General features: G+C 71.8%; 106 protein-coding genes and 1 tRNA gene (2 of these 107 cut by a window edge). 79 read left to right on the top strand and 28 right to left on the bottom strand.

Going from position 1 to position 114,114, the window contains the following annotated elements; translation table 11 throughout:
- Together AB4Z14_RS09855 and AB4Z14_RS09850 are read left to right on the top strand one after the other, a co-directional pair.
- Nucleotides 1–761 carry the 3' end of a glycosyltransferase family 2 protein gene (locus AB4Z14_RS09855; protein WP_442275043.1) on the top strand. 2,368 nt of this gene lie to the left of the window's left edge, so 761 of the gene's 3,129 nt are visible here — the last part of the coding sequence; its start codon lies beyond the left edge, outside the window; the stop codon is at nucleotides 759–761.
- Complete coding sequence (locus AB4Z14_RS09850) at nucleotides 758–2,224, top strand: DUF5719 family protein (protein ID WP_442275042.1); 1,467 nt, start codon at nucleotides 758–760, stop codon at nucleotides 2,222–2,224. The genes AB4Z14_RS09855 and AB4Z14_RS09850 overlap by 4 nt, the downstream gene beginning before the upstream one ends.
- A 31-nt stretch (nucleotides 2,225–2,255) precedes the next feature.
- On the opposite strand, the gene AB4Z14_RS09845 is transcribed toward AB4Z14_RS09850, so the two are convergent.
- The gene (locus AB4Z14_RS09845; protein ID WP_081633808.1) at nucleotides 2,256–2,690 is read right to left on the bottom strand and encodes a metallopeptidase family protein; all 435 of its coding nucleotides are present in this window, start codon (nucleotides 2,688–2,690) and stop codon (nucleotides 2,256–2,258) included.
- Nucleotides 2,691–2,818: 128 nt separating this feature from the next.
- On the opposite strand from AB4Z14_RS09845, the gene AB4Z14_RS09840 reads away from it, so the two are divergent.
- From AB4Z14_RS09840 to ahcY, 7 genes are all read left to right on the top strand, one after another.
- Complete coding sequence (locus tag AB4Z14_RS09840) at nucleotides 2,819–3,211, top strand: DUF3499 domain-containing protein (protein ID WP_056824217.1); 393 nt, start codon at nucleotides 2,819–2,821, stop codon at nucleotides 3,209–3,211.
- Nucleotides 3,212–3,219: 8 nt separating this feature from the next.
- Complete coding sequence (locus tag AB4Z14_RS09835; RefSeq protein ID WP_442275041.1) at nucleotides 3,220–4,710, top strand: phosphomannomutase/phosphoglucomutase; 1,491 nt, start codon at nucleotides 3,220–3,222, stop codon at nucleotides 4,708–4,710.
- Nucleotides 4,707–4,961: a Trm112 family protein gene (locus AB4Z14_RS09830; RefSeq protein WP_442275040.1), complete on the top strand. Its 255-nt coding sequence runs from the start codon at nucleotides 4,707–4,709 to the stop codon at nucleotides 4,959–4,961. The genes AB4Z14_RS09835 and AB4Z14_RS09830 overlap by 4 nt, the downstream gene beginning before the upstream one ends.
- 5 nt (nucleotides 4,962–4,966) lie before the next feature.
- Complete coding sequence (locus AB4Z14_RS09825) at nucleotides 4,967–6,115, top strand: SIS domain-containing protein (RefSeq protein ID WP_442275039.1); 1,149 nt, start codon at nucleotides 4,967–4,969, stop codon at nucleotides 6,113–6,115.
- A 95-nt stretch (nucleotides 6,116–6,210) separates the two neighbouring features.
- Nucleotides 6,211–7,602 (top strand): mycothione reductase, encoded by a 1,392-nt coding sequence (locus AB4Z14_RS09820; protein WP_442275038.1) that lies wholly within the window; start codon nucleotides 6,211–6,213, stop codon nucleotides 7,600–7,602.
- Between the two features lie 42 nt (nucleotides 7,603–7,644).
- Entirely contained in the window at nucleotides 7,645–8,586 is a 942-nt protein-coding gene (locus tag AB4Z14_RS09815; protein WP_442275037.1) for a DUF808 domain-containing protein, read from the top strand.
- A gap of 369 nt (nucleotides 8,587–8,955) precedes the next feature.
- Nucleotides 8,956–10,392 (top strand): adenosylhomocysteinase, encoded by a 1,437-nt coding sequence (gene ahcY, locus AB4Z14_RS09810; RefSeq protein ID WP_442275036.1) that lies wholly within the window; start codon nucleotides 8,956–8,958, stop codon nucleotides 10,390–10,392.
- A 107-nt stretch (nucleotides 10,393–10,499) separates the two neighbouring features.
- Here the strand turns inward: ahcY and AB4Z14_RS09805 are convergent, their stop codons facing one another.
- A complete protein-coding gene (locus tag AB4Z14_RS09805) occupies nucleotides 10,500–12,017 on the bottom strand; it encodes a hypothetical protein (protein WP_442275035.1) in 1,518 nt (505 codons plus the stop codon).
- 168 nt (nucleotides 12,018–12,185) lie between these two features.
- Between AB4Z14_RS09805 and AB4Z14_RS09800 the strand changes: the two genes are divergently transcribed.
- From AB4Z14_RS09800 to secA, 9 genes are all read left to right on the top strand, one after another.
- Nucleotides 12,186–12,728 (top strand): hypothetical protein, encoded by a 543-nt coding sequence (locus AB4Z14_RS09800; RefSeq protein ID WP_442275034.1) that lies wholly within the window; start codon nucleotides 12,186–12,188, stop codon nucleotides 12,726–12,728.
- A 231-nt stretch (nucleotides 12,729–12,959) separates the two neighbouring features.
- Nucleotides 12,960–13,637 carry an MtrAB system response regulator MtrA gene (mtrA, locus tag AB4Z14_RS09795; RefSeq protein ID WP_020143004.1) on the top strand — a complete coding sequence of 226 codons (678 nt, stop codon included), beginning with the start codon at nucleotides 12,960–12,962 and terminating at the stop codon, nucleotides 13,635–13,637.
- A 1-nt stretch (nucleotide 13,638) separates the two neighbouring features.
- Nucleotides 13,639–15,393: an MtrAB system histidine kinase MtrB gene (gene mtrB, locus AB4Z14_RS09790; RefSeq protein WP_442275033.1), complete on the top strand. Its 1,755-nt coding sequence runs from the start codon at nucleotides 13,639–13,641 to the stop codon at nucleotides 15,391–15,393.
- Nucleotides 15,390–17,183 (top strand): GerMN domain-containing protein, encoded by a 1,794-nt coding sequence (locus AB4Z14_RS09785; protein WP_442275032.1) that lies wholly within the window; start codon nucleotides 15,390–15,392, stop codon nucleotides 17,181–17,183. Before mtrB ends, AB4Z14_RS09785 begins: the two co-directional genes overlap by 4 nt.
- Nucleotides 17,184–17,288: 105 nt before the next feature.
- Nucleotides 17,289–18,185, top strand: a complete 897-nt coding sequence (locus tag AB4Z14_RS09780) for a ComF family protein (protein WP_442275031.1) — start codon at nucleotides 17,289–17,291, stop codon at nucleotides 18,183–18,185.
- Between the two features lie 268 nt (nucleotides 18,186–18,453).
- On the top strand, nucleotides 18,454–19,107 hold the full coding sequence (hpf, locus tag AB4Z14_RS09775) for a ribosome hibernation-promoting factor, HPF/YfiA family (RefSeq protein ID WP_020143000.1): 654 nt from the start codon (nucleotides 18,454–18,456) through the stop codon (nucleotides 19,105–19,107).
- A 135-nt stretch (nucleotides 19,108–19,242) separates the two neighbouring features.
- The gene (locus AB4Z14_RS09770; RefSeq protein ID WP_020142999.1) at nucleotides 19,243–19,926 is read left to right on the top strand and encodes a response regulator; all 684 of its coding nucleotides are present in this window, start codon (nucleotides 19,243–19,245) and stop codon (nucleotides 19,924–19,926) included.
- 87 nt (nucleotides 19,927–20,013) lie between these two features.
- On the top strand, nucleotides 20,014–21,276 hold the full coding sequence (locus AB4Z14_RS09765) for a winged helix-turn-helix domain-containing protein (protein ID WP_442275030.1): 1,263 nt from the start codon (nucleotides 20,014–20,016) through the stop codon (nucleotides 21,274–21,276).
- A gap of 203 nt (nucleotides 21,277–21,479) precedes the next feature.
- Nucleotides 21,480–24,314: a preprotein translocase subunit SecA gene (gene secA, locus AB4Z14_RS09760; protein WP_442275029.1), complete on the top strand. Its 2,835-nt coding sequence runs from the start codon at nucleotides 21,480–21,482 to the stop codon at nucleotides 24,312–24,314.
- A gap of 98 nt (nucleotides 24,315–24,412) precedes the next feature.
- On the opposite strand, the gene AB4Z14_RS09755 is transcribed toward secA, so the two are convergent.
- Both AB4Z14_RS09755 and AB4Z14_RS09750 read right to left on the bottom strand, forming a co-directional pair.
- Nucleotides 24,413–24,952, bottom strand: a complete 540-nt coding sequence (locus AB4Z14_RS09755; protein ID WP_442275028.1) for an Rv3235 family protein — start codon at nucleotides 24,950–24,952, stop codon at nucleotides 24,413–24,415.
- Nucleotides 24,952–26,115, bottom strand: coding sequence for a LysM peptidoglycan-binding domain-containing protein (locus AB4Z14_RS09750; protein WP_442275027.1), 1,164 nt, complete (start codon nucleotides 26,113–26,115; stop codon nucleotides 24,952–24,954). The genes AB4Z14_RS09755 and AB4Z14_RS09750 overlap by 1 nt, the downstream gene beginning before the upstream one ends.
- A 62-nt stretch (nucleotides 26,116–26,177) precedes the next feature.
- On the opposite strand from AB4Z14_RS09750, the gene AB4Z14_RS09745 reads away from it, so the two are divergent.
- Nucleotides 26,178–26,759 (top strand): hypothetical protein, encoded by a 582-nt coding sequence (locus tag AB4Z14_RS09745; RefSeq protein ID WP_442275026.1) that lies wholly within the window; start codon nucleotides 26,178–26,180, stop codon nucleotides 26,757–26,759.
- Between the two features lie 20 nt (nucleotides 26,760–26,779).
- On the opposite strand, the gene AB4Z14_RS09740 is transcribed toward AB4Z14_RS09745, so the two are convergent.
- Nucleotides 26,780–27,007, bottom strand: a complete 228-nt coding sequence (locus tag AB4Z14_RS09740) for a helix-turn-helix domain-containing protein (RefSeq protein WP_020142994.1) — start codon at nucleotides 27,005–27,007, stop codon at nucleotides 26,780–26,782.
- Nucleotides 27,008–27,289: 282 nt separating this feature from the next.
- On the opposite strand from AB4Z14_RS09740, the gene AB4Z14_RS09735 reads away from it, so the two are divergent.
- Nucleotides 27,290–27,952 carry a hypothetical protein gene (locus tag AB4Z14_RS09735; RefSeq protein WP_442275025.1) on the top strand — a complete coding sequence of 221 codons (663 nt, stop codon included), beginning with the start codon at nucleotides 27,290–27,292 and terminating at the stop codon, nucleotides 27,950–27,952.
- A complete protein-coding gene (locus AB4Z14_RS09730) occupies nucleotides 27,949–29,406 on the top strand; it encodes an AAA family ATPase (RefSeq protein ID WP_442275024.1) in 1,458 nt (485 codons plus the stop codon). Before AB4Z14_RS09735 ends, AB4Z14_RS09730 begins: the two co-directional genes overlap by 4 nt.
- A 15-nt stretch (nucleotides 29,407–29,421) precedes the next feature.
- Here AB4Z14_RS09730 and AB4Z14_RS09725 read toward each other — a convergent pair whose 3' ends face one another.
- Both AB4Z14_RS09725 and AB4Z14_RS09720 read right to left on the bottom strand, forming a co-directional pair.
- Nucleotides 29,422–30,804 carry a hypothetical protein gene (locus AB4Z14_RS09725; RefSeq protein WP_442275023.1) on the bottom strand — a complete coding sequence of 461 codons (1,383 nt, stop codon included), beginning with the start codon at nucleotides 30,802–30,804 and terminating at the stop codon, nucleotides 29,422–29,424.
- Between the two features lie 2 nt (nucleotides 30,805–30,806).
- On the bottom strand, nucleotides 30,807–31,193 hold the full coding sequence (locus AB4Z14_RS09720; RefSeq protein ID WP_442275022.1) for a hypothetical protein: 387 nt from the start codon (nucleotides 31,191–31,193) through the stop codon (nucleotides 30,807–30,809).
- 40 nt (nucleotides 31,194–31,233) lie between these two features.
- Here AB4Z14_RS09720 and AB4Z14_RS09715 point away from each other — a divergent pair, with 40 nt between their 5' ends.
- From AB4Z14_RS09715 to pruA, 8 genes are all read left to right on the top strand, one after another.
- On the top strand, nucleotides 31,234–32,655 hold the full coding sequence (locus AB4Z14_RS09715) for a WS/DGAT/MGAT family O-acyltransferase (RefSeq protein WP_442275021.1): 1,422 nt from the start codon (nucleotides 31,234–31,236) through the stop codon (nucleotides 32,653–32,655).
- On the top strand, nucleotides 32,655–33,095 hold the full coding sequence (locus tag AB4Z14_RS09710) for a DUF6912 family protein (RefSeq protein WP_442275020.1): 441 nt from the start codon (nucleotides 32,655–32,657) through the stop codon (nucleotides 33,093–33,095). Before AB4Z14_RS09715 ends, AB4Z14_RS09710 begins: the two co-directional genes overlap by 1 nt.
- An 8-nt stretch (nucleotides 33,096–33,103) precedes the next feature.
- A complete protein-coding gene (locus AB4Z14_RS09705; RefSeq protein WP_442275019.1) occupies nucleotides 33,104–34,408 on the top strand; it encodes a phosphotransferase in 1,305 nt (434 codons plus the stop codon).
- A gap of 62 nt (nucleotides 34,409–34,470) precedes the next feature.
- Nucleotides 34,471–35,073, top strand: a complete 603-nt coding sequence (locus AB4Z14_RS09700; RefSeq protein ID WP_442275018.1) for a TetR/AcrR family transcriptional regulator — start codon at nucleotides 34,471–34,473, stop codon at nucleotides 35,071–35,073.
- A gap of 124 nt (nucleotides 35,074–35,197) precedes the next feature.
- Nucleotides 35,198–36,148 (top strand): alpha/beta hydrolase, encoded by a 951-nt coding sequence (locus AB4Z14_RS09695; RefSeq protein WP_442275017.1) that lies wholly within the window; start codon nucleotides 35,198–35,200, stop codon nucleotides 36,146–36,148.
- 60 nt (nucleotides 36,149–36,208) lie between these two features.
- Nucleotides 36,209–36,922 carry an SGNH/GDSL hydrolase family protein gene (locus tag AB4Z14_RS09690; RefSeq protein WP_442275016.1) on the top strand — a complete coding sequence of 238 codons (714 nt, stop codon included), beginning with the start codon at nucleotides 36,209–36,211 and terminating at the stop codon, nucleotides 36,920–36,922.
- Between the two features lie 191 nt (nucleotides 36,923–37,113).
- Nucleotides 37,114–37,512: a DUF4870 domain-containing protein gene (locus tag AB4Z14_RS09685; protein WP_056770575.1), complete on the top strand. Its 399-nt coding sequence runs from the start codon at nucleotides 37,114–37,116 to the stop codon at nucleotides 37,510–37,512.
- A 124-nt stretch (nucleotides 37,513–37,636) separates the two neighbouring features.
- Nucleotides 37,637–39,265, top strand: a complete 1,629-nt coding sequence (gene pruA, locus AB4Z14_RS09680) for an L-glutamate gamma-semialdehyde dehydrogenase (protein ID WP_442275015.1) — start codon at nucleotides 37,637–37,639, stop codon at nucleotides 39,263–39,265.
- 69 nt (nucleotides 39,266–39,334) lie between these two features.
- On the opposite strand, the gene AB4Z14_RS09675 is transcribed toward pruA, so the two are convergent.
- The 3 genes from AB4Z14_RS09675 to AB4Z14_RS09665 form a co-directional block, all read right to left on the bottom strand.
- Nucleotides 39,335–39,832 carry a DUF2505 domain-containing protein gene (locus AB4Z14_RS09675; protein WP_056770568.1) on the bottom strand — a complete coding sequence of 166 codons (498 nt, stop codon included), beginning with the start codon at nucleotides 39,830–39,832 and terminating at the stop codon, nucleotides 39,335–39,337.
- Between the two features lie 84 nt (nucleotides 39,833–39,916).
- Nucleotides 39,917–40,408, bottom strand: a complete 492-nt coding sequence (locus AB4Z14_RS09670) for a hypothetical protein (protein ID WP_442275014.1) — start codon at nucleotides 40,406–40,408, stop codon at nucleotides 39,917–39,919.
- Entirely contained in the window at nucleotides 40,405–40,716 is a 312-nt protein-coding gene (locus AB4Z14_RS09665) for a hypothetical protein (protein ID WP_442275013.1), read from the bottom strand. Before AB4Z14_RS09665 ends, AB4Z14_RS09670 begins: the two co-directional genes overlap by 4 nt.
- A 237-nt stretch (nucleotides 40,717–40,953) precedes the next feature.
- On the opposite strand from AB4Z14_RS09665, the gene AB4Z14_RS09660 reads away from it, so the two are divergent.
- On the top strand, nucleotides 40,954–46,113 hold the full coding sequence (locus AB4Z14_RS09660; protein WP_442275012.1) for an NAD-glutamate dehydrogenase: 5,160 nt from the start codon (nucleotides 40,954–40,956) through the stop codon (nucleotides 46,111–46,113).
- Nucleotides 46,114–46,156: 43 nt separating this feature from the next.
- On the top strand, nucleotides 46,157–47,644 hold the full coding sequence (locus AB4Z14_RS09655) for a sensor histidine kinase (protein ID WP_442275011.1): 1,488 nt from the start codon (nucleotides 46,157–46,159) through the stop codon (nucleotides 47,642–47,644).
- Nucleotides 47,645–47,746: 102 nt separating this feature from the next.
- Here AB4Z14_RS09655 and AB4Z14_RS09650 read toward each other — a convergent pair whose 3' ends face one another.
- Nucleotides 47,747–47,995: a WhiB family transcriptional regulator gene (locus AB4Z14_RS09650; RefSeq protein ID WP_020142976.1), complete on the bottom strand. Its 249-nt coding sequence runs from the start codon at nucleotides 47,993–47,995 to the stop codon at nucleotides 47,747–47,749.
- A gap of 343 nt (nucleotides 47,996–48,338) precedes the next feature.
- Here AB4Z14_RS09650 and AB4Z14_RS09645 point away from each other — a divergent pair, with 343 nt between their 5' ends.
- Nucleotides 48,339–48,767, top strand: a complete 429-nt coding sequence (locus AB4Z14_RS09645) for a hypothetical protein (RefSeq protein ID WP_442275010.1) — start codon at nucleotides 48,339–48,341, stop codon at nucleotides 48,765–48,767.
- On the opposite strand, the gene AB4Z14_RS09640 is transcribed toward AB4Z14_RS09645, so the two are convergent.
- From AB4Z14_RS09640 to AB4Z14_RS09620, 5 genes are all read right to left on the bottom strand, one after another.
- Nucleotides 48,760–49,620 carry a GDSL-type esterase/lipase family protein gene (locus tag AB4Z14_RS09640; protein WP_442275009.1) on the bottom strand — a complete coding sequence of 287 codons (861 nt, stop codon included), beginning with the start codon at nucleotides 49,618–49,620 and terminating at the stop codon, nucleotides 48,760–48,762. The two genes, AB4Z14_RS09645 and AB4Z14_RS09640, sit on opposite strands and share 8 nt — an antisense overlap.
- A gap of 3 nt (nucleotides 49,621–49,623) precedes the next feature.
- The gene (locus tag AB4Z14_RS09635) at nucleotides 49,624–49,800 is read right to left on the bottom strand and encodes a DUF6104 family protein (protein WP_020142973.1); all 177 of its coding nucleotides are present in this window, start codon (nucleotides 49,798–49,800) and stop codon (nucleotides 49,624–49,626) included.
- A 184-nt stretch (nucleotides 49,801–49,984) separates the two neighbouring features.
- Complete coding sequence (locus AB4Z14_RS09630; protein WP_442275008.1) at nucleotides 49,985–53,893, bottom strand: multifunctional oxoglutarate decarboxylase/oxoglutarate dehydrogenase thiamine pyrophosphate-binding subunit/dihydrolipoyllysine-residue succinyltransferase subunit; 3,909 nt, start codon at nucleotides 53,891–53,893, stop codon at nucleotides 49,985–49,987.
- A gap of 193 nt (nucleotides 53,894–54,086) precedes the next feature.
- Nucleotides 54,087–54,890, bottom strand: a complete 804-nt coding sequence (locus AB4Z14_RS09625; protein ID WP_056770552.1) for an ABC transporter permease subunit — start codon at nucleotides 54,888–54,890, stop codon at nucleotides 54,087–54,089.
- Complete coding sequence (locus AB4Z14_RS09620) at nucleotides 54,887–55,939, bottom strand: ABC transporter ATP-binding protein (RefSeq protein ID WP_442275007.1); 1,053 nt, start codon at nucleotides 55,937–55,939, stop codon at nucleotides 54,887–54,889. The genes AB4Z14_RS09625 and AB4Z14_RS09620 overlap by 4 nt, the downstream gene beginning before the upstream one ends.
- Before the next feature lie 247 nt (nucleotides 55,940–56,186).
- Here AB4Z14_RS09620 and AB4Z14_RS09615 point away from each other — a divergent pair, with 247 nt between their 5' ends.
- The gene (locus AB4Z14_RS09615; RefSeq protein WP_442275006.1) at nucleotides 56,187–57,593 is read left to right on the top strand and encodes a hemolysin family protein; all 1,407 of its coding nucleotides are present in this window, start codon (nucleotides 56,187–56,189) and stop codon (nucleotides 57,591–57,593) included.
- The gene (locus AB4Z14_RS09610) at nucleotides 57,590–58,627 is read left to right on the top strand and encodes a hemolysin family protein (RefSeq protein WP_442275005.1); all 1,038 of its coding nucleotides are present in this window, start codon (nucleotides 57,590–57,592) and stop codon (nucleotides 58,625–58,627) included. Before AB4Z14_RS09615 ends, AB4Z14_RS09610 begins: the two co-directional genes overlap by 4 nt.
- 28 nt (nucleotides 58,628–58,655) lie before the next feature.
- On the opposite strand, the gene AB4Z14_RS09605 is transcribed toward AB4Z14_RS09610, so the two are convergent.
- Both AB4Z14_RS09605 and AB4Z14_RS09600 read right to left on the bottom strand, forming a co-directional pair.
- Nucleotides 58,656–59,273: an ASCH domain-containing protein gene (locus AB4Z14_RS09605; RefSeq protein WP_442275004.1), complete on the bottom strand. Its 618-nt coding sequence runs from the start codon at nucleotides 59,271–59,273 to the stop codon at nucleotides 58,656–58,658.
- A 179-nt stretch (nucleotides 59,274–59,452) separates the two neighbouring features.
- Nucleotides 59,453–60,280 (bottom strand): class I SAM-dependent methyltransferase, encoded by an 828-nt coding sequence (locus tag AB4Z14_RS09600; RefSeq protein WP_442275003.1) that lies wholly within the window; start codon nucleotides 60,278–60,280, stop codon nucleotides 59,453–59,455.
- Nucleotides 60,281–60,386: 106 nt separating this feature from the next.
- Between AB4Z14_RS09600 and AB4Z14_RS09595 the strand changes: the two genes are divergently transcribed.
- The 11 genes from AB4Z14_RS09595 (at nucleotide 60,387) to AB4Z14_RS09545 (ending at nucleotide 73,919) form a co-directional block, all read left to right on the top strand.
- Nucleotides 60,387–60,461: transfer RNA gene (locus AB4Z14_RS09595), tRNA-Arg, on the top strand.
- A 161-nt stretch (nucleotides 60,462–60,622) separates the two neighbouring features.
- Entirely contained in the window at nucleotides 60,623–61,417 is a 795-nt protein-coding gene (locus AB4Z14_RS09590) for a DALR anticodon-binding domain-containing protein (RefSeq protein ID WP_442275002.1), read from the top strand.
- Nucleotides 61,418–61,419: 2 nt separating this feature from the next.
- Nucleotides 61,420–62,838, top strand: coding sequence for a diaminopimelate decarboxylase (gene lysA, locus AB4Z14_RS09585; protein ID WP_442275001.1), 1,419 nt, complete (start codon nucleotides 61,420–61,422; stop codon nucleotides 62,836–62,838).
- An 84-nt stretch (nucleotides 62,839–62,922) separates the two neighbouring features.
- Nucleotides 62,923–64,239: a homoserine dehydrogenase gene (locus tag AB4Z14_RS09580; RefSeq protein WP_442275000.1), complete on the top strand. Its 1,317-nt coding sequence runs from the start codon at nucleotides 62,923–62,925 to the stop codon at nucleotides 64,237–64,239.
- Nucleotides 64,239–65,333 (top strand): threonine synthase, encoded by a 1,095-nt coding sequence (gene thrC, locus AB4Z14_RS09575; protein WP_442274999.1) that lies wholly within the window; start codon nucleotides 64,239–64,241, stop codon nucleotides 65,331–65,333. Before AB4Z14_RS09580 ends, thrC begins: the two co-directional genes overlap by 1 nt.
- Before the next feature lie 4 nt (nucleotides 65,334–65,337).
- A complete protein-coding gene (locus AB4Z14_RS09570; protein ID WP_442274998.1) occupies nucleotides 65,338–66,315 on the top strand; it encodes a homoserine kinase in 978 nt (325 codons plus the stop codon).
- A 272-nt stretch (nucleotides 66,316–66,587) separates the two neighbouring features.
- Nucleotides 66,588–68,720, top strand: coding sequence for a transcription termination factor Rho (gene rho / locus AB4Z14_RS09565; protein WP_442275376.1), 2,133 nt, complete (start codon nucleotides 66,588–66,590; stop codon nucleotides 68,718–68,720).
- A gap of 118 nt (nucleotides 68,721–68,838) precedes the next feature.
- On the top strand, nucleotides 68,839–69,240 hold the full coding sequence (locus tag AB4Z14_RS09560; protein WP_020142958.1) for a response regulator transcription factor: 402 nt from the start codon (nucleotides 68,839–68,841) through the stop codon (nucleotides 69,238–69,240).
- A gap of 13 nt (nucleotides 69,241–69,253) precedes the next feature.
- A complete protein-coding gene (locus tag AB4Z14_RS09555; protein WP_442274997.1) occupies nucleotides 69,254–70,312 on the top strand; it encodes a HEAT repeat domain-containing protein in 1,059 nt (352 codons plus the stop codon).
- On the top strand, nucleotides 70,309–71,757 hold the full coding sequence (locus AB4Z14_RS09550; RefSeq protein WP_442274996.1) for a glycosyltransferase family 2 protein: 1,449 nt from the start codon (nucleotides 70,309–70,311) through the stop codon (nucleotides 71,755–71,757). The genes AB4Z14_RS09555 and AB4Z14_RS09550 overlap by 4 nt, the downstream gene beginning before the upstream one ends.
- Nucleotides 71,754–73,919: an ATP-binding protein gene (locus AB4Z14_RS09545; protein ID WP_442274995.1), complete on the top strand. Its 2,166-nt coding sequence runs from the start codon at nucleotides 71,754–71,756 to the stop codon at nucleotides 73,917–73,919. The genes AB4Z14_RS09550 and AB4Z14_RS09545 overlap by 4 nt, the downstream gene beginning before the upstream one ends.
- 51 nt (nucleotides 73,920–73,970) lie before the next feature.
- Here AB4Z14_RS09545 and AB4Z14_RS09540 read toward each other — a convergent pair whose 3' ends face one another.
- On the bottom strand, nucleotides 73,971–74,954 hold the full coding sequence (locus AB4Z14_RS09540) for a hypothetical protein (RefSeq protein WP_442274994.1): 984 nt from the start codon (nucleotides 74,952–74,954) through the stop codon (nucleotides 73,971–73,973).
- 244 nt (nucleotides 74,955–75,198) lie between these two features.
- On the opposite strand from AB4Z14_RS09540, the gene rpmE reads away from it, so the two are divergent.
- From rpmE to AB4Z14_RS09455, 17 genes are all read left to right on the top strand, one after another.
- A complete protein-coding gene (gene rpmE, locus AB4Z14_RS09535; RefSeq protein WP_026863931.1) occupies nucleotides 75,199–75,414 on the top strand; it encodes a 50S ribosomal protein L31 in 216 nt (71 codons plus the stop codon).
- Nucleotides 75,415–75,503: 89 nt separating this feature from the next.
- Nucleotides 75,504–76,595 (top strand): peptide chain release factor 1, encoded by a 1,092-nt coding sequence (gene prfA, locus AB4Z14_RS09530; RefSeq protein WP_442274993.1) that lies wholly within the window; start codon nucleotides 75,504–75,506, stop codon nucleotides 76,593–76,595.
- Nucleotides 76,592–77,461, top strand: coding sequence for a peptide chain release factor N(5)-glutamine methyltransferase (prmC, locus tag AB4Z14_RS09525; protein WP_442274992.1), 870 nt, complete (start codon nucleotides 76,592–76,594; stop codon nucleotides 77,459–77,461). Before prfA ends, prmC begins: the two co-directional genes overlap by 4 nt.
- Before the next feature lie 55 nt (nucleotides 77,462–77,516).
- A complete protein-coding gene (locus AB4Z14_RS09520) occupies nucleotides 77,517–78,395 on the top strand; it encodes an L-threonylcarbamoyladenylate synthase (protein WP_442274991.1) in 879 nt (292 codons plus the stop codon).
- Nucleotides 78,396–78,443: 48 nt separating this feature from the next.
- Nucleotides 78,444–79,721, top strand: coding sequence for a serine hydroxymethyltransferase (gene glyA, locus AB4Z14_RS09515; protein WP_442274990.1), 1,278 nt, complete (start codon nucleotides 78,444–78,446; stop codon nucleotides 79,719–79,721).
- Nucleotides 79,722–79,765: 44 nt separating this feature from the next.
- The gene (locus AB4Z14_RS09510) at nucleotides 79,766–80,863 is read left to right on the top strand and encodes a glycosyltransferase family 4 protein (RefSeq protein ID WP_442274989.1); all 1,098 of its coding nucleotides are present in this window, start codon (nucleotides 79,766–79,768) and stop codon (nucleotides 80,861–80,863) included.
- Nucleotides 80,864–81,007: 144 nt separating this feature from the next.
- Complete coding sequence (locus AB4Z14_RS09505; protein WP_442274988.1) at nucleotides 81,008–81,541, top strand: hypothetical protein; 534 nt, start codon at nucleotides 81,008–81,010, stop codon at nucleotides 81,539–81,541.
- A 14-nt stretch (nucleotides 81,542–81,555) separates the two neighbouring features.
- A complete protein-coding gene (locus AB4Z14_RS09500; protein ID WP_442274987.1) occupies nucleotides 81,556–81,849 on the top strand; it encodes an AtpZ/AtpI family protein in 294 nt (97 codons plus the stop codon).
- A gap of 148 nt (nucleotides 81,850–81,997) precedes the next feature.
- Nucleotides 81,998–82,780 carry a F0F1 ATP synthase subunit A gene (atpB, locus tag AB4Z14_RS09495; RefSeq protein WP_442274986.1) on the top strand — a complete coding sequence of 261 codons (783 nt, stop codon included), beginning with the start codon at nucleotides 81,998–82,000 and terminating at the stop codon, nucleotides 82,778–82,780.
- Nucleotides 82,781–82,906: 126 nt separating this feature from the next.
- The gene (gene atpE / locus AB4Z14_RS09490; protein WP_020142944.1) at nucleotides 82,907–83,116 is read left to right on the top strand and encodes an ATP synthase F0 subunit C; all 210 of its coding nucleotides are present in this window, start codon (nucleotides 82,907–82,909) and stop codon (nucleotides 83,114–83,116) included.
- Between the two features lie 56 nt (nucleotides 83,117–83,172).
- Nucleotides 83,173–83,775 (top strand): F0F1 ATP synthase subunit B, encoded by a 603-nt coding sequence (locus AB4Z14_RS09485; RefSeq protein WP_056770492.1) that lies wholly within the window; start codon nucleotides 83,173–83,175, stop codon nucleotides 83,773–83,775.
- Nucleotides 83,775–84,587, top strand: a complete 813-nt coding sequence (locus AB4Z14_RS09480) for a F0F1 ATP synthase subunit delta (protein ID WP_056770488.1) — start codon at nucleotides 83,775–83,777, stop codon at nucleotides 84,585–84,587. Before AB4Z14_RS09485 ends, AB4Z14_RS09480 begins: the two co-directional genes overlap by 1 nt.
- A gap of 69 nt (nucleotides 84,588–84,656) precedes the next feature.
- A complete protein-coding gene (gene atpA / locus AB4Z14_RS09475; protein ID WP_442274985.1) occupies nucleotides 84,657–86,288 on the top strand; it encodes a F0F1 ATP synthase subunit alpha in 1,632 nt (543 codons plus the stop codon).
- Between the two features lie 105 nt (nucleotides 86,289–86,393).
- The gene (locus AB4Z14_RS09470; protein ID WP_442274984.1) at nucleotides 86,394–87,332 is read left to right on the top strand and encodes a F0F1 ATP synthase subunit gamma; all 939 of its coding nucleotides are present in this window, start codon (nucleotides 86,394–86,396) and stop codon (nucleotides 87,330–87,332) included.
- A 27-nt stretch (nucleotides 87,333–87,359) separates the two neighbouring features.
- Nucleotides 87,360–88,820: a F0F1 ATP synthase subunit beta gene (gene atpD, locus AB4Z14_RS09465; protein ID WP_020142939.1), complete on the top strand. Its 1,461-nt coding sequence runs from the start codon at nucleotides 87,360–87,362 to the stop codon at nucleotides 88,818–88,820.
- Nucleotides 88,821–88,888: 68 nt separating this feature from the next.
- The gene (locus AB4Z14_RS09460; RefSeq protein ID WP_442274983.1) at nucleotides 88,889–89,170 is read left to right on the top strand and encodes a hypothetical protein; all 282 of its coding nucleotides are present in this window, start codon (nucleotides 88,889–88,891) and stop codon (nucleotides 89,168–89,170) included.
- Between the two features lie 141 nt (nucleotides 89,171–89,311).
- The gene (locus tag AB4Z14_RS09455) at nucleotides 89,312–90,691 is read left to right on the top strand and encodes an NAD(P)/FAD-dependent oxidoreductase (protein WP_056770473.1); all 1,380 of its coding nucleotides are present in this window, start codon (nucleotides 89,312–89,314) and stop codon (nucleotides 90,689–90,691) included.
- Nucleotides 90,692–90,798: 107 nt separating this feature from the next.
- Here the strand turns inward: AB4Z14_RS09455 and AB4Z14_RS09450 are convergent, their stop codons facing one another.
- Nucleotides 90,799–91,236 (bottom strand): DUF6918 family protein, encoded by a 438-nt coding sequence (locus AB4Z14_RS09450; protein WP_442274982.1) that lies wholly within the window; start codon nucleotides 91,234–91,236, stop codon nucleotides 90,799–90,801.
- 118 nt (nucleotides 91,237–91,354) lie between these two features.
- On the opposite strand from AB4Z14_RS09450, the gene AB4Z14_RS09445 reads away from it, so the two are divergent.
- A complete protein-coding gene (locus AB4Z14_RS09445) occupies nucleotides 91,355–91,630 on the top strand; it encodes a F0F1 ATP synthase subunit epsilon (protein ID WP_028785412.1) in 276 nt (91 codons plus the stop codon).
- An 8-nt stretch (nucleotides 91,631–91,638) separates the two neighbouring features.
- Nucleotides 91,639–92,076 carry a DUF2550 domain-containing protein gene (locus tag AB4Z14_RS09440; RefSeq protein ID WP_442274981.1) on the top strand — a complete coding sequence of 146 codons (438 nt, stop codon included), beginning with the start codon at nucleotides 91,639–91,641 and terminating at the stop codon, nucleotides 92,074–92,076.
- 193 nt (nucleotides 92,077–92,269) lie between these two features.
- On the opposite strand, the gene AB4Z14_RS09435 is transcribed toward AB4Z14_RS09440, so the two are convergent.
- Nucleotides 92,270–92,914 carry a cob(I)yrinic acid a,c-diamide adenosyltransferase gene (locus AB4Z14_RS09435; protein ID WP_442274980.1) on the bottom strand — a complete coding sequence of 215 codons (645 nt, stop codon included), beginning with the start codon at nucleotides 92,912–92,914 and terminating at the stop codon, nucleotides 92,270–92,272.
- A gap of 66 nt (nucleotides 92,915–92,980) precedes the next feature.
- Between AB4Z14_RS09435 and murA the strand changes: the two genes are divergently transcribed.
- From murA to AB4Z14_RS09410, 5 genes are all read left to right on the top strand, one after another.
- Nucleotides 92,981–94,267: a UDP-N-acetylglucosamine 1-carboxyvinyltransferase gene (murA, locus tag AB4Z14_RS09430; RefSeq protein WP_442274979.1), complete on the top strand. Its 1,287-nt coding sequence runs from the start codon at nucleotides 92,981–92,983 to the stop codon at nucleotides 94,265–94,267.
- Nucleotides 94,268–94,473: 206 nt separating this feature from the next.
- On the top strand, nucleotides 94,474–94,842 hold the full coding sequence (locus AB4Z14_RS09425) for an STAS domain-containing protein (RefSeq protein ID WP_056770456.1): 369 nt from the start codon (nucleotides 94,474–94,476) through the stop codon (nucleotides 94,840–94,842).
- A gap of 103 nt (nucleotides 94,843–94,945) precedes the next feature.
- Nucleotides 94,946–96,964, top strand: coding sequence for a protein meaA (locus AB4Z14_RS09420; protein ID WP_442275375.1), 2,019 nt, complete (start codon nucleotides 94,946–94,948; stop codon nucleotides 96,962–96,964).
- Between the two features lie 20 nt (nucleotides 96,965–96,984).
- Nucleotides 96,985–97,332 (top strand): hypothetical protein, encoded by a 348-nt coding sequence (locus AB4Z14_RS09415; protein ID WP_056770451.1) that lies wholly within the window; start codon nucleotides 96,985–96,987, stop codon nucleotides 97,330–97,332.
- Nucleotides 97,332–98,021, top strand: coding sequence for a DNA alkylation repair protein (locus tag AB4Z14_RS09410; RefSeq protein WP_442274978.1), 690 nt, complete (start codon nucleotides 97,332–97,334; stop codon nucleotides 98,019–98,021). The genes AB4Z14_RS09415 and AB4Z14_RS09410 overlap by 1 nt, the downstream gene beginning before the upstream one ends.
- A gap of 62 nt (nucleotides 98,022–98,083) precedes the next feature.
- Here AB4Z14_RS09410 and nucS read toward each other — a convergent pair whose 3' ends face one another.
- A complete protein-coding gene (gene nucS, locus AB4Z14_RS09405) occupies nucleotides 98,084–98,779 on the bottom strand; it encodes an endonuclease NucS (protein ID WP_442274977.1) in 696 nt (231 codons plus the stop codon).
- Nucleotides 98,780–98,864: 85 nt separating this feature from the next.
- On the opposite strand from nucS, the gene AB4Z14_RS09400 reads away from it, so the two are divergent.
- Together AB4Z14_RS09400 and AB4Z14_RS09395 are read left to right on the top strand one after the other, a co-directional pair.
- Entirely contained in the window at nucleotides 98,865–100,643 is a 1,779-nt protein-coding gene (locus tag AB4Z14_RS09400) for a 3-hydroxyacyl-CoA dehydrogenase family protein (protein ID WP_442274976.1), read from the top strand.
- 16 nt (nucleotides 100,644–100,659) lie between these two features.
- Nucleotides 100,660–100,968, top strand: coding sequence for a hypothetical protein (locus AB4Z14_RS09395; RefSeq protein WP_056824342.1), 309 nt, complete (start codon nucleotides 100,660–100,662; stop codon nucleotides 100,966–100,968).
- Between the two features lie 85 nt (nucleotides 100,969–101,053).
- Here AB4Z14_RS09395 and AB4Z14_RS09390 read toward each other — a convergent pair whose 3' ends face one another.
- The gene (locus AB4Z14_RS09390; protein ID WP_442274975.1) at nucleotides 101,054–101,632 is read right to left on the bottom strand and encodes a TetR/AcrR family transcriptional regulator; all 579 of its coding nucleotides are present in this window, start codon (nucleotides 101,630–101,632) and stop codon (nucleotides 101,054–101,056) included.
- A 102-nt stretch (nucleotides 101,633–101,734) separates the two neighbouring features.
- On the opposite strand from AB4Z14_RS09390, the gene AB4Z14_RS09385 reads away from it, so the two are divergent.
- Entirely contained in the window at nucleotides 101,735–102,622 is an 888-nt protein-coding gene (locus tag AB4Z14_RS09385; protein ID WP_442274974.1) for an NAD(P)-dependent oxidoreductase, read from the top strand.
- A 55-nt stretch (nucleotides 102,623–102,677) separates the two neighbouring features.
- On the opposite strand, the gene AB4Z14_RS09380 is transcribed toward AB4Z14_RS09385, so the two are convergent.
- Nucleotides 102,678–104,069, bottom strand: coding sequence for an AI-2E family transporter (locus AB4Z14_RS09380; RefSeq protein ID WP_442275374.1), 1,392 nt, complete (start codon nucleotides 104,067–104,069; stop codon nucleotides 102,678–102,680).
- A 217-nt stretch (nucleotides 104,070–104,286) separates the two neighbouring features.
- Between AB4Z14_RS09380 and AB4Z14_RS09375 the strand changes: the two genes are divergently transcribed.
- Entirely contained in the window at nucleotides 104,287–104,718 is a 432-nt protein-coding gene (locus AB4Z14_RS09375; protein WP_442274973.1) for an SRPBCC family protein, read from the top strand.
- 65 nt (nucleotides 104,719–104,783) lie between these two features.
- Here AB4Z14_RS09375 and ccrA read toward each other — a convergent pair whose 3' ends face one another.
- On the bottom strand, nucleotides 104,784–106,124 hold the full coding sequence (gene ccrA, locus AB4Z14_RS09370; protein ID WP_056770421.1) for a crotonyl-CoA carboxylase/reductase: 1,341 nt from the start codon (nucleotides 106,122–106,124) through the stop codon (nucleotides 104,784–104,786).
- 150 nt (nucleotides 106,125–106,274) lie between these two features.
- Here ccrA and AB4Z14_RS09365 point away from each other — a divergent pair, with 150 nt between their 5' ends.
- Entirely contained in the window at nucleotides 106,275–106,928 is a 654-nt protein-coding gene (locus tag AB4Z14_RS09365; RefSeq protein ID WP_442274972.1) for a DUF998 domain-containing protein, read from the top strand.
- Here AB4Z14_RS09365 and AB4Z14_RS09360 read toward each other — a convergent pair.
- The gene (locus AB4Z14_RS09360; RefSeq protein ID WP_442274971.1) at nucleotides 106,856–107,671 is read right to left on the bottom strand and encodes a polysaccharide deacetylase family protein; all 816 of its coding nucleotides are present in this window, start codon (nucleotides 107,669–107,671) and stop codon (nucleotides 106,856–106,858) included. The two genes, AB4Z14_RS09365 and AB4Z14_RS09360, sit on opposite strands and share 73 nt — an antisense overlap.
- A gap of 112 nt (nucleotides 107,672–107,783) precedes the next feature.
- Between AB4Z14_RS09360 and AB4Z14_RS09355 the strand changes: the two genes are divergently transcribed.
- A complete protein-coding gene (locus AB4Z14_RS09355; protein ID WP_442274970.1) occupies nucleotides 107,784–109,037 on the top strand; it encodes a glycoside hydrolase family 15 in 1,254 nt (417 codons plus the stop codon).
- Here AB4Z14_RS09355 and mce read toward each other — a convergent pair.
- A complete protein-coding gene (gene mce, locus AB4Z14_RS09350; RefSeq protein WP_442274969.1) occupies nucleotides 109,017–109,460 on the bottom strand; it encodes a methylmalonyl-CoA epimerase in 444 nt (147 codons plus the stop codon). The genes AB4Z14_RS09355 and mce overlap by 21 nt on opposite strands.
- A gap of 138 nt (nucleotides 109,461–109,598) precedes the next feature.
- Between mce and AB4Z14_RS09345 the strand changes: the two genes are divergently transcribed.
- Both AB4Z14_RS09345 and meaB read left to right on the top strand, forming a co-directional pair.
- Complete coding sequence (locus AB4Z14_RS09345) at nucleotides 109,599–110,804, top strand: acetyl-CoA C-acetyltransferase (RefSeq protein ID WP_056770408.1); 1,206 nt, start codon at nucleotides 109,599–109,601, stop codon at nucleotides 110,802–110,804.
- Nucleotides 110,805–110,824: 20 nt separating this feature from the next.
- The gene (gene meaB, locus AB4Z14_RS09340) at nucleotides 110,825–111,790 is read left to right on the top strand and encodes a methylmalonyl Co-A mutase-associated GTPase MeaB (RefSeq protein ID WP_442274968.1); all 966 of its coding nucleotides are present in this window, start codon (nucleotides 110,825–110,827) and stop codon (nucleotides 111,788–111,790) included.
- Between the two features lie 66 nt (nucleotides 111,791–111,856).
- Here meaB and AB4Z14_RS09335 read toward each other — a convergent pair whose 3' ends face one another.
- Entirely contained in the window at nucleotides 111,857–112,753 is an 897-nt protein-coding gene (locus AB4Z14_RS09335) for a type IV toxin-antitoxin system AbiEi family antitoxin domain-containing protein (protein WP_442274967.1), read from the bottom strand.
- A 271-nt stretch (nucleotides 112,754–113,024) separates the two neighbouring features.
- On the opposite strand from AB4Z14_RS09335, the gene AB4Z14_RS09330 reads away from it, so the two are divergent.
- A complete protein-coding gene (locus AB4Z14_RS09330; RefSeq protein ID WP_442274966.1) occupies nucleotides 113,025–114,032 on the top strand; it encodes a GNAT family N-acetyltransferase in 1,008 nt (335 codons plus the stop codon).
- Between the two features lie 59 nt (nucleotides 114,033–114,091).
- Nucleotides 114,092–114,114, top strand: the beginning of a protein-coding gene (locus AB4Z14_RS09325) for a thiamine-binding protein (RefSeq protein WP_442274965.1). It continues 292 nt past the right edge of the window; 23 of the gene's 315 nt are visible here — the first part of the coding sequence; its start codon is at nucleotides 114,092–114,094; its stop codon lies beyond the right edge, outside the window.

Raw genomic sequence — 114,114 nt, 5'->3', positions numbered from 1 at the left:
GGCAGGCCACCCTCCCCGCCGTCGCGATCGAGCAGGGCAGCGGCCCGCTCGGCAACCGCCTGCTGCTCCTGCGTCCGTCCGACGACGTCGTGGACTTCGTCCTCGCCGGTCAGGAGCCGGGCGAGCTGCTGCGTGACCTCGACCGCACCCCCGACGCCGATGACGCGCCGCTCGTCGACGCCGTGGCCAACCTCGTGGGCGGCCGCGGGGCCGACTCCCTCGACTCCACCGCCCTGGCCCGCCTCGGCGTCGGCTTCGTGCAGGTGCGGGCGACGGCCGACTCCGCGCTCGCCCGCCGCCTCGACTCCTCCGAGGGTCTGAGCCGTCTCGGCACGAGTGAGCGCGGCATCCTCTGGAAGGTGCAGCCGCTCCCCGCCGCCGACGGCGGGGTCGCTGCGACCGCTCCGTCCCGGGCCCGCCTCGTCGACGCCGATGGAGCGCTGCTGCGGGTCGTGCCCACGTCGGGACCGCACGCCGCGGTCGACACGATGCTTCCGGCCGGGAAGGCCGCACGCTTCGTCGTCCTGGCCGAGCCCGCCGAGTGGTCGCAGCAGGCGCTCGTGACCTTCGACGGCCGAGAGCTCGTACCGGTGGCCGGGGCCGCCCAGCCCACGTATGCCGTGCCACCCACCGCCGGGGAGCTCGAGATCGATCTCGCTGCAGCACAGCCGTGGTGGCGCCTCGGCCAGGGTCTGCTGCTCGGCTTCGTGGTGTTCATGGCCGTGCCCTTCGGCAACCGACGCTCGAGGAGGCGCACATGACGAACGTGTCCGGAATGGTCCGGGCGGGCGCCGTGGCGCTCGTCGCCGCCGGACTCGCGGTCGGAGCGACCCGGGTGAGCGGCTCCGTGCAGCTCGCGACCCCGGGCGGGCAGGCCGGCCTGCCCGAGTCCTCCACCGTCCTGCTCGACGAGTCCTCCCTCGTGTGCCCGGGCCAGCAGCGACTCGGAGCCACGGGGCTGAGGGACGTCGAGGGCACCGTCACCGTCGCGGCGGCCACTCCCGACCAGGGTGTCGTCGCCGGCGCACCGGCGGGCGGCTCCGGCACCGTCGCCCTGCTCGGCGGCTCGTCGTCCACCGGGCTCGCCCAGAGCTCAGACCGGGGAGCGGAGGTCTCGGCCGGCACCGCCGCCCCCGACGTCGTCATCGCGAGGGCGCGGGGCGCCTTCGCCCCCGGGCTCGTGGCCACCCAGGTGTGGCGCCACGGCGGTGACGACGACCGCGGCCTGGCCGTGACCCCCTGCCAGCTGCCGTCGTCCGACGTCTGGCTCGTCGGTGGCGGTGGAGGCCCCTCGCGCACCGAGCGCGTCATCGTCAGCAACCCCGGAGCCAACGCCGTGTCCGTCTCCCTAGAGGTCCTGGGGCGAGGGGGGCCCGTCGACGCGGCCGGCGCGCGCAGCATCTCCATCCCGCCTCTCTCGCGGGAGGTCGTCTCGCTCGACGCCCTCGCGCCCGACGAGGCCGGTCCGGTCGTCCACGTCACCGCCACCGGTGGCGTCGTGTCGGCCGTGCTCGACGAGCAGTGGATCCTCGGTGCGACCGGCCGTGGCATCGACGACGCGACCCGCGCCGCGTCGCCGAGCACCGACCTCGTCGTGCCCGGTGTCGAGACCGGTGGCGGCATCTCGCTGCGCCTGGCCAACCCCGGAAGCACCGAGGCCCTGGCCCAGGTGCGACTGCTCACCGACAAGGGGGCGGTGCAGCCGGAGGACCTCCGGGCCGTGCGCGTGCCGGCGGGCTCGACGCTCGACGTGGCGATGCCGTCCAACCCGGCTGCCATGGGTGTCGGTGTCCGGTCCGACCACCCGCTCGTGGCTGCGGCCTGGACCGAGCGCCGGGCGACGACCGGCGACCAGATGGGCGACTTCGCCTGGACGCCCGCGACCCCGGCTCTCCGGGGAGTCGCCGGAGTCCTGCTGCCCGGACTCGACGGCACCACGAAACGCCTTCTCCTGACAGCAGGTTCGGCTCCCGCGACGGCTCAGGTGCGGCTCGGCTCCGGCGACAGCGCCCAGGTGTCCACCGTCGACGTGCCGGCCGACTCGACCGTGGCCGTCGACGCCAAGGACGCGAAGAGCGTGTGGGTCGTGCCGACGAAGGGGACACTGCGAGGCGCCGTCTCCGTGGCAGGGGTCGACGGGGGAGTGCCGTTCTTCTCGGTGGCCTCGCTCAGTGACGCACCCGTGCGGGCCCTGTCGGTGCCGGTGCGTCAGGTGCGCAACTAGCGACGGCCCCGCCCGGCCCGGTGTCGGCGGGTCACTCGCCGAAGCCGGGGTCGAGCTCCTCGGGAGCGACCCCGAGCAGCCCGGCGACCTGCTCCGTCACGATGTCGGCCACGAGGGCAGCGACGTCTCGCCGGTCGGTGACGCGCGTCTCGACGGGCCGACGGTAGACGACGATCCGCGCCGGACGCGCGCTCGTCGCCGGGTAGAGCCGGCCGAGCGGCACCTCGCGGTGGTCCCACGGAGCAGGTCCGCGGGGCACGTCCTCGACGGCGAACTCCACTGCGGGAAAGGCACGCCCGCACGTCGCCTCGAGCCGGGCCGCGGCGTCGAGGACGAAGTCGTCGAACTCGTCGCGGCGCGAGGTCATGGCGGGGACCGGCGGCCAGGCCAAGGGCCCCCGGCGGCCACGTCCGTGCCGGTCACGCCGACGACGGCGCCCGGGCGTGCGGGGTGAGGCGGTGTCCACGTCTCCACTCTAGATCGACCGTCACCTCGCGCACGGACGCCACCCGGCGGCATACGCCCGCGGTGATCTCGTGCTCGGACGGCGTGGTGATTCGTCCTCTTCGGGAGGGCGGACTAGAGTCCCGGATCGTGGGTCTGACACGTGGTTGCTCGAAGACGGGATGCGCCCGTCCTGCCGTCGCGACCCTGACGTACGCCTACGCCGACCGCGCGGTCGTCGTGGGCCCGCTCGCGACCTACGCCGAGCCGCACACCTACGACCTGTGCCTCGAGCACGCCGAGCGGATGACCGCCCCCCGTGGCTGGGAGGTCGTGCGTGTGGGTGGAGACTTCCCCGAGCCGGCCCTGGCCGCCGACGACCTCCTCGCTCTGGCCGACGCCGTCCGCGAGGCCGGCCGCCCGCGCACGAGCCGCCCCGGAGAGACCCGCACGACGTCCCGGGGCCAGGCTGCCGCGGAGGCGGAGTCCGGCGCCGTCGAGTCCGGCCGCCGCGGACACCTGCGCATCCTCAAGGACTCCTGACCACTAGGGTGTTCGGCGTGCCCCACCTCGCAGACTTCGTCAAGGCCTACGACGTACGTGGAATCGTGCCCGACCAGCTCTCTCCCGACGTGGCCCACGCCCTCGGCGCCGCGTTCGCCGAGGTCGTCGCCGTCCCGGACGGGGCCAGCGGTGTCGTCATCGGCCACGACATGCGCCCGAGCTCGCCGGAGCTCTCCGCGGCCTTCGCCGCCGGTGTGACCTCGCGCGGCGTCGACGTGACCGTCATCGGGCTCTGCTCGACCGACGGCCTCTACTACGCCAGCGGCGCCCTCGACCTCCCCGGCGCCATGTTCACGGCGAGCCACAACCCGGCCCAGTACAACGGCATCAAGCTGTGCCGGTCGGCGGCCCGCCCCGTGGGCCAGGACTCGGGTCTCGCCGAGATCCGCGACCTCGCCCAGTGGCTGCTCGACGGTGGGACCGGCCTCGCGCACCCGGCCGGGGGTCCCGGCTCGGTGACGACGCGCGATCTGCTCGGTGACTACGCCGCCTTCCTGCGCGGCCTCGTCGACCTGTCCGGTTCGCGCCCGCTCAAGGTCGTCGTCGACGCCGGCAACGGCATGGGCGGCCACACGGTGCCGGCCGTGCTCGGCACGGGCGGCGGGCTGCCCGAGCTGCCACTCGAGATCGTCCCGCTCTACTTCGAGCTCGACGGCACCTTCCCGAACCACGAGGCCAACCCCCTCGACCCCGCCAACCTCGTCGACCTCCAGGCCGCCGTGCGTCAGCACGGTGCCGACATCGGCCTCGCCTTCGACGGTGACGCCGACCGCTGCTTCGTCATCGACGCCGACGGCGAGCCCGTCTCGCCCAGCGCCGTCACCGGGCTCGTCGCGGTCCGCGAGATCCTCCGCGCCCGCGAGGGCGGCGACACCGAGGTGTCCATCGTCCACAACGTCATCTCGAGCGCCGCGGTGCGCGAGATCGTCGTCGAGCACGACGCGACGCCGGTGCGCACCCGCGTCGGCCACTCGTTCATCAAGGCCGAGATGGCCCGCGCCGGAGCCGTCTTCGGCGGCGAGCACTCGGCTCACTACTACTTCCGCGACTTCTGGTACGCCGACACCGGCATGCTCGCCGCCATGCACGTGCTCGCCGCCCTCGGCGAGCAGGACGGCCCGCTGTCCGACCTCTGTGGCGAGTACGAGCGATACGTCGCATCCGGCGAGATCAACTCGACGGTGACCGACCAGGCCGCCGTCGTCGAGCAGGTACGGGCCTGGGCCCAGGGGCGCGGCGCCGGCACCGACGAGCTCGACGGGCTCACCGTCACGAGCCCCGAGGGCGACGCCCCGACGTGGTGGTTCAACGTGCGCGCCTCCAACACCGAGCCGCTCCTGCGGCTCAACGTCGAGGCCGCCGACCGTGAGACGATGCAGGACGTGCGCGACGAGCTGCTCGCCCTGATCCGGTCGGGTGCCACCGCGGGCGACGAGAACGGGTCCACCACCGCCCAGGACGCAGGAGACGCTTCGTGAGCCAGAGCCAGCAGACGATCGAGCCGTGGCTGCGCGGCATCCTCCGGTGCCCGCAGTGCAAGGGCGAGCTCGTCGACGCCGTGCACACGACGGGTGAGCCGGCCGGCACGAGCGAGACCACCGAGAACACCGCGACCACCACGACTGCCGAGACCGCCGAACTGCGCTGCGACGCGTGCCACCTCGCCTACCCCGTCGAGGGCGGCGTCCCCGTCCTGCTCGTCGACCTCGCCCGCCGCACCGACGGCTGAGACCGGTGGGCGCCGTGTTCGACGAAGCCCGCCTCGACGACGAGGGCGCCCTGGCCTCTCTCGACGCCAGCGACACGCTGCGCGCCCTGGCCGGCGCGGGTGCCCAGGTGCGGCGCACGGTCGCGGCCTCGGCCGAAGCCGGCCTCGACCGGCTCCGTGACGTCGGGCCCCGTGGGGTCGTCGTCGCGGCCGCCGGCGGCTCCGTCGCCGTAGCCGACCTCTTCGAGGCCGTGTCCCGCGGCGCGGCGGCCCTGCCGGTCCAGAGCTGCTCATCGGGGTCGCTCCCCGGCTGGGTGGGGGCCCTCGACGTCGTCATCGCCGTGTCCCAGTCCGGTCGGGCGGCCGGAACGCTCGCGCTCGCCGCCGAGGCTGCGCGGCGAGGCGCGTTCCTCGTCACCGTGGGGGCGGCCGACTCGCCGCTGGCCGACGTCTGTGCCCGGGCCCACGGCGTGCACGTCCCCATCGCGCTCAGCGGGGTGTCCTCACGGACGTCGGTGTGGGCCCAGGCCATCCCTGCGCTGCTCGCCGCCGACGCCATGGGCATCGCGTCCGTCAGCCACGAGACGCTCGCCGAGCTCGCCGACGTCCTCGACCGCACGGCCACCGACGCGCGACCGTCGTCCGAGTCGTTCGTCAACCCCGCCAAGGTGCTCGCGACCGAGCTCGCCGAGTCGACGCCCATCGTCCTCGGCGAGGGACCCTTCGGCGACGTCACGGCCCGCCGGGCCGCCGCCATGTTCGGCCGCACGGGCCGGGTGCCCGTCGCGCACGGCGCCCTGCCCGACGCCGCGAGCCAGATCGTCGCGTGCTTCGACGGCCCACTCGCGCCGGGCCAGTCCGGGGGCGGCGGGACCGACGACATCTTCGCCGACCCGTTCCTCGACGGCCCGACGCGGCCGCCGCTGCGGCTCATCATGCTGCGCGACACCTCGCCCGGGGAGCCGCACGGTCTGGTCGACACCGTCGTGTCCGTGGCTGAGGACGCCGGTGTGCGCGTCTCGCTCATCGACGCCCCGGCCGCCGACCCCCTGCTGCGCCTCGCGCACCACGTCGCCCTGGCCGACTTCGCCGCGACCTACCTCGCGCTCGGCTTCGGCTTCGACCCCGCGAACTCGCCCCACGTGCGCCTGCTGCGGGGCGCCCGCGACACCTGACCCGCCCGAGACACCGAGGGCGTATGCCCGTGTGCCGATCGTGCGCAAACGGATGCCGTCCGGGGTCGGTCGGTTCACCCACGTAGGCTGCCACGGTGACGGAGCACTACGACCTGGCCATCATCGGCAGCGGCTCGGGCAACTCGCTCGTGACCCCCGACTTCGACGACAAGCGCGTCGCGATCATCGAGGGTGGGACGTTCGGCGGCACCTGCCTCAACGTCGGCTGCATCCCGACGAAGATGTTCGTCTACGCCGCGGACCTCGCGCGCGACGTGCGCGAGGCCGGCCGCTACGGCGTCGACGCCACGCTGGAAGGGGTGCGCTGGGCCGACGTCCGCGACCGCGTCTTCGGGCGCATCGACCCCATCTCGGACGGTGGCCGGCGCTACCGCGTCGAGGGACCCAACACCACGGCCTACCTCGGGCACGCGCGCTTCACCGGTGACCGGACGCTCGTGGTCGACCTCGGCGACGGCCGCGAGGAGACGCTGACGGCCGACCAGGTCGTCGTGGCCGCCGGCGCCCACCCGGTCGTGCCCGACGTCGTCACCGAGTCGGGCGTGCCGTTCCACACCTCCGACACGATCATGCGCATCGCCGCGCTGCCCGAGCGGCTCGCGATCATCGGCGGCGGTTTCATCGCGGCCGAGATGGCCCACGTCTTCGCCTCGTTCGGCGTGCAGGTCACGGTCGTCGCCCGGTCGTCGCTGCTGCTGCGCCACCTCGACACCGACATCGCGCAGCGTTTCACCGACCTGGCCCGCGAGCAGTGGGACGTGCGCACCGAATCGACGGTCACGGCCGTCGAGACCGGCGCCGGGGGAGCGGGCGTGCGCCTGCGCCTCGACGACGACACGGCCGTCGACGCCGACCTGCTGCTCGTCGCCACCGGTCGCGTGCCCAACAGCGGGGGCCTCGGCGTCGAGGCGGGGGGCCTGCGGCTGCTCGACGACGCGCGCATCGAGGTCGACGCCTACGGCCGCACGAGCGCCCCGGGTGTCTGGGCCCTCGGCGACATCAGCGCGCCGCACCAGCTCAAGCACCTGGCGAACGCCGAGGCTCGGACCATCGCGCACAACCTCGTGCACCCCGGCGACCTGCGCGTCCTGCCGCACGAGAACGTGCCGTCCGGGGTCTTCAGCCACCCGCAGATCGCCACGGTCGGCCTGACCGAGCAGGAGTGCGTCGAGCAGGGCCGCGCGCACACGGCCTACGTCCAGGCCTACGGCGACACGGCATACGGCTGGGCCATGGAGGACACGACGGGCATCTGCAAGCTCGTGGCCGACCCCACGACGGGTCTCCTCCTCGGAGCCCACCTCATGGGTCCGCAGGCGACCTCCCTCATCCAGCCGCTCGTGCAGGGGCTGGCGTTCGGCACGACCGTCCACGACCTCGCCCGCGGGCAGTACTGGATCCACCCGGCTCTCGCGGAGGTCGTCGAGAACGCGCTGCTCGGGCTGAAGCTCGACGACCCGGCCTGAGCGCGTTCCCAGCGGGCTCCCAGACCACCCTAGGATGACGCCATGGCAGGCGGACTCGTAGCGCTCCTCGACGACATCGCGGCACTCGTGAAGCTCGCGGCGGCATCCGTCGACGACGTGGGCGCTGCCGCCGCGAAGGCCAGCGTCAAGGCCACCGGCGTCGTCGTCGACGACACGGCCGTGACCCCGCGCTACGTGCAGGGTCTGGCACCCGAGCGCGAGCTGCCGATCATCAAGCGGATCGCGCTCGGCTCGCTGCGCAACAAGCTGCTCATCATCCTCCCGGTCATCATGGTGCTCAGCCAGTTCGTGCCGTGGCTGCTGACGCCGATCCTCATGGTCGGCGGCGCCTACCTCGCCTACGAGGGCGCCGAGAAGGTCTGGGAGATCGTCTCGGGCCACGAGGAGGAGGAGGCCGAGGTCGGCGAGGTCGACGAGAAGGCCGTCGTCTCCGGCGCGATCCGCACCGACTTCATCCTGTCGGCCGAGATCATGGTCATCGCCCTCAACGAGGTCGACACCGAGCCGTTCGTCTCTCGCCTCATCATCCTCGTCATCGTGGCGCTGCTCATCACGGCGCTCGTCTACGGCGTCGTCGGCCTCATCGTCAAGATGGACGACGTCGGCCTGCACCTCGCCGGACGCGAGTCAGGGGCCTCGCAGCGCATCGGCCGGGGCCTCGTCAAGGGGATGCCGAAGCTGCTCTCGGTGCTGTCGACCGTCGGCATCGCGGCGATGCTCTGGGTCGGTGGGCACATCCTGCTCGTCGGCGTCGACGAGCTCGGCTGGCACGCGCTCTACGACCTCGTCCACCACCTCGAGGAGGGCGTGGCCGGGGTGGCCGGCATCGGTGGCTTCCTCGCCTGGGTCGTCAACACGCTCGCGTCGGCCCTCATCGGTCTCGTCGTCGGCGCCGTCGTCGTCGCCGTCCTGCACGTCATCCCGCGCCGCACGAAGCACGACGAGGCCGCAAGCACGCACTGACCCGCACCGCTGGAGCCGGCCGCTCGGCGTATGCCGTGTGCTGGCCTCTCTTGAGTCGCTGGGGAGGCCGCGGGGTGGGATCCGTCGCCACGCCCTTCATACGTCCGCCCGGGCGGAGGAGGTGGGGCGGTTTCGGGTCTGGCGACTGCACCAACTCCGCCGGGGCGGGGGTAGGTGCCGCCGAGACAACGTATGCGCTCAGACCGCGGGGAGCTGTGGGGCGTGGCAGCGCAGGCCTCGACAGGGGATTCGAGGCCGACGAGGCTCGCGGCTAGACTGGGCGACTGCCGGCGTGGGTGATGACCCGCCAGATGAGCCCAGAGGGGCGCGCCGGGTCTGCAGACCGACGATCAAAGGAAACGATCACTCATGTCCTTCGACTACAAGGTTGCCGACCTGAGCCTCGCCGAGGCCGGCCGACACCAGCTCCGACTCGCCGAGCACGAGATGCCCGGCCTCATGGCGATCCGCGAGGAGTACGCCGAGGCCCAGCCCCTCAAGGGCGCCCGCATCGCCGGCTCCCTCCACATGACGGTCCAGACGGCCGTGCTCATCGAGACGCTCACCGCGCTCGGTGCCGAGGTCCGCTGGGCCTCCTGCAACATCTACTCGACGCAGGACGAGGCCGCCGCGGCCGTCGTCGTCGGCCCGAAGGGCTCCGCCGACGACCTCCAGGGCGTGCCCGTCTTCGCCTGGAAGGGCGAGACGCTCCCCGAGTACTGGTGGTGCACCGACCAGATCCTCACCTGGCCCGGCGGCGAGGGTCCGAACATGATCCTCGACGACGGCGGCGACGCGACGATGCTCGTCCACAAGGGCCGCGAGTGGGAGCAGGCCGGCCAGGTGCCCCCGACCACCGAGGAGGACTCCGAGGAGTTCGGCGTCTTCAAGGAGCTCGTGCGTCAGACGCTGACCACCGACCCGCAGAAGTGGACGACGGTCGCCGCCGGCATCAAGGGCGTCACCGAGGAGACCACGACCGGTGTCCACCGCCTCTACCAGCTGGCCGAGGCCGGCGAGCTGCTCTTCCCGGCCATCAACGTCAACGACGCGGTGACCAAGAGCAAGTTCGACAACACCTACGGCTGCCGCCACTCGCTCATCGACGGGCTCAACCGCGCCACCGACGTCCTCATCGGTGGCAAGGTCGCCGTCGTCGCCGGCTTCGGCGACGTGGGCAAGGGCTGCGCCGAGTCCCTCCGTGGCCAGGGCGCCCGCGTCATCGTCACCGAGATCGACCCGATCTGCGCCCTGCAGGCCGCGATGGAGGGCTTCCAGGTCGCCCGCCTCGAGGACGTCGTCGAGTCCGCCGACATCTTCATCACGACGACCGGCTGCTACGACGTCATCACGGCCGAGCACATGACGAAGATGAAGAACAAGGCGATCGTGGCCAACATCGGCCACTTCGACAACGAGATCGACATGGCCGGCCTCGCTCGCGTCCCCGGCATCCAGAAGACCGAGATCAAGCCGCAGGTCCACGAGTGGACGTTCACCTCGGGCAGCTCGATCATCGTGCTCTCCGAGGGCCGCCTGATGAACCTCGGCAACGCCACCGGCCACCCGAGCTTCGTCATGAGCAACTCGTTCTCCAACCAGACGATCGCCCAGATCGAGCTCTTCACGAAGACCGGCGACTACGCCAAGCAGGTCTACACCCTGCCGAAGCACCTCGACGAGAAGGTCGCGCGCCTGCACCTCGACGCCCTCGGCGTCCGGCTCACCGAGCTGACCAAGGGCCAGGCCGAGTACCTCGGCGTCGACGTCGCCGGGCCGTACAAGCCGGAGCACTACCGCTACTGAGCCCGCCCGTACCGCCCCGCAGGGGAGCGGCACCTGACGGCGTACGTATGCCGCCCACCTCACGAGGTGGGCGGCATCCGTGTGTTCGGGGTGGGGAGTGCTGCCGGTCAGCGCGGTGCGCGGAGCAAGACGTACTCCGAGCCGCGCTGCACGACCGTCCACTGCGCCTGCTCCGTCAGCGCCTCGATGACCGGCTGCCCCTTGGTGAGCAGGGCGTACGTGCAGCCCGTCCGGCGCACGTAGGCCTGCGAGCCCGGGGCCGCGCGCTCGAAGTCGAGGTGCTCCTTGACGTGTCCGGTCGCGTAGACCTCGACGCGCCCGTCGATGGTGGGCCGTACGTTCGGGTGGCGCCAGATGAGCCAGCCCCCGACGCCGTAGTCGTTGCACACGACGGTGCCCTGCGGCAGGGCCGACAACGGCGTGTCGAGGTCGTTGGCCCCCCACGTCGGGACGGCCGCTCGGGTCGGCAGGATCAGGGCTGCGACGAGCAGCCCGAGCGCCGCGAGGCCGACGGTCAGGCCGACCTCGCGCCGAGTCACGGGTTCGCGGTCCGGCGGGAGGAGGCCCTGGATCGTCGCCGCGGCGACCGGGGCGATGATGGCGGCTCCGACGGCGACCGTCCGGCTGTAGAGCAGGGCCAGCCCGATGGCGAGCCCGACCAGGAGGATGTCGGTCCAGCGGGCGCGGTGCCGGGCGCGAGCCCAGACGAGGACGACGGCGGCTGCGAGGGCGAGGAAGGCGAGGAAGCCCGGCTGCCGGAGCGACGGCGGCATCCACTCCTCGATGTACTGGGTCGTCTCGTTGACGGCGAAGGGCGACAGGAGCAGCTCGGGTCCGGTCGGCGTCACGGCGGCGGCCGCGAGGGAGGCCAGTGGCACGAGCGCGAGGCGCAGCCACTGCCGGCGGGTCACCGCACGGTCGAGCGCGATCCCGAGCAGCGCGACGACCCCGATGACGACACCGAAGAACCACATGCCGTGCGTGCAGGCCCAGACCCACGTGACGGGCACGAGCCACCACCGCGGGCGAGCGTCCGCGGCCGAGCGCAGCCAGGCCGCAGTGAAGGCCACGGCGAAGGCGAACGAGAGCAGGTGCGGCCGCAGCGACAGGCTCTGGCTCATCGCCACGAGTGCGACGGACGTGACGGCGGCCGAGGCGAGGAGCGAGGCCCGCGGCCGGGTCGCGCGCCACAGGGTGAGTCCGATGGCGGCCCCGCCGAGGGGGAGCAGCCAGGCCACACCGGGCAGCCCGAGGAACTGCTGGACGACGCTCATGAGCAGCTCGGGCAGCCACTCGTGCAGCCGCCACGGCTGCGTCGACATCGTGCTCCACGGGTCGGGCCCGTTGAAGGTCCACGTCTCGCGGAGCCGGTCGCCGGCCGCGAGGTGCCAGAAGGTGTCCGGGTCACCGACCGGACGGGCGACCTGCACGACGGCGACGAGGATGACGAGGCCGGGTAGCGCCTGGCGCACGCCGAGCGGCAGCGGGCCGCGTCGGCCGCGCGGGGTCGGCTCCGGCCCTCCGTCGACCGGGCCGTCGACCGGGCCGTCGACCGGGCCGTTCTCCAGTCCGGTGTCCGGAGCCAGCTCGGCAGCCGGGGCGGTTCCCCGCGTGTCGCTCGTCACCGGGCGATCATCCCCGCTCACCGGACGGGACGGGGGCTTTTGGGCGGATTGGCACGCGGCGCGGCTGGTCGCGCGAACCGCTCCTGCCGTGCTCCTCGACGCTCCCGGGCGGCCCTCCCGTGGGAGGATCGGGAGACTCACCGACCACCCGTCTGGCAGGGACCCTCCATGAAGAAGCTCCTGACCGGTGCACTCGCACTGGCCCTCTCCGTCTCGCTCGCCGCCTGCTCGAAGTCCGTCGACCCGGCAGCGACACCGACTCCGGCCGGCTCGACCTCGAGCGCGACCACGCCGTCGGACGCGATGTCGTCGGGCACGACCGACGACACCGGCGCCACCGACACGGGCACGACGAGCGCGACGGCCGGTCCTGTCGACCAGGCGACGCCCGAGGCTGCGATGACCTCGTGGCTCGGCGCCATGGTCGCCGGGGACGGCAACACGGTGTGCGCGCTCATGGCCACGGGAGGCAAGGCCATCTCGAGCATCCCCGGGGCCGCCGCGGCCTGCGGCAAGACCATCACGCCGATGCTCGACCAGATCAAGGAGCTTGGGGCGGCCTTCCAGGGCCTGAAGATCAGCGGCGCCACGGTCAACGGCAACAACGCCACCTTCGAGAGCGTCACGACCGAGCCGGCGCTCGCCGCCGACGTCGTCTCGAGCTTCAAGGCCGTCAAGATCGGCGGCAAGTGGTACGTCACGCAGAGCTGACGGCCTGACGCCGCACCGCTCCACGAGGGGTCCCGACACCGTCGGGGCCCTTCGCCGTGTCCCGAGCCGTATGCCGCGTGGCCCGCTCCCGTCACGTGCTCGCGGAGGGTGCGCGGACGGCATAGGGCGCCCGGTCACGACTCGCTTGGGTCAGCAGGTCGTCAGGCGTGTGTGATGATTTGGTCAGGACGTACGGGGCGCGTGGTCCGCGGTCCCGGGAAGGAGTGTGTCGTGAAGGGTCGGGTACTGGTCGTCGACGACGACCTCGCACTCGCCGAGATGCTCGGGATCGTGCTGCGCAACGAGGGGCTCGAGGTCACGCACGTGGCCGACGGCTCCGAGGCGGTCGGTGCCTTCCGTGAGTCGCGGCCCGACCTCGTGCTGCTCGACGTCATGCTCCCGGGGCTCGACGGCATGGAGGTCTGCCGTCGCATCCGTGCCGAGAGCGGGGTGCCCATCGTCATGCTCACTGCCCGCACCGACACCGTCGACGTCGTCGTGGGGCTCGAGTCCGGCGCCGACGACTACGTCGTCAAGCCCTTCAAGCCGCAGGAGCTCATCGCCCGCGTCCGAGCCCGGCTGCGCCGCGGCGATGAGCCCGCGCCCGAGAAGCTGTCGATCGGCGACCTCGAGATCGACGTGGCGGGCCACTCCGTCAAGCGCGACGGCGAGTCACTGTCCCTGACGCCGCTCGAGTTCGACCTGCTCGTCGCGCTGGCGCGCAAGCCCTGGCAGGTCTTCACCCGCGAGGTGCTCCTCGAGCAGGTGTGGGGCTACCGCCACGCGGGTGACACCCGCCTCGTCAACGTCCACGTCCAGCGACTGCGCTCCAAGATCGAGCACGACCCCGAACGACCCGAGATCGTCGTGACCGTCCGTGGCGTCGGTTACAAGGCCGGCCCGTCCTGACATGACGGAGCGCGCGGCCCGAAGCGGACCCGCGGGGCTGGCCTCGCGGGCCGGTGCGGCGTTGCGCCGGGCCTGGCGCCGGCTGCTCCACCTGTGGCGGGCCTCCCTCGGCTTCCGCGTCGTCGTCGTGACGATGCTCCTCGGCATCCTCGTGCTCACCGCGGTGGGCACCTACCTCTACGGCTCGATCGCCCAGGGGCTCGTCGACAGCCGCCAGCGCATCGCGTCGGAGGACAGCCTGCGCGACGCGACCGACGCCCAGGGACAGTTCGACTCGACCGACCAGACGGACACGCAGGAGAAGCTGACCCAGTTCGCGACGACGCTCATCAACACCTACCGGCGCGACGCGGGCAACGAGACGCGGTACGTCGTGCTGACGCGGTTCGACGACAACACGTCGCCGTTCATCGTCAGGACGGTCGAGAGCGGCAGCGTCGGCGTCCGGTTCATCCCCGACGAGCTGCGCCAGCAGGTCGCGGCCCAGCCCGACCGCCAGCACCTCCAGGTCGCGACGATCGAGGAGGGCAACGACACCATCTCCGCCGTCATCGTCGGCCAGAAGGTCGTGCTCCCCGTGGCGGGCAACTACGGCCTCTACTTCATCTACCCGATGGACCGTGAGCGCGAGATCATCAGCTTCATCGGGCAGACCTTCCTCTTCGGCGGTGCCGCCCTCATCCTGCTCATCGGTGCCATCGCCTTCGTCGTGACGCGGCTCGTCGCCGACCCGGTGCGTCGCGCCGCCTCCGTCGCCGAGCGCTTCGCCGAGGGCAACCTCAACGAGCGCATGCAGGCGAAGGGCGAGGACGACCTCGCACGCCTCGGCACGTCCTTCAACGGGATGGCCGCCTCGATCCAGCAGCAGATCGCCCAGCTCGAGAACCTCTCGCGCGTGCAGCAGCGGTTCGTCTCGGACGTCTCGCACGAGCTGCGCACGCCGCTCACGACGATCCGCATGGCCGGTGACCTCATCCACGACTCCCGGCACGACTTCGAGCCGACGGTCGCCCGCTCGGCCGAGCTGCTCCGCGGCGAGCTCGACCGCTTCGAGTCGCTGCTCAGCGACCTGCTCGAGATCTCGCGGTTCGACGCCGGTGCGGCCGTGCTCGAGGTCGAGGCGAGCGACCTGCGTGCCTGCGTCGAGCGGGCCGTCGACGCGCACCGCACCCTCGCCGCCCGCAAGGGCACCCAGCTCGTCGTCAACGCACCCTCGAGCGCCGTCGTCGCCGACATGGACTCGCGCCGCATCGAGCGCATCCTGCGCAACCTCGTGTCCAACGCCGTCGAGCACGGCGAGGGCAAGCCCGTCGAGGTGACGATCGGGTCCAACGACTCCGCCGTCGCCGTGACGGTGCGCGATCACGGCGTCGGGCTCCGGCCGGGCGAGGCGGCGCTCGTCTTCACCCGTTTCTGGCGTGCGGACCCCGCCCGGGCCCGCACGACCGGGGGTACCGGCCTCGGCCTCGCCATCGCGCTCGAGGACGCCCGGCTGCACGCCGGCCGCCTCGAGGCCTGGGGAGCACGGGGAGAGGGGTCGTGCTTCCGCCTCACCCTGCCGCGCCAGGCCGATGCGACGATCACGAGCTCGCCCCTGCCGCTCAGCCCGCTCGCGGCGGAGGCCGCCCGCGCCCGCGCGGCCGGAGGGGACGACTCGACCGGCCCTGCCGGCGGCGACGGGTCCTCGGACGCCGGCCGCCCGGCCGACGACGACACGCTGCGGCTGCGACGCATCGTCGTGGAGCGCGCCCCGTGAGAGCCCGTGGTCTCGCGGCGCTGCTGCTCGCCGCCTCCACCGCCCTCGCGGCGTGCGGTGGCCTGCCCGCCACCGGCCCGGTCGTCGAAGGGCGCGCGCTGGGCGAGGTGCTCAACGAGCCGGTCCGCGTCGTGGCCGTCGGCCCGTTCGACGGGGCGAGCCAGGAGGCTGTCGTCCGGGGGTTCCTCCGGGCGGGCGAGGACACCGACGAGACCCATGCCACCGGGCAGTTGTTCCTCACGCCGCAGTCGGTCGACCTCTGGCGATGGTCGAGCGAGGACGTCGTCGTCTACGACGGTGACCTCACGCTGCGCCGGCTCACCGACGACACCGTCGAGGTGAGCGCCGACGCCCTGGCCAGGCTGACCCCGGACGGCCGCTACGTCGAGCAGCCGCCCGGCACCCGGGAGAAGGTGACCCTCGGCCTGACGAAGGTGGGCGGCGAGTGGCGCGTGGAGCTGCCCAAGACCGGCTTCGGGCTGTGGCTCGACAACGACCAGTTCAACCGCGTCTACGTCAACCGGGTCGTCCACTACGTGACGCGCACCGGGCGCGACCTCGTGCCGGACTCGCGGTGGTTCCCGATCGGGTCCCGTCTGGCCACGACCCTGGCGCGGGCCCAGTTGAGCGCCGTGCCCGGCCACCTCGCGGGCGCCGTCGCCACGGGCGTGCCCACGGGCACCCGGCTGGCCGTCAACGCCGTCCCGGTGACGAACGGCAGGGCCCAGGTCAACCTCAGCAGCGAGGCGCTGTCGGCCGACCCGGCCGGTCGCGCCGCGATGTGGGCCCAGCTGACCAAGACGTTGAGCCAGATCTCGTCGGTGAGCTCGGTGTCCCTCGCCGTCGACAGCACCCAGCTCGAGCTGCCCGGCGGCGTGACCACGGTGTCGTCCGCGGCCGAGCTCGGCTACGACGTCGTCCCCAAGACCTTCCTCGACACGGCGCAGCTGCGCACGGGAGATGCCATGAGGCGCTTCGACCCGCGCTACGTCCCCGACACGAAGGACGCGAAGCGGCCCGACCTCAAGCCCAAGGACGGCGACATCGCGCGCATCCCCGACACGTGGCGCAGCCTCGCGCTCGCCGTCGACAGCAAGCAGGTGGCGGCGGTGTCGGCCAACGGGCGTGACCTGTCGATCTGGCGAGCGACCGAGCAGCCGAGGACGGTCACCTCCTTCGCGACGTCACTCATCCGCCCGGTCTACGACGCCGACGGCTACCTGTGGATCGCCGGCAGCGACGAGCACGGCGACGACCGGGTCTACGTGCTCGACTCCGTCTCGAGCGACCCCGACTCCGCCCCGAAGCCGATCAGCACGCCGTGGCTGGGGGACCGCCGGGTCAAGGCCATCGCCGTGGCCGCGGACGCCACCCGCGTGCTCATCGTCACGACCGACCGGTCGGGAGGCGACGAGCAGCTCGGTCTCAGCGGCATCGTCCGCGCGACGAACGGCGAGCCGCAGGCGCTCGCGCAACCGCTGCGCCAGGCCCAGTCGCTGACCCGCATCCAGGACGTCACCTGGCTCGACCCGGTCGGGTACGCCGTCCTGGGCCAGGAGCGCCAGGGTGACCCGATGCGGGCGTGGCTCGCGACGATCGGTGCGGGCGTCGACGGCACACGGACGGGCGCAGCGCGGCTCGGCGCGGTCCCCGGAGCCGTGACCATCACGACCGTCGGCGGCCCGCGCGGCATCATCATCGTCACGAGCGACAACCGGGTGCTCGCCAGGGCAGGCTCGAACTGGCCCCTCATCGAGCGCGGCAGCGACGTCCTCGTCCCCGGCGGCTGAGCGCCGCCGGTCCGACCGTCCACACCCCTGCACGCCCGACGGCCGTCGTCCCCAGTGACGGCCTCAGGTCTCGACCCTCACGCCGCCGTGAGGTGGGATGGGGGCGTGCGAGGGCGTCGCGGGTCAGGGCTGGCGGGCCCGCCGCAGCGCGAGAGGCGCGCGGGGCGCGGGGTCGGGGACCTCGGGCGGGCGATCGGGGCCGCCCTCGCGGTCGGCGCGGCCACGGTGCGCGACAGCGACCTCGTCGACCTCGTCCTCCCGCGGGAGTGCGGTGGATGCCTCCGTCCGGGTGCCGTCTGGTGTGCTCGGTGCACACGTGCGCTCGAGGGCCTGGCCTTCGGGCCACCGGCCCCGCGTGACCCCGGCGGTCACTCGACGCATACGCCCACGGTGCAGGGCCACGCCCGCGTGCACGGCGGCGGACCCTGGGTCGTGCCGCATCCCGTCCCGGAGGGCATGCCGCCAGTGCATGCCTGGGGCGTCTACGCCGACCCGCTCCGCGCGGCCGTGTCCGCGTGGAAGGACGCCGGCCGGCGCGACCTCGAGGCCGTCCTCGTGCCCCTCCTCGCCGTGTCGCTCGACGCGGCGCTGGCCGGCGTCGGCTGGGACGCCGGGGTCGTGCTCGTCGTGCCGGCCCCCTCATCGCGACGCGCCGTCCGCGAGCGCGGCGACACGCCGATGACGGGCCTGTGCGAGGCAGCGGTCGCACAGCTCGTCGGGCGACCCGGCCCGGCGCTCCGGGTCGCCCCTGCCCTGCGTCATGTGCGGCGCGTGGAGGACCAGTCGGGACTGGGGACGGTCGAGCGCCGCGGCAACCTTGCCGGGGCCCTGTCAGTGATCCCCTTGTGGCACAACGTGATCCGGGGCCGACGATGCCTGCTCGTCGACGACGTCGTAACCACGGGGGCCACCTTCGCCGAGGCCACCCGGGCGCTGCGCGCTGCCGGTGCCGGGTCCGTCGTGGGCGCCTCGATGGCCGCCACCCAGCGGACCCGCGGCTGACCCGTGACGTCCGGGGAGGCCCTGGCGGGCACCGTGCCTGTGATGTTGCCGGGGGATGTCCGGCACGCCTTCCAGTGGGCGCGCGGCCCCAGTAGTGTCGAGTCATGGACCCCCGTCCCACCGGGAACGGCCTGCCGGCCGCCCTCGGGGACCAGATCGACAGGAAGGGGTGGTGCCGCGTCGACCGCGGGCCCGTCCTAGGTGACCAGAGGCCCGGAAACACTTTCACTGCCCGCACGAAGAAGACGTGCGCGATCAAGGAGGAACCGTGGAGATCGTCGTCACTGGACGCCACGTCCAGATCCCCGACCGATTCCGTGAGCAGCTCGACGAGCGACTGGCCAAGGTGCCCGCGCTCGCGCCCAAGGTGCACCGCATCGACGTCGTCGTCACCCACGAGCGGGTCGCCCGCGGGTCCGAGAAGGTCGAGATCACGTGCCACGCCAAGGGTCCCGTGATCCGGGCGGAGGCTTGTCTCGACGACAAGTACGCCGCTCTCGACGCGGCCGTGGACAAGCTCATGGACCGCCTCAGGCGGGTGCACGACAAGCGCAAGGTCAGTCGCGGACGACGCATCCCCGAATCGGTCGCGCAGGCGACCGCCCGCATCGACGCCTCGGCGAACGGCGCGGCTCCCGACGACTCCGCAGCCGGCGACGCCGGTGACGGTCGGGTCGACGACCTCGAGCGCTTCGGTGCGCTCGGCAACTCACCCATCGAGGTCCGCGAGAAGATCCACACGGCCGCGCCCATGTCGCTCGAGGACGCGGTCAACCAGATGGAGCTCGTCGGACACGACTTCTTCCTCTTCCACGACGCAGACACCGATCGCCCGAGCGTGGTCTACCGGCGCCGCGGCTGGAGCTACGGGGTGCTGCACCTCGAGACCGACGCGGACGCCGCCGTCGCCGCCACGGGCTGATCCCCTGCTCCCCGGACGTCGACGGCGTCGGGGCGTCCCCGTCCAGGGGGCGCCCCGACGGGCGTCCGGACCGCGCCGCGCCGACGCGGGCCGTCCACCGGGCGGCGTGTCCGTGGTCTGGGCCAAGATGGAGGCGTGAACCCGCCCCCCGACGTCATCCGTGTCCTCATCGTCGACGACCACGCCCTCTACCGTCGGGGCCTGCAGACCGTCCTGTCGACGGAGGACGGCATCGAGGTCGTCGGTGAGGCGGCCGACGGGATCGAGGCGGTCGACCAGGCCGAGGAGATCCTTCCCGACGTCATCGTCATGGACGTCGGCATGCCCAAGCGCGGAGGCATCGACGCGTGCCGGGTCATCAAGCAGCGGGTGCCCTCGGCGCGCATCCTCATGCTGACGAGCTCCGACGACGAGGCCAACCTCTTCGAGGCCGTCCGAGCGGGGGCCAACGGCTACCTCCTCAAGGACGTGCCTCCCGAGGAGGTGGCGGCCGGCATCCGCAGCGTCTTCCAGGGCCAGTCGCTCCTCTCGCCCCTCATGGCGTCCAAGCTGCTGGAGGAGTTCAAGGCGATCAGCCAGAAGGACGTGCCGCCCGCGCCCACGCCGGGGCTGGAGCTGCCGCGGCTGACCCACCGCGAGCTCGAGATCCTCCGCAGCGTCGCCAAGGGCAAGCTGAACCGTGAGATCGGCGCCGAGCTGTTCATCTCCGAGAACACCGTGCGCAACCACATCCGCAACATCCTCGACAAGCTGCAGATGCACTCGCGCATGGAGGCGGCGATGTATGCCGTCCGCCAGCGGCTCATCGACCCCGACTGACGCCGACTGACGCCGACTGACGCCGACCGACCGAGAGCACCACGACCACCACGACCGACCGGGCCGAGACGCCCAGGAGCACCGTCCATGACCGTTGCCGCGCGTCGGATGACGCGGGCGCAGGCGCGCCGCACCGCCATCGCCGCCCAGGGCTTCCTCGACCCCCGCCCCGAGCCCTTCACCGCGACGATGCGCCACGTCCAGCGCGTCGTCGACCGCGTCGGGGTCGTCCAGATCGACAGTGTCAACGTGCTCGCCCGCAGCCAGTACCTCCCGTTCTTCTCCCGGCTGGGGCCCTACGACCCGGCGCTGCTCGACCGGGCCCGCGACCGGGCCCCGAGACGCCTCGTCGAGTACTGGGCCCACGAGGCGAGCCTCGTCCCGCCGTCGACGTGGCCGCTGCTCGACTTCCGCATGCGCGCGGCCGCCGAGAAGGCGTGGGGCGGCATGCGACGCATCCTCGAGGAGCGCCCCGACTACGTCGACCTCGTCCGGGCCGAGGTCGAGGCCCGCGGCCCGATGACCGCGCGCGACGTCGAGGTCGCCCTCGCGCACGACCAGCCCCGGCGCACCGACCACTGGGGCTGGAACTGGTCCGACGTCAAGCAGGCCCTCGAGTACCTCTTCTGGGCCGGACAGATCAGCTCGGCAGGGCGCACGTCTCAGTTCGAGCGCCGGTATGCCGCACTCGCGGCCACCGCGCCGCCGCCGCTGCGCGGGGCCTGGGCCGACCGTCCCGGACCGGAGGCCGATCCCGACCGCTACCTCGAGCTCGTCCGCATCGCCGCCCGCGCGCACGGCGTCGGCACCGAGCTGTGCCTGGCCGACTACTTCCGGATCAGGCGCGAGGACGCCCGCCCGGCCATCGCCCGCCTCGTCGCCGACGGCGAGCTCATCCCGGTCACCGTGCCGGGCTGGAAGCCGGCCTGGCTGCACGCCGAGGCCCGGCTGCCGCGACGTGTCCATGCCGAGGCCCTGCTCAGCCCCTTCGACTCGCTCGTCTGGCAGCGCGAGCGCATCCACGCCCTCTGGGACTTCCACTACCGCATCGAGATCTACACGCCGGTCGAGAAGCGCGTCCACGGCTACTACGTCCTGCCCTTCCTCCACGGAGACGCCCTCGTGGCCCGGTGCGACCTCAAGGCCGACCGCGTCGCCGGCGTGCTGCGCTGCCACCGCGTCACGTGGGAACCCGGGGCGCCCGCCGAGGCGCGGCCGGCCCTGCTCGCCAACCTCGAGTCGATGGCCGCCTGGCTCGGCCTCGGTCGCGTCGACCTGCCCGTCGACCGGGCCGTCGACCAGGGTGTCGACCAGGCCGTCGACCCGACGGGCGCCGCCGCGGGCGGCTGAGCGCGTCCCGGGACACCCGGCATACGCCCTCGGGCACCGGCGCGGACCGGGTCGCCCACGGTGTCGGAACCGGGCCGCGCGCCGATGCGTTGGTCGTTGTGTCCGGAAGGCGGCTAGCCTAGGCGGGTCCCGTGACCCATCACGGGCGATGGAGCCCGCCCACCGGGCGAGTCCACACGTTCAGTCGGGAGTGAGATCACCAGATGGCCGTCATCGAGAAGCTGCTTCGCGCCGGCGAAGGCCGGACCCTGAAGAAGCTCCAGGGCATCGCCAAGCAGGTCAACGCCCTCGAGGCCGACTTCGAGAAGCTCACCGACGAGGAGCTGCGCGACGAGACCAAGGGTTTCCGCGAGCGCCTCGACAAGGGCGAGACCCTCGACATGCTGCTGCCGGAGGCGTTCGCCGCCGTCCGCGAGGCGAGCAAGCGCACCCTCGGCAAGCGGCACTTCGACGTCCAGGTCATGGGCGGCGCCGCGCTGCACATGGGCAACGTCGCCGAGATGAAGACCGGTGAGGGCAAGACCCTCGTCGCGACGCTCCCGAGCTACCTCAACGCCCTGTCGGGCAAGGGCGTCCACGTCATCACGGTCAACGACTTCCTCGCCGAGTACCAGTCCGAGCTCATGGGCCGCGTCCACCGAGCCCTCGGCATGGAGACCGGCTGCATCCTCGCCTCGATGACGCCCGAGCAGCGGCGCGCCGAGTACGCCAAGGACATCACGTACGGCACGAACAACGAGTTCGGCTTCGACTACCTCCGCGACAACATGGCGTGGGACCCCGCCGAGCTCGTCCAGCGCGGCCACAACTTCTGCATCGTCGACGAGGTCGACTCGATCCTCATCGACGAGGCGCGCACGCCGCTCATCATCTCCGGCCCGGCCGACCTCGCGACGAAGTGGTACGTCGAGTTCGCCCGCATCGCGGCCCGCCTCAATCGCGGCGAGGACGGACGCGGCGACTACGAGGTCGACGAGAAGAAGCGCACCGTCGGCGTCCTCGAGTCCGGCATCGCGCGCGTCGAGGACCTCCTCGGCATCGACAACCTCTACGACACGGTCAACACGCCGCTCATCGGCTACCTCAACAACTCCATCAAGGCCAAGGAGCTGTTCAAGAAGGACAAGGACTACGTCGTCATGAACGGCGAGATCCTCATCGTCGACGAGCACACGGGCCGCATGCTCCCGGGCCGCCGCTACAACGAAGGCATGCACCAGGCCATCGAGGCGAAGGAGGGCGTCGAGATCAAGAACGAGAACCAGACGCTCGCCACGATCACCCTGCAGAACTACTTCCGCATGTACGCCAAGCTCTCGGGCATGACGGGCACGGCCCAGACCGAGGCCGCCGAGCTCAACTCGATCTACAAGCTCGGCGTCATCCCGATCCCGACGAACCGCCCGATGGTCCGCAAGGACCAGGCCGACCTCGTCTACCGGACCGAGGTCGCCAAGTACGACGCCGTCGTCGACGACATCGCCGACAAGTACGCCGTCGGCCAGCCCGTCCTCGTCGGCACCGTGTCGGTCGAGAAGAGCGAGTACCTCTCGCAGCAGCTGAAGAAGCGCGGCATCAAGCACGAGGTCCTCAACGCCAAGCAGCACGAGCGCGAGGCCGCGATCGTCGCCGACGCGGGCCGCAAGGGCGCCGTCACCGTCGCGACGAACATGGCCGGTCGAGGCACCGACATCATGCTCGGCGGCAACTCCGAGTTCCGGGCCGTCGCCGAGCTGAAGCGTCGCGGGCTCGACCCGCACGAGACGCCGGAGGAGTACGAAGCCGCGTGGGACGAGGCGCTCGCCACGGCCGAGCGCGACGTCGCGGCCGAGCACGAGGAGGTCACCGAGCTCGGCGGCCTCTACGTCCTCGGCACCGAGCGCCACGAGTCGCGCCGCATCGACAACCAGCTCCGCGGTCGTTCCGGCCGCCAGGGTGACCCGGGTGAGTCGCGCTTCTACCTCTCGCTCAACGACGACCTCATGCGCCTGTTCAACGCCGGGCTCGTCGACCGCTTCATGCAGACCGCCGGCATGGAGGACAACGTGCCGATCGAGTCCAAGATGGTCACGAACTCGATCCAGAAGGCCCAGGGCTCGGTCGAGGCGCAGAACTACGAGATCCGCAAGAACGTCCTCAAGTACGACGACGTCATGAACCGCCAGCGCCAGGTCATCTACGACGAGCGCCGCGCGGTGCTCGAGGGGGAGGACCTCCACGAGCAGCTGCGTCTGTTCGTCAACGACGTCGTCGGCTCCTACGTCGACGCGGCCACGGCCGAGGGCTTCGCGGCCGACTGGGACCTCGAGAAGCTCTGGGACGCGATGCGCCAGGTCTACCCCGTCTCGGTCACCATCGAGGCGGTCGAGGACATGGCGGGCGGTCGCCAGGCCATCACCGCGGACCTGCTCCGCGAGCAGCTGATGTCCGACGCCCACCACGCGTACGACCAGCGTGAGGAGATGCTCGGCGCGGAGACGATGCGCGAGGTCGAGCGCCGGGTCGTCCTGTCGGTCCTGGACCGCAAGTGGCGCGAGCACCTCTACGAGATGGACTACCTCCAGGAGGGCATCGGCCTGCGGGCCATGGCCCAGCGCGACCCGCTCATCGAGTACCAGCGCGAGGGCTACCAGCTCTTCGAGGCGATGATGGAGGCCATCAAGGAGGAGTCGGTGAGTCACCTCTTCTCCGTCGAGGTGCAGCTGCCCGAGGCCGCCGCCGCTCCCGTCGGCGCCGCGCCGATGTCGGTCGGGGACCTGGTCGGCGGGCTCGCCGCCGCCGGTCACGTGGCCGACGACGCGACCGGTGCCGCCCTCAACGGCGAGACGGACGAGGAGGCTGAGGTCGCTGGACGCCGCCCGTTCGGCGCCGGCGTGCGCGTCTCCGGCGTCGACCTCGACCCCGAGTCGCAGCGACCGGCTGCCCTGCACTACACCGCCCCCGGCGAGGACGGCCGCGCCGTCGAGACCGGCGGCCAGCAGACGGTCGAGCGCAAGGCCGACCGTCGCGGCAAGAAGGTCAAGCGCAAGCGCCGCTGACGCAGCGACGCACGACGGCCCGGGCCCCTGAGGGAGCCCGGGCCGTCTGCACACCCAAGGGCGTATGCCGGGTGCGCGACTTCCGATGACGCGCGCGGTCAGCCGATGGTGAGCGCCGTGACGAGCCACCGCCCGTCGAGGCCCTCGAGCCGCAGGGCCAGGGCCCGGACTCGCCCGTGGGACACGACGACGGCGCAGGCCTCGACGATGCCGTCGGCCGGCTCGCACACGCGCACGCGACGCACGACCGCCGAGCGGCGTGGGCCGGGGGTGCGACGTCGGCCGGCGACCATGGCCTGCCTGGCGATGACCGAGTAGATCGTCGGCGCCGTGTGCCGGATGAGCTGGGGCGCGGGACGCTGGCCCGAGACGACCTCGACGATGGCCTGTGCGAGGCGTCCCACGAGCGGTGCCGGCTCGGGGAGCAGGCTCGTGCGGGTCGGCTGCCGGCCGAAGTCCTCGTCGTCGCGCGCGCCGAAGAAGTCGAGGGCGAGGGCGTCCTGGGCGTAGGGCGGCTCCCCGTGCCAGGCCTCGTCGGCGCTGATGATCCGAGGCGCCGTCTGGGGGATGCGCCGGACGGTGAAGCCGTCGCGGGTGGAGGTGCCGGTCTGGCCGGGTGGGGTGGTCGCTCGCGTCATCACCGGGCTCCCTGCTCTGCCGGGACGCCGTCGCCGGCGCCGACGGGGGCGCTGGACGGTCGGGGCACGGCTGCGCGGGACTCAGGGGTGCCCGGCCATGACGGGGCGCTCGAGGGCGGACGCAGCTGCACTCCCGGCAGGATGACGTCCGGGTCCTCACCCACGACGTCGCGGTTGGCGGCATACCACCTCGGCCACTCGCGGGAGATCTGTGCGTCGGAGGCGTCCGGACCGAGGTGTCGGGCGGCGATCGTCCAGAGCGAGTCGCCACGGCGCACGGTGACGAGGTCGTGGGCCGACGCGGCGGGACGCGGGGGCGGGGCCATGAGCTGGGACCGGTCCGCGTCGAGCACCGGCACGGGCTGCGTCGGGAGGTAGCCGGGCTCGTCTGGCGGCCTCGGGGACGCAGGTGCGGCGATGCCCTGCTGCGTGCCCGGGGTGGGGGAGTAGCCCGGTTCGACGGGGAGCCCGGGAAGGTCGGCGGGCCGCGAGTGGGACGACGGGGTCGGGCTGGCAGACCCAGCCGCCCCCGCGGACCCGGCGGACCCGGCGGACCCGGCGGACCCGGCGGACGGTGTGTAACCGGGCGTCAGCTCGGTGGGTGTGTAGCCGGGCGTCAGGTCCGGTGCGGAGGCCCGTTCGGCGGACGACGTCTGAACACCGGCGCCGCGTGCCGTCGGAGCGGAGCCGGCACTCGAGACGGGCGCCGGGGGCAGGGCCACCGAGCCGACCGAGGCGCCGAGGACGAGGGTCAGCACCTTGCGCACCGCGGTCGGGGTGACCCGGTCGGCGACCTCGCGGGCCACCCGTCCTGCTGCACCCGGAAGGAGGGAGGCGACGGCGAACAGGCACCCGAGCGCGAGCCACGCGGCGAGCAGGACGCCCATCCAGGCGAGAGCGAGGAGGATGACGTCGTCCGGCCGGGCGGTGTCAGCAGTGTCGCTGCCCCGTCGTGCGACCGTCACGAGAGTCAGCAGGGTGATGACGGCGACGGCCAGCCCGACGGCGCCGGCCCCGACCTCGCGCAGGCGCGGGCCGTTCAGGCGCGTCCGACGCCGCTGGGCGCGGTGAGTCCCGGTTGCGCGGCCGCTCTCGTCGTCTCGTCGGGCAGCGGTGCGTGCTCCCGCTCCGTGTCCTGGTGCCAACTGCATTCCCCTGTCCATGCCTTCATTCAATGCAGTTTGCGTGTGTTTGGTCAAGTATGGTGTTGGTCAAGAATCGTCGGGTGGCCCGCACCATCGCAGCAGGGGAGGGTGTGCGCATGCGCTGGGACCGACTCTTCGACGACCTCGAGGCTCAGCTCGCGCTGGACGACGTGCGGGAGCTCGAGGCCGAGGTCGCCGACCGCACCCGGCGCGAGCGCGCGCTGCTCGACGTGCACACGCGGCTGCTCGCGAACGTCGGTGCGACGCACGTGGGGCTGCGGGTGCGCGACCGCGTGCTCGCGGGTCGGCTCGTCGACGTCGGGCCGGACTGGGCACTCGTCGAGACCGCGCCGGGACGGCCGGTCCTCGTGGCCCTGCCTGCGGTCCGCGCGGTGTCGGGACTGGCGCCGGGGGCTCGGACGCCCTCCGTCGTGGCCCGGAGGTTCGGCCTCGGGGCGGCCCTACGGGCGGTGAGCCGCGACCGCGCCGTCGTGGAGGTCGTGGACGTGGACGGGCACGCGTCGACGGGGACCATCGACGTCGTGGGGTCCGACCACCTCGAGATCGCCGAGCACGCGGCCGACGAGGCCCGACGAGCGGCCAACGTCACCGGGCGGTCGCTCGTGCCCTTCTGGTCACTCGGCTCGGTCCGCCGGCTCTGAGGGCCGGGACCGGGGTGGCCTCACTCCTCGGCGGAGCCGCCGAACGGGTGCGCCTGCACGAACGACTTCGTCTCGGCGTACATCCGCTGGATGTAGCCCTCGAGCTCCGTGGCCTCGACGCGCCACTGGCCCCGGCCACCGATCTTGATGGCCGGCAGCTCCCCGGAGCGCACGAGGGCGTACGCCTGGGCGGAGGAGATGTTGAGGATCTCCGACACCTCGGCGAGCTGCAGGAACCGCTGGGCCACGTTGACTCCTCCTCTGGGCACCGTCTGTCGACGGCCTCGACCACACCCGTACCCGCCGCGGCGCGTCCGGACACGGCCGGTGCCACCGACCGGCACGGGCTCGTGGGTCGAGGGCAGGGAACGGCTCCATCCTAGGGATCCGTGCCGTCGTCATCGTCCGTCGTCCCCAGCTGTGCACCTGGACGGGCGGTGTGCGCCCGGTTGATGCAAGATGTTGCCGCGTCCGTCCGATGTCGTGCGACGGGCGTCCAGCCATCGCCGAGCGGACCACAGGGGGCCCACATGACCGAGCTGGCCAGTCCCAGCGCCAAGCGCCTGCAACGACCGTCCTGGCGTGACAGCCGTTTCGTCGTCGGTGTGCTGCTCGTCGTCGTCGCCGCGACGCTGGGGGCCAAGGCCGTCGCCAGCGCCGACGACCGCGTCCCGGTGTGGGTCGCGGCGGGCAACCTCGTGGCCGGTGACGAGGTCGAGGAGGCCTCCTTCGTGCGCGCCGACGTGCGACTCGCCGACGGGATGAACGCCTACCTCGCCGCCGACGCCACGGCGCCGACCGGCTCGTTCATGGTCCGTGACGTGCGCGCGGGTGAGCTGGTGCCCGTGTCCGCCGTCGGCGACGCCGATGCCGTCGCTGTGCAGCGGGTCACGGTCCGCGCCGACGCGATGTCGACGACCGGCCTGGCACGGGGGAGCCGCGTCGACGTCTTCATGACGCCCAAGGCCCCGACGACGAGCGACGCGGCCACCACCCCGACGAAGAAGGTCCTCGAGTCCGCCGCGGTGGCTGCGGTGATGACGAGCAGCGGTGGCTTCGGCGCGGGCTCGATGACGTCGGTGCAGATCTACGTGCCGGCCGACAAGGTCCAGCCGCTCGTCGAGGCTGTGGACGGCGAGGCGAAGCTGACCCTCGTCCCCTCCGTCGGGGCGGTCACCGGCGGCGGCGCATGACCGAGGTCCTGACCGCCCTCAGCCACCACTGGGAGTCTTCGGTCGCGACGACCCTCGAGGGTCTGCGTGACGTGACGGTGACGCGGCGGTGTGCCGACGTGTCCGAGCTGCTGTCGGTGGCCGACGCGGGTCTGGGCGACACTGCCGTTGTCTCCTCCGACCTGCGCGGCCTCGACCTCGCGGTCGTGAATCGCCTGCGCGCCAACCGGATCCGCGTGATCGGGGTGCACCCCGCCGACGACGAGCCCGCCGAGCGCCGCCTGCGACAGCTGACGATCACGGTGACGCTTCCCGTCGACGCGGGGACCGACCGGTGGGAGGTGTCGCTGCAGGAGGGATGGGGCGCATCCCACGACCTCGAGGCGGCCCTGAGCGGCGATGCGGGCGTCTGCGCCGACCAGCAGGCCGCGCCCGACCACACCGAGAGCTCGACCGACGGTGACGCGGGGTGGCGTCCGGCTGGCTCCGGTGGCATCGCCGCAGGCCGTGAGCACGTCGGCTCGCGCGATGCCGACGACCCGTCCGGCGACGACGCGGCCGCGGGGCGAGTGACCGGTTCGCGTCGCGGCCCCGAGCGTGCGTCGGTCATCGCGGTCTGGGGACCCACCGGCGCGCCCGGTCGCACGACGGTCGCGACGACCCTCGCTGCGGAGGTCGCCGGCCGTGGCGTCGAGGTGCTGCTCGTCGACGCCGACACCTACGGGGGCTGCGTGGCGCAGACCCTCGGGCTCCTCGACGAGGCGCCGGGCGTGGCGGCGGCGTGCCGTGCGGCCGACCAGGGCCTGCTCGACCTGGCCGCGCTCGCGCGCATCGCCCCGGTGGTCGTCCCGGGACTCCGCGTGCTGACGGGCCTGCCCAAGGCCGAGCGGTGGCCCGAGGTGCGCGCCGCAGCGCTCGAGCGCGTCCTCGAGCTGAGCCGGTCGCTCGTGCAGGTCGTCGTCGTCGACTGCGGCTTCTGCCTCGAGGACGACGAGGAGCTCAGCTACGACACCGTGGCCCCGCGACGCAACGAGGCCACGCTGACCTCCCTGGCCGCCTCCGACCTCGTCGTGGCGGTGGGCGGCGCCGACCCGGTCGCGCTCCAGCGTTTCGTCCGGGGTCTGCAGGAGCTCGGCACGGTGCCGTCCGGCGAGCCGGTGCCCGTCGTCAACCGGGTGCGCAGCGGCGCGGTCGGGTCCCGTCCCCAGTCCCGCATCGCCGACTCGCTCCTGCGGTTCGCCGGGCTCGCGTCGGTGCGGTTCGTGCCCGACGACGCCACCGCCGTCGACGCGGCTCTGCTCGCTGGGCGCTCGGTCGTCGAGCACGCGCCGGACTCGCCCGTCCGTCGTGCGGTGGCCGACCTCGCGACCGGTCTGCTGCCGTGGACGGTGGCATCGCCCGAGCCTCGCGAGCGGAGAGGGCGAGGCCGCCGCCGGGGCCATGGGCGCCGGTCGTCGAGTGCCGTCGGCGCCTGAGGGCACGGCGTCCGGTCAGGGCGCGAAGAGGATCGTCAGGCCACCGAGCGTGTAGAAGACCATGACCACCATCAGCGGTACCTGACCGATGACCGCGGCGCGACGGTCGAGGACGGTGATCGCCCGCTCGTGGGCGGCGAGGACGCCGAGCAGGTGCCCGACGACGATGCTCACGGCCTGGATCGTCGCGACGAGCGTCGGCTGGATGAGCAGGTCGTTCGGGGTGAGGTCGGCAGTCCCGAGCAGGTCGGCACCCGTCCCGAGCGGGTCGGTGAGCAGCCGCCACGCGAACTGCCCCTGATAGACCCAGAGCGACCAGTAGTGCGCGATGACGTAACCACCGGCGATGGGGATCAGCGACGGCGCGATGTCGCTGACGAAGGAGAACGAGCGGGAGAAGGGCTCGCCGGCGAGCCTCACCGACACGACCGAGGCCAGCCAGATCGTCAGGGCCACGAAGCCGAAGAAGGCGAGGAGGGTGGCCGTCCGGAGCAGTGCCGACGGCAGGGGAGAGGACTGCACGAACGTCGCCCACGAGAGGTTGGCCGAGAAGCCGTCGTATGCCGTCCCGCCGAGCATGACGGCAACCGTGGGCACGAGGCCCCGCTGGCCACGCAGGCCGTTGACGCCGTGCAGCGGGGTCCGCAGCACCCACCGCCCGTCATGGCGCCGGCCGAGCGGCGAGAGCAGGCCGAGCAGCCGTGACCACGCCTCGAAGGGGTCGGCGTGGTCGAACCACGTGCGGCCGAAGACGGCCGCACCCAGCAGCGACACGGCGAAGAAGACGGCGACGAGGACGCGGAGGAAGCCCAGCGACGTGTTGTCCTCGGCGACGAGCTCGACCCACGTGAAGGTCCCGAGCCCGAGGGCCGCGGGCCACAGGCCCCAGCGGTAGGGCAGGGCCGCGAGGTCGGGCGAGACCCGGGCAAGTCGGAGCAGGCCGGCGTGGAGCGCGCGGAGCGGGTTGATGACCCGCCAGACCGGGCCGAGGAGCATCGAGGAGAAGGCGAGGCCCACCCACAGCCACACGTAGACGACCTGGGGCACCGGGTTGCGGGCCGAGTCGGGGCCGAACACGAGCGCCGCCAGCGTCCACACCGTGACGATGCCGGCCAGGACGCGGGCCACGATGCGCAGCCAGCGCGAGTCGAGCACGGCGGCGACGGGCCCGGGCAACAGCACCCCGTCGGTGTCGCGCAGCCGCGGCTCGCGCCACAGCGTGCTGATGGCGACGAACGAGATGACGAGCGCGGCGACCGCCGCGATGACGAGGGCGGTGAACGGCAGAGGAAGGTCGCCGCGGCTACCGACGCCGTGGGCGGGGACGACAGCCGGGACGGAGCCCGGACCGAGGGCTGGTGGGAGGGCGGAAGCGAGTGCGGCCGGGAGGGACGCCACGGTCAGCGGACAGCGACCGTGAGCAGGGTCAGGGCCGGCTCGTGGGTCTCGACCTCGTAGAGACCGGCCTCGGTGCCGGTCAGCCGCAGGGTCGTCGGGGTGCCGGCCTTGAGCGTCGCCTCGACGTCGAAGCCGTGGGCGTGCAGCTCGTCGTCGTGGTCGCTCGTCACGACGAGCTCGAGCGTCGAGCCGATCGGCAGGTCGACCTGCGCCGGGGCAGGCGTCACGGTCGTCCCGGTGACGGTCACCTCGAGGCGTTTGACGCTGCCCGTCGAGACGACGCCGGTGCTGCCGCCCGGTCCGGGATCGGGGGTGCCGGGCGAGCAGGCGGCGGCACCGACGAGCGCGAGGACGCAGACGGCATACGGCAGGGCGCGAAACGTACGCATGGCCACGATCCTAAGCAAGGGCGTCTGGCAGAGTGTGAGCATGTCTGACCGCCTGACCTCGCTCGACGCGTCGTTCCTCTACCTCGAGGAGTCCACCACGTCGATGCACGTCGGGTCGGTCATGGTCTTCCAGCCTCCTCGCGACGGCTTCGACTACGACCAGCTCGTCCGTATCATCGAGAGCCGGATCGGGGCGATTCCGCGCTTCCGGCAGAAGGTCCGCGACGTCCCGGGCCGGATCGGCAACCCCGTCTGGGTCGACGACGAGGCCTTCGACATGGGCTACCACGTGCGTCGCGCCGGCCTGCCGCGTCCGGGCAGCGACCGGCAGCTGCAGGACTTCGTCGCCCGTGTCCAGCCGCGCAAGCTCGACCGCACCCGCCCGCTGTGGGAGGTCTACCTCGTCGAGGGCCTGCACGACGGACGGTTCGCCATCGTCACGAAGACCCACCACGCGCTCATCGACGGCGTCAACGCCCTCGACATCGCGCACGTCATCGTCGACGCCGTCAAGGGTGAGGACCTCGACGACGTCGTGCCGCCGTGGGAGCCGAGCCGGTCACCGTCGTCGGTCGAGCTCGTCACCAGTGCCGTCATCGATGCGGTGCGCCGCCCGACGCAGGTCGTCGACCTCGTCCGCGGCGGTCTCAACGACGCCCTCAACGTCGGCCTGCGTGCCGTCGAGTCGGCCGGCCAGGTGCTCTCGACGGTCGCGCGCACCGCCGCTCGTCCCGCGCCGGACTCGCCCCTCAACGCCGAGATCGGCTCGGCCCGCCGGTGGGTCATGATCGCGACCGATCTCGAGGACTACCGCCTCGTGCGCAAACGGCTGGCCCGCGGCGCGTACGCCGAGGACGTGACGATCAACGACGTCGTGCTCGCGACGATCGCGGGCGGTTTCCGGGCATGGCTGCTCGGGCGCGGCGAGGCCGTCAGCCCCCACACGTCGGTGCGCGCCATGGTGCCGGTCAGCATCTACGGCGACGACCCGGCGGGGATGTATGCCAACCAGGTCATGGCCTGCGTCGTCAACCTCCCGGTCGGAGAGCCCGGGGCCTCGATGCGCCTGCACCAGATCGCGTTCGCGATGCGCCAGCAGATGGAGGGCGGACAGGCGGTCGGGGCGACGTCGCTCGCCAACCTCGCGGGGTTCGCGCCGCCGACCCTGCACGCCCTCGGTGCGCGTCTCGGCTCCGCGATGTCGCGCCGCCTCTACAACGTCATGATCACCAACGTGCCGGGCCCGCAGACGCCGCTCTACGCCGGAGACGCCGAGATGCTCTCGACCTATCCGGTGACGCCGCTCGCCAAGGGGCAGGCCCTCTCGATCGGCATCACGTCGTACAACGGCGGGGTCTACTTCGGCCTCAACGCCGACCGCGACGCCATGCCCGACGTCGACGTGCTCGGCCAGTCCATCGTCGAGTCGCTCGCCGAGCTGACGAGCGGGAGGGAGTCCTGATGCCGGTCGTGCGCGTCTACGTGCCGCTGGGGCGGGCAGGCCTCGAGGAGCTCGCCACCGCAGGCGCGCTCGCTGCCGGTCCGGGCACGCCCCGGACGGCGTATGCCGTCACGTCGGGTCTCGAGCAGGCCGCGCCGGGTCTCGACGTCGAGGACCTCGAGTACGCCGCCTTCAGCGATGCCGTCGAGGCTGCGGCCGGGCTGCGGTCGGTGCGCTCGGACCGTCGCGTCGTCGCATCCGCCGACGCGGACGCCACGTGGGTCTCACCGCGCGACGGTGCGCCCGTGTCGAAGGTCGTGCTCACGGCGCCGCTGCCCCTCTCGCGGGTCGCGTCGTTCCACATCGACGACGAGGTGACCGGCGACGTCGACGAGGAGGCCGACGAGCTGCTCTGGTACGACGTCACCGAGCTCGACGACGTGCGTTCCTTCTTCGGCTGAGCCCCGACATGGCCGACGACGAGGTGGTCGCGCTCTACGACGAGGCCGGTCACGTGTCGGGATCGTCGCCGCGGTCGGTCATGCGCGCGCGCAACCTGCGTCACGCGGCCTCGTCGATCGTCGTGCGCGACCCGCTCGGTCGCATCTACCTCCACCGTCGCACGACGACGAAGGACGTCTACCCGGGTCTGCTCGACGTCGCGGCCGGTGGGGTCGTCCTGGCGGGGGAGGATCCGGCTGCGGGCGCGGTACGCGAGGTCGACGAGGAGCTCGGTGTCGCCGGGGTCCCGCTCGAGCCTCTCGGCGTGGCGGACTACGCCGACGACCACACGCGCTACCGGGCCTTCCGCTTCGTCGTGACGTGGGACGGCCCGATCCGGTGGCAGCCCGAGGAGGTGTCATGGGGCGAGTGGGTGACGGTCGAGGAGCTCGTGCGCCGGTTCGACGACGAGGCCGACAGCATCGTGCCGGACAGCGTGGCCGTGTGGTCGTCCCTCGTGCGCGGATGGCATGCCGACCGGGTCCCGCTCCGCCAGGGCTGGGACAGCGTGGCGACGCTCGTGGAACAGCGCTGGGTCGACCGCACCGCGCGCCGGCCCGAGGTCGAGACGGCGCTGCTCGCCGAGGCGGTCCTGCTCCCGGCGATCGCGGACGGGCTTCCGGTGGAGGTGCCCCGCCCGGTCGTGCTCGACCGTGCGCCGCTGCGGCTGCGGCACGCCCTCGTGGCGGGGGAGGCCGTCGATCCGGCACGCCTGACCTCGGCGGACGGCGAGGTCTTCGCGGCCTTCCTCGAGGTGCTGCACGCCACCCCGCTTCCCCTCGCGGCCGATGCGGGGTGCCCGTCGGCAGCGGACGACCACGTCGAACGAACCGTCCGGGTGGAGCGGCTCGGGCTCGTCGTGCTGCCCCTCCTGGCGCCCGAGCACCGCTCGACCGCGGAGGCGCTGCTCGAGCAGGTGGCGACCGTCGGTGAGCAGGCCCTGTGCCACGGGGACCTCGTGAGCGAGCACGTCCTCGCGCGAGACGGGCGGCTGTCCGGGGTCATCGACTGGGGCGACGCCCGGGTCACCGACCCCGCTCTCGACCTCGCGTGGGCGCTCAACGCGACATCGGTGGCCTTCGCCGAGGCTGTGGCGTCCGGCGTGGACGACGACACGAGGGCCAGGGCCCGGGCCTGGTGGGCGCTCGCGCCGTGGTTCGAGGCCCACCGCGACGTCGCGTACCCCGAGACCGTGGACGGCGACCCGTCCGGTGCGCTCGCACACGACCTCGAGGTCGTGATCTCCCGTCTGCTCTGGTGGCGCGGCGCCTGACGGGCGTGGTGCCATGACGTGATCTCTTGTCGCGACCGAACGATCGTGCTTTTATAGACGTCATGGGCAAGGGTGAGAGCACGAGGACCGCGATCCTCGACGAGGCCACCGAGCTCGCGTCGCTCGTCGGGCTCGGGGGGTTGACCATCGGCACGCTGGCCGCGGCGACGAAGCTGAGCAAGAGCGGGCTCTACGCCCACTTCGCCTCCAAGGAGGCGCTGCAGGTCGAGGTGCTCCAGCACGCCCGCGAGCGGTTCACCGACGTCGTCATGCGTCCGACCGTGGCCACCCCCCGTGGCGAGGCGCGCGTGCGCGAGTTCTTCGACCGCTGGATCACCTGGCAGTCCACCGCCTTCGACGGCGGCTGCATCTTCGTCGACGCAGCAAGCGAGTTCGACGACCAGGAGGGGCCGGTCCGAGACGAGCTGGTGCGCGCCGAGCGCGACAAGCTCGAGTCCCTGACCCTCATCGTCGGCACCGCGGTGAGCGAGGGGCACTTCCGCGACGACGTCGACGCCGAGCAGTTCGCCTACGAGCTCGAGGGCATCGTGCTCGCGCACCACCACGCGCGTCGGTTGATGCGCGACGGTCGGGCCGAGGAGCGGGCGCGCCGAGCCTTCGACCGCCTCATCGACGACTGTCGGCCCGTCGCCCGCTCGGCCTGACCACCACGCATCCGGTCCTGCGCGGACCGCCCGTCCCGATCACCATCCAGAAGGAGCAGTCATGGCCCTCCAGTCGCCACAGAAAAGCACGAACGATCGGTCTATTCAGTTCACCACCACGCACGTGGCGTTCCGGATCTGCGAAGCGCTCGCACCTCGCGTGGGAGCGCGGGTCGCCGAACGGCTCTGGTTCCGACTGCCCCCGGCCCGACACTCGATCGCCACGCCCTCGGGTGCGACGCCGATCCGGGAGCTGCTCGGCTCGGCCTTCGAGGTTGGGCTCCGCGGCCGCTCCGTGCGGGGCTGGGTCTGGGGTGAGGGCCCGGTCGTCTACCTCGTGCACGGCTGGGGCGGGTCCCTCGAGCAGCTGACCCCGCTCGTCGCGCCCCTGCTCGACCGGGGCCTGCAGGTCGTCGCCTTCGACGGGCTCGGTCACGGCCGGTCGGACGCGGGTGTCCACGGCTCCGGCTCCTCCGATGCGGTCGAGCTCGGTCGCTCCCTCGACGCCGTCGCCGCGCGGTTCGGGTCGGCGCGGGCCGTCGTCGCGCACTCGATGGGCGCCCTGTCCGCACTGCTGGCGATCCGCGACGGCTGGGTGTCAGCGGAGCGGCTCGTCCTCATCGCCCCGCCGAGCGGCATACCCGACCTGCTCGTCCGCCTTCAGGGCGAGCTGGGGCTGGGCGCGCGGACGACGCGTCGGCTCGTCGAACGGGTCCGACTCCGCACCGGCTACGCGCCCGACGAGCTCGACCTCGTGACGATCGCGACCTCGCTCGAGCGGCCCGAGCGGCCCGAGCTGCTCGTCGTCCACGACCTGCTCGACCGAGAGGTGCCGCACGCGCCCTCGGCGCGCCTCGTGCAGTCCTGGCCGGGGGCCGAGCTGCTCTCGACCGCCGGGCTCGGGCACCGTCGGGTGCTTGCGGACACCGCGGTCGGGGGAGCCGTCGCCCGCTTCGTCGACCGCCTCCCGGTGGAGGCCAGCCTGCACGGCGACGACCGTCCCCAGCCATGGCCGGACGCGGTCGCCGACGGCCGATCGGCAACCGGTGGGCAGGCCCGCGCCGGAGCGGCCTGACCGTCCCACGTGCTGGTCCGGGGGAGTCGCGGGTGCGCCATCCCTTGTTACCTTGCGCGGATGGACTTCACCGCTGACGAGTACGCCCGCCGCGATGCCGACCGCCTCCGCGAGATCCTCGCCGGACCACCCGTGACGTGGGTCTTCCTCGGCGACAGCATCACGCAGGGTGTCGTGCACACGCACGGCCGCCGCGGCTACGTCGAGCACTTCGCCGAGCGCGTCCGCGGTGAGCTCGGTCGTCGTGGGGACGCGGTCATCAACTCCGGCGTGTCGGGAGCCACGACCGAAGACCTCCTTCCTGAGTTCCACTGGCGGGCAGGACGATTCGCGCCCGACGTCGTCTTCGTGATGTTCGGGACCAACGACATCCTGGCGGGGGAGGACGGCGTGCGCGGCTTCCGCTACCGCCTCGACCAGATCGTCCAGCGCTCCCGCGACGTCGGAGCCACGGTCGTGCTCCAGACGCCCCCGCCCGTGCTCGAGGACGGCGGCCGCGGGCCCCGCCTCATCGCGCTCTACGCCGAGGCGGTGCGCGAGGTCGCGCGCGACCTCGGGGTGCTCGTCGTCGACCATGCCGCCGCGTGGGAGGCGGCCGCGTCCGACGCGGGCCGGGAGGTGGCGCCCGACGGCTGGCTCGACGACACGTTCCACCCGGGCGCGCGAGGTCACCTCCAGCTCACCCTCACCCTCCTGTCGGCCATCGACGTCGCCGACCCCACGAGCGAGGTCTGCTCGCTCGTCGTCGACGACGCCGTGGGCGCCACCGCCTGAGGGCGCCTGCCCACCCGCCTCCGACCCGACTCCGACCCGACTCCGACCCGACTCCGACCCGACTCCGACCCGGCCCCGACCGCACCGCGCCTCCACCCCGAGGGTGGGCGGCGTCGGTCAGGGGCCGCTCAGGGTCGGGTCAGGGCGCTCCCCGGCAGCGCCACGGCCCCGAGTGGCGCGACGATGGGGTCATGACACAACCGATCCCGAACCCGTCCGGCCAGTCCCTGACCCCGACGAGCGACGAGCGCACGTGGGCCGTCCTCGGCCACCTCGCCGCCATCGTCGCCGCCGTCATCTCCGTCGGCTGGCTCAGCTTCGTCGGCCCGCTGCTCATCTGGGCCGTCTACAAGGACCGCAGCGCCTTCGTCCGCAAGGCCGCCGCCGACTCCTTCAACTTCAACCTCGCCGTCTGGGCGGCGATCATCGCCGGCTGGGTCATGCTCTTCACCGTGATCCTCATCCCGGTCGCCATCATCGTGTGGATCGTCGCCGTCGTGGCCGCGCTGTGGTTCCACATCAGGGCGGCGATGGCCGCGAGCCGCGGTGAGAGCTTCCGCTACCCGTGGAGCATCCCCGTCCTGCACTGAGTGCCCCGGCAGGGCTGACGGGCACCGTGGCCGGCATGGAACGATGGGGTGGCTCCGCCCACGAGGCGGGCCACCCCACTCGCCTGCACCGGGCGAGACCCCGTGCCAACCGCAGGAGAACTTGATGGACGCCGTGACCCACGTGCCCGCACCGGCCAACGAGCCGGTGCTCGACTACGCGCCGGGCTCGCCCGAGCGAGCCGCGCTCGAGGTCGCCCTCGCCGAGCTGGGGTCGACCCAGACCGAGCTGCCCCACACGATCAACGGCGAGCGGGTCACCGGCACCGGTCGCAAGATCGCCGTCCGCCAGCCGCACGCCCACCGCAAGGTCCTCGGCACGCTGCGCAACGCCACCGTCAAGGAGGGCCAGGCCGCTGTCGACGCCGCCAAGGCCGCCGCACCGATGTGGCGCGAGCTGTCCTTCGACGACCGCGCCGCCATCCTGCTCAAGGCCGCCGAGCTGCTCTCCGGCCCCTGGCGGGCCCGCCTCAACGCGGCGACGATGCTCGGACAGAGCAAGACGGCCTACCAGGCCGAGATCGACGCCGCGTGCGAGCTCATCGACTTCTGGCGCATCAACGTCCACTTCGCCCGCCAGATCCTCGAGCAGCAGCCGCCGCTCAACGCCAAGGGCATCTGGAACCGCTCCGACTACCGCTCGCTCGAGGGCTTCGTCTACGCGGTCACGCCGTTCAACTTCACCGCGATCGCGGGCAACCTGCCGACCGCCCCGGCCCTCATGGGCAACACCGTCGTGTGGAAGCCGAGCCCGACCCAGCAGCTCGCGGCGCAGCTGACGATGGAGCTGCTCGAGGAGGCCGGCATGCCTCCGGGCGTCATCAACATGGTGACGGGCGACGGCATCAACGTCAGCAAGGCAGCCCTGCGCGACGAGGACCTCGCCGGCATCCACTTCACCGGCTCGACCCCGACGTTCAAGCACCTGTGGCACGAGGTCGGCACCAACCTCGACCGCTACCGCACCTACCCGCGCCTCGTCGGCGAGACCGGCGGCAAGGACTTCATCCTCGCCCACCCGAGTGCCGACCCGGCCGTCCTGCGCACCGCGATGATCCGGGGTGCCTTCGAGTTCCAGGGCCAGAAGTGCTCGGCCGCCTCGCGCGCCTACGTCCCCGCCTCGGTGTGGAAGCAGATCAAGGGCGACCTCGTCGACATCACCAACGGCCTGACCCAGGGCGACGTCACCGACCTGTCCAACTTCATGGGCGCCGTCATCGACGACCGCGCGTTCGCCAAGCACAAGGACGCCATCGACCGGGCTCACGCGACAACGGGCATCGACGTCGTCGCCGGCGGCACCTACGACGACTCCGTCGGCTACTTCGTGCGCCCGACGGTGCTCGAGATCAAGGACGCCGCCGACGAGTCCTTCCGCACCGAGTACTTCGGCCCGATCCTGTCGGTGCACGTCTTCCCCGACGCGCAGTACGACACCGTGCTCGACCAGATGGAGCGCTTCGCGCCGTTCGGGCTCACCGGCTCGATCATCGCCCAGGACCGTCGCGTCATCGCCGACGCCACGAAGCGCCTGCGCTTCGCCGCCGGCAACTTCTACGTCAACGACAAGCCGACCGGCGCCGTCGTCGGCCAGCAGCCGTTCGGCGGGGGTCGCGCGTCGGGCACCAACGACAAGGCGGGCGCCGCGCAGAACCTGCTGCGCTGGACCAGCGTGCGCTCGATCAAGGAGACGTTCGTCCCGCCGACGAACCACACCTATCCGCACATGGGCTGACCCGCCCCGAGCACGTATGCCGCTGGGCCCGTCTCCGTCAGGAGGCGGGCCCAGCGTCGTGCAGGGGTGTCAGGCGCGCTCGGACAGCCAGGCGTTGCCGGTGCGCTGCTCGCTGCGGATCGCGTCGATGACGGCAGGGGCGGCGGCCTTCTCGACCTTGCCCCCGAAGAGCGGGATCGAGGCCTTGAGGTCGCCGTCGATGCTGATCTGCGTGCCGCCACCGGCCGGGGCGAGCCGGACGCTCGACCGCATCGCGACGGGAGCCCCGGCCACCTCGACCGTGAGGGTGCCGGTGCGGGTGCCGTCACCGGCCGCCCCACCCCACTCGTAGGTCTCCGTCACCGAGAGGGTCGGTCCGACGATCGACTTGGCGAAGTCGGGGAGGTCGTCGGCGGGCAGGTCGCGCTTCGTCACGACGCGGGCGCCGTCACCCGCCGGGCTGACCGCGGCCTCGTGCCGCTGGGCGTGGGCCTCGACGCACTTGCGCTCCTGGAAGGCCACGTCGGTGACCATGGCGTAGACGGTCTCGGGCGGGGCGGCATACGTGATCGTCTCGGAGATCTTCATGGCCGACACGCTATTGCACCGTCCACCACACCCCGAGGACGGATGCCGTACGGCCGGGTCACGCGCCCGGCGCCGAGGTGACGCTCAGGCGCCCGACCGGGCGCGGTCGGACAGGGCCGCGAGTGTCGTGCCGGACGCCTCGAGCTCGCGGCGGAGCCGGGCCAGCTCGCGCGAACGGACCGCCGTCACGCGGTTGAGCAGCTCCTGGAGCCGATCGCGCTCGGCGCGGCGCTCGCCCGGCTCGACACGGCTCGGACCCGAGCGCTCGACGACGAGCCGGCCGTCGATGGTCAGGTCGCAGCGCGTCAGGGCCGGCTCGAGCGCGCGGACGCGGGCTGCCGACTCGACGGCGGTCGTGGTCCAGGACTGCAGGAGGCCGCCGACCCGGTCGAGCTCGGTGGCGGCGCGGGTCACGAGGTCGCGCTCGTGGCCCGTGGGGTCGGGCCCCCCGGTGCGCCCGACCCGCCGCGCGGCCGCGTCGAGGTCGACGACGAGGTCGGCGAGCTGGTGGGCCTGCGTGCGCAGGGCGCCGCCGAGCGCCGACGTCGAGCCGGGGTCGCCGGGGGAGAGGCTCATCGGGCGTCACCCGCCTGCGTGGCCGGACGGCCGTCTCGCGGCACCTGCTCGTCGACGCCGGCGGGTGGCCGCCCGGGGGCGGCGCCGAGGTCGAGCAGCCGCTCCTCGAGTGCCTCCGAGAGGGCCCGGAGGGTGTCGGCCGCCTGCTCGACCCAGGTGTCGAGCGCGCGCTGCGTGGGCAGGTCGCCGACGTCAGGAAGGTGCGTCAGCAGGTCGTCGGAGAGCGTCCGCGTCGTCGACCGGCCGGCGGCGAGGGCTCGGAGCGTCGCAGGGTCCGCAGCGCCCGCCACCCGGCTCCCCTCGGTCATGGCACCACTCTAGGGACTGGGCGTCCGGGCGCCCCGGAGTTCTCCACCGCCTGTCCCGTCCATCACTCGCGTCACAGTCGCGGAGTGTCCGGCGGGGGTGGTTCGGGCGTGGACGCCGACGGGGATAGGCTCACATGGTGAGATGGGCGGCACAACGACGTGCCGCCGTACGGGCCACACGGTGAGGAATCCGACGACCGCATGTCAGCGTCACTCGAACAGACTCGAATCGACGTCATGAAGGCCGCTGCCGCGGCAGTGGCGCCTCCCTCTCGACGGGGCCGAGGCCGATCCGGCGGCACCGCGTCCCGCGACCTCGAGGAGTTCCTCCTCGCGTACTACCGCCTCGTCGCGACCGAGGACCTGCTCGCGCGCCCGGCGCGCGAGCTCGCGACCATCGCCACCGAGCACCGCGCCTTCGCCCAGGATCGCCCGGTCGGCACGTTCAACGTGCGCGCCTTCAACCCCACCGCCGACGACGAAGGCTGGTCCACGGGCCACTCGGTCGTGCAGATCGTCGTCGACGACATGCCGTTCCTCGTCGACTCCGTCGTGGCCGCTCTCGGCGGCTTCGACCGCGGCGTCCACCTCATCGTGCACCCGCAGATGACCGTCTCGCGCACCATCACCGGTGAGCTCAAGTCGGTCATCACCGACGGCTCGACGACCGTGCAGTCCAGCTCCCTCGGTCTCGGGCGCGAGTCGTGGATGCACCTCGAGATCGACCGCCTACCGGCCGACGCCCTGCCCGACGTCGAGGCCCGGCTGCGGCACGTCCTCGAGAACGTCCGCGACTCCGTCGAGGACTGGCCCAAGATGCGCGCCCACGCGCTGACCATCGCGAGCGAGCTCCGCTCGGCGACGCCACCCGGCACCGACCCGCACCAGGCGCGCGAGACGAGCCGTTTCCTCGAGTGGCTCGCACACAACAACTTCACCTTCCTCGGCTACCGCGAGTACTCCCTCTCGCACGAGAACGGCAAGGACGTCTCGCGCCAGGTGCCCGGCACCGGTCTCGGGCTGCTCCGCTACGACCGGCCCTCTGCCGGAAAGGGACTCGTGCTCACGCCGGCTGCCAGCCGAGCCGCTCGCGACTCCACCATCCTCATCATCACCAAGGCCAACTCGCGCGCGACGGTCCACCGCGACGTCTACCTCGACTACATCTCGGTCAAGCGCTTCGACGCCCGCGGCGAGTGCGTCGGCGAGCAGCGCTTCCTCGGCCTCTACGCCTCGGCCGCCTACAACGACACGATCCACGACATCCCGCTCCTCGACGTGCGGGCGCAGGAGGTGCTGCGCCTCACCGGGCTCAGCGCCGACAGCCACTCCGGCAAGGACATCCTCCAGATCCTCGAGACCTACCCGCGCGACGAGCTCTTCCAGACGAGCCCCGCACAGCTGGCCGAGATCGCGACGAGCGTCCTGCACCTGCAGGAGCGCCGCAAGACCAAGCTCTTCCTGCGTCGCGACGAGTTCGGCCGTTTCGTCTCGTGCCTCGTCTACCTCCCGCGCGACCGCTACAACACCACGGTCCGCCTGCGCATCGAGGCGATCCTGCTCGAGGCCTTCGGCGGCGAGAACATCGACAACACGACGCGGGTCAGCGAGTCGACGCTCGCGCGCCTCCACTTCGTCGTGCGCATGCCGGCGGGCACCGACATCCCCGACATCGACGAGGCGGAGCTCGAGAAGCGCGTCATCGACGCGACCCGCACCTGGGACGAGGACCTCTCCGAGGCGCTCGGCCAGGCCCGCGGCCTCGAGGGCGCGGCCCGCACGATGGCGGCGTACGCCAAGGCCCTGCCCGAGGCGTACAAGGAGGACTTCGACGTCGAGACGGCGGTCGAGGACCTCGACCGCATCGACGCGCTCGGCGACGGTGACCGCACGACCGGCCTGCACCTCTACGACGACCCCGCGTCCGACGACCCGCGCGAGCGGCGCTTCAAGCTCTACCGCCGCGCCGACCTGTCGCTGACGCAGGTGCTGCCGCTCTTCACGCACCTCGGCGTCGAGGTGACCGACGAGCGCCCCTACGAGGTGCCCGGACCCGACGGCCGCACGCTGCACATCTTCGACTTCGGCCTGTGCGCCGACGCCCGCACGTGGGGGTCCGGCGACGCAGCCCTCTCGGCCGACGTCCGCGAGCGCTTCGAGGAGGCCTTCCGGGCCGTCTGGGACGGCCGTGCCGAGTCCGACGGCTTCAACGCCCTCGTGCTCGCCGCGGGTCTCACCTGGCGGCAGGTCGTCATCCTGCGCACCGTGGCGAAGTACCTCCGCCAAACGGGCTCGACCTTCTCGCAGGACTACGTCGAGTCGGCGCTCGCCGCCAACACCGGCATCGCCCGCAGCCTCGTCGAGCTCTTCGAGGCGCGCTTCGACCCCGACGCCTTCCCCGAGACCGAGGCCGGCCACGACAAGCGGGCGTCGCGGCAGAAGCAGGTCGTCACGCGCATCAAGGAGGCGCTCGACGACGTCGCGAGCCTCGACCACGACCGCATCGTGCGTGCCCTGCTCGGAGTCATCCAGGCGAGCCTGCGCACGAACTTCTACCAGCCCGACGAGAACGGCCGCGACAAGTCGTACGTCTCGCTCAAGCTCAACCCGAAGAAGGTCCCCGACCTCCCGGCCCCGCGACCGATGTTCGAGATCTGGGTCTACAGCCCCCGGGTCGAGGGCGTGCACCTGCGCTTCGGCAAGGTCGCCCGCGGCGGTCTGCGCTGGTCCGACCGTCGCGAGGACTTCCGCACCGAGGTCCTCGGGCTCGTCAAGGCGCAGATGGTCAAGAACGCCGTCATCGTGCCGACCGGCAGCAAGGGTGGCTTCTACGCCAAGCAGCTGCCCGACCCCGCCGTCGACCGCGCCGCGTGGATGGACGAGGGCATCGCGTCCTACAAGCTCTTCATCTCCGGGCTGCTCGACCTCACCGACAACCTCGTCTCGGGTGCCGCCGTGCCGCCGCGCCGGGTCGTGCGCCACGACGAGGACGACACCTACCTCGTCGTCGCCGCCGACAAGGGCACCGCGAAGTTCTCCGACATCGCGAACGGCATCTCCGCCGACTACGGCTTCTGGCTCGACGACGCCTTCGCGTCCGGCGGCTCCGCGGGCTACGACCACAAGGGCATGGGCATCACGGCGCGCGGCGCGTGGGAGTCGGTCAAGCGCCACTTCCGCGAGCTCGGCGTCGACACCCAGACCCAGGAGTTCACCGTCGTCGGCGTCGGCGACATGAGCGGCGACGTCTTCGGCAACGGGATGCTCCTCTCGGAGCACATCCGCCTGCTCGCGGCCTTCGACCACCGGCACATCTTCGTCGACCCCGACCCGGACGCCGCGACCTCGTATGCCGAGCGTCGGCGGATGTTCGACCTGCCCGGGTCGTCGTGGGCCGACTACGACGAGAAGCTCATCAGCAAGGGCGGCGGCATCTTCCCGCGATCGGCCAAGTCGGTGCCGGTGAGCCCGCAGATGGTCGCGGCCCTGGGGCTGCGCTCGGGCACGAAGTCGATGACGCCCGCCGACCTCATGAAGGCGATCCTCCTCGCGCCGGTCGACCTGCTGTGGAACGGCGGCATCGGCACCTACGTCAAGGCGGTGGCCGAGACGAACTCCGAGATCGGCGACCGGGCCAACGACGCCATCCGCGTCAACGGCAGCGACCTGCGCTGCAAGGTCGTCGGCGAGGGCGGCAACCTCGGGGCGAGCCAGCTCGGCCGCATCGAGGCCGCGCTGGCGGGTGTCCGGATCAACACGGACGCCATCGACAACAGTGCCGGCGTCGACACCTCCGACCACGAGGTCAACATCAAGATCCTGCTCACCGAGCTGACCCGCTCCGGCGAGCTGACGACGAAGCGTCGCAACACGCTCCTCGCCTCGATGACCGACGAGGTCGCCGAGCAGGTGCTGCGTGACAACTACGAGCAGAACGTCCTGCTCGGCAACGCCCGCGCGCAGCAGCACGCGATGCTCGGCGTGCACGAGCGCCTCGTCCAGTTCCTCGAGGCGAACGGCGACCTCGACCGGTCGCTCGAGTTCCTCCCGAGCGACGCCGAGATCGCGCGCCGCCAGAAGGACGGACTGGGCCTCGCGTCGCCGGAGTTCTCGGTGCTCGTCGCCTACGCCAAGCTCTATCTCAAGAACCAGCTCATCACGACGGCCCTGCCCGACGACCCGTGGTTCGAGTCGACGCTCGCCGAGTACTTCCCGAAGCCGTTGCGCGGCAAGTACGCCGACGAGATCGCCGCCCACCCGCTGCGTCGCGAGATCGTCACCAACGCGGTGGCGAACTCGATGGTCAACCGCGGCGGCATCACCTTCGCCTACCGGGCGGGGGAGGAGACCGGCGCCACCCCGGAGCAGGTCGCCCGCGCGTACGTCGTCTGCCGCGAGGTCTTCGACCTCGCCGGCTTCGTGCGGGGCGTGGAGGCCACCGACAACGTCGTGAGCACGGCGGCGCAGACGGCGCTCTACCTCGAGTTCCGTCGCCTCATCGACCGCTCGGTGCGCTGGTTCCTCACCTCACGCCCGGCGACGCTCGACATCGCGGCCGAGGTGGCGCGCTTCCGCCCCGGCATCGAGGCCTTCTCCGGCCGCATCGCCGAGCTGCTCCAGGGCAGCGAGCGCACCCGCCTGCAGCGACGGGCCCGCGAGCTCGAGGGCAAGGGCGTGCCGGAGGATCTCGCGCTCGCCGCGGCGTCCCTGCTCGACCTCTACTCGCTGCTCGACTGCATCGAGATCGCCGAGGACACCGGCGAGAAGCTCGACGACGTCGTCGGGGTCTACTTCCTGACCTCCGAGACGTTCTCGATCGACGCGATGCTGACGCGGGTCACGATGCTGCCGCGCGACGACCGCTGGGACGCCATGGCCCGCGGCGCGCTGCGCGACGACCTCTACGCGGTCCTCGAGAGCCTGACCCGGTCGGTGCTCGAGGTGAGCAACCCGCGTCACGACGCCGCGGGCCGCCTCGCCGAGTGGTCCGAGCTCAACGCCGACGCGCTCGGTCGGGCCCGGGCGGCCCTCGGCGGGATCGAGCGGATGAGCCACGCCGGCATCGCCGCGCTCTCGGTCGCCCTGCGCACCTTGCGCACCGTCACCAAGCCGGCGTCGTCCGGCCAGCCCGCGCCCATCCAGGCCCAGGCGCCGTCGGGTCCCGCCCCGACGAAGAAGGCGTCTGCCAGCAAGGCACCCGCGAAGAAGGCGTCCGCCGCGAAGAAGGCGCCCCCGAAGAAGGCGGCCAGCGCGGCCCCGAAGACCGAGGCCAAGCAGCCCGCCACCTCGACGGCAGCCGTGAAGAAGGCCCCGGCCACGAAGACCGCCTGCCWCGWGGCAGGTGGGACGGCGCGCTCACTCGAGTGGGACGGGGCGCTCACTCGAGTGGGTGGGTGAGGCCACCGAACGCGTGGGCCCCGTGGCTCACTAGGCTCGGGACGTGGCAACCCTGAGCGAGCTCCTGCGCGGCCGGACGAACCTGCCCGACCACGACGTCGAGTGGCTGCAGCTGCTCGTCGGCGACTGGCAGCTCGTCGCCGACCTCTCGTTCGCCGACCTCGTGCTCTGGGTCCGGTCGATCAGCGACCGCTGGGAGGCCGTCGCCCACGTGCGCCCGACGACGGGACAGCTCGTCTTCGTCGACGACCAGGTGGGCCGCATCGCCGATCCCGGCCGCACCCGTGACCTGCTCGACGAGGCCGCGGCCGAGCAGCGCATCCTGCGCGTGCGCCAGGTCGTCGTCCCGCACGAGCACGGAGCCGACCAGTCGGTGCGCGAGGAGTACATACCCGTCGTCCGTGGTGGCCACGTCGTCGCCGTCCTGACCCGCCACACGAACCTCTGGACGACGCGCACCCCGAGCCGCCTCGAGCTGACCTACCTCGCCACGGCCGACGCCCTGTGCCGGATGGTCACTGGGGGAGAGTTCCCGCACAGCGGCGCCCCGACGGGCCTGCGACGCGGCGCACCCCGGGTCGGTGACGGCGTCATCCGACTCGACGTCGACGGCATCGTCACCTACGCGAGCCCGAATGCCGTCTCCGCCCTGCACCGGCTCGGGCACCTCGGCGAGGTGGTCGGGGCGAGCCTCGCCCAGATCGTCACCGACAACATCCGCGAGTCCTACCCCGTCGACGAGGGGCTGCCGCTCGTCGTCACGGGGCGTCAGCCCTGGCGCACCGAGGTCGTCGCAGGCGGCACGACCGTCTCGATGCGGGCGATCCCGCTCACCGAGGCCGGGCAGCGGTTCGGTGCCATCGTGCTCATGCGCGACGTCGGCGAGCTGCGCCGTCGCGAGCGCGAGCTCATGACCAAGGACGCGACGATCCGCGAGATCCACCACCGCGTCAAGAACAACCTCCAGTCCGTGGCCGCGCTGCTCCGCCTCCAGTCGCGCCGGCTCCCCGACGGCGAGGCCAAGATCGCGCTGGCCGAGGCCGAGCGCCGGGTCGGGACCATCGCCATGGTGCACGACCAGCTGAGCCAGGGCTTCGACGAGACGGTCGAGTTCGACACCATCGCCCAGCGCGGGCTCAACGCCGTCGTCGAGGTCTCGGCGAACGGTGCGCCGGTCCACACCGTCACGGAGGGCTCCTTCGGGCGCCTGCGCGCCGAGGACGCGACGTCGCTGGCGATGATCATGAGCGAGCTCGTCCAGAACGCCATCGAGCACGGCCTCGGCGACGCCGGGGGAGAGGTGCGCATCTTCATCGACCGTCAGGCCGACGAGCGTGGCCAGCAGATGGTCGTCGTCTCGGTCGAGGACGACGGCAAGGGCATCGACCCGGCCCGCCGGCCCGGCTCGGGTCTCGGGACCCAGATCGTCCAGTCGCTCGTCAGTGATCTCCAGGGCCGCATCTCGTGGGAGGCCGTCGTGCCCCACGGCACCCGGGCCCGGTTCACCGCGACCCTGCGCCCCATCACCTGAGGGGCACGGCACCCCGGTCGTCACCGGACGGCATACGCGGGCAGCCAAAAGCCCGGCGACCGGGGAGGGTCACCGGGCTCGACGACGATGGTCGTGCGGGGCTCAGCCGGCGCGGCGAGCCCGCGCGTTGCGGCGCTTCAGGGCGCGGCGCTCGTCCTCGGAGAGGCCGCCCCAGACGCCGGCATCCTGGCCGGTCTCGAGGGCCCACTTGAGGCAGGTGTCCATGACCGGACAGGTCCGGCACACAGCCTTCGCCTCCTCGATCTGCAGGATGGCCGGGCCGGTGTTCCCGATGGGGAAGAACAGCTCCGGATCGGCCTCCAGGCAGGCAGCGCGGTCGCGCCAATCCATGTGGATCGTGCTCCTTCATGTATCTCGGTTCGCACCGACGCCGGGTGTCGGTCGCGGTGCATGTGCTCGGGGCGCCAGCGTCGTTGTCGGAGCCAAGTCATGGTGTCGTCGTGCGGGGGATGACCCCCTGACCAACGGAAACGCGCACGAAGTTGTTCCGTACGCGTTGAGGCCATGATCCAGTGTGACCAGCAACCATGTCCGTGTTCAACGCCTTGGGCGCGGATCACACCAAGGATTGAGTCTATCGGCAGACGGCTCCCAGTTCCAGACCTCCGGCCCGTCCGTGGGGCCCGGGACCCGCCCGGACGGTCCGGACCAGCCGGATCGCTAGGCTGGCGAGGTGACCGAATCGACCTCTCCGAGCCGCGAGGTGCGCGGATCCCACCGCGCCGCAGGGCTGCTCACGCTCCTCGAGGCTCTCGCCGTTCTCGGCTTCGCCGGCTTCTACGTCTACGAGATGGTGACGGGCGCCACAGACGACGTCACGCGGGCGGCGACCTCCGGGGCCCTCATCCTCGTCTTCGGGCTGGGGCTGCTCGCGCTGGCCCGGGGCTGGGCCCGCGCCGCCGATTGGCCGCGCACGCCCACGGTGCTCTGGAACGCCCTCCTGCTGCCGGTCGCGTGGTCGCTCCACGAGTCGGACCGCACCCCCGTGGCCCTGGCCGTCGGGCTCGTCGCGGTGGCGAGCATCGTGGCCGCCGTGTCGGCTCCGGGGCGCCGGGCATACGGCAGCCCGGACGGCGAGCGCGACACGGACGTCGTCAGCTGAGCGAGAGCCAGTCGTTCCAACCGTTGTGCAGCACGAGCCAGGCGATGAGGCCGTAGCCGGCCTGCCCGGGGTGGGCGCGGTCGGGGCTGGCCGCGAGGTCGGCCATCCACTGGTCGTGCGTCGCGAGCGGGCGGTAGCAGTCGACGTAGGTGATGCCGCGGCGTGAGCACACGTCGGCCTGGGCCTCGGCGAGCGCCTCGATCTTGCGGTTCATCTCGTCGTCGAGCGTCGGCGTCAGGCCGACGACGAAGACACCGATCCCGGCGTTGGTCGCCTCGTCGAGGACGTTGGCGAGGTTGAGCCGCGAGCGGGCCATCGTCATGCCCGACAGGACGTCGTTGGTGCCCACGTTGAGCACGAGACGTCGCTCGGCGCGGCCCTTCCAGCGCGGGTGGCACTCGGCGCCCCAGCGGGTGACGACGTCGCCCGAGGTGTTCCCGCGGACGCCGAGGTTGTAGGCCGTCAGGTCGAGGTCCGGGTGCTGCGTGCGGGCCACGACGCGTCCGACCCAGCCCAGGCCCTTGGGGTCGCCGTAGCCGGCCGTCATCGAGGCGCCGACGAAGACCATGCCGACGTCGCGGATGCCCTCGGCGACGGTGAACTCGGCGCTCGGAGCGTAGTAGGGGTCCTCCGTCGGGGCCACGTCCGCCGGGGCCTGCGGGGACTCCGCAGGTGCGGCAGGCGCGGTGGGGACAGCGGGCTCGGGGGTCGACGCGGGAGCCGACGCGGCGGCATACCGCCCCGGGGCGTCGGTCGTGAACTGGGTGTGGGACGAGGGGTAGGCGGGGCCCACGCCGTAGGGCTCCCTCGGTGCCTCGCCGTGCGTCTGGGCCCTGTCGCTGCGGTCGCTCACTGCTCAGTCCTCGTCGTCGTCCAGCCGGGCGAGCCATGTCGCGAGTCGCTCGACCGGCACCTCGAACTCGGGGTTGAGGTCGACGAACGTGCGCAGCTGCTCGGCGAGCCACTCGATGGTGACCTCGTCCTCGCCGCGGCGCGCCGCCAGCTCCTCGATGCCCCTGTCGGTGAAGTACACGTGGGGAGGTTATCGCGTGCGGGGGTGGGGCAGGCGGAGGCGGGCCGAGGACCGGGCACTTCGCCTGCGTGCCGACGGGAGACGACCGCCTGCGTATGCCGTCACGCCGGGGACGCAGCGAGGGACCCCGCCGTCGTGGCGGGGCCCCCCGGGTGCTCGGTGTGCCGTGCGGGCGGGTGCGGGCTCAGCGCCCGAACGCGCGCTCCATGAGCTCGGCCTGCTCGGCCGCGTGCTTCTTCGACGAGCCGGTGGCCGGGGAGGCCGCGGCCTTGCGGGCCACGACGCGCCACGGACGGGTCTCGCCGAGGTCGCAGAGGTCCTCGTGCAGCCACTGGGCCATGAGCGGCCACGCACCCTGGTTGCGCGGCTCGTCCTGCACCCACACGAGCTCGGCGCCGGGGTACTTCGAGGCGGCGTCGATCATCTCCTTCTCGGGGATGGGGTAGAGCTGCTCGACGCGGATGACGGCCGTCGAGGTGTCGCCGCGCTTCTCGCGCTCGGCATCGAGCTCGTGGACGATCTTGCCGCTGGCGAAGAGCACCCGCGTGACGTCCTGGGTGACCCCCTCGTGGTCGGCCAGGACCGGCTGGAAACCGCCCTGCGTGAAGGCCTCGACAGAGCTGGCCGCCGCCTTGCTGCGCAGCATCGACTTCGGGGTGAAGACGACGAGCGGCGTGCGCGGACGGGCGTAGGCCTGCCGGCGCAGCAGGTGGAAGTAGCTCGCCGCCGTCGACGGGTAGGCGACTGTCATGTTGTTCTCGGCGCAGAGCTGCAGGTAGCGCTCGATGCGCGCCGAGCTGTGGTCGGGACCCTGCCCCTCGTAGCCGTGCGGCAGGAGCAGCACGACCGAGCTGCGCTGGCCCCACTTCTGCTCGGAGCTGGAGATGAACTCGTCGACGATCGTCTGCGCGCCGTTGCCGAAGTCGCCGAACTGCGCCTCCCACAGCACGAGAGCGTCGGGACGCTCGACGGAGTAGCCGTACTCGAAGCCCATCGCTGCGTACTCGGACAGCAGCGAGTCGTAGACCCAGAAGCGGGCCTGCCCCTCGCCGAGGTAGAGCAGCGGCGTCCACTCCTCCGCGTTGTTCTTGTCGATGAGCACCGCGTGGCGCTGCACGAACGTGCCGCGGCGGCTGTCCTGACCGGCGAGCCGGATCGGGGTGCCCTCCTTGAGGAGCGTGCCGAAGGCGAGCAGCTCGGCCATCGGCCAGTCGATGCCACCCTCGTGGACCATCTGGGCCCGCTTGTCCATGAGCTGCTTGAGCTTCGGGTGGATCGTGAAGCCCTCGGGCGGGCTCGCGAAGGTCTCTCCGATGTGGACGAGCTCGCTCGCCTCGACCCCGGTCTCTGTCGCGGAGCGCACCGGCGCCTCGTCGTCCTGGACCTGCGCCGTGGGGCGCTCGAGGCCGGCGTTGTCGGGAGCGTCGGAGTCGCGGTCGTTCGGCTGGGGCGGCGTGGCGGACTGGGCCTTCTTCGCCTCACGGGTCTCGACGAAGACGCGCTCGAGCTGCTGCTGGTAGTCGCGCAGCGCGGCCTCGGCGTCCTCGACGCTGATGTCGCCGCGACCGATGAGCGACTCGGTGTAGAGCTTGCGGACCGAGCGCTTGGCCTCGATGAGGTTGTACATGAGCGGCTGGGTCATCGACGGGTCGTCGCCCTCGTTGTGACCGCGTCGGCGGTAGCACACCATGTCGATGACGACGTCCTTGTTGAACTCCTGGCGGAACTCGTAGGCCAGCTCCGCCACGCGCACGCACGCCTCGGGGTCGTCGCCGTTCACGTGGAAGATCGGCGCCTGGATCATGCGGGCGACGTCGGTCGAGTAGACCGACGAGCGCGAGCTGCTCGGCGAGGTCGTGAACCCGACCTGGTTGTTGATGACGACGTGGATCGTGCCGCCCGTGCGGTAGCCGCGCAGCTGCGAGAGGTTGAGCGTCTCGGCCACGACGCCCTGCCCGGCGAACGCCGCGTCGCCGTGCATGAGCACGGGCAGGACGGTGAAGGACTCGCCCGCGAGGTTGAGCCGGTCCTGCTTGGCCCGGACGATGCCCTCGAGGACCGGGTTGACGGCCTCGAGGTGGCTGGGGTTGGCGGCGAGGTAGACCTTGGTCTTGCTGCCGTCCTCGGAGACGAACTCGCCCTCGGTGCCGAGGTGGTACTTCACGTCGCCCGAGCCCTGGACCGACTTGGGGTCCTGGGTGCCCTCGAACTCGCGGAAGATCTGGCCGTAGGACTTGCCGGCGATGTTGGCCAGCACGTTGAGGCGGCCACGGTGCGGCATGCCGATGCAGACCTCGTCGAGGTTCTCGCTCGCGGCGCGGCACAGGATGCGGTCGAGGAGCGCGATGACGGACTCGCCGCCCTCGAGCGAGAAGCGCTTCTGCCCGACGAACTTCGTCTGGAGGAAGGTCTCGAAGGCCTCGGCGGCGTTGAGCCGGCGCATGATCCGCATCTGCTCGTCGCGGTTGGCCTTCTCGTAGGGTCGCTCGACCTTGTTCTGGATCCACTTGCGCTGCTCGGGGTCCTGGATGTGCATGTACTCGATGCCGACGGTGCGGCAGTACGAGTCACGCAGGATGCCGAGGATCTTGCGCAGCTTGAGGAACGGGTAGCCGCCGAAGCCGCCCGTCGCGAAGGTGCGGTCGAGGTCCCACAGGCTCAGGCCGTGCGTCGTGACGTCGAGGTCGTGGTGGCGACGCTGCTTGTACTCGAGCGGGTCGGTGTCGGCCATGAGGTGGCCGCGCACGCGGTAGGCGTGGATGAGCTCCTGGACGCGGGCGACCTTGTTGATGTCGTCGTCGTGCGAGGAGTCGACGTCCTGGATCCAGCGGATCGGCTCGTAGGGGATGCGCAGCGACTCGAAGATCTCGTCGTAGAAGCGGTTGTCGCCGAGGAGCAGCTGGTGCATGATCCGCAGGTAGTCGCCGGACTGGGCGCCCTGGATGATCCGGTGGTCGTACGTAGAGGTGAGCGTGAGGATCTTGCTCACGGCGTTGCGGTTGAGCGTCTCGGTGCTCGCGCCCTGCCACTCGGCGGGGTAGTCGAGGGCGCCGACGCCGATGATGGCGCCCTGGCCCTTCATGAGGCGCGGGACCGAGTGCACGGTGCCGATGCCGCCCGGGTTGGTCAACGAGATCGTCGTGCCCTGGAAGTCCTCGACGGTCAGCTTGTTGGCCCGTGCCTTGCGGACGACGTCCTCGTAGGCGGTCCAGAAGTGGACGAAGTCCATCTCCTCGGCCGACTTGATCGAGGGCACGACGAGCGTGCGGCTGCCGTCGTCCTTCTGGAGGTCGATGGCCAGGCCGAAGTTGACGTGGGCCGGCACGACGAGGGCGGGCTTGCCGTCCTTCTCGGTGAAGCCGTTGTTCATCTCGGGCATGAGCGCCAGGGCCTTGACCATGGCGTAGCCGATGAGGTGCGTGAAGCTCACCTTGCCGCCGCGCGAGCGGGCCAGGTGGTTGTTGATGACGACCCGGTTGTCGATGAGCAGCTTGGCCGGGACGGCGCGCACGCTCGTCGCGGTCGGGACGGTGAGCGAGACCTCCATGTTGGCCACGACGCGGGAGGACGCGCCGCGCAGCGGGGTGACCCGGTCGTCGTTCACCGGGCCGGTGCCCTTGACCGCGGGGATGTCGCGCGGCTTGGGGGCCTCGGCGGTGGACTCGTCCTTGGGTGCCGCCTTGGGCTCGGTCTTGGGCTCGGCCTTCGGTTCGGCCTTGGCCGCCGGTGCGGCGGGGGTCTTGGCAGGTGGCGCGGGCGCCACCTTCGGCCGGGTCGTCGCCGCCGGCGCCGGGGCGGGGCTCTGCGCCGGGGCCGTCGGGGTCTTGGCGGGGGCACCGTTGGACGACCCGTTGGTGGACCCGGTGGCCGAGCCGTTGGCCGGCGTGCTCGTCTGCGGCTTGGTCGCGGTCACCGTGCGGCCCGGGCCCGCGCTCGCGTCGGCCTCACCCGGCCGGTAGTCCTCGAAGAACCCCCACCAGGCCTTGTCGACCGACGTCTTGTCGGTCAGGAACTGCTGGTAGAGCTCGTCGACGAGCCATTCGTTCGGCCCGAATGCTGCAATCGGGTCACCGGACGTGGACTGATCGGACACGGCGAATGCGCCTCTTTCGTTTGGCTCGGGTGCGTCGTTGCCTATACAGGGGTCAAGCCTAGACCCGAATGCTCTGATACCGGACGGGGGCTCGGATGTCGAGCCCGACCACCGACGAGGCGTTCCTCACGTCCACAGGGCTGGCCCTCGGGGGCGCTCTCGGGTATCGCCCGTGGCCGCTGGAGGCCCGAGGTCAGCTGATGTCGGCGCGCAGCGTCCGCCACGTGCCGAGGCCGGCCATCACGGCGGCATACGCCATGAGCACGAGCGCGCCCGCCCACCAGGAGAGTTGGGCGACCGGCTGGCCGTCGAAGCCGCCGCTCGTCGACTCGAGCATCGCGCTCGTGGCGCGGCTCGGCAGGTAGGGGGAGATGCTCTTGCCCCAGTCGGTCAGGGCGAGCACGAGCCCGAGCACCGGCTCGACGATCCACGCCACGGCGACGGAGATGAGCAGCGCGGCGACCTGGTTGGGGATGAGGATGCCGGCGCCGAGGCCGATGAGGGCCCAGAGGCCGAGGACGAGCAGGGAGAGCGCGAGGGTGCGCCAGATCGCCGGGTCGGCGAAGGGGGCGACACCCTTGGACGTCAGCACGAGGGTGCCCGCGCCGACGGCGCCCGCGAGCGAGAGCAGGCCGTAGAGCACGCCGATCGCGAGCAGCGAGATCACCTTGGCCGCCATGACGCGACCGCGCCGGGGGATCGCCAGGAAGGTCGCGGTGATGGTCTGGTGGCGGTACTCCGAGCCGATCGTGAGCACGCCGATCGACAGCGTCAGGAGGTAGCCGACCTGCAGGCCGCCCGTGAAGACGGCCTTGGCGATGGCGACGTCGGTGGTGGGAGCCGCCGCGGCCTGAGGGCCGCGCAGGGCGTCGCTCGTGAACACGAACGCGAAGAGGACGGCGAAGGCGGCGCCGCTGACGAACACGGCGATGGCCATGCCCCACCAGAGGCGCGTCGTGAAGAGCTTGCGGAGCTCGGCCCGCACCGCCGCGGTCATCGCAGGTCTCCTTCGCGGTCGGCCTGACCTGCCACCGGCGCGGGCTCGGCGAGCAGGGCGGGGTCGATCGGGGGTCCGCTCGGCGGCGGGAGGTCGGCCGGCACGCTCCCCGCTGCGGGCGTGTCGAGCCCCAGGTTGCGGTTGCGGTGCGCGTCGTTCTCGGTGAGGTTGAAGAAGAGCTCCTCGAGGTGCGTCTGCTCGCTGCGCAGCTCGTGGATCGCGACGTCGCTGGCGTGCGCCACGTCACCGACCACGGCGAGGTCCTCGGTGGTGACGCGCAGGCCCCGCCCGCTCGGCGTGACCGTGAGGCCGCGACCGCGGAGCGCCTCGGACAGGCGGTCGGGGTCGGACGTGCGGACGTAGGCCGTGGGCTCGCCACGCAGCTCGGCGACGGTGCCCTGGGCGACGCGCTGGCCGTTGGCGATGATGACGACGTCGTCGACCGTCTGCTCGACCTCGGAGAGCATGTGGCTCGAGATGAGCAGCGTGCGACCCTCGTCGGCCAGGTGGCGCAGGAAGCCGCGCAGCCAGCGGATGCCCTCGGGGTCGAGGCCGTTGGCCGGCTCGTCGAGGATGATGACGCGCGGGTCGCCGAGCAGGGCTCCGGCGAGGCCGAGCCGCTGGCGCATGCCCATGGAGTAGCCGCCGGCCCGCTTGCGGGCGGCGGCGGGGATGCCCACGAGCTCGAGGAGCTCATCGACGCGCGAGTCGGGGACACCGGCGACCGCAGCCTGCACGCGCAGGTGGTTGCGCCCCGTGCGGCCGGGGTGGAAGTTCGTCGCCTCGAGGGCGGAGCCGACGACGGTGAGCGGGTTGGGGATCTCGGCGTAGCGGTGGCCGTCGATCGTCGCCGTGCCGTCGGTGGCCCGGACGAGGCCGAGCAGCATGCGCAGGGTCGTCGTCTTGCCGCTGCCGTTGGGCCCGAGGAAGCCGGTCACTCGTCCCGGCTCGACGTCGAAGTCGAGGTGGTCGACGGCGGTGAACGAGCCGAACCGCTTCGTCAGACCGCGCACCTCGATGTGCCCGGTGAACTCCGGTCGTCCGTGCACCACCGTGCTCCCTCCGTCGGCCCAGGTGGGCGCCACGGCCCCCGCCGTGATGCGCCCAACTCAACCACACCGCGTACCCGGTCCACGCGGAGGTCGCAGCGAGCGGTCCGCGGCGCCGCGGACCGGTGCGCCTCCCTATAGTTGGGCGCACCATGACCTCCCTCCGCGACCAGGGTCCGGCCACCCCCGCCACCAGCCAGGTCACCCCTCCCGTCACCGCGGGCGCCCCCGGACGGGTGGCCCGGCCGTGACCGAGTGGCTCCTCGTCCTCGGCGCCGTGCTGCTCACAGCCGGCACCGCGCTCTTCGTCGCGGCCGAGTTCTCCCTCGTGGCCCTCGATCGGCCCACGGTCCAGCGCGCCATCGACGAGGGTGACTCGCGGGCCCGTGTCGTGCTCCAGTCGCTCAAGCAGCTCTCGACGCAGCTGTCGGCGGCCCAGGTGGGCATCACCATCACGACCCTCGTCGTCGGTTACCTCGCGCAGCCCTCGATCGGGGTCCTCGTCGCCGGGCCCCTCGAGGCCCTCGGTCTCGGCGCCGGTGCGGTGGAGGCCGTCTCGAGCGCCCTCGCCCTCCTGCTGGCCACGATCTTCTCGATGGTCTTCGGCGAGCTGCTGCCGCAGTTCCTCGGCATCTCCGCGCCGCTCGCGACGGCCAAGGTCGTGGCCCTGCCCGTGCGCGTCTTCGCCGTCGTCGCCAAGCCGCTCATCATCGTGCTCAACGGCTCGGCCAACGCCTTCCTCCGCGCACTCGGGATCGAGCCGCAGGAGGAGCTGTCGGGCGCGCGCACGCCGCAGGAGCTCGCGAGCCTCGTCCAGCGATCCGCCGAGGCCGGCACCCTCGACGTCACGACCGCACGGATGCTGACGCGCTCGCTCGGTTTCGGCGAGCGCACGGCCGACGACGTCATGACGCCGCGCGTGCGGTGCACCGGCGTCCACCGTGAGGAGTCCGCCGACGACGTGCTGCGGCTCTCGCGGCGCACCGGGCACTCGCGCTTCCCGGTCCTCGGCGAGGACTGGGACGACATCGACGGGGTCGTCCACGTCAAGAAGGCGATGGCCGTGCCGCACGAGCGGCGCAAGGACGTGCCCGTCTCGGCTCTGATGTCCGACCGCCTCGTCGTCCCCGAGACGATCCGCCTCGACCCGCTGCTGCGCGAGCTGCGCGAGGGCGGCTTCCAGATGGCCGTCGTCGTCGACGAGTACGGCGGCACGTCGGGCATCGTCACGCTCGAGGACGTCGTCGAGGAGATCGTCGGCGAGGTCTCCGACGAGCACGACCGCAGCCGGCAGGGTGGCCGCGAGCTCATCGACGGGTCGTGGACCGTCCCCGGACTGTGGCGTCCCGACGAGGTGCGCGACGCCTTCGACGCCGACGTCCCTGACGGGTCGACCTACGAGACGATGGGCGGCTTCGTCATGACCAGCCTGGGCCGGGTGCCCGTCGTCGGTGACGTCGTCCGGCTGCCCGGCTGGCGCATCAACGTCGTCGGCATGGAGGGGCGCCGCGTCGACCGGCTGCGCTTCGTGCCCGACCCGGAGTCCCTGCCGCCGGGCGACGGCGAGGACGCACGTGACGCAACCGCCGCGTCCGGCCCCTCGGACCGGGCTGGTCGTATGCCGTCCGCGCGGGACACGGGGGAGCGGTCGTGAGCGGCGCCTGGGTCTACCTCGTCTCGGTCCTCCTCCTGCTCGGCAACGCCTTCTTCGTCGGCGCCGAGTTCGCCGCCATGGCGGTGCGGCGTTCGACGCTCGAGCCGCTGGCCGGCGCCGGCAGCAAGCGCGCGCAGTCGTGCCTGCTCGCGCTCGAGCGGCTCGGGTCGATGCTCGCCACCGCCCAGCTCGGCATCACCGTGTGCTCCGTCGGGCTCGGCGCGCTGGCCGAGGCGGCGCTGCACCACCTGCTCGAGCCGATCTTCCACGGCTGGGGACTCTCCGACGCCTGGGCGAGCGGCGTGGCCCTGGCGCTCGCACTGCTCATCGTGTCCTACCTCCACGTCGTCGTCGGCGAGATGATCCCGAAGAACCTCGCGATCGCCGGGCCCGACCGGGCGGCGCTCGTCCTCGTGCCGGCGCTCTTCGTCATCGCGAGCGCGTTGCGCCCGATCATCCACGCCATGGAGGCGATCGCGAAGGCTCTGGTGCGCCTCTTCGGGGTCGAGCCCAAGGACGAGATCACGTCGGCCTTCACCGTCGAGGAGGTGGCGCACATCGTCGGGGAGTCCCGTCGCGAGGGCCTCATCGAGGAGGAGCGTCACGGCCTCGTCGCCAAGACGCTGGAGTTCTCCGACAAGCGCGCCCGCGAGGTTGCGGTCGACGTGCGGTCGCTGACGACCGTCGAGCTGGGCGCGACGCCCGCCGACATCGAGCGCCTCGTCGCCAAGCAGGGTTTCTCGCGCTATCCGGTCCGGGACGCCGCGGGCGAGATCGCCGGCTACCTCCACCTCAAGGACGTCCTCTACGCCGACGACGAGCGTCATGAGCAGCCGATCCCGCCCAAGCGGGTCCGCCGGCTCGCCACCGTGCGCGCGGACGACGACATCGAGGACGTGCTCGCCACGATGCAGCTGACGGGCGCCCACCTCGCACGCGTCATCGACGACGACGCCGCGGTGACGGGTGTCGTCTTCCTCGAGGACGTCCTCGAGGAGCTCGTCGGCGAGGTCACCGACACGACCCAGCGCTGACCAGCCGCCGGGGTCGAGCCGATCGTGCTCAGCCGGGCTGCCGCTCCAGCCACTCGAGGTATGCCGTCCCGCGCGGTGAGAGCTCGTAGCCGACGTCGTGGCTGATCGTCAGCCCGAGGGCCTTGAGCTTGCGGATGTCGACCTTCATCGGGAGCAGCTCGACGCCGCGCAGGGCGGCCAGCTCCTTCGAGACGACGTGCGGGTTGTCGCGGATCCACTCGAGGATCTCGCGGGTCCACGGACCGGTCGGCCGCGCATCGAGCCGTCGGAGACGAGCCGCGATGTCGCCCAGCGACTCGTCGTCGGGCAGGCTCTCGCGCAAGGCGATCCGCGGGTCCTCACCGGCCCAGCTGAGCCGGATGCGGTAGACGGTGTCACCGCCCTTGCCGCCTCGAGGTGAGGGCTTGCGCTCCCTCGGGGCGAGGAACCGCTGGAGGGTCGCGAGGTCCTTGACGCCGGCCGTGCGGGCGTCGCGCTCGGTGAGCTTGTCCGGGTCCCGCACCCGCCTGACGGCGTCGAAGCGGACGAGGCCGGCCGGGGTGAGCTGCAGGCCGCCGACCTTGACCCGCGGGGCGTCCCACCGGCGGAAGGCCTGCGTCACCGTGCCGGCACGGATGGCCTCGGCGACGGGCTTGGAGATGAGCACGACCTCATCGTGGCACGTGCCGGCCGGCAGTGGCGCGCCCGCGCAGCCCCACGCAAACGTCCACGTGCGCCGTGCCGTGGGCGGTGGTCGGGGGGCGGGCGACCTTGCGGATGAACGCGATTCCGGCGTGCACGTGCAACTCCGCCACGACGGGCAGCACGAGCACGCCGGGCGGGGCACTATCGACGGACGGCCGTCACGCACGCCATCGGCACGGTGAGCTCGAGAGCCCCCTGCTCGGCTGCGACGGCGTCGAGCCTGGACGCGACGTCGGCGAGGACGCGGTCGGCCTCCGTATCGGGCACGACCGAGCGCCAGCCCGGCACGAAGCCGAGCCGGACGAACCAGTGGGCGAACAGTGCCCGCCCGTCGGCGAAGCGCATCCGGAAGACGTCGGTCGCGACGTCGACGACGTCGAGACCCGCCACGGTCAGCTGGTCGGAGACCGATGCGACGGTCGCGCGGTGCTGCTCCTGGGCGTCGAGGGCGTGGCGGTGGTCGTCGAGACCGAGGTCGGACAGCGCCCTGCGGTAGGCGGCGTACACCTGCTCCATGTGGCCGACGGGGTTCGTCGTCGTCACGAGTCGTCCCCCGGGGCGCAGCACGCGCGCACACTCATGGAGCACGGCCAGTGGGTCGTCGAGGTTGTTGATGCCGAGGTTGGAGACGACGAGGTCGACGGACGCGTCCGGCAGCGGGAGGTGCTCGGCGGAGGCCACGACGACGTCGACGTTGGTCAGTCCGAGGAAGGCCACCTTGTCGGCGAGGCGTTCCATGGCCGCCGCCCACGGGTCCACGGCCGTGACCCGGGACTCGGGCCCGCAGCGCTGCGCGAGCTCGACGGTGACGAACCCGGTGCCCGCGCCGACGTCGACGACGCTCTGGCCCCGGTGCAGCGGCACCCGGTCGAGCAGCATGAGCCCGAACGGCGCCGACCAGAGAGGCAGCTCGTCGTAGTGGGCGGCCACCTCGGGAGCGGACCAGTCGATGTCCTCGTGGCTCGTCACCCGGCCATCGTCGCAGCGGCAGGGCGTCCGGGGCCCGACGCGGGGGTGCATTCCGCGTCCACCGCGGTCTGCTGCTAATCTCACCGGGCGCACGAAAGTGCGTGCCGCCCCCGTAGCTCAGGGGATAGAGCACCGCCCTCCGGAGGCGGGAGCGCAGGTTCGAATCCTGCCGGGGGCACCAACCGACACGAGGCCTTGAGAATGCGCGAAGCGCCGTCTCAGGGCCTCGTGTCGTCCGCGGCAGCGTCGGAGTCCTGCCCGGGGCGCCCTCCGGCAACCAGGGCATCCGGGGCCATCCGGGGCATCGAGGGAGCCGCAGGTCGGGCTCGTAGACTCGGCCGCATGACGCCGGAGCAGCTGCGCGCCCTTCTCGAGGAGGTCGCCGCGCAGGCGGCTCGCACCGGGGAGCTGCCCGACGAGGCGCAGGCCGGGCCACCCGCCGGCCCGCTCTTCCGTCCCACCGACACCCGCGTCGCCGGCGTCGTCGCCGACTGGGTCACGCCGGTCGCCCAGCGGTGGGCGCCGCAGATCGACCTCGAGCCGCGCGACCTGGCACGCGTGCTCGCCCAGGGGCTGATCCGCCAGAAGCCGGTCGCGGCCGTCGAGGTGGCACCCAGCGGCCTCATCGCCCTCACCCTCGAGGACTCCGCGCGGTCGGCGATCGTCCCCCTCGTCATCGACGACCAGGACCACTACGCCCTCGCCGCGGGCGATCGTCGGCACGATCTCGTCGAGGCGCCCGGCTCCCGGGCCGTCGACGACCCCGTCCGCTCCGCCCAGCTCTCGCACGCCCGGCTCTGCCGCATCATCCGCAACGCCGAGGCCGCGGGGGTCGACCGGCGTCCGTCGACCCGGCTCGGCGAGCTGACCCACGTGGCCGAGCGCCACCTGCTCGTGGCCCTCGCGGACCTGCCGCAGCGCCTCGCGACCCACGTCGGCGACGAGGTCCAGCAGCGTCGAGCCGTGACCGACCTCGCGGCGCTCGCCGATGCCTGGGACCACCCGGTGCGACCGACGGTCGTCGGGGTGCACCCGCAGCCCGTCCACGGGGCTCGGCTGCTCCTCGCCGACGCCGTCCGCATCGTCTTGCGCAATGGACTCGCCCGCCTGGACGCGGCAGCCCCCGAGAGGATGTAGTCATGCGCGCACACGAAGCAGGAGCGCTGCACGCGGAGGGCTATCGCGGCCCCGCGTGGCTCCAGACCCCCGTCGACGTCAACGCCCTCGTCCCGTCCCTCTGGGCGACCTCCGTCGCTCGGGGCGCTGACGGCGTCCTCACGGTCGGTGGGATGAGCGTGACCGAGCTGGCACGCGAGTTCGGCACCCCGGCATACATCATCGACGAGGACGACTTCCGTTCGCGCGCAAGGGATTTCAAGCGGACGTATGCCGAGGTGTTCGACGGGCTGTCGGGTGGCGCCGACGTGTTCTACGCCGGCAAGGCCTTCCTCTGCACCGAGGTGGCGCGGTGGGTCCACGACGAGGGCCTGCACCTCGACGTCTGCACCGGCGGCGAGCTGGCGGTGGCCAAGCGGGCCGGCGTCCCCGGCGACCGGATCGGCCTGCACGGCAACAACAAGAGCGTCGCCGAGATCCGCGACGCCCTCGACTACGGCGTGAGCCGCATCGTCATCGACTCCTTCGACGAGATCGGGCGCGTCGCCGCGGTCGCCGCCGAGCTCGGCGTCGTCGCACCGGTCCTCATCCGCGTCACCGTCGGGGTCGAGGCGCACACGCACGAGTTCATTGCGACGGCCCACGAGGACCAGAAGTTCGGGCTGTCCCTGTCCGGGGGGCACGCCTTCGAGGCCGCACGTCGCATCCTCGACCGGCCCGAGTCGCTGCGCCTCCTCGGTCTGCACAGCCACATCGGCTCGCAGATCTTCGACACCGCCGGCTTCGAGGTGTCGGCCCGCCGCATCGTCGGGCTGCACACCCGTATCGCGCGCGAGCTCGGCGTCGAGCTGCCCGAGCTCGACCTCGGCGGCGGCTTCGGCATCGCCTACACGACCGAGCACGACCCCCTGCCGCCGAAGAACCTCGCGGCCGGCATGGCCGAGATCATCGAGCGCGAGTGCCGTGCCGAGGAGGTCGCCGTGCCGCGCATCTCGATCGAGCCGGGACGCGCCATCGCGGGCCCCACGACCTTCACGCTCTACGAGGTCGGCACGGTCAAGCCGGTCGACCTCGACGGGGGAGCGGAGCGCGTCTACGTCTCCGTCGACGGCGGCATGAGCGACAACGTCCGCACCGCGCTCTACGACGCCAACTACTCGTGCACGCTCGCGAGCCGGGCGTCGACCGCACCCCCCGTGCTCGCCCGCGTCGTGGGCAGGCACTGCGAGAGCGGCGACATCGTCGTCAAGGACGAGTTCCTCCCGGCCGACGTCGGTGCGGGTGACCTCATCGCCGTCCCCGGCACGGGCGCCTACTGCCGCTCCCTGTCGAGCCAGTACAACCACACGCCGCGCCCACCCGTCGTCGCGGTCCGTGAGGGGGTCGCCCGGGTCATCGTGCGGCGCGAGACCATCGACGACCTCCTCGCCCTCGACGTCTGATGGATCTGCAGATCCTGCGCCACGGATGTCCGGATCGCGAAACAATGACCGTCCAGCACCCGGACAGGCGGCAGGATTCGCACCGTGGACAGCGCCGTGAGTGACACCCAGCCGTTGCGCGTCGCCCTGCTCGGGGCGGGCGTCGTGGGCGGAGCCGTCGCGCGCCTGCTCACCGAGCACGCGGACGACATGGCCGCGCGTGTCGGCGCGCCGCTCGAGATCGTCGGCATCGCCGTGCGCCGCGCCGGCCGGGACCGCGCCGCCCTCGGGGTCGACGCCGCCCTCTTCACGACCGACGCCGAGGACCTCGTGACCCGGGCCGACGTCGTCGTCGAGGTCATCGGCGGCATCGAGCCGGCTCGCTCGCTCATCCTGCGCGCGATGGAGCACGGGGCCTCGGTCGTCACGGCCAACAAGGCGCTCCTCGCCGAGGACGGCCCGGCCCTCTATGACGCCGCGGCCCGCCACGGCGTCGACCTCTACTACGAGGCCGCCGTCGCCGGGGCGATCCCGCTGCTGCGCCCGCTGCGCGAGTCGCTCGCCGGTGACGAGGTGCGCAAGGTGCTCGGCATCGTCAACGGCACGACGAACTACGTCCTCGACAAGATGGACACGACCGGGGCCGGTTTCGCCGACGCGGTCGAGCAGGCCCAGGCCCTCGGCTACGCCGAAGCCGACCCGACCGCCGACGTCGAGGGTTTCGACGCCGCGGCCAAGGCCGCCATCCTGGCCTCGCTCGCCTTCCACACCCGGGTCTCAGGCACCGACGTCTACCGCGAGGGCATCACCGAGGTGTCGGCTGCCGACGTCGCGGCGGCGCGCGAGATGGACTCCGTCGTCAAGCTCCTCGCGATCTGTGAGCACACCGACAAGGGCGTCAGCGTCCGCGTGCACCCGGCGATGATCCCGCGCTCGCACCCGCTCGCGGGGGTCCGCGAGGCGTTCAACGCCGTCTTCGTCGAGGCCGACGCCGCCGGTGAGCTGATGTTCTACGGCAAGGGCGCCGGCGGCGACCCGACGGCCTCGGCGGTCCTAGGTGACCTCGTCGCCGTCGCGCGTCACCGCGTCGGGGGTGGCCTCGGGCCGGGGGAGTCGAGCTACGCCGACCTGCCCGTCCTGACGATGGGCGACGCCCAGACGAGGTACCACATCAGCCTCGACGTCGAGGACCGGTCGGGTGTCCTCGCCCAGGTCGCGGCCGCCTTCGCCGACCACGACGTGTCGATCGAGACGGTGCGCCAGCAGCTCGTCCCCGCCGGCGACGGCGAGGCGGCCAGGGCCAACCTCATCATCGTCACGCACACCGCGAGCGACGCCGCGCTCTCGTCCACGGTCGAGCGCCTGCGCACGCTCGACGTCGTCCGTGGCGTCAACTCCGTCATGCGTGTGGAAGGTTCGTGATGGCCCACCAGTGGCGCGGAGTGATCCGCGAGTACGCCGACCGCCTTCCCATGCTCGAGGGCGCCCCCGTCGTCACGCTCCACGAGGGCGGCACCCCGCTCATCCACGCCGAGAAGCTCTCCGAGCGCGTCGGCGCCGAGGTCCACCTCAAGTACGAAGGCCTCAACCCCACCGGCTCGTTCAAGGACCGCGGCATGACGACGGCGATCAGCGTCGCCGCCCGCAAGGGGGCCAAGGCCGTCATCTGCGCGAGCACGGGCAACACGAGCGCGTCGGCCGCCGCCTACGCGACGAAGGCCGGCATGACGTGCGGCGTCCTCGTGCCCGACGGCAAGATCGCGATGGGCAAGCTGAGCCAGGCGATCGCCCACGGGGCCACGCTGCTGCAGGTCGACGGCAACTTCGACGACTGCCTGACCCTCGCACGCAAGCTCGCCGAGGCCTACCCCGTCGAGCTCGTCAACTCGGTCAACCCTGCACGCATCGAGGGCCAGAAGACCGCGAGCTTCGAGGTCGTCGACGCGCTCGGCGACGCCCCCGACATCCACTGCCTCCCGGTCGGCAACGCCGGCAACATCACGGCGTACTGGCGTGGCTACCGCGAGTACCTCGCCCAGCCCGTCACCGACGCGCCCGCGGGACCGGCGACCCACCTGCCCAGGATGTGGGGCTTCCAGGCTGCCGGTGCCGCGCCGATCGTCCTCGGCCACCCGGTCGACCACCCCGAGACCATCGCGACCGCGATCCGCATCGGCAACCCGGCGTCGTGGGAGCAGGCCGTCGCCGCCCGCGACGAGTCCGGTGGCCGCATCGAGGCCGTCACCGACGAGCAGATCCTCGACGCCCACCGCTACCTCTCGTCGCAGGAGGGCGTCTTCGTCGAGCCCGGCTCGGCCGCGTCGGTCGCGGGCCTGCTGGCGAGCCACGCCGCAGGGCTCGTGCCCTCCGGCGCACGCATCGTGTGCACCGTGACCGGTCACGGGCTCAAGGACCCCCAGTGGGCCCTGCGGACCGCCGACGGGAGCGAGGTCGTGCCGACCCGCGTCTCGGTCGACGCGTTCTCGGCGGCCCATGCCCTCGGTCTCGAGGGCTGACCGCGTGAGCCGGGTGCCCGCGGGCCGCTCCGTCAGCGTGCTGGTACCGGCGAGCAGCGCCAACCTCGGTCCCGGCTTCGACTCCATCGGCTTGGCCCTCGGTCTCTGGGACGACTACGTCGTCACGACGTCCGACCGCGCCGGTCTCGTCATCGAGGTCACCGGTGAGGGCGCGGCGGACGTGCCCACCGATGAGCTGCACCTCGTGCACGCCACGATGCAGCACACGTGGCGTGCGCTCGGCGCCGAGCCGCCCTCCGGCCTGCACATCGTGGCCACCAACGGTGTGCCGCACAGCCGCGGGCTGGGCTCGTCGGCGACGGCCATTGTCGCGGGCGTGGCTGCCGCGCAGGCACTTTCGTGGGGCGCCGACGAGACTGCGTATGCCGCGTGGCCGGCTCCCGGCGCCGCCGTGCCCGTCGACCTCGGCTTGGCGACGCACCTGTCGAGCGAGCTCGAGGGGCACCCCGACAACGCCTCGGCGAGCGTGCACGGCGGCCTCACGGTGAGCTGGATGCCGGACGGCAGTGGCCTCGACCGCGGCGAACGGACCGTCACGGCCCGACTCGACCCGCACCCCGACGTCGAGGTCGTCGTCTTCGTCCCCGAGACGCAGCTCGCGACGCGGACGGCCCGCGCCGTGCTGCCGGCCACGGTCCCGCTCGCGGCGGCTGCCGCAGGTGCCGGACGCGCCGCCCTGCTGGTGCACGCGCTGACGGCCGATCCCTCGCACCTGCACGCTGCGACCCGCGACTGGCTCCACCAGGAGGCCCGGCGCCCCTCCTATCCGGCCACGATGGAGCTCGTCGACCTCCTCCGCTCGCAGGGGCACGCCGCCGTCGTGTCCGGGGCCGGCCCGAGCGTCCTCGTCCTCACGACGACCGAGGCCGCGGGCGACGTGCAGGCCGGGCACCTCGCGGACCGGTGGGCGCGGCTCACGCCCGGGGTGCCGAGCCACGGCGCCACGGTGCACGCTCGCTGAAGCGCGACATTCGTGACCTCCCTCACCCGTGCCGGGGTCCCTGGGTGGTATCGTGAGCCCGCACCACTCGCCGCGACACCGCAGGCCGGTGCATCACCCCCACACTGAGGCGAAATCCTTTGCCTCTGGGCGCCTTCTGCGCCGAAGTGGATCTCAGACGGCCAGGTCACCTGGTCCAAGTCCGGCCCGCTGGAATGTCCCGGGCCGCAAACGAGGGGGAAGGATCCTTCGTGTCAGAAACAACCACCCGTCCGCTCTCTGGCCTGTCGGCCATGAAGCTGGACGAGCTCAAGGGCGTCGCGTCGTCGATGGGCATCACCGGCACGACGAAGATGCGCAAGAGCGACCTCGTCGAGGCGATCAAGGCGCGCCAGTCGGGCGGCTCGTCCGCTCCGGCTGCATCGACGCCCGCAACGGCGTCGACGGCATCGACGGGCTCCGACGCCGCGGCCCCCACCGAGGCCGCCACCGAGGCCGCCCCGGCCCGCGCGTCGCGCCGGGTCAGCCGCCCGGCGGGCTCGGCCACGACGGCCGAGTCCTCCACCACGAACTCCACCACGACCTCCACCACGACCTCCACCGAGTCGGCCGGCCAGGCGCCCGCCGAGGATCGCGCCCAGAGCCGTGACGAGGCCCCGACCGGGGACCGTGCCCCGCGTGCCGAGCGGGGTGCCCGCGGCTCCCGTGAGAACCGTGCGGCGCGTGCCGACGCCCAGGACTCCACCTCGTCCGAGCGGTCCGACGCCGGGGACCACCAGGCGTCCGAGGGTGACGACCACGAGGGTCGTCAGCGCGACCGGGGTCGCGGACCGCAGTCCGACCGTCAGCAGGCCGGCCGTGGCGACCGCGCGGACCGTCAGCAGGGCGGCCAGCAGTCCGATCGCCAGCAGTCCGACCGCCAGCAGTCGCGTCAGCAGGGCGACCGTCAGCAGGGCGACCGCCAGCAGGGCGACCGCCAGCAGGGCGACCGCCAGCAGGGCGACCGCCAGCAGGGCGACCGCCAGCAGGGCGACCGCCAGCAGTCGCGTCAGCAGGACCGCCAGGACCGTCAGCAGCCCGACCGTCAGCAGGACCGTCAGCAAGGCGACGTGAACGACCAGAGCCGTGGTCAGCAGTCGCCGTACGACGACGAGGGTGGCAGCCGTCGCAGCCGCAACCGTCAGCGCAGCCGGGACCGCAAGCGCGGTCGCGGCCGTGAGGGTGGGCAGGACTGGAACGACGCCGACCTGCAGGTCGGTGACGACGACGTGCTCGTCCCCGTCGGTGGCATCCTCGACGTCCTCGACAACTACGCCTTCGTCCGCACGTCCGGCTACCTCGCCGGTCCGAACGACGTGTACGTGCCGCTCGGCATGGTCAAGAAGAACGGCCTGCGCAAGGGCGACGCGGTCACCGGTGCCGTCAAGGCGCTGCGCGACGGCGAGCAGCCCTCGGGCAACGTCGGACGCCAGAAGTTCAACGCGCTCGTCCGCCTCGACACGGTCAACGGCCAGACGCCGGAGGAGGCCGCCAAGCGCGTCGACTTCGGCAAGCTGACGCCGCTCTACCCGCAGCAGCGACTGCGCCTCGAGACCGAGCCCAACGTCCTGACGACGCGGATCATCGACCTCGTCGCGCCGATCGGCAAGGGCCAGCGCGGCCTCATCGTCGCCCCGGCCAAGGCCGGCAAGACGATGATCATGCAGACCCTCGCCAACGCGATCACGACGAACAACCCGGAGTGCCACCTCATGGTCGTCCTCGTCGACGAGCGCCCCGAGGAGGTCACCGACATGCAGCGCGCCGTCAAGGGCGAGGTCATCTCCTCGACCTTCGACCGGCCGGCCGAGGACCACACGACGGTCGCCGAGCTCGCCATCGAGCGGGCCAAGCGCCTCGTCGAGCTCGGGCACGACGTCGTCGTGCTCCTCGACTCGATCACCAAGCTGGGCCGGGCCTACAACCTCGCCGCACCGGCGAGCGGCCGGATCCTCTCCGGTGGTGTCGACTCGGCTGCGCTCTACCCGCCGAAGAAGTTCTTCGGCGCCGCGCGCAACATCGAGAACGGCGGCTCGCTCACCATCCTCGCGACGGCCCTCGTCGAGACCGGCTCGAAGATGGACGAGGTGATCTTCGAGGAGTTCAAGGGCACCGGCAACATGGAGCTGCGCCTGAGCCGCGACCTGGCCAACCGCCGGATCTTCCCGGCCGTCGACATCAACAGCTCGGGCACGCGCCGCGAGGAGATCCTCCTCGCGAGCGAGGAGCTGAAGATCATGTGGAAGCTGCGCCGGGTCCTCGGCGGCCTCGACGCGCAGCAGGCCATCGAGCTGCTCATCGATCGCCTCAAGAAGACCCGGACGAACTACGAGTTCCTCACCCAGGTCCAGCAGACGAGCGGCTCCAAGCTCGACGACGAGTCCTGACCGACGACAGATCGGGGACGGTGCCACATCGGCGCCGTCCCCTTTCGGCGTTTCATGGGCTATTCGGGTCAAATGTTCCTAAAATGGACGCATCACCCCGAACCCACCATGGAGAACCATGTCTGCGCCTGCCGGCGACCCCGATGCCAGCCCCGTCCGTGTCCTCGTGGCCGATGACGACGCTGACATCCGAGACCTCGTCGAGTTCAAGCTGACCCAGGCGGGGTATGCCGTCGAGGCCGTCCCCGACGGCATCAGCGCGTGGGAGGCGTTCGCGGCCAACCCGCCGCAGCTGGCGGTGCTCGACGTCATGATGCCCGGCCTTTCCGGCATCGACGTCCTCCGCAAGATCCGCGAGAGCGAGTTCTCCACGGTCCCGGTGCTGCTGCTCAGCGCCAAGTCGCGCGACTCCGACGTCGACACCGGTTTCGCGGTCGGGGCCGACGACTACGTCATCAAGCCGTTCAGCCCGCGCGAGCTGCTCCATCGCGTCAACGGCATGCTCGCCCGGGCCCGATGAAGGGCAGGGCGTCGTGATCATCGGAGCGGCGCTGCTCGTCGGAGCCACGGTCGTCATCCTCGGCGCGTGCGTGCTGCTCATCCTCGCCGTCGTCGCGGTCCGCGTGCGACGACACAGCCGCACCCAGCGCGACGAGATGCTGCTCTCGCCGCTCCGGCCGCCCCTCATCACGGTGGCCTCGGGCGAGGACGACGACGGCGCGGCCGCAGAGCAGCTGACGTGGGCGACCGGCGTCTCTCGCACCGTCCTCGACCGCAACATCGTCGAGATGCTGACGAAGATCCGCGGTGTCCCCGCCGAGCAGCTCGTCCACGTCCTCGAGGTCCACGGCGCCGTCGACGCGGCGGTCGCGCAGATGTCGAGCCGTTCCACCGTCAAGCGCGCGCGGGCAGCCCAGCTGCTGGGCCTGGCCCGCGCCGGGCACACGGTCCCGCTGCTCGTCGAGGCCCTCGGCGACGAGGCCGTCGAGGTGCGCAACAGCGCCGCCTACGCGCTCGGGCTCATCGGCGACCCCGCGGCCGCCGGCCCGGTGCTCGCGGCGATCGGCGCACCCGAGCGCGGGCTGCCCGCGGCCACGGCGGCCGAGGCTCTGCAGTCGATGGGTGTCGGCATCTCGGACGTGCTGCGCGACGGGATGGCCGACCCCAACGCCCGCACCCGCATGGTCGCCGCCCACCTCAGTGGCGAACGCAGCTTCACCCGTGGGCTCCCGGAGCTGCGCGGACTGCTCGACGCCGACCCCGACCTGACGGTCCGCGAGACGAGCGCCTCGGCCATCGGCCGCCTCGGCCGGAGTGAGGACGTCGGCATCCTCGTGCGGCACACGGTGCCCTCCGAGCCGCTGGCCCTGCGCCGGGCCTGCGTCATCGCCTTGGGCGACCTCGGTGAGGCGGAGGCGATCCCCGCACTCGCCGTCCTTCTCGACGACTCGGACCCGCGCCTGGCCGAGCTCGCGGCCACGGCCCTGCTGTCGATGGGTCCCGACGGTCGCGACGCCCTCGCGGGCCACGAGAACGACCCCGCCGTGCGCTCCGCGCGACTGATGGCCAGCCTGCAGACGGCGTCTGCATGAGCTGGGACGGCTTCGTCGAGGGGCTGCGGTCCTTCGTCCTGTGGAGCATGGACGTCACCGCAGTGCCGATCATCATCTACTTCATCCTCATCAACACCTCGCTGCTCGTCCTCATCGTGCTGGCCTACCTCGAGTTCCGCGCCCAGCAGCGTCGTCGGTCGACGGCGGTCACCTGGCAGGGAGCGGGCCTGGCCCCCGGGGTGTCGTTGCTCGTCCCGGCCTACAACGAGGAGGCCGGCATCGTCATGGCGGTCAAGTCGTTCCTCACGCTGCGCTACCCGCGGCACGAAGTCGTCGTCGTCGACGACGGCAGCAGCGACGAGACCTTCGCCCGCCTCGAGGAGGCCTTCGACCTCGTCCAGGTCCCGCGTGAGCTGCCGCACGAGATCCCGATCCGGGCCGAGGTGCTCGGCATCTTCGTCCCGCGCGACGGCCGCACCCGCCTCGTCGTCGTCCGCAAGGAGAACTCCGGTCGCTCGGAGGCGATCAACGTCGCCATCAACGCCGCGAGCGAGCCGCTCGTCGCCATGATCGACGGGGACTCCATCCTCGAGCCCGACGGCCTGCTCCACGTCACCCGTCCCTTCGCCGACGACCCGACGCGCATGGTCGCGACCGGCGGCGCCATCCGCCCGGTCAACGGCAGCCGCGTCGTGTCGGGCCGCATCGTCCGCGTCGAGATGCCGCAGACGTGGATCCCGCGCATCCAGCTCGTCGAGTACCTCCGGGCCTTCCTCCTCGGCCGCACCGGGTGGTCGCGCCTCGGTGGGCTCATCCTCATCAGCGGGGCGTTCGGTCTCTTCCGGCGCGACGTCGTCGTCGAGGTCGGCGGTCTCGACCCGAACAGCATCGGCGAGGACTTCGAGCTCGTCATGCGCATCCACAAGCGGCTGCGCGACGAGGGCCGCGACTACTCCATCGAGTTCGTGCCCGAGCCGGTCTCCTGGACCGAGGTCCCCGTCACCGCCAAGGTGCTGCGCAACCAGCGCCGCCGGTGGCACCGCGGTCTCTGGGAGACGCTCTGGGCCTACCGCTCGATGCTCTTCCGGCCGAAGTACGGCCGCATCGGCTGGCTGGCCCTGCCCTACTACTGGCTCTTCGAGCTGTTCGCCCCGCTGCTCGAGCTCTTCGGGATCATCATCGTGCCGCTCGCTCTGGCGCTCGGCATCGTCAACGTCCCGTTCGCGATCCTCTTCCTCGTGCTCGCCTACGGGTATGCCGTGCTCGTCACCCTGTCCGCGATGGTCGTCGACGAGTGGGCCTTCCACAAGCACGACCGGTGGCGTGCCATCTGGCAGACCATCGCGGCGTCGGTGCTCGAGAACATCGGCTACCGCCAGGCCACCGTGTGGTGGCGCCTCGAGGGGTGGTGGTCGAGCCTGCGCGGGAAGAAGCACGTCTGGGGAGTCATGACCCGCACCGGCTTCGACGAGGACCCGGCGTGACCGGCGGGCTGCCGGTCGTCTCGAGGCGCTCGGTCGGCAGCCAGATCCGGCTGCTCATCGGCATCCTCGTCATCCTCGTGCCGATCGGCGCCATCATCTCGGTGGCCACGATCCACTCCCAGGGCGCTTCGGTGCGCGCCCTGACCCTCGCGCTCGGGCCGGCCCGCGAGGCCAACAGCGCCGTGCTGCTCGACATGACCCGGGCCGAGGGTGCCTGGCGCGAGAAGGTCGTCGGCGCTCCGGCTCCCCTCGACCCGCTCTCGCTGCGCGCCCACGTCGAGCAGGAGCTCGATGCCGTCGAGGCCGGCACCCAGAACGGGGAGCTCGCGCCGGGCGACCGGGCCCGGTTCGCGCCACTGCTCGCGGCGCAGCGCACCGCCGTGGACAGCTGGTTCACCGCCGCTGCGGCCTCGCTCGAGAACGCCCCGAGCGGCCCACCGGCGCAGGCCCCGACGGGGGCGCCCCCGAGCACGTCTGGCACCCCGGCACCGGGGAGCGCAGGCACCGCACCCACCGTCCCCGAGACGCAGCAGCGCACCCGCGTCGAGACGGCCTACGCCGCCTTCCTGTCGGCCAACGGCTCGCTGGAGGAGGCCATCCGCTCCCAGCGCGACGCCGCACGCGTCGGGTCCCGCGAGGCGACCGGCATCACGTCCGGCGTCATCATCGCCGTCGCGGCGGTCGTCGTGCTCGTGCTCATCGCGGCCGGCTTCGGGATGGACCGCGCGGTCGGCCTCCCGCTCGCTCGCCTGCGTGAGGTCGTGCGCCGGCAGGCCGAGGAGGACGTCATCGCGATGGCCAACCAGGAGGAGGGTGCGCTCGAGGTCCGCATGCTCGCGCGCGACTTCAACGACCTGACCCGCGCCAACGCCCGCCTCGTCGACCAGCAGGCCGCGGTGCTCGAGATGCAGGAGCTCGTCCTCGATGTCGGCCGGGGCGCCCGGTCGGCCGTCGACGTCCACGAGGCACTGCAGCGGGTCACGACCAAGCTCGGCGCCGGCCTGGGCGCCGACCGCGTGCTGCTCTACACCCTCGGCGAGGACGGCCAGACGATCGAGGACCGCCTCCAGTGGCACACCGACGACCTGCCCGACCTGCCGCCGCTCCCACGCTCGCTCGCCCAGCAGGTCGGTGCCGTCAACGACGAGCTCCGCCGCGACGTCGGCTTCTTCGACCTCGGTGACCTCCTCGCCCACCAGGCGTACGACGACGAGCGTGCCCGCGCCTTGCACCGGGCCACGGGGGTCCGGTCCCTGCTCATGCTCCCGGTCGGGACGGGCGGCCGGGGCCTGGGCATCCTCTCGGTGATGATGGTGAGCGCGCCGCGCCGCTGGCACCGCCACGAGATCCAGGCCGCGCAGCAGTGTGCGGCCATCGCCGCCCAGTCGATCGTCGCGCTGCGCCTGTCACAGATGCAGGACGAGCAGGTGCGACGCCTCACCGAGCTCGACCGCCAGAAGACCGATTTCATGGCGACCGTCAGCCACGAGCTGCGCACCCCGCTGACCTCGATCAGCGGCTACCTCGAGCTGCTCGTCGACGGCGACTTCGGCGACGTCTCCGACGGCCAGCACGTCGCCCTCGACATCATCGGACGCAACGCGACGCGGCTGCGCGGGCTCATCGAGGACCTTCTCGTCCTCAACAAGATCGAGATCAGCGGCCTGCAGGCCGTGTCCGAGGAGGTCGCCGTCCGTGACCTCCTGCGCACGGTCACCGAGACGATGGAGCCGGTGGCCGCCGCCGGGGGAGTGCAGCTGCTCTGCACCGACGTGCCCGACGACCTCGTCGTCCGGGTCGACCGTGGACAGGTCGAGCGGGCGCTGATCAACCTCGGCTCCAACGCCGTGAAGTTCACCCCAGAAGGTGGCCAGGTGCTGCTGTCGGCCGAGCGCTCCGGTGACTCCACGATCATCTCCGTGCACGACACCGGCATCGGCATCCCGGCCAGCGACCTCGCGCGCCTGTCCGAGCGCTTCTTCCGTGCCGGCAACGCCACGGCCGCAGCCATCCCCGGGACGGGTCTCGGGCTCGCGATCGTGCGCGCCATCGTCGAGGGCCACGGCGGCGAGCTCGTCATCGCGTCGGTCGAGGGGGAGGGCACGACGATGCAGGTGGTGCTCCCCGTCGCCCAGCCGGCGAAGGTCCCGGTCCGGCGCTGACGTCAGGGAGGCGGGGCACTCCGGGAGCCGCGCCGGGAGTCACGAGGGCCCTCAGAAGCAGCCGCCCCGGGGGCGGCCCCGCAGCTGCTGCGTGACGGTCCATCCGGTCGCCGGGTCGCGGAGCACGTCCCCGGTCGGCGTCGTCGGCCGCGGCCTCGTCCCGGAGCTGGTCACCCGAGGAGAGCGTGTCTCGCCGGTGCGCGCGTCGAGCGACCAGCGCTCCGTGACCCAGACGGGCTCGCCGGTGACGGCCGCGGCCGTCGTCCGCGGGTACCAGACCTCGACGGCGACGACGTCCCGGCCCGCGAGGCGAACGCTGACGTCCGTCGGAGCGTCGGGTCGCGTGGGCAGCACGCGCCACGTCACCGCGCGGGCAGCGAGGTCGACCCCGAGGACCGAGCCGTCCGAGCCCGGGACGACGACGTGGGTGTCGTCGGCGGCCGCGAGGCGCTGGCCGACTCGGGTACCCACGGGCAGCGCCACCTCGACCGAGTCCCACGAGCCCGAGTCCGGCGACCAGCCGACGAGCGTCGTCCCGCGGACGCCGACGACCGCGGAGGAGGTCACGACGGCCGACGCGCGGTAGGCACGGTCGGCGTCGCCGTCCACCGGTGACTCCTGCCACGACCAGCCGCCCGGGCCGCCGTCGAGCCGCTCGGCGCCGAGGAGGGCGTCACCCTCGGCAGGGGCCCCTACGGCATACCCCTGGACGACGCCGATGACGTCGGCCAGGCCAGTCGGCGTCGAGACCGAGCCGGACGTGACGTCGACGACGTGGGTGGCGTGGCAGCCGACGATGACGACGTGGCCGTTGCTGACGACCGGAGGCTCGCTCAGCAGGTCGGGCACCCTCGTCGTCCAGCGGATCGCCCCCGACGGGTCGGCGCCGGTGACCCGCCCGGCCTCCGTCGCGGACACCTCGGGACAGTCGTCGAACGAGCAGCCCGCGCCCGAGCACGCCGCGGTCGAGAGCAGCACGGCGACCGCTCCGGCGACCGCCGCGCGGCGCCCACCCACCCTGCCCCTGACACCCATGCGCGCATCCTCGTCCTCCGGCGGCCCCGTCGTGGAGGAAAGACACTCGCACGCCCCCGATCGATGCATGTCCGGGACGCGTCGTCGCAGCGTCCGGGTGGGGGAATGCCGCGGCCCTCTCGTGCGTTTGGGAGGAGGTGCGCCGATCTGGCACACTCTTCCTTTGGACCGGTTCACGGGAGAGCAGCTCCCCAGCGTGAGCAGCGATGACACCGACCCGGCCGACTACCTCAAGGAGACAACGTTGAAGAAGGACCTTCACCCCGAGTACGTCGAGACCACGGTGACCTGCACCTGTGGCAGCACGTTCGTCACGCGCAGCACCGAGACGTCCGGCAAGATCTCTGCCGACGTCTGCTCGCAGTGCCACCCGTTCTACACGGGCAAGCAGAAGATCCTCGACACCGGTGGCCGCGTGGCCCGGTTCGAGGCCCGTTACGGCAAGAAGGCCGCCAAGTAGGTCTCCCGCACGCCGGCTCCCACGACTTCGGTCGTCGGGAGCCGGCGTTCGCTTTACCCCGACCCGTCCCCTGAGCCGAAGGGCCTGCCGTGCTCGATTCCGTCCAGTCGATCCTCGACGAGTACGCCGAGCTCGAGCTGCAGCTCGCCGACCCGGCCGTGCACGGTGACCAGGACCTCGTGCGCACCCTCAACAAGCGGTATGCCGCCCTGGCGCCGACCGTCGCCGCCGCCCGCGAGTGGACGGCGGCCGGCGACGACCTCGCGGCCGCACGTGAGCTCGCTGTCGACGACGAGTCGTTCGCCGAGGAGGTGCCCTCGCTCGAGGGCCGCCTCGCGGCCGCGGAGGAGCACCTGCGGCGGATGCTCGTGCCCCGCGACCCCGACGACGACCGCGACGTCATCCTCGAGGTCAAGGCGGGGGAGGGTGGCGACGAGTCGGCCCTCTTCGCGGGCGACCTGCTGCGGATGTACCTCCGCTACGCCGAGCAGCGCGGCTGGCGCACCGCCGTCGAGGACGCGACCGAGAGCGACCTGGGTGGCTACAAGGACGTCCGGGTCTCGGTGCGCGCCAAGAGCGCTCCAGGGCTGGGCGAGGGGCCGTGGGCCCGGCTCAAGTACGAAGGCGGCGTCCACCGTGTCCAGCGCGTGCCCGTGACCGAGAGCCAGGGGCGCATCCACACGTCGGCGGCCGGCGTCCTCGTCATGCCGGAGGCCGAGGAGGTCGAGGTGACGATCGACCCCAACGACCTGCGCATCGACGTCTACCGCAGCAGCGGCCCCGGCGGACAGAGCGTCAACACGACCGACTCGGCCGTGCGCATCACCCACCTGCCCTCGGGTCTCGTCGTGTCGTGCCAGAACGAGAAGTCGCAGCTGCAGAACAAGGAGGCCGCGATGCGCGTGCTCCGGGCTCGGCTGCACCAGATGGCCAAGGACGAGGCCGACGCGGAGGCGAGCGCCGCCCGTCGGTCGCAGGTGCGCACCGTCGACCGGTCGGAGCGCATCCGCACCTACAACTTCCCCGAGAACCGCATCTCCGACCACCGCACCGGCTACAAGTCCTACAACCTCGACTCGGTGCTCGACGGAGACCTCGACCCCGTCGTCCAGTCGGCGCTCGACGCCGACGAGGCCGCCAAGCTCGCGGCGCTCGCCGAGGGTGACGGGCCGCGCGCGTGACGGACCTGCGCGAGAGTGTCCGGGCTGCTGCCGCGCGGCTCCGCGACGCCGGGGTGGTCTCCGCCGACGTCGACGCCGTCGAGCTCGCGGCATACGTGCTCGAGGTCGACGCCGCCGAGGTCCGCCGCCTCATGGTGCTCGGCGGTCGCACGCTCCCGGGGTCGTATGCCGACCTCGTCGACGAGCGGGCCCGCCGGGTCCCGCTGCAGCACCTGACGGGCCGCGCCCACTTCCGCCGCCTGACCCTGTCGGTCGGTCCGGGGGTCTTCGTGCCGCGGCCCGAGACCGAGGTCCTCGTCGACCTCGCGCTGGTCGAGGTCGATCGGCTGTCGGCAGCGGGCGCCGAGGCCGTCAGGGTCGTCGACCTCTGCTCGGGCTCCGGCGCCATCGCCCTGTCCGTCAGGGCAGAGCGACCGGACGCCGACGTGCGCGGCCTCGAGCTGTCGCCCGACGCGTACGCCTGGTCGGTGGCCAACCGCGACCGCCTGGGGCTCGACGTCCGGCTCGAGCAGGGCGACGCAACGCTGCCCTGCTTCGAGGACTGGGCGGGCGCCGTCGACGTCGTGACCGTCAACCCGCCCTACATCCCCGTCGGCGCCGTGCCCGTCGACCCCGAGGTGCGCGACCACGATCCCGACGTCGCGCTCTACGGCGGCAGCGAGGACGGCCTGGCCATCCCGCTCGCGGTGGCCCGGACGGCCGCCCGGCTGCTCCGTCCCGGCGGCCTCGTCCTCGTCGAGCACGCCGACTCACAGGGCGAGAGCCTGCCCCGCCGCCTCGCGGCGACGGGGGAGTGGACCGACGTCATCGACCACGACGACCTGTCCGCCCGCCCGCGGGTGACGGTGGCGCGCCGCCGCGTCTGACCCACGGGTCGGCCCGGCGCCCGGCGGCTCGACCGCGCCCCAGTAGGCTCTGCCCGTGAGCGAGCGCTACGACTGCACCGACCCCGAGGGGCGTGCCGAGGGCATCCCGGCCGCGGCCTCGGCCGTCCGACGCGGCGAGATCGTCGTCCTCCCGACCGACACGGTCTACGGCATCGGCTGCGACGCCTTCGACGCCACCGCCGTCGCCTCCGTCCTCGCGGCCAAGGGCCGCGGCCGCGACATGCCGCCGCCGGTCCTCATCCCGACCGCCCGCACGGCCCAGGGCCTCGCGACGCAGGTGCCCGACTACGCCCAGCGGCTCATGGAGAAGTTCTGGCCCGGACCGCTGACGCTCGTGCTCAAGGCGCAGACGTCGCTGCACTGGGACCTCGGCGAGACCAACGGGACCGTGGCCCTGCGCGTGCCCGCCCACGAGATGACCCTCGAGCTGCTCGGCGACATCGGTCCGATGGCGGTCACGAGCGCCAACACGACCGGCGACCCCGCGGCCCGCACGGTCGACGAGGCGGTGGGCATGCTCGGCGAGTCCGTCGGGGTCTACCTCGACGGCGGCCCGGCCGGCGAGGGGCAGCCCTCGACGATCGTCGACTGCACCGGCGAGACCCCCGTGACCCTGCGTCTCGGCGCCGTGAGCCAGGAGGAGCTCGACGAGGCCCTCGTGCCCGAGCCCGTCCTCGAGGCCCCCGAGCCCGACGCCGAGCCGGCGGCCGAGGCCGACGCGACTCCCGCGGCGGACCCCGCCACCGAGCCGGACGCGGAAGCCGACGTCGAGCCGGCCGCCGAGCCGGACGCGGAAGCCGGCGACGAGCCGGCCGCCGAAGGCACGTCGGACGAGGCTGCCGAGACGCTCGGAGAGTGGCACGACGTGTCCACGACCGAGCGGCCGTCCGACGGTGCCAGCACGACGCAATAGAGTTGGCTCGCGCTCGCGCCCCACTCCCGACCCACCCGGAGAACTCCCATGGCTGACGACACGTTCTACGGCTCCGACTTCGGTGCCCTGCAGTCCTTCGACCCCGACATCGCGGGTGTGCTCCTGTCGGAGCTCGACCGCATCCGCGGCGGACTGCAGCTCATCGCGAGCGAGAACATCAGCTCGCCCGCGGTCCTGACGGCCCTCGGGTCGACGTTGTCGAACAAGTACGCCGAGGGCTATCCCGGTCGCCGCTACTACGGCGGCTGCTCCGAGGTCGACAAGGCCGAGACGATCGCGATCGAGCGCGCCAAGGCCCTCTTCGGCGCCGACCACGCCAACGTCCAGGCGCACTCCGGCGCGAGCGCCAACCAGGCCGTGTACGGCGCCTTCATGGCTCCGGGCGACACGATCCTGGCGATGGCGCTGCCGATGGGCGGCCACCTGACGCACGGCACCAAGGTCTCCTTCTCCGGCAAGTGGTTCAACGCCGTGCACTACGGCGTCGACCAGCAGAGCGAGGACATCGACTACGACCAGGTCGAGGCCCTCGCCCGTGAGCACCGTCCCAAGGTCATCTGCGCCGGCGGCTCGGCCATCCCACGCCTCATCGACTTCGAGCGCTTCCGCGCCATCGCCGACGAGGTCGGCGCGATCCTCTGGGTCGACGCCGCCCACTTCATCGGCCTCGTGGCGGGCAAGGCCATCCCTTCGCCCGTGCCGTACGCCGACGTCGTCACCTTCACGACGCACAAGGTGCTGCGCGGCCCGCGCTCCGGCGCCCTCGTCTGCAAGGCTGGGCACGCCGCCGCCATGGACAAGGCGATCTTCCCGATGATGCAGGGCGGCCCGCAGATGCACACCATCGCGGCCAAGGCGGTCAACTTCAAGGAGGCCGCGACGCCCGAGTACGCCCAGTACGCCAAGGACGTCATCGCCAACAGCCAGCAGCTCGCGGCCAGCCTGCTCGAGCTCGGCATCCGCCCGACGACGGGCGGCACCGACACCCACCTGGCGCTGCTCGACCTCCAGGGCGTCGGCGTCACCGGCAAGGAGGCCGAGGAGCGGGCCGACGCGGCCGGCATCGTGCTCAACAAGAACGCCATCCCCTTCGACCCGCAGAAGCCCAACATCGCCTCGGGCATCCGCGTCGGCACGCCGTCGGTCACGACCCAGGGCATGGGCCTGGAGGAGATGAAGCAGATCGCCTCGCTCATCCACCGCGCCGTCACCGAGGGTGACGCAGACCCCGACCACGCGGTGAGCAAGGACGTGCGTGCGGAGGTCACCGACCTCGTGACGCGCTTCCCGGCATACCCTCGCTGAGTCAGTCCCCCCGCCAGCGTCGGCGCCCGAGCGAAGGTCGGTAGGTGCACGAGTACGTCCTCGTCCTCATCGTGGCCGCTGCGGTCACGTACCTCGCCACACCCTTCGTCCGCAGCCTCGCCGTCGCGACCGGGGCGTTCACGGCCGTCCGCGAGCGCGACGTCCACAAGACCCCGATCCCGCGGCTCGGGGGAGTCGGCATCTACATCGGCTTCGTGGCGGCGGCGCTCGTGGCGAGGGCGCTGCCATACCTCGGGACGCTCTTCTCGACGAAACAGATCTTCGGCGTCGTCGCCGCAGCCGGCATCGTGTGCCTGCTCGGGGCGTTCGACGACATCCGTGAGCTCGACTGGCTGACCAAGCTGGCGGGACAGATGCTCGCCGCGGGCCTGATGGCCTACACCGGCGTGCAGCTGCTGTCACTGCCGATCTTCGGCACGACCATCCTGCCGACCCCCGTCCTCGTGCTCTTCACGGTGCTCGTCGTCATCGCGTCGACGAACGCCGTCAACTTCATCGACGGGCTCGACGGGCTCGCCGCGGGGGTCGTCTGCATCGCGGCGTTCGCCTTCTTCGTCTACAGCTACATCGTGTCGCGCTCGTTCGTGCCGGCCAACGTGTTCTCGACCGCGACCTTCATCTCGGCCGCCCTCGTGGGCTGCTGTGCCGGCTTCCTGCCGCACAACTTCCACCCGGCCCGACTCTTCATGGGCGACTCGGGAGCGCTGACGCTGGGGCTGCTGCTCTCGGCGGCGACGATCACCCTGACCGGCAACGTCGACCCGGGTGAGGTCAGCGCCAACGACGTGTCCGCCGCGTTCCTGCCGATCCTCGTCCCGCTCGCGGTCCTGCTGCTGCCGCTGCTCGACATGCTGCTCGCCGTGGTCCGGCGCACCCGTGCCGGCCAGCGACCGTGGCACCCCGACGCGTTGCACCTGCACCACCGCATGCTGCGCATCGGTCACGGCCACCGCCGTGCCGTGCTCATCCTCTACCTGTGGGCCGCCATCGTGGCGCTGGGTTCGGTGTCCTTCGTCATCTGGGACGGCCCCCGTCCGCTCGCGGTCGTGGGGGCAGCCGCCGCGATGGGTGTCGTGCTCACCGTCTGGCTTCCTCGGTGGAGGCCGTCCGAACGCTTGTGATAGCATTCACAAGCACCTGAGGGGAGTCTGGGAAGACCGCCACAGGAGCCCGGAAGTCCTTTCCACACAAGCGATCCGAGCATCATCCGGATCCGCCCGAACCCCGCCCGCACTACGCCTCACGACGCACCCAGGCAGGTTTTCTTGACGGCCACACCGGCACGCGACGCATCACAGTCAGATGCCTTCGCACAGCTCCTCCGGGGCTCCCTGCTGCCGACGGCCGTGGCCGGTCTCGTCTGCGTCGTCGTCGGGCTCTTCTCGAGCCCCAAGGCCGCCTGGTCGGCCGCGCTCGGCGCCGCCATCGTCCTCTTCTTCTTCAGCCTGACGCTGCTCGTCATGAAGCGCACGGCCGACCTGCCGCCCACGACGACGATGATGATCGTCATGGTCACCTACACCTTCAAGGTGCTGGTGCTCGGCGTCGTCATGTTCGCGCTGCGCGACGTCACGTGGGCCTCGGGCTTCGCGATCGGCCTGTCGATCACGGTGTGCGCCGTCGTCTGGCTCTTCTTCGAGATGCGCGCCTACAAGCGCCTGCGGATCTTCGCGTACGACCCCGACGGCGCGGCCTCGCTCGACGCGACGCCCGACTCGTCGTCCGACGCGACGCCCGACTCGTCGTCCGACGCGTCGCCCGAGGCGGCACCCCACCGGGAGCCGCGTGATGAGCCGTGACACGGGAGGTCGACATGACCACACCACCGACGCCGGAGCCCAGCGACCCGAGCGAGCCCAGGGAGCCCAGGGAGCCCAGCGAGGCCTCTGCGGAGGACAAGGCAGAGGAGCTGCGGCGGTTCAACACCCGCGAGCAGGACTCCGCCTGGCGTGCCGTCGCCTACATGCTCACCGGCCCGCTCATCTACGGCGGTCTCGGTGCCCTGGCCGACCACTGGCTGGGCACGACCTGGCTCGTCGGGGTCGGGATCGTGGGTGGAATGGCCCTGTCGCTCTACCTGATCTGGTTCCGATACGGTACCCATTGAGCCCGACGGCCTCCGTGCCGCACGTCAGCGCGTCGCCCGCCGGCCCGCCGACGTGGAGCCCCACCGGGAGCCCGCTCCCGAGCACCGACTCTCCACCCCTGACGCAGGTCGTCAGCCGAAGTGCCCAGAACCTACAAAGGAGTAACCCGTGAGCATCGTGGCCGCCGCCCCGACGGACTACACCGCCCCCGGCGTCGAGGAGTTCTGGCAGCCCCTCTTCGGGACCGACGGGCCGTTCGCGATCACCCGCCCGATCCTGCTCATGGTCCTGGCCACCGGCCTTGTCGCGTGGTTCCTGCTCGCCACGACGAAGAAGAAGGCGCTCGTGCCCGGCCGTGGCCAGATGGGCACCGAGGCCGTCTACGGCCTCGTCCGCAACGGCATCGCCCGCGACCTCATCGGCAGCAAGGAGTTCATGCGGTTCGTACCGCTGCTCTTCGCGCTCTTCACGACGATCCTCGTCAACAACCTGTTCGGCGTCATCCCGCCGATGAGCTACCCGACGATGAGCCGCATCGGCTTTCCGATCGCGCTGTCGCTCATCGTGTGGGTCGTCTTCCACGTCGTCGGCATGCGCAAGCACGGCTTCATCGGCTACTGGAAGTCGCTCGTGCCCGCGGGTCTTCCCAAGGCGATGATCCCCGCGATCTTCTTCCTCGAGCTGATCACCGACCTCTTCACGCGCCCGGTCACCCTCGCCCTGCGACTCTTCGGCAACATGTTCGCCGGCCACATCCTCATCGTCCTGTTCATCACGGGTGGCTGGTACATGCTCACCAACGGCGGCATCCTCGTCATCGCCGGCGGCGTCACGTGGATCTTCGCCTTCGTCATGACGCTCTTCGAGATCCTGGTCCAGTTCCTCCAGGCCTACGTCTTCACCCTGCTGGCCGCCCTCTACATCGGCGGCGCGGTCGCCGACGAGCACTGAGGCCGACGCCTCCCTGCGCCTCCGGCGCCCCACGAACTGCACCACCGCACGAGCACCACACACCAGCTTCGCCCCCGCCCGTCTGGTAACCGCCAGCCGGACAAGACAAGAAGGAATGGAATAAACATGACTGGCAACATCGCCATCCTCGGTTACGGCCTCTCCGCCATCGGCCCCGGTATCGGTGTCGGTCTGATCTTCGCCGCCTACATCAACGGCGTCGCCCGTCAGCCCGAGGCTCGCGGCATGCTGCAGCCGATCGCCTTCCTGGGCATGGCCATCACCGAGGCACTCGCCATCTTCGGTATCGCGCTCGCCTTCGTCTTCAAGGGCTGACGCCCCTTTCCGGGGCAGCCCGAAGCACCGATCGTCTTTCTCTCTAGGAGAACCTCATGCAAGCAGTGACCGTGACCGCCGAGGGCGGCGAGGGCGGCTTCTGGGCCACCGCGGCACCGATCATCCCGCACCCGCTCGAGTTCTTCTTCGGCCTGGCGTGCTTCGCGATCCTCTACGTCGTCGTGAAGCAGAAGGTCGTGCCGCGCCTCGAGCAGATCTACGCCGAGCGCACTGCTGCGATCGAGGGCGGGATGAACAAGGCCGAGGAGGCCCAGGCCCAGGCCCAGGCCGCGCTCGAGCAGTACCAGGCGCAGCTCGTCGAGGCCCGCTCCGAGGCCGCCCGCATCCGTGAGGACGCGAAGGCCCAGGGCGCGCAGATCATCGCCGAGATGCGCGAGCACGCGGCGTCCGAGGCCTCTCGGATCACCGAGACGGCGCACAAGCAGATCGAGGCCGAGCGCCAGCAGGCCGTCGTCTCGCTCCGCGGCGACGTCGGCCGCATCTCGACCGACCTCGCGAGCCGCATCGTCGGGGAGTCCCTCCACGAGGAGACCCGTCAGAAGGGCATCGTCGAGCGGTTCCTCGCCGAGCTGGAGTCGGGCGACGTCGTGCGCGAGAAGGTCGGCGGCGCCGCCGGCAGCCCGGGCGGAGACGCCTGATGCAGGGACCCTCACGCGCAGCAGCGGCGGCGAGCCGCGAGGCTCTCACCGGCGTCCTCGCTGCCGGTGCCGACCGTTCGCGGTTGGCCGAGGAGCTCTTCGCGGCCGTCGGGATCATCGACAGCAGCGCGACCCTGCGTCGCGCCGTGGCCGACCCGTCCCGCGAAGGCGTCGACAAGGCCCAGCTCGCCGAGCGGCTCTTCGCGGGCAAGGTCAGCGCCGAGACGCTGGTCGTGCTCAAGGGTGCCTTCGGCCAGCGCTGGAGCTCCGAGCGTGACCTGACCGACACGGTCGAGTCGTATGCCGTCGAGGCCGTCATCGCCGAGGCGGAGGTCCAGGGCCGTGCCGACCGCGTCGAGGACGAGCTGTTCCGCTTCGAGCGCATCGTGGCGGCCGACGCCCCGCTGCGCTCGGCGCTGGCCGACTCGCAGGCGCCCGCCGACAAGCGGGCCGACCTCGTGTCCTCGCTCCTGCGCGAGAAGGTCGCACCGGAGACCCTCGTGCTGGCCCGTCAGGCCGTGGTCGCCCCGCGCGGCCTGCGCTTCGACCGGGTCCTCGAGAAGTACCTCGAGACGGCCTCGAGCCGCCGCGAGCAGCAGACGGCCATCGTCACCTCGGCCGTCCCGCTCACCGACGACGACCGTGCCCGCCTCGCCGCGGGCCTGGCTGCCATCTACGGCGGCACGGTCCACGTCAACACCGTCGTGGACCCCCGGGTCATGGGCGGGGTCAAGGTCGAGATCGGTGACGAGCTCATCGACGGAACCGTCATCCGCAAGCTCGACGCGGCCCGCCGGGCCATGGGTGCCTGAGGCACCCACCACCAGCTGTGATCAACCACCGGCCCGTCCTGCGGGTCGAAACCGAGGAGAAGATCTGACATGACGGAGCTTTCGATCCGTCCGGAGGAGATCCGGGACGCTCTGGACTCGTTCGTCCAGTCCTACGAGCCCGGCGCGGCCTCCCGCGAAGAGGTCGGCCGCGTCACCGACGCCGGTGACGGCATCGCTCACGTCGAGGGTCTGCCCTCGGCCATGACCAACGAGCTGCTCCAGTTCGAGGACGGCACGCTCGGCCTCGCGCTGAACCTCGACGTCCACGAGATCGGCGTCGTCGTCCTCGGTGACTTCGCGGGCATCGAGGAGGGCCAGACCGTCAAGCGCACGGGCGAGGTCCTCTCGGTCCCGGTCGGTGACGACTTCCTCGGCCGCGTCGTCGACCCGCTCGGCAACCCGATCGACGGTCTCGGCGACATCAGGTCCGAAGAGCGCCGTGCCCTCGAGCTGCAGGCGCCCAACGTCGTCCAGCGCAAGTCGGTCCACGAGCCGCTCCAGACCGGCATCAAGTCGATCGACGCGATGACGCCGATCGGCCGTGGCCAGCGCCAGCTCATCATCGGCGACCGCCAGACCGGCAAGACGACGGTCGCGATCGACACGATCATCAACCAGAAGCGCAACTGGGAGTCCGGCGACCCGGACGCCCAGGTCCGCTGCATCTACGTCGCCATCGGCCAGAAGGGCTCGACCATCGCGTCGGTCCGCGGCACGCTCGAAGAGGCCGGCGCGCTGGAGTACACCACCATCGTCGCGGCCCCCGCGTCCGACTCGGCGGGCTTCAAGTACCTCGCGCCCTACACCGGTTCGGCCATCGGCCAGCACTGGATGTACCAGGGCAAGCACGTCCTCATCGTCTTCGACGACCTGAGCAAGCAGGCCGAGGCCTACCGCGCCGTGTCGCTGCTGCTGCGCCGTCCGCCGGGCCGCGAGGCCTACCCGGGTGACGTCTTCTACCTGCACTCGCGGCTCCTCGAGCGTTGCGCCAAGCTCTCCGACGACCTCGGCCACGGCTCGATGACCGGTCTGCCCATCATCGAGACCAAGGCGGGCGACGTCTCGGCGTACATCCCGACCAACGTCATCTCGATCACGGACGGCCAGATCTACCTGCAGGCCGACCTGTTCAACGCCAACGTGCGTCCGGCCATCGACGTGGGTGTCTCGGTCTCCCGAGTCGGTGGTGCGGCGCAGATCAAGGCGATGAAGTCCGTCGCCGGTCGACTCAAGCTCGACCTCGCCCAGTTCCGTGCCATGGAGGCGTTCGCGATGTTCGCCTCCGACCTCGACCCCGCCTCGCGAGCCCAGCTCGCCCGTGGTGCGCGTCTCGTGGAGCTGCTCAAGCAGCCGCAGAGCTCGCCGTACCCCGTCGAGGAGCAGGTCGTCTCGATCTGGACCGGCACGACCGGCAAGCTCGACGACGTCGCCGTCGAGGACGTCCGCACCTTCGAGACCGAGCTGCTCGAGACGCTGCGTCGCGACGGGAAGATCCTCCAGACGATCCGCGAGACCCTCAAGCTCGACGAGGACACCGAGACGGCCCTGTCCAAGGTCGTCGACGAGGTCAAGTTCACCTTCCGGGGCACCGGCAAGGACGGCCTCGAGGCCGGCAACGAGGAGTTCGACGAGATCGCCGACGACCAGATCACCCAGGCGAAGATCGTCAAGCAGAAGTGACCACCTTCCGTATGCCGTCCGGCCAGCCGGGCGGCATACGGAAGCGGGCGTGAGCCCACCCCGCAGGCAACCACAGACTTTTAGAGACCAAGAGAGGCGGAGCACATGGGAGCGCAGATGCGGATCTACCGCCAGCGCATCAAGTCCGTCAACTCCATCAAGAAGATCACCAACGCGATGGAGCTGATCGCGGCCGCACGCGTCGTCAAGGCCCGCCAGCGGGCCACCGAGGCGATGCCGTACACGACCGCGCTGACGCGTGCCGTGTCCGCGGTGGCGACCAACACGAACGAGGACCACCCGTTGACGACGGCGAAGGAGACCGCGAAGCGGGCCGGCGTCGTCATCATCACGGCGGACCGCGGACTTGCCGGTGCCTACTCCGTCGCGGCGATCAAGGAGAGCGCGGAGCTCATCTCCAAGCTGACCGCCGAGGGCAAGGAGGTCGTGCCCTACCTCGTCGGTCGCAAGGCCGTGAGCTACTTCAAGTTCCGCAAGCGCGACTACGCCGCCGAGTGGACCGGCTTCTCCGACGCCCCGACGTTCGAGAACGCCAAGGAGATCGCCGACCGCATCACGGCCGACTTCCTCAAGCCCACGGAGGAGGGCGGCCACGACGAGATCCACGTCGTGTTCACCCGCTTCCGCTCGATGGTCCGCCAGGACCCGTTCGTGCTGCGCCTGCTGCCGCTGGAGGTCGTCGAGGCCGACGACGCCGGTGAGGACGAGAGCCTCGACCTCAGCGTCAACCGCTACGAGGACGGCCAGATCCCCCCGGAGTACTCCTTCGAGCCGAGCGCGTCCGAGGTCCTCGACCTGCTGCTGCCGAAGTACGTCCGCAACCGGATCTTCACCGCACTGCTCAGCTCGGCGGCCTCCGAGCTCGCCGCCCGCCAGCGGGCGATGAAGTCGGCCACCGACAACGCGACGGAGCTGATCAAGACCTATCAGCGCCTCGCCAACCAGGCCCGTCAGGCCGGCATCACCCAAGAGATCAGCGAAATCGTGGGCGGCGCCAACGCCCTCGCCGACGCCAAGAAGTAACGCCCACAGGTAAGGAAGCAGACCACCATGACTGCAACTGTCAGCGACACCACGTGGACGGCCCCGCCCGCGGGCGGCGTCGGACGCATCTCCCGCATCATCGGCCCGGTCGTCGACGTGGAGTTCCCCGTCGACGCCATGCCCGAGCAGTACAACCTGCTCACGACCGAGGTCACCCTCGCCGGCGAGACGAAGAACCTCAACCTCGAGGTCGCCCAGCACATCGGCGACAACATGGTCCGGGCGATCTCGCTGCAGCCGACCGACGGTCTGGTGCGCGGCTCGGCCGTGCAGGACACCGGCGGCCCGATCACCGTCCCCGTGGGTGACGTGACCCTCGGCCACGTGTTCAACACGACCGGCGAGTGCATGAACCTCGCCGAGGGCGAGAAGCTCGAGGTCAAGGAGCGGTGGGGCATCCACCGCAAGGCTCCCGCCTTCGACCAGCTCGAGTCCAAGACGACGATGTTCGAGACGGGCATCAAGGTCATCGACCTGATGACCCCGTACGTCCAGGGTGGCAAGATCGGCCTCTTCGGTGGTGCCGGCGTCGGCAAGACGGTGCTCATCCAGGAGATGATCGCCCGTGTCGCCCGTGACCACGGTGGTGTGTCGGTGTTCGCCGGTGTCGGTGAGCGCACCCGTGAGGGCAACGACCTCATGGTCGAGATGGAGGAGGCGGGCGTCCTCGGACAGACCGCCCTCGTCTTCGGTCAGATGGACGAGCCGCCGGGCACGCGTCTGCGCGTCGCCCTGTCGGCGCTGACGATGGCGGAGTACTTCCGCGACGTCCAGAAGCAGGACGTGCTCCTCTTCATCGACAACATCTTCCGCTTCACGCAGGCCGGCTCCGAGGTCTCGACTCTCCTCGGCCGCATGCCGTCCGCCGTGGGCTACCAGCCCACCCTCGCCGACGAGATGGGCACCCTGCAGGAGCGCATCACGTCCACGCGTGGTCACTCGATCACCTCGATGCAGGCGATCTACGTGCCGGCCGACGACTACACCGACCCGGCTCCGGCCACGACGTTCGCGCACCTCGACGCGACGACCGAGCTGTCGCGTGACATCGCGTCGATGGGTATTTACCCGGCTGTCGACCCGCTGTCCTCGACCTCGCGAATCCTCGACCCGCGCTACGTGGCGGCCGACCACTACAACACGGCCGTGCGCATCAGGTCGATCCTGCAGCGCAACAAGGAGCTCCAGGACATCATCGCGATCCTCGGTATCGACGAGCTCTCCGAAGAGGACAAGATCCTCGTCAACCGCGCCCGTCGCATCCAGCGCTTCCTGTCGCAGAACACCTACGTCGCCAAGCAGTTCACCGGCATCGAGGGTTCGACCGTGCCGCTGTCCGACACGATCGAGGCGTTCACGAAGATCGCCGACGGCGAGTACGACCACGTCGCCGAGCAGGCCTTCTTCATGTGTGGTGGCCTCGACGACGTCGAGCGCCAGTGGGCGGAGATCCAGAAGAACCTCTGATCTGGATGGATCGATTCACCCGACGACGGGGAGGTGCCCTCTGGGCCCTCCCCGTTCGTCGTCTGTGAGTGCCGGGCCTCGCGGTGGCCGTCGTGGCCGGCGCGTTCGTCCGCGCCCGCCACGGGGTGGACCTCACCGACAGCTCGCACGTCGTGGAGCCGGCGCTCCGCCTCACCCAGGGTGACGTCCCGTTCCGGGACGAGATGAACGTCCAGGCGCTGCCGGCGGCATGCAACCAGCAGGTCGCGTCGTACAACACGACCGCGGCGCCGATGTACCTCCTCGCCGTGTGCTGCCGGCCAGGCGCTACTGTCCGCCGCGTCCGCTACGACGACCCGCGCCGAGTGTGACGAGAACCGCAGCCCGTGGACGCCCTCGGCGTCGCCCGCGGGGCATGCGGGTACGACGAACGGTGTTGACAGAGATGAAACCGTCAGCGCCGACGAGCCCAGCACCTCGCACCAGGACACAGCTCAAGGACAAGGAGAATCGTGAGCACGCCCACCCAGCAGGCCCCGCGCCACCGGGTCGTGGTCATCGGATCGGGTTTCGGCGGACTGTTCAGCACGCAGAAGCTGAAGCGCGCCGACGTCGACGTGACCCTCATCGCCCGCACGACGCACCACCTCTTCCAGCCGTTGCTCTACCAGGTGGCCACCGGCATCCTCTCCGAGGGCGAGATCGCCCCGTCGACGCGCGAGGTGCTGCACCGCCAGGACAACGCCAAGGTACTGCTCGGTGAGGTCGAGACGATCGACCTCGAGGCGCGCACCGTGACCCACACCGCGGTCGGCCGCGAGACGGTCACGCCCTACGACTCGCTCATCGTCGCCGCGGGCGCCGGCCAGTCGTGGTTCGGCAACGACCAGTTCGCCCGGCACGCCCCCGGCATGAAGTCGATCGACGACGCCCTCGAGCTGCGCGGTCGCATCTTCGGCTCGTTCGAGCTCGCCGAGCTCGCGACGACGCAGGCCGAGGTCGACCGCCTCATGACGTTCGTCGTGGTCGGCGCAGGCCCGACCGGTGTCGAGATGGCGGGCCAGATCTCCGAGCTCGCGCGACGCACCCTCAAGCGCGACTTCCGCCGGATCGACCCGACGAAGGCCAGGGTCGTCCTGCTCGACGCGGCTCCCGCCGTGCTCGGCTCGTTCGGCGAGAAACTGGGCGACCGCGCCGTCAAGCGCCTGACCGAGATGGGCGTCGAGGTCCGCCTCGGTGCCAAGGTCGTCGACGTCGACGCGACGGGCATCGAGGTCGAGCACGGCGACGGCAGCCGCGAGCGCATCGAGTCGGTGTGCAAGGTGTGGGCCGCGGGCGTCAGCGCCTCGCCTCTCGGTCGCCAGCTCGCCGACCAGTCGGGCGCTCAGCTCGACCGGGCCGGCCGCGTCGAGGTCCGCGACGACCTGACGCTCCCGGGCCACCCCGAGGTCTTCGTCGTCGGCGACATGATGGCGCTCGACGGGCTGCCGGGTGTCGCCCAGGTCGCCATCCAGGGCGGCCGCTACGCCGCGGAGCAGATCGAGCGACGCCTCGACGGCAAGGAGCCCAAGGGGCCGTTCGAGTACTTCGACAAGGGCTCGATGGCCACGATCTCGCGCTTCTCCGCCGTCGCGTCGGTCGGCAAGGCGCAGTTCAGCGGGTTCTTCGCCTGGATCCTCTGGCTCGCCGTGCACCTCGTCTACATCATCGGCTTCAAGCACCGGATCACCACGCTGCTGCACTGGGCCGTCACCTTCATCGGCCGTGGCCGGTCCGAGCGGGTCGTCACCGAGCAGCAGGTGTTCGCCCGGCAGGCGATCGCCGACCTCGGTGAGGAGTTCAGTCCCGAGCTGCCGCGCGTCGCGACGGACCGCGGGCACGACGAGTCCTGACCGGTCCGGGTGTGACCCGGACCCACGACCGGGCCGGCTCCTCGAGGGGAGCCGGCCCGGCGGCATACGTGGTCGGTTGCGTGCACCGTCCTGCGGTCAGGGACGCGTCAGGGGACGAGACGCTCCACGGCTGCGCCGAGGCGGGGGAGGGCGGCGACGACATGGGCCTTCGCCTTGCCGCGCAGCGAGCCGTAGACCTTGGCGGCCGAGCCGTGCGAGGTGTTGGCGGCCTTCGCGTCGGTCACCGCGAGCAGGGCGTCGGCCGCGGCGTCGGGCTGGGCCGCGAGGTGGGCCCCGAACGACGTGTCACCCTTGGTGGCCCAGAACGGGTCGAGGGCGCTCGCGAACTGGGGGAGCAGACGGTCGGTGGCGCTCGTGACGAAGTTGCCACCGAGCTTCTTCGCGGCGGCGTAGCCGGCCTTGACGGCGGCTCCGCCCAGTCCGGACTTGTCGGCGACCTCGGCGTCGATGACGTCGGTCAGGGTCTCCACCGCCACGGGGCGGCGGGTCGGCTCGAGAAGGGCGTCGGACACGGTTGTGCTCATGGATGGGACTCCTGTGGAGGATGGGGAATCGGCGCGAGCGGCCTGCGCCACCTCGCGTACGGAGCATCCTCGCAGAGGCACTAAACTGCAGAGCACACCCCCACGATCCGGAGGAAACGTGAGTTCGCTCAAGGTTGAGATGGTTGCCGCCGACCGGAAGGTCTGGGAGGGCGAGGCCAAGTTCGTACGCGCCCGGTCCATCTCGGGCGAGCTGGGCATCCTGCCCGGCCACACCCCGTTGCTCGGTGTCCTCGTCGAGGGTGAGGTCTCCATCGAGTCCCTCGAGGGCGAGCGTCGCACCGTGACGGTCGACGGCGGGTTCCTCTCGGTCGACTCGGACGTCGTCACCATCGTCGCCGAGCACGTCGACGCCTCGTCGCTGCAGACGAGCTGAGGTCGCGCGTGCCGTCCGTTCTCGTCTCGACCGAGATCGTGATCGGCACGCTCCTGGTGGTTGCGGTGGCCGTCCTCGCGACGACGTACCTGCGCCGGCGCTACATCGCCAAGGGCTTGCCCCTGACCCTCTGCGGCATGCGCCGCACGGAGTCCGACCGCTGGCGCCTGGGTCTGATCCGGTTCGGTGACAACGCCCTCGAGTGGTATGCCCTCGGGGGCGTCTCCGTGCGCCCCAAGCACCGCTGGCTGCGCCAGCGCCTGCTACTCGACGCTCCCGAGCCGCTGAGCGGCGGCGACTCGATCCCGCTGCTGCCCGACGCGAGCCGGGTGCCGTGCGGCGACGGCGACAGCGACTTCGAGCTGGCCCTCCAGGGGCCCGCTTACACCGCGCTGCGCTCGTGGCAGGAAGCCGCGCCCCCCGGCTACAACGTCAACGTCGCCTGACAGCCCGCTCCGGCAGCACGAGACTGCGCCGTGGCGCACGTGCGCGCCGAGACAGGCCGCCGGACGTGTGGAAGCGCGCCATGGCGCACTTCGGTCCGCGGCGGGCCCGGAATGCCGGTCGGGACCGCGCCAAGGCGCACCTGACGTGACCGCGCCTAGGCCGTAGGCCGTATGCCGTATGCCGTGTGGCGGCTCAGTGCTTCTTCGTGCGCTCGGGCTTCTCGACGCGGCCGCCACCGGGCTGCCACAGCACGTCGCCGCCGATCGGCTTGTTGGCGATCCGGGCGAGGATGAAGAGCAGGTCCGAGAGGCGGTTGAGGTACTTCGCCGTGAGGACGTTGACGCCGCCGACGCCCCTCGCGTCCGTGCCCTCGGGGGCCGGCTCGGTGCCGTGCTGGTCGGCGGCCGCCCACGCCGAGCGCTCGGCGCGACGCACGATGGTCGTCGCGAGGTGCAGGTGCGCCGACCCGGCCGTGCCTCCGGGGAGGATGAACGACCGGAGCTTCTCGACCTGCTCGAGGTAGTGGTCGCAGTCGGCCTCGAGGTCGTCGATCCAGGGCTGCTCGACGCGCAGGGGCGGGTAGTCGTAGGCGTGCCGTAGCGGCGTCGACAGGTCGGCGCCGACGTCGAAGAGCTCGTTCTGCACCCGCTGGAGGGTGGCCTTGACCTCGTCGGGCAGGTCGCCGCACGCGACAGCGATGCCGATGGCGGCGTTGGCCTCGTTGGAGTCGGCGTAGGCATGCAGCCGGGCGTCGTTCTTGCTGACCCGCGAGAAGTCGCCGAGGCTCGTCGTGCCGTCGTCGCCGGTGCGCGTGTAGATCCGCGTCAGGTTGACCATGGGGCCACTCTCTCACCCGTCGTGGAGGCGCCGTCGGTCGGTCGGTGCCCCGATAGGGTTCGGCGGGTGAGAGAGCGATTCCGTGTCGTCGGTGGTGCCCACCTCGTGGGCGAGGTCGCCGTCGTCGGCGCCAAGAACAGCGCCCTGAAGCTGATGGCCGTGGCCCTGCTGGCCGTGGGCCGCACGACGCTGACGAATGTGCCGGCGATCGCCGACGTGACGATCATGGCCGAGCTGCTGCGCCGGCTCGGGGTTGGTGTCGACTACGACCCGGCCGCGGGAGTGGTCGTCCTCGACGTGCCCGAGCGCATCGGTCACCGGGCCGACTACGAGCTCGTCCGGGCGCTGCGCGCCTCCATCTCGGTGCTCGGCCCGCTCGTGGCCCGCGTCGGCGAGGCCGACGTGGCCGTCCCGGGTGGCGACGCGATCGGCTCGCGCGGCCTCGACCTGCATGCGGCCGGCCTCGAGGCCCTCGGCGCCGAGGTGCACGTGACGCACGGCTACCTCGTGGCCACGGCGCCGGCCGGCCTGCGCGGCGCCGACATCCGGCTCGACTTCCCGAGCGTCGGGGCCACCGAGAACATCCTCACGGCGGCTGTCCTGGCCAGCGGCACGACGACGATCGACAACGTCGCGAAGGAGCCGGAGATCATCGACATCGCCGAGATGCTCGTGTCGATGGGCGCCAAGCTCGAGGGCGCCGGCACGTCTCGCATCACCGTCCACGGCGTCGAGGCCCTCGTCCCGACCGAGCACGCCGTCGTCTCCGACCGCATCGCGGCCGGCACGTGGGCCTTCGCCGCCGCCACGACGCGTGGCGACATCGAGGTCGTCGGTGGAGTCGCCGAGCACCTCAGGGCGCCGCTGGGCGCCCTCGAGGAGGCGGGGTGCCACGTCGAGGTCACGCCTCGCGGGTTCAGGGTGTCGGCCGTCGACCGGCGCCCGCGCGCCTTCGACGTCGCGACGCTGCCCTACCCGGGCTTCCCGACCGACCTCCAGCCCTTCGCACTGTCCTACAACGCCGTGGCGGACGGCTCTGCCATGGTCACGGAGAACCTCTTCGAGGCCCGTTTCCGCACGGTCCAGGAGCTGGCCCGTCTCGGCGCCGACGCGCAGATCGACGGGCACCACGTCATGACCCACGGCGTCCCGATGCTGTCCGGTGCCCCCGTCGAGAGCAGCGACATCCGCTCCGGCGCCGCCCTCGTCATCGCCGGCCTCGTGGCCGAGGGGGACACGCTCGTCAGCGGTGTGCACCACATCGACCGCGGCTACCCGCGCTTCGAGCAGGCGCTCCGCGCCCTCGGCGCCGACGTGACGCGCGAGCCCGATGACGAGCCCCCGTTCGCGTAGGCGAAACCCGCAGACCCGCCGGGCCATTCCGCGGCTGAGGCGGCGGATCGTCCCTTTTGTCAGGAGCGCTCAGTCCCGGCACGGAGGCCGGCGGAGTTCTTCGCTCGATGTTCGTATTTTCTTGACCACTTCTTGACTCCTAGGGGCAACGTTTTGGCTGGCTGAGGCGTCATCATGGTGACGGCACAGCGTTGAGAGGGGTCTACATGACGCTGAACACCCACCGCAGGGGTCCGGTCAGAGTGCTCGACGCACCCGACGGCCACGATGTCATCATCGAGGGGCGTCTCGACGTCCACACGGTGCCCGACATCCGCGACGCGATCCACGCGGTCATCAACCAGGGTCCTGGCGAGCTGCGCCTGCACCTCGGCGGCGCCGAGATCGGCGACGCGACGGGCCTCGGTGTCATCGTCCACCTCCACCGGCGCGCCACCCGCGCCGAGCGCCGGCTGCTGCTCGTCGACGCGAGCGACCGCACGACGCGCCTGCTGCGCGGGTGTCGGCTCGAGCGCATCCTCGCCCCGCGGCATCCGGCACCGGCAAGCCTGACTGTGGCGCCTCTCACCGCCTGAGCGCCTCCCCACCGCTGCACCCCGCCGCTACCGTCGAGCCATGTCTTCGACGGAGAGCACGCCGCATCCGGCCGCCCGGGTGACGCCCGACCGACCGTGGGTCATGCGCACGTATGCCGGCCACTCGAGTGCCGCTGCGAGCAACGCGCTCTACCGCCGTAACCTCTCCAAGGGGCAGACCGGCCTCTCCGTCGCCTTCGACCTGCCGACCCAGACGGGCTACGACCCCGACCACGTCCTCGCCCGCGGCGAGGTGGGCAAGGTCGGGGTCCCGATCAGCCACATCGGTGACATGGCAGCGCTCTTCGACGCGATCCCGCTGCGTGAGATGAACACGTCGATGACGATCAACGCGACGGCGATGTGGATGCTCGCGCTCTACCAGGTCGCCGCCGAGCGCCAGGCCGAGGCCGCCGGCGAGGACCCGGCCGCCTGGGTGCACGAGCTCGCCGGAACGACCCAGAACGACATCATCAAGGAGTACCTCTCGCGCGGGACCTACGTCTTCCCGCCCGCGCCGTCGCTGCGGCTCATCACCGACATGGTCACCTACACGGTGCGCGAGATCCCGAAGTGGAACCCCATCAACATCTGCAGCTACCACCTGCAGGAGGCCGGGGCGACCCCCGTGCAGGAGATCGCCTACGCCATGTCGACGGCGGTCGCCGTGCTCGACGCCGTGCGCGACTCGGGGCAGGTGCCGCCCGAGGAGTTCGCCAGTGTCGTCGCCCGGATCTCCTTCTTCGTCAACGCCGGCGTGCGGTTCGTCGAGGAGATGTGCAAGATGCGCGCCTTCGTGCAGCTGTGGGACGAGCTGACCCGGGAGCGCTACGGCGTGACCGACGCGAAGGCCCGCCGCTTCCGCTACGGCGTCCAGGTCAACAGCCTGGGCCTCACCGAGGCCCAGCCCGAGAACAACGTCCAGCGCATCGTCCTCGAGATGCTCGCCGTGACGCTCTCCAAGGACGCCAGGGCCCGCGCCATCCAGCTGCCGGCGTGGAACGAGGCGCTCGGTCTGCCGCGCCCGTGGGACCAGCAGTGGAGCCTGCGCATGCAGCAGGTGCTCGCCTACGAGTCCGACCTGCTCGAGCACGACGACCTCTTCACCGGGTCGGTCGTCGTCGAGGCCAAGGTCGCCGAGCTCGTGGCCGGGGCGAAGGCAGAGATGGCTCGGGTCGAGGAGATGGGCGGCGCCGTCGCCGCCGTCGAGTCCGGCTACATGAAGTCCGCGCTCGTCGCCTCCCACGCCGAGCGTCGACGCCGCATCGAGACGGGCGAGGCCGTCATCGTCGGGCTCAACCGTTTCGAGACCACCGAGCCCAACCCGCTCACGGCCGACCTCGACACCGCGATCCAGACCGTCGACGCCGACGTCGAGCACCACGCCTCCGAGGCCGTACGCGCGTGGCGCGAGACGCGTGACGCCGACCCCGAGCGCCGGGCGCGCGCCGCGGCGGCTCTCGAGCGCCTGCGCGCCGACGCGGCGACCGACGTCAACCTCATGGCGGCCTCGCTCGAGTGCGCCCGGGCGGAGCTGACGACGGGGGAGTGGGCCGCCGCCCTGCGCGAGCAGTTCGGCGAGTACCGCGCACCCACCGGGGTCTCCGGCTCGGTGGGCGTCGGCTCGAGCGAGCCCGGTGACGCCCTGTCGCACGTCCGCAGGCTCGTCGCGCGCACCGGCGAGGAGCTCGGTGAGAAGCTGCGCATCCTCGTCGGCAAGCCCGGCCTCGACGGCCACAGCAACGGCGCCGAGCAGGTGGCCGTGCGGGCCCGGGACGCGGGGTTCGAGGTCGTCTACCAAGGCATCCGGCTGACGCCCGAGCAGATCGTCGCGGCCGCCGTCGCCGAGGACGTCCACCTCGTCGGGCTCTCGATCCTCAGCGGCTCGCACATGGAGCTCGTGCCCGAGGTCCTGCGGGGCCTGCGCGAGGCGGGTGCCGGCGACGTGCCGGTCATCGTCGGAGGCATCATCCCCGAGTCCGACGCCGCCGCACTGCGGGCCGCCGGCGTCGCCATGGTCTTCACGCCGAAGGACTTCGGCCTCAACGACATCATGGGCGAGATGGTGGGTGTGATCCGCGCCGCACGGGGTCTTGCGCCCCTCGAGTCCGCGCCCGTCTGAGCAGGCGTAGCGTCGCAGGTATGAGCGACCTGCAGTGCGCCGCGCGCGTCATCGTCGTCAACCCTCCGGCGCTCTCCGACGTCGCGTGGCTGGCGTCCGCGATCCACCTCGAGAAGGTCCAGGCGGTGTATGCCGCCGACGACGTCCCCGACACCGGCCCGGTCGAGTCGCTGGCCGACGACCTCGGCGTGCCCTCGCACCTCGGGCACGGCGACCTCCACGACGGCTCATCGGGCCTCGAGGAGCTCGTCGACCGGCACCGCGGCGAGACCGTCGTCGTCGTGCGCGGAGGGGAGGCACCCGACCCGGTCCTGCTGCTCGTCGACGCCGACGGAGTCACCGCCCAGCCGATCGAGGGCTTGTCCTGATGGCGTCGGCGGCGACCGCCGGGACCGTGGTCGCCGAGCTCGAGGCCGAGGCCTCGCCGGAGGCACTCGCATCGGTGCGCAAGCGCCTCGCCCCCGACGAGGAGGCGCTCGGCGTGCGGATGGGCACGCTCTTCGCCATCGCCAAGCGACACACGCGGCTCCCGCTCAGCGAGGTGCAGCAGCTGCTCGCCCACCCGGCCTACGAGCCGCGGCTCGCTGCCCTCTGCATCCTCGACTTCAAGGCACGGCGCAAACGGATCGACGGTCACGGGCGCGGCACCCTCGCCCGGACCTACCTCGGCCACCACGACCGGATCACGACGTGGGACATGGTCGACCGGGCCGCGCCGCGCGTCATCGGCCTGTGGCTCATCGGTCGTGACAAGCAGATCCTGCGTGACCTCGCGCTCTCGCCCGAGCCGCTGCGCCGGCGCACCGCCATGACGGCGCCGCTCGGCTTCCTCGACACCGACGACGTGGAGATCGGCTGGGAGCTCGCCGCCCAGCTCGCGACCGACCGGGATCCGTTGGTGCACAAGCCCGTCGGGATCTTCGCCAAGCACGCCGGTGAGCGTGACCGCGACCGGTTGGTGGCCTTCCTCGAGGAGCACGTCGAGGGGATGCCACGCCCAGCCGTCCGGCTCGCCGTCGAGAAGCTGCCGCCGGACCTTCGCTCGCGCTGGGTGTGACGCGCCGGTGCGCCGGTGCGCCGGTGCGCCGGGGCGGCCACACGGCATACGCCCTCGGTGGGTCAGAAGAGGCGGGACTCCGCGTCGTCGATGCCCTTGAGTGCGTCGTAGTCGAGCACGACGCAGCGGATGCCGCGGTCCTCGGCGAGCGTGCGCGCCTGTGGTTTGATCTGCTGGGCGGCGAACACCCCGGTGACGGGCGCGAGGTGCGGGTCGCGGTTCATCAGCTCGAGGTAGCGGGTCAGCTGCTCGACGCCGTCGATCTCGCCGCGGCGCTTGATCTCCACGGCGACGCTCGTGCCGGCCGAGTCCTTCGCGAGGATGTCGACCGGACCGATGGCCGTCATGTACTCGCGGCGCACGAGCGACCACCCGTGGCCGAGGGTGTGGATGTGCTCGGCGAGCAGCTTCTGCAGGTGCGCCTCGACGCCGTCCTTGACGAGGCCGGGGTCGACGCCGAGCTCGTGGTCCGAGTCGTGGAGGACCTCGTGGAGCAGGACGGTGAGGCGGTCCTCGCTCTTGGCGTGCTGGACCCGCCACACTGCGACGACACCGTCGACGGCCTGGACCTCGTCGGGCTCGACCTCGGCCATCGTGCAGGGCGGCGACATCCAGTTGAGCGGCTTGTAGGAGCCGCCGTCGCTGTGGACGAGCACCGACCCGTCGGCCTTGACGACGAGCAGGCGGGTCGCGAGCGGGAGGTGGGCCGTGAGGCGACCGTCGTAGTCGACGCTGCACCGGGCTATGACGAGACGCACCGGTCCACCCTAGAGGAGGGTGCGTGGGCAGCGTCACGCCCCGGGCGGGTGTGGGCGGCGCACACCCTCTGCGAGACTTTCGCCCATGGCTCGTGAGTTCACCAAGGTTGGCGTCATCGGACTCGGCACCATGGGTGCCGGCATCGTCGAGGTCTTCGCACGCAACGGCATCGACGTCGTCGCGGTGGAGGTCACGGACGAGGCGGTCGAGAAGGGCAAGGGCGTCCTGCAGCACTCGACCGACCGGGCCGTCTCCCGGGGCAAGCTCGCGGCCGAGGACCAGGCCGCGCTGCACGCCCGGGTCCTCTTCACGAGCGACATGGCCGACCTCAAGGAGTGCCAGCTCGTCGTCGAGGCCGTGCCCGAGCACCTCGACCTCAAGAAGGACATCTTCGCCAAGCTCGACGCCATCGTCTCCGACGACGCGATCCTCGCGACGAACACGAGCTCGCTGCCCGTCACCGAGATCGCCGTCGCGACGATCAACCCCAAGCGCGTCGTCGGCATGCACTTCTTCAACCCGGCCCCCGTGCTCCAGTTCGTGGAGGTCATCAAGACCGTCATCACGAGCGACGAGATCTTCGAGGACGTCAAGGCGCTCGCCGAGCGGCTCGGCAAGAAGCCCGTCATCGTCGGCGACAAGGCCGGCTTCATCGCCAACGCGCTGCTCTTCGGCTACCTCAACCACGCCGTCGCGATGTACGAGAGCAAGTACGCCACCCGCGAGGACATCGACGCCGCGATGAAGCTCGGCTGCGGCTACCCCATGGGCCCGCTCGCCCTCATGGACCTCATCGGCCTCGACACCGCCTACGAGATCCTCGACACGATGTACAAGCAGGGCCGTGACCGCCTGCACGCGCCGAGCCCGATCATCAAGCAGATGGTCAGCGCCGGGCTCAAGGGTCGCAAGAGCGGCCGCGGCTTCTACACGTATGCCGCACCGGGCAGCTCGGCGGTCGTCGACGACGCGTTGACGCCCACCGCCGCGGAGGACTCGACGTCCGGCACGCGCCCGATCCGGACGGTCGGCGTCGTCGGCTCCGGCACGATGGCCACGGGGATGGTCGAGGTCTTCGCCAAGGCCGGTCTCGACGTGACCTTCGTGGCCCGCAGCGACGCCAAGGTCGAGGCCGTCCGGGCGGCGCTCGCCAAGAGCCTCGAGAAGGCCGTCCAGCGCGGCAAGGCCACCGAGGAGGACCGCGACGCGGCGCTGGCCCACGTGCGGGGCACGACCCGCCTCGAGGACCTCGCGCAGGTCGACCTCGTCGTCGAGGCCGTCGTCGAGGACCTCACCGTCAAGCGCGCGCTCTTCGAGAACCTCGACGAGATCTGCCGCCCCGGCGCGATCCTCGCGACGACGACGAGCTCACTGCCCGTCGTCGAGTGCGCGGCCGCCACGAAGCGTCCCCAGGACGTCATCGGCATGCACTTCTTCAACCCGGCCCAGGTCATGAAGCTCGTCGAGGTCGTGCACACGGTCTCGACCGCCGACGACGTCGTCGCCTCGGTGCAGGCGCTCTGCACGACGGTCGGCAAGCACGCCGTGACGTGCGGCGACCGCGCCGGCTTCATCGTCAACGCCCTGCTCTTCCCCTACCTCAACGACGCCGTGAAGATGCTCGAGGCCAACTACTCGACGGCCGACGACATCGACACGGCCATGAAGACCGGCTGCGGGTTGCCGATGGGTCCGTTCGAGCTGCTCGACGTCGTCGGCCTCGACGTGTCGCTCGCCATCGAGCGCGAGCTCTATCTCGAGTTCCGTGAGCGCGGCTACGCACCGGCGCCGCTGCTCGAGCACCTCGTCACGGCCGGCTACCTCGGACGCAAGACGGGGCGTGGCTTCCGCACCTACGCCTGACACCTACGCTGGAGTCATGCCCTCGCGTCGACGTCCCAGCAAGCACGCGCGCGAGCACGTGCCGCTCGACGTGACGCGGATCCAGGGCGGCTCCACGCGTGAGGAGTCGTATGCCGGCACGCGCTGGACCGTGCGCTCGGTGAGCGGCGCGTCCGCCACCCGTGACTACCTGTGTCCGGGCTGCCAGCAGGACATCCCCCCGGGCCTCCCGCACGTCGTCGTGTGGCCGGCCGAGGGCGTGGGCGGGCTCGGGGACCGGCGGCACTGGCACACCGGCTGCTGGCAGAAGCGCGACGCCCGTCCGAGCGGCAACTCCTACCGCTGACGACTCGTCCTGTCGATGTATTCAGCCGGTCACCCGTGACCGGCTGGACACATCGAACCGCGGAGGGCGTCGGGGCGTGAGGGCCTCAGGCGTCGAGGACGGGGGCGAGCTCGCGGGCCACGAGCCGCAGGGGAGCGGTGTCGCGCTGCGCCCGGGCGAGCACGATGGCTCCCTCGAGGGCGCAGAGCATGAGGGTCGAGAGGGCCTGCGCCCGTCGGGGCGTCCGGCCCATCGAGACGAGGGCGTCGGTGATCGGGCGCTGCCACGTCCGCAGGGCCGAGTTGGCCGCCATCCGCACGGCCTCGTTGGTGTCCGCGCAGTCGATGACCGCGGCGGCGACCGGGCAGCCTCGTTCGAAGTCACGGGACGCGAGGTCGGTCGCCCAGTCGTCGACGACCGATGCGAAGAGCCGCGCGGGGGTCGGCCGTCTCATCCCGGCGAGGTGCTCGTCGACCCGTTCGGCGGCCCAGGTGCCGGCCCACTCGAGGGCCTCGCCGACGAGCTGGTCCTTACCTCCGGGAAAGTAGTGCTGGAGGGAGCCGCGCGGCGCGCCGGCGGCGACCACGACCTCTCGCAGCCCCGTGCCGGTGACGCCGGCCCGCCGCAGGTGTTGGGCGGTCTCGTAGACGATGCGCTCGCGCGGTCCGTGCGTGCTGGCTGACATGGTGCCTTCCGGTGCTCGACGTGGGTCTCGACTATGACACCTGTCATGACCGGACCGCTACTATGACAGTTGTCATATGGTGCGGAAGAGTCGGAGGCGGCAATGGAGACGCGAGTCGGGTTCATCGGTCTCGGCATCATGGGACGACCCATGGCCGCCAACCTGCGGCGCGCGGGTGTTCCTCTCTCCGTGTGGAACCGGTCTCCGGGTGGGGTCGCTGCGCTCGAGGCTCTCGGAGCCGTCGCGCGTCCCTCGCCGGCGGCCGTCTTCGAGGCGAGCGACGTCGTCCTGCTCATGCTGGCCCACGACGCAGCGGTCGACGAGGTCCTGCAGCGGGGGAGCGCTGCGTTCACGCGGATGGTGTCGGGGCGCACGCTCGTGCACCTCGGCACGACGTCGCCCGGCTTCTCTGCCGGGCTGGCCCGGGACGTCGAGGGGGCCGGCGGCGACTACGCCGAGGCACCCGTCTCGGGGTCGCGCATCCCGGCGGAGCGGGCGGAGCTCGTGGCCCTCGTGGGCGGGCGACCGGACGTCGTCGACCGCGTCGCACCGCTGCTCGCCCCGATGTGCCGCGAGGTCGTCCGGTGCGGCGAGGTCCCCGCGGGGACGGGCACCAAGCTCGCCGTCAACCTCTACCTCTGCACGATGGTCGCCGGGCTGGCGGAGGCCTTCCACCTCGCCGACCGTCTCGACCTCGACCTCGAGGTCTTCCGGCGTGCCCTCGACTCCGGTCCGATGGCGAGCGCGGTGTCGGCCGTCAAGCTCGCCAAGCTCGTGGCCCGTGACTTCGAGGCCCAGGCGGCGGTGCGCGACGTCCACACCAACACCCGGCTCATCGCCGAGGCGGCCCGGGCGGTCGGGGCGCACAGCCCGGTGCTCGAAGCGACCCGTGAGCTCTTCCGCGAGACCGAGGCCGCCGGGCTGGGGACGCTCGACATCGCGGCCGTCGTGACGGCGCTGGAGCGGTGGGACGCCGGCCGCCCGGGGTAGGGAGCGCCTCGTCGGGTCCCGGCACACGGCATACGCCATCGGGGGGCGTCGGCGGCTAGTGCCGGCGCTGGCGGGGGACGAGGACCTCCTCGTAGAGCAGCAGAGCCCCTGCGGCGAAGGGGATCGCGAGCAGCGCGCCGAGGATGCCGAGCAGGGCTCCACCGGCGAGTGCGGCGACGACCGTCACGGCGCCGGGAACCGCGACGGTGCGCTGCATGATGCGCGGCATGACGGCGTAGTTCTCGATCTGCTGGTAGACGATGAAGTAGATGATGACGATGAGCGCCTTCTTGGGCTCGTCGAAGAAGGCGACGACGGCGACGACGGTCGCCCCGAGGGTCGCGCCGATCATCGGGATGAGCCCGAGGAAGCCGACGAGCACCGCCAGCACGGCCGCGAACTGGAGCCCGATGAGGCTCATCATGATCCAGGCGAAGAACGCGTTGATCGCGGCCACCGCGACCTGGCCGATGGCGTACGACCCGACCCGGCGCATCACCTCCTCGGCGAGCGAGACCGTGCGCGGGCGCCGGCTGGCGGGGACGAGGGCGTAGGCCGCCTGCTTGACCGCGGGGAGGGAGGCGAGGAAGTAGAGGGTGAGGACGAGGACGGTCAACCCGCTGAAGACGCCGGTCGCGATGACCTTGCCCGCGTCGAGGACGCCGCCGAAGACGCCGGCCCACAGGTTGCCGTCGGCGACGCGCTTGTTGACCTCCTCCTGGATGCGCTGGACGAGCTGGTAGCGGTGGTCGACGTCCTGCACCCACGGGTTCGCCAAGAGGTTGTCGAAGAGCCGTGGGGCGTTCGTGGCGAGCTCGCCGCCCTGGTCGGCCACGGGCGGGATGACGACCCAGCCGACGAGCGCGAAGACGGCGAGCACGCCGAGGAAGACGATGGTGACGGCCCACCCCCGGCGCAGGTTGCGCCGGGTCAGCGCCTCGACGAGCGGGTTGAGCGAGAGCGTCAGGAAGAACGAGATGACGAGCAGCGTGATGACGGTGCCGAGCCGGCCGACCGCCTGCACGACGGCATACGCCGTGAGCACGCCGACGGCGCCCACGAAGCCGATGTAGAAGGGCGACTGCCGATTGAACGGGGTGCCGCTCTGACCGAAGTCGCGACGGCTGCCCTTGCCCCGCTTGCCGCCGCCGACCCCGGGCGGAGCCGGTTCGGTAGCGCCGGTCCCGTGGGGCCCGGCGGTGGCGCCGGGGGCGTCGGTCGCGGCGCGGGGTGGCGTGCTTCCGGCGGGCGTGCTGGCGTCGGACGACCCTTCCCCGAGCGGGAGCGTGGTCGTGAGGAGGTCGGGCTCGGGCGGCGCGTCGGGCGCCGCCGGGGGCTCGCCGTACGCGGCTCGCGAGGCGCGCTCGTCGAAGCCGAGGTCGCGGGCCCGGAACTCGTCCATCCGCGCGCGCTGGGCGCGGCGGTACGCCGTCCACCGTCCCCACATGCTCACGTCCGCGAGCCTACGTCAGGCACTCCCCACAGGGCCGGGTCGCCCGTGGCGTGTCAGTGCGGGGGACGCCCTGCCGGGCGCCGCGCCGCGCGCCGCCCCGCGCGCGACCGTGTCCCGGGCGGGAGGACATGCGGGTACGGGACAGGTGAACGAGAACACGGCGACGTCCCCGGCGGGGTCGCTCGCACACCGACCAGCTCGAGGAGCACCCATGCCCAGCGTGACCCGCAGCTTCACCGTCCATCCCGCGCCCGCGGTCGTCATCGACTACCTCAAGGACTTCGCGAACGCCGAGGAGTGGGATCCCGGCACCGAGTCGTGCACTCGCGTCGGCGACGGCCCGGTCGTGGTCGGTGCGCGGTGGCACAACGTCTCGAAGATCGCCGGCGTCACGACCGAGCTCGACTACGAGCTGACCGAGCTCACCGACACCCGGGTCGTCCTCGTCGGGCGCAACGACAGCGCGACGTCGACCGACACGATCACCGTCCTGCCCTCGGGTGAGGGCAGTGAGATCACCTACCACGCCGACCTCGACATGCACGGGCTCGCCAACCTCGCCGCGCCCGCGATGAAGCTCGTCTTCGAGAAGCTCGCGAACGACACCGAGGAGCAGCTGACCCGGGTGCTCGAGTCCCGTTGACGCAACCGACGAGGGCCGACCCACCGTGACGGTGGGCCGGCCCTCGTGCGACGGCTGCAGGACGGCTACTGGTCGGCGAAGCGGTTGATCGCCGACTCGAAACCCGCGCGCTTCTCGGGGTCGGTGACGCCGAGGCCCGGCTCGGGGGAGAGCGTCAGCACGCCGACCTTGCCCTGGTGGGCGTTGCGGTGGACGTCGAGCGCCGCCTGCCCCACCTCGTCGAGCGTGTACGTCTTGCTCAGCGTCGGGTGGATGAGCCCACGGTTGACGAGCTCGTTGGCCTCCCACGCCTCGCGGTAGTTGGCGAAGTGCGAGCTGACGATGCGCTTGAGGTTCATCCAGAGGTAGCGGTTGTCGTACTCGTGCATGTAGCCCGACGTCGACGCACAGGTGACGATGGTCCCGCCCTTGCGTGCCACATAGACGCTCGCGCCGAACGTCTCGCGGCCGGGGTGCTCGAAGACGATGTCGACGTCGTAGCCACCGGTCAGCTCGCGGATCTTCTTGCCGAGCCGCTGCCACTCGCGCGGGTTCTGCTCGGTGCCCTCGTCGTTCCAGAAGCGGTAGTCCTCGGCGTTGCGGTCGATGATGAGCTCGGCGCCCATGGCGCGGCAGATCTCGGCCTTCTCGGGCGAGGAGACGACGCAGATCGGGGTCGCGCCGCCGGCGAGGGCCATCTGCGTGGCGTAGGAGCCGAGGCCGCCGGACGCGCCCCAGATGAGCACGCGGTCGCCGAGCTTCATCGCGGCGCCGTTCTTGGAGATGAGCTGGCGGTAGGCGGTGCTGTTGACGAGGCCCGGGGAGGCGGCCTCCTCCCACGTCAGGTGGCCGGGCTTGGGCATCAGCTGGTTGGCCTTGACGATCGCGAGCTCGGCGAGTCCGCCGAAGTTCGTCTCGAAGCCCCAGATCCGCTGCTGCGGGTCGAGCATCGTGTCGTTGTGGCCCTCGGCGTCCTCGAGCTCGACCGAGAGGCAGTGCGCGACGACCTCGGTGCCGGGCTTCCACTTCGTCACGCCGGGGCCGGTGCGCAGGATGACGCCGGCGAGGTCGGACCCGACGACGTGGTAGGGCAGGTCGTGGCGCTTGGAGAACTCCGACATGCGGCCGTAGCGCTCGAGGAAGCCGAAGGTCGAGACGGGCTCGAAGATCGAGGTCCACACGGTGTTGTAGTTGATCGCACTGGCCATGACGGCGACGAGCGCCTCGCCCGGCGCCAGCTCCGGCACGGGTACCTCGTCGATGTGCAGCGACTTGCGCGGGTCCTTGTCGCGCGTGGCGAGCCCCTCGAACATGCCGACCTCGTCCTTGTGGACGGTCGCCCCGCGGTACGTGGCGGGGATCTCGATGTTCGCGTAGGTCTCCTGGGTGCGGTCGCCGGAGAGGATGGCGTCGCGGATGGCCTGCATTGAAGGTCCTTACGTCGCAGCGTCATTGGTGGGTCGAGACAGAGTCGAACCAGTGCGGTGTGTCCCCGAACGTAGCGAGACGTGACCCGCGGGTAGCCGCTTCTGAGACGGCCACCACAGGTGACCTGGGTCACGGGATAGCGTCAACGCGTGCGACGGACGACGGCGGGTCTCGGCTGCTGGCTCGTCCAGCCGGTCTACCTGCTCGCCGAGCTCCTCGTCGCCGCCGGCGCCTCGGCGACCTACAGCCTGCGCGACGACACGATCAGCGCGCTCGGGATGCTGACGTGCGCGCCCGGTCACGCGGGGTCGACGGTCGACGTCTGCTCCTCGGGCCATGCCGCGCTCGGCGTGGCGTTCGTCGTGTTCGGCCTCCTGCGGGCAGCGGGCGCCGTGCTGCTGCGACCGCGTCTCGGCGCCGGGGGATGGGCGCTCGCCGCCGTCTGGCTGTGGGTCGTGTCCGCGCTCTTTGCCGCCGCCGTCGGGCTCGTGCCCGTCGACCAGCACCCCGGGCGGCACGGGGTCGTGGCGGTTCCCGTCTTCGTCCTCCAGCCGCTCGCCGTCCTCGTCACCACCGAGGCGCTGCGGAGGTCACACGCCGTGTCACGGGGCGTCGCCGTGTCGGGTCTCGTGCTCGGCGGCCTCATGGTGGCCTCGGCTGCGGCGTTCGGGCTGCGTCTTGGGGACCCGACCTGGGTCGGTGCCCTCGAGCGCCTCGCCCTGTGGCCGACCTACCCGTGGCTGGCCGCCGTCGCCTGGGCGCTGCTCGGCGCCAGGAGGTCGGAGACGGTCGCGAAGGTGTAGCCGTCGTCGCGGAGCCTGCGGATGATCGCGGCGAGCCGGTCGATGGTGATGAGCCGGTCGTCCGAGCCCGTGTCGTGGGCGAGGACGATCGAGCCGGGACGCACCTGCGACGCGATGTCCTCGACGATGCCGTCCGGATGGCTGGCCACGAGGTCCTCGCGTGCCTGGGCCGACCACAGGACCGTCGTGAGGGACGACTCGGCGGCCGCGAGGAGCGAGGCCCCTCCGACGTGCCCGTAGGGCGGCCGGAAGAGCGTCGGCGCCACGCCGTACGTCTCCGTCATGAGCCGGGTCGTCCTCGTGATCTCGTCGGTGCACCGGGACCAGTCGAGCCGACCGAGGTCGGGGTGCTCGAAGGTGTGGTTCGCGAGCTCGTGCCGGCCGACGCTGTCGCGGTGCAGCGCGCCGTGGTCGCGCACGTTGCGCCCGAGGCAGAAGAACGTGGCGGGCACGTCCTCCGCCTCGAGCGCGGCCAGCACCCGTGGGGTCCAGTCGGGGTGCGGACCGTCGTCGAAGGTCAGCGCGACGCGGCGCTGATCGCCCGCACCCGCCCAGACGACCGAGGTGGCTGCCGCCGAGGGGGTGGATCGGTCGGGACGGACGGCGCTGACCGGGCTGCCGTAGAAGGGCAGCGGGGTGTTCTCGTCGAGCCGCTCCACGAGTCGCACCGCCCCGACGGCCCCGGCTGCTCCGACGGCTGCACCGGCTGCCGCGGTCAGGGCCTGACGGCGTGTGACCTCCATGTCAGCCGATGCTACGGGCAGCCCGCCGCGATCCTCGGGCGAGTCGGCACCACGCGTGCCACACTGGCGCCCGGTCGACGGGGAGGTCGACCGCGGGTCGAGGGAGGTGGACGTGCGGCGTGCCGTGGTGGGCGCTCTGGCTGCGGTCGTGATGGCCGGTGCCGGACTCGTCCCGCTGCTCGTCGCCGACGACCCGCTGCCGGTCCTGCGCAACGGCGCGGGCTGGCGCGCGACGTCCGTCCTCGCGCCTGCCGCGCTCGGCGACCGGCTCGTGGAGCCGCTGGCCGAAGCCCTCTGGCTCGTCGACGGCACGGTCCCCGCGGCCGGCGCGCGCACACGCGTCGCGGCCCAGGCGCTCCAGGACCTGCACGCCCTGACCGGACCGAACGGGGCCGTCGCGGCCGGCCCCGACGCCCCCTGGGCGTACGCGTGGCCACGGGACTCCGCCTTCGTCGCCGTCGCGTACGCCGAGACCGGGCACGTGGCCGATGCCGAGCGCGTCCTGGGCTTCCTCGCCCGCGTCCAACGGCCCGACGGCGGATTCGAGGCGCGCTACCGGCTGGACGGAACCGGTCCGCCGGACGACCGTCCTCGCCAGAGCGACGGCGCCGGGTGGGTGCTCTGGTCCCTCGAGCAGGTCAGGGTGGCGAGCCCCCGTGGGGTCCTGCCCGCTGGGCTGCGCGGACTGCGCGACCGGGCCTTCCGTTTCGTCCTGGCGCAGACGGCGGCGGGCACCCGCCTGCCCGAGGTGTCACCCGACTACTGGGAGGTGCCGGAGCGGCGGGTCACCCTCGGCACGGCGGCTCCGCTCGCCGCCGGGCTCGAGGCCGCGGCGGGGACCTTCGCGGCCGAGGGTGACACCGGTCGGGTGGACCTGGCCAGGCGGGCGGCTCGCGGGCTGCGGTCCCTGATCCGTGCGGAGTTCGGCCCAGCGTACGAGCGCCACGGACGGTCCGGAGGGCTCGATGCGGGCGTCACCATGCTCATGCCACCCTTCGCCGCAGTGGGCGACATGGCCGCGGAGCGTGCCTGGGAGCACTATCCGGTGCTGGCCCTGCGTGCCGGGGGTGGCCTCGCCCCCGGTGTCGAGTGGAAGGGGGACGGCGTCTCGTGGACGCCGGAGACCGCCATGGTCGCCTACACCGCAGCGGCCTCCGGACACCCTCTCGTCGCCGAGCGCTGGCTCACCTGGCTCGACGGGCACTGCACGTCGTGGGGGAGCCTGCCGGAGAAGGTCCTGCCGGACGGGAGCCCCGCAGGACCGGCGCCGCTCGCCTGGACCGCGGCCCTCGTCGTCCTCACCGAGGTCGAGCTGGCGGCGCAGCGCTCGGGCGTGGACGCGACGTCAGTGTCCGGCGTGGGCTGACGGCTCGACGAGCTCGACGAGGACACCGCCGGCGTCCTTGGGGTGGATGAAGTTGACGCGGCTGTCGCTCGTGCCGCGCCTCGGGGTGTCGTAGAGCAGCCGGAGGCCGCGCTCGCGGAGCGTCGCGCACACGGCGTCGATGTCGGCGACGCGGTAGGCGAGCTGCTGGATGCCCGGGCCGCTGCGGTCCAAGAACTTCGCGATCGTCGACTCGGGGGAGAGGGGCGCGAGCAGCTGGATGCACGAGCCCGAGTCGCCGACGCCCATCATCGCCTCGCGGACTCCCTGCTCCGCGTTCGTCTCCTCGTGGAGCATCCGCATCCCGTACGTCCCCTCGTAGAACGCGATGGCCGCGTCGAGGTCGGGGACCGCGATGCCGACGTGGTCGATGTGGGTGAAGAGGGGGTCGGGAGTCGCGCTCATGGTCCCAACGTAGGGCGGCGTGACGGCATACGGCTGCTGTATGCCGTGTGCGCTTGGTCATGCTCGTCGAGGGGCCTCGCGGGGTCGCGACTAGAGTTGACGGCGACATCCCCAATGACGTCGGAAGAGGCTTCACCCATGACTGCTGACCGTCCCACCTCCGTGATCGTCGCGGGCGCCCGCACCCCCATGGGTCGGCTGCTCGGCTCGCTCAAGGACTTCTCCGGGTCCGACCTCGGTGGCGTCGCCATCAAGGGGGCCCTCGAGAAGGCGGGCGTCGCCCCGGAGCAGGTCGACTACGTCATCATGGGTCAGGTGCTGCAGGCCGGCGCCGGCCAGATCCCGGCCCGCCAGGCCGCGCACGCCGCCGGCATCCCGATGACCGTCCCGGCCCTGACCATCAACAAGGTCTGCCTCTCCGGCATCAACGCCATCGCCATGGCCGACCAGCTCATCCGCGCCGGCGAGTGCGACGTCGTCGTCGCCGGCGGCCAGGAGTCGATGACCAACGCGCCGCACCTCATGACGAAGTCGCGCGAGGGCTACAAGTACGGCGACGTCACGATGCGCGACCACATGGCCTTCGACGGCCTCTGGGACGCCTTCACCGACCAGGCCATGGGTCTGCTCACCGAGCAGGCCAACACGGGCGAGCAGGCCTTCACCCGCGAGGAGCAGGACGAGTTCTCGGCGCGCAGCCACCAGCTCGCGGCCAAGGCGTGGAAGGACGGCCTCTTCGACGACGAGGTCGTCCCGGTGAGCATCCCGCAGCGCAAGGGCGACCCGGTCGTCTTCAAGAACGACGAGGGCATCCGCGCCGACACGACGACCGCGTCGCTCGGCGGCCTGCGCCCGGCCTTCAGCAAGGACGGCACGATCACGGCCGGCTCGGCGTCGCAGATCTCCGACGGTGCCGCCGCGGTCGTCGTCATGAGCAAGGCGAAGGCCGAGGAGCTCGGACTCACGTGGCTCGCCGAGATCGGCGCGCACGGCATGGTCGCCGGGCCCGACTCGACGCTCCAGCAGCAGCCCGCCCGCGCCATCGCCCGGGCCTGCGAGAAGGAGGGCATCACACCCGCCGACCTCGACCTCGTCGAGATCAACGAGGCCTTCGCGGCCGTCGGACTCGCGTCGGCCAAGGAGCTCGGCATCGACGTCGACAAGGTCAACGTCAACGGCGGCGCCATCGCCCTCGGCCACCCGATCGGCATGTCCGGTGCCCGCATCGCCCTGCACCTCGCGCTCGAGCTGAAGCGTCGCGGCGGCGGTGTCGGCGCGGCTGCCCTCTGCGGTGGCGGCGGTCAGGGTGACGCCCTCATCGTCCGCGTGCCCGCGACCGCCTGATCGCCCGGGTCCTGCACCGCGTGGCGCGCCGATCCGTCGACGTCCCCGCCCTGGTCGAGTCGGCCAGGGCGGGTTCGCCGCGCGCCGTCGCCCGCCTCATCTCCCTCGTCGAGGACGCCCACGAGTCCCTGCGCGAGGTGATGGCGGCGCTCGCGCCGCACGCCGGCAACGCGTGGGTCATCGGTCTCACCGGCTCGCCGGGCGTCGGCAAGTCGACGACGACGACTGCGCTCGTCGGCGCCTTCCGCGAGCGCGGCCTGCGCGTCGGCGTGCTCGCGGTCGACCCGAGCTCGCCGTTCTCGGGCGGGGCGCTGCTCGGCGACCGCGTCCGCATGCAGGACCACGCCCTCGACCCCGAGGTCTACATCCGCTCGATGGCCTCGCGCGGCCATCTCGGCGGGCTGTCGTTCACGACACCGCAGGCCATCCGGGTGCTCGACGCCGCCGGGTGCGACGTCGTGCTCGTCGAGACCGTCGGGGTGGGGCAGTCCGAGGTCGAGATCGCCGGGCTCGCCGACACGTCGGTCGTCCTGCTCGCGCCCGGCATGGGCGACGGCATCCAGGCCGCCAAGGCCGGCATCCTCGAGATCGGCGACGTCTTCGTCGTCAACAAGGCCGACCGCGACGGCGCCGACGCGACGGTCCGCGACCTGCGCCACATGATCTCGCTCGGCGACCGCACCGAGCCGGGTCTGTGGCGGCCTCCGGTCGTGAAAACCGTTGCGGCACAGAAGGTCGGCATCGACGAGGTGATGGAGGCGCTCGACAAGCACCGGGCGTTCGTCGAGGAGAACGGCGAGCTGGCACGGCGCCGTGAGCGTCGCGTCGCCGACGAGATCGAGACGATCGCGCTGACGACCCTGCGTGCCCGGCTCGGGCACGTCGGTGGTCACGAGGGCGTCGCCGCGCTGGCCCGTGACGTCATCGCCGGGCGCACCGACCCCTATGCCGCCGCCGACCGTCTCCTCGAGCAGCTCGGCTCCTGACCGGCGGGTTCGGGCTGGGTGGTTCACCGCGACACCTGAAGCCTGGCGTTGCGGTGGAGCTCGCGCTCAGCGCTGGAGAGCTACGCGGACTTCCTGTGTCGCTCGGGACTTCGCCTCGGCACGGAGGAGCACCGAACGCACCCACGCCTGCCGCCGCATCACCTGCTCGTAGCTGAACCGGTAGACGTCCCAGCCGGACAGGACCAGCTCGTCATAGCGCCAGCAGTCGACGACGAGCTGCTCTCTGCCAGTGTGGAACTCGTGGCTGTCCGCCTCGACGACGATCCCCAGCGACATGTCGACGAGGTCAGGGGTGACCCGTTCGCCGCCGGCCACGGCGATGCCGACCTGGGGACGGAGGTCGAGCCCCGGCACGTCGAGCGAGATCGCGCGGAGTACGGACTCGAAGGGGTTGGCCGCCTTGCTCGACGCGTGCGTGAGGACGCGAAGCACCCGCGGTCGTCCGGGCCCGCGGACCTGCTGCGCCAGGGTCGCGAGGTCGCCGGCCGACACCCGCCGGGACCGGAGCGCCGAGTCGGCGATGGCGAGAGCCTCGTCGAACGGGAGGTGGCGAGCGCAGTCGACCACGGTGCGAGCCGGTGACGTGATGCCTGCGGCCGCGTCCCGGGGGTCGATGAGGGAGGACCAGATCCGCGCCCGTGGCCGGGTCCCGGCCGCGATCTTGCGCCCTCGGGGCACGGTGACCTCCGGCTTCGGCGGCACCGTCTTGACCTTCCACCCGTGCGCGAGGGCCGCGGAGCGGTGGGAGACGACGGCGCTGAGCTCGTGCGCCACAGCCGTGGCGGCGTCGACGTCGCGAAGCAGGTACCGGCCGGGACGGGGGCGCAGGACGTGTCCCTCGACCACGGCTCGCCGAAGCTGCCGTTTCGAGACGAAGGGCCGCAGCTCGGCACGCGTCGCGACGCCGCCGAGTCGCCGCACCGCGTCCACCACCGGATCCACCACGCCAGCCTGCCGAGCCGTCGAGGGGTCTCGAGCGCGCTGTCCACAGGCTCTCGGAACACATGACGTGGGGGTCGTCGGCCGGGGTCCTGCGTATGGCGACCGCGCACTGGTGCGTGCTGTGTCGCGGGGGACCGCTCGCATGGCCCGCGGTGGCGCGGAGGGAGCGGGCGGCATACGGACGCGGGGGAGGGCCTGCAGGGGGACGCGGCGAGCGCGCGGCGGATGTAAATGGATGGCGCCGGGGACGCGGCGGTGTCACCGTCGAGGGATGGACATCATCCCGCTCGACCATGACGACGACGTCATGCTCAAGGAGCTCTTCGGCGTGGCCACGCGCAGCGAGTCCGTCTCGCGCGTGCAGCCGATCCAGCGCACCGAGGACGAGTTCCTCAAGATGGTGCGCTTCTCGTTCCCCGGCGAGCGCGAGGAGAGCGTGGTCGCGGTGGTCGACGGCTCACCCGTCGGCTGGGCCCGCGTGTTCTTCCCCGAACGCGACAACCTGGACAAGTGCTGGTCGCACCTCGAAGTCGACCCGCAGCACCGCGGGCAGGGTGTGGGAACCGCCCTCGTCGACTGGATGGAGCAGCAGGCCCGAGCGGCAGGCCGGGACATGCTCCTGACCGAGGTCTTCGTGCCGGTGGGCGACCGCGAGTCGCACGCCGACCGCGAGTTCGCCCTCCGCCGTGGCTTCACGGTGTCGAGCATCGAGATCGTGCGCTCGCTCCCGCTCCCGGTCGCGGCCGACGTCATGGCCGAGCACGAGCATCGCGCCGCCGAGGCGATGGGCGACCGGTACGAGCTGACCGTCCACGTCGACGGCGTGCCGGTCGAGCTGCGTCAGGGCGTCTGCGACGCGTCGAACCGGCTCATCCTCGACGCCCCCACGGGCGACGTCGAGTTCGAGCCCGAGTCGATGACCGTCGATGACTACGAGACGCTGCTCCAGCACCTGCGCGACACCGGTCGCACGATGGTCACGGCGGTCGCCGTGCACCGCGAGTCCGGCGTCGTCGCGGCCTATACCGACCTCTCCATCCCGTCCGGGGACCCGCACGTCGTCTTTCAGTGGGGCACCCTCGTGCTGCCCGAGCACCGCGGCCACCGGCTCGGCATGGCCGTCAAGATCGCGAACCTCGAGGAGCTGGCCCGCCTTGCGCCAGAACGGCGTTCGGTCCAGACGATGAACGATGAGCAGAACCCCTGGATGGTCCAGATCAACAAGGACCTGGGCTTCGCCATCATCGAGGAGGCACTGACGATGAAGAAGGCCTTCTAGGCCGAGCGGCTCGGTGGGGTGCTCGCGCGACGACGGCGAGGGCGGCATACGGTGAGGTCATGCTGATCGCCTTCTCCGTCGC

It is taken from the genome of Terrabacter sp. 2TAF16 (genome assembly GCF_052115065.1).
In the GTDB taxonomy this organism is placed as follows: Bacteria; Actinomycetota; Actinomycetes; order Actinomycetales; family Dermatophilaceae; genus Terrabacter.
This window is presented reverse-complemented; position numbering and strand designations above follow the sequence as displayed.

Bases quoted from the DNA above. Each gene is read 5' to 3' on its own strand.
- AB4Z14_RS09850 (WP_442275042.1), top strand. From the start codon at position 758: ATGACGAACGTGTCCGGAATGGTCCGGGCGGGCGCCGTGGCGCTCGTC.
- AB4Z14_RS09815 (WP_442275037.1), top strand. From the start codon at position 7,645: ATGGCAGGCGGACTCGTAGCGCTCCTCGACGACATCGCGGCACTCGTG.
- ahcY (WP_442275036.1), top strand. From the start codon at position 8,956: ATGTCCTTCGACTACAAGGTTGCCGACCTGAGCCTCGCCGAGGCCGGC.
- AB4Z14_RS09800 (WP_442275034.1), top strand. From the start codon at position 12,186: ATGAAGAAGCTCCTGACCGGTGCACTCGCACTGGCCCTCTCCGTCTCG.
- mtrB (WP_442275033.1), top strand. From the start codon at position 13,639: ATGACGGAGCGCGCGGCCCGAAGCGGACCCGCGGGGCTGGCCTCGCGG.
- AB4Z14_RS09765 (WP_442275030.1), top strand. From the start codon at position 20,014: ATGACCGTTGCCGCGCGTCGGATGACGCGGGCGCAGGCGCGCCGCACC.
- secA (WP_442275029.1), top strand. From the start codon at position 21,480: ATGGCCGTCATCGAGAAGCTGCTTCGCGCCGGCGAAGGCCGGACCCTG.
- AB4Z14_RS09755 (WP_442275028.1), bottom strand. From the start codon at position 24,952: ATGACGCGAGCGACCACCCCACCCGGCCAGACCGGCACCTCCACCCGC.
- AB4Z14_RS09750 (WP_442275027.1), bottom strand. From the start codon at position 26,115: ATGGACAGGGGAATGCAGTTGGCACCAGGACACGGAGCGGGAGCACGC.
- AB4Z14_RS09735 (WP_442275025.1), top strand. From the start codon at position 27,290: ATGACCGAGCTGGCCAGTCCCAGCGCCAAGCGCCTGCAACGACCGTCC.
- AB4Z14_RS09730 (WP_442275024.1), top strand. From the start codon at position 27,949: ATGACCGAGGTCCTGACCGCCCTCAGCCACCACTGGGAGTCTTCGGTC.
- AB4Z14_RS09720 (WP_442275022.1), bottom strand. From the start codon at position 31,193: ATGCGTACGTTTCGCGCCCTGCCGTATGCCGTCTGCGTCCTCGCGCTC.
- AB4Z14_RS09715 (WP_442275021.1), top strand. From the start codon at position 31,234: ATGTCTGACCGCCTGACCTCGCTCGACGCGTCGTTCCTCTACCTCGAG.
- AB4Z14_RS09710 (WP_442275020.1), top strand. From the start codon at position 32,655: ATGCCGGTCGTGCGCGTCTACGTGCCGCTGGGGCGGGCAGGCCTCGAG.
- AB4Z14_RS09705 (WP_442275019.1), top strand. From the start codon at position 33,104: ATGGCCGACGACGAGGTGGTCGCGCTCTACGACGAGGCCGGTCACGTG.
- AB4Z14_RS09700 (WP_442275018.1), top strand. From the start codon at position 34,471: ATGGGCAAGGGTGAGAGCACGAGGACCGCGATCCTCGACGAGGCCACC.
- AB4Z14_RS09690 (WP_442275016.1), top strand. From the start codon at position 36,209: ATGGACTTCACCGCTGACGAGTACGCCCGCCGCGATGCCGACCGCCTC.
- AB4Z14_RS09685 (WP_056770575.1), top strand. From the start codon at position 37,114: ATGACACAACCGATCCCGAACCCGTCCGGCCAGTCCCTGACCCCGACG.
- pruA (WP_442275015.1), top strand. From the start codon at position 37,637: ATGGACGCCGTGACCCACGTGCCCGCACCGGCCAACGAGCCGGTGCTC.
- AB4Z14_RS09675 (WP_056770568.1), bottom strand. From the start codon at position 39,832: ATGAAGATCTCCGAGACGATCACGTATGCCGCCCCGCCCGAGACCGTC.
- AB4Z14_RS09670 (WP_442275014.1), bottom strand. From the start codon at position 40,408: ATGAGCCTCTCCCCCGGCGACCCCGGCTCGACGTCGGCGCTCGGCGGC.
- AB4Z14_RS09665 (WP_442275013.1), bottom strand. From the start codon at position 40,716: ATGACCGAGGGGAGCCGGGTGGCGGGCGCTGCGGACCCTGCGACGCTC.
- AB4Z14_RS09650 (WP_020142976.1), bottom strand. From the start codon at position 47,995: ATGGATTGGCGCGACCGCGCTGCCTGCCTGGAGGCCGATCCGGAGCTG.
- AB4Z14_RS09625 (WP_056770552.1), bottom strand. From the start codon at position 54,890: ATGACCGCGGCGGTGCGGGCCGAGCTCCGCAAGCTCTTCACGACGCGC.
- AB4Z14_RS09590 (WP_442275002.1), top strand. From the start codon at position 60,623: ATGACGCCGGAGCAGCTGCGCGCCCTTCTCGAGGAGGTCGCCGCGCAG.
- lysA (WP_442275001.1), top strand. From the start codon at position 61,420: ATGCGCGCACACGAAGCAGGAGCGCTGCACGCGGAGGGCTATCGCGGC.
- thrC (WP_442274999.1), top strand. From the start codon at position 64,239: ATGGCCCACCAGTGGCGCGGAGTGATCCGCGAGTACGCCGACCGCCTT.
- rho (WP_442275376.1), top strand. From the start codon at position 66,588: ATGAAGCTGGACGAGCTCAAGGGCGTCGCGTCGTCGATGGGCATCACC.
- AB4Z14_RS09560 (WP_020142958.1), top strand. From the start codon at position 68,839: ATGTCTGCGCCTGCCGGCGACCCCGATGCCAGCCCCGTCCGTGTCCTC.
- AB4Z14_RS09550 (WP_442274996.1), top strand. From the start codon at position 70,309: ATGAGCTGGGACGGCTTCGTCGAGGGGCTGCGGTCCTTCGTCCTGTGG.
- AB4Z14_RS09540 (WP_442274994.1), bottom strand. From the start codon at position 74,954: ATGGGTGTCAGGGGCAGGGTGGGTGGGCGCCGCGCGGCGGTCGCCGGA.
- glyA (WP_442274990.1), top strand. From the start codon at position 78,444: ATGGCTGACGACACGTTCTACGGCTCCGACTTCGGTGCCCTGCAGTCC.
- AB4Z14_RS09500 (WP_442274987.1), top strand. From the start codon at position 81,556: ATGACCACACCACCGACGCCGGAGCCCAGCGACCCGAGCGAGCCCAGG.
- atpE (WP_020142944.1), top strand. From the start codon at position 82,907: ATGACTGGCAACATCGCCATCCTCGGTTACGGCCTCTCCGCCATCGGC.
- AB4Z14_RS09485 (WP_056770492.1), top strand. From the start codon at position 83,173: ATGCAAGCAGTGACCGTGACCGCCGAGGGCGGCGAGGGCGGCTTCTGG.
- AB4Z14_RS09480 (WP_056770488.1), top strand. From the start codon at position 83,775: ATGCAGGGACCCTCACGCGCAGCAGCGGCGGCGAGCCGCGAGGCTCTC.
- atpA (WP_442274985.1), top strand. From the start codon at position 84,657: ATGACGGAGCTTTCGATCCGTCCGGAGGAGATCCGGGACGCTCTGGAC.
- AB4Z14_RS09470 (WP_442274984.1), top strand. From the start codon at position 86,394: ATGGGAGCGCAGATGCGGATCTACCGCCAGCGCATCAAGTCCGTCAAC.
- atpD (WP_020142939.1), top strand. From the start codon at position 87,360: ATGACTGCAACTGTCAGCGACACCACGTGGACGGCCCCGCCCGCGGGC.
- AB4Z14_RS09450 (WP_442274982.1), bottom strand. From the start codon at position 91,236: ATGAGCACAACCGTGTCCGACGCCCTTCTCGAGCCGACCCGCCGCCCC.
- AB4Z14_RS09435 (WP_442274980.1), bottom strand. From the start codon at position 92,914: ATGGTCAACCTGACGCGGATCTACACGCGCACCGGCGACGACGGCACG.
- AB4Z14_RS09425 (WP_056770456.1), top strand. From the start codon at position 94,474: ATGACGCTGAACACCCACCGCAGGGGTCCGGTCAGAGTGCTCGACGCA.
- AB4Z14_RS09420 (WP_442275375.1), top strand. From the start codon at position 94,946: ATGCGCACGTATGCCGGCCACTCGAGTGCCGCTGCGAGCAACGCGCTC.
- AB4Z14_RS09415 (WP_056770451.1), top strand. From the start codon at position 96,985: ATGAGCGACCTGCAGTGCGCCGCGCGCGTCATCGTCGTCAACCCTCCG.
- AB4Z14_RS09410 (WP_442274978.1), top strand. From the start codon at position 97,332: ATGGCGTCGGCGGCGACCGCCGGGACCGTGGTCGCCGAGCTCGAGGCC.
- AB4Z14_RS09400 (WP_442274976.1), top strand. From the start codon at position 98,865: ATGGCTCGTGAGTTCACCAAGGTTGGCGTCATCGGACTCGGCACCATG.
- AB4Z14_RS09395 (WP_056824342.1), top strand. From the start codon at position 100,660: ATGCCCTCGCGTCGACGTCCCAGCAAGCACGCGCGCGAGCACGTGCCG.
- AB4Z14_RS09390 (WP_442274975.1), bottom strand. From the start codon at position 101,632: ATGTCAGCCAGCACGCACGGACCGCGCGAGCGCATCGTCTACGAGACC.
- AB4Z14_RS09385 (WP_442274974.1), top strand. From the start codon at position 101,735: ATGGAGACGCGAGTCGGGTTCATCGGTCTCGGCATCATGGGACGACCC.
- AB4Z14_RS09380 (WP_442275374.1), bottom strand. From the start codon at position 104,069: ATGTGGGGACGGTGGACGGCGTACCGCCGCGCCCAGCGCGCGCGGATG.
- AB4Z14_RS09375 (WP_442274973.1), top strand. From the start codon at position 104,287: ATGCCCAGCGTGACCCGCAGCTTCACCGTCCATCCCGCGCCCGCGGTC.
- ccrA (WP_056770421.1), bottom strand. From the start codon at position 106,124: ATGCAGGCCATCCGCGACGCCATCCTCTCCGGCGACCGCACCCAGGAG.
- AB4Z14_RS09360 (WP_442274971.1), bottom strand. From the start codon at position 107,671: ATGGAGGTCACACGCCGTCAGGCCCTGACCGCGGCAGCCGGTGCAGCC.
- mce (WP_442274969.1), bottom strand. From the start codon at position 109,460: ATGAGCGCGACTCCCGACCCCCTCTTCACCCACATCGACCACGTCGGC.
- AB4Z14_RS09345 (WP_056770408.1), top strand. From the start codon at position 109,599: ATGACTGCTGACCGTCCCACCTCCGTGATCGTCGCGGGCGCCCGCACC.
- AB4Z14_RS09330 (WP_442274966.1), top strand. From the start codon at position 113,025: ATGGACATCATCCCGCTCGACCATGACGACGACGTCATGCTCAAGGAG.